The following is a 115,343-nucleotide window of genomic DNA, read 5'->3' as shown; positions in this document are numbered from 1 at the left end:
TGGAAGCGTTAAGCTACGTACCAAGTGAAGATAAAGTAACTGAATAAGACTTTGTCTTCGACAATTTAAAACATAGACTTTATAATTTTCTATGTAACGGTAACAACCTATTTACAAGTAGGTTGTTATTTTTTTACGGTAGGGAAGAAATATTGATACTGATGAGCTGATAATCTTGTTTCAGTATTATAAGTTTGAAAAAGAAAGAGGACGAGCCATATGCTAAAAGGGAAAAAGATACTTTTATGTGTAACAGGAGGCATTGCGGTCTTTAAAGCGGCTGCGTTAACGAGTAAATTGACACAATCTGGTGCTATTGTAAAAGTAATGATGAGTGAGTCGGCAATGAAATTTGTTACACCTCTTACATTCCAAGCGCTTTCTCGCCATGATGTATATACGGATACATTCGATGAGAAAGACTCAGCTGTTATTGCTCATATCGATTTAGCAGATTGGGCAGATGTTGTACTTGTTGCACCTGCTACAGCCAATTGTATTGGAAAGTTAGCTAACGGTATTGCAGATGATATGATTACAACTACTTTGTTAGCTACTACAGCCCCAGTGTGGATTGCACCTGCTATGAATGTGCATATGTATGAAAATAAAATTGTTCAAAAAAATATGATGACGTTAAAAACGTTAGGATATACATTTATTGAGCCTGGAGAAGGTTTTTTAGCGTGTGGTTATGTAGCGAAAGGAAGATTAGAAGAACCTGAAGCGATTATCGCACGGTTAGAAGAGGCTTTTTCAGAACAAAAACCATTGCATGGAAAAAGAATATTAATAACTGCTGGTCCAACACGTGAAAAGATTGATCCAGTTCGTTTTATGACCAATTTTTCTTCTGGAAAAATGGGATATGCGATTGCGGAAGTGGCAGCGAACTTAGGGGCTGATGTTATACTCGTTTCGGGACCGACAGCATTAAACCCGCCATTACATGTAACTACGGTGCAAGTGGAATCTGCACAAGATATGTTAGAGGCGGTTATTCAACATTATGAAGACGTGGATGTTGTTATTAAAACAGCAGCAGTTGCAGATTATCGCCCGAAATACGTTCATGATAATAAAATGAAAAAGAAAAATGGCGATGCTGTAATTGAACTTGAGAGAACAGTAGATATTTTAAAAACGTTAGGTGAGATGAAAGACAAACAGTTACTTATCGGTTTTGCGGCTGAAACGACAAACGTAGAGGAATATGCAACGAAAAAATTACGTGAGAAAAATGCGAATATGATTGTTGCAAACGACGTAAAGGCGCAAGGAGCTGGATTTGGTACAGATACGAACATTGTAACAATGTATAGAAAAGATGGAGAAGTTATAGAGTTGCCACTTTTAACGAAGAAAGAGGTTGCTCGTGAAATATTAAAGCAAATTGAAATGATGTTAGAAGATGATCGTCTATGAAATTTGCAAGTGTAATTGTTGATGTACCTGCACGTCAGACAGATCGACCATTTGATTATATTATCCCTAAAAAATGGGAAGATATTGTCCAGACAGGCATGCGTGTAGTAGTTCCGTTTGGCCCAAGGAAATTGCAAGGTTTTATTATTGGGATTAAAGATTCGGTTGAAGTAGAAAGTAAGAAGTTAAAGACAATTCATGAAATTTTAGATGTAACACCCGTTTTAAATGAAGAGTTGTTAAAGCTAGGGTATTGGCTTACAAGTGAAACGTTATGTTATATGATTTCAGCTTTTCAAGTTATGCTTCCAACGGCGATAAAAGCAACATATAAAAAACGTCTACAACTTCGTAAACAAGAAGAAGTAGCACCTGAACTACTGTTTTTATTTCAGGACAAAGAAGCGATAGATTGGGAAGCGATTGAGACGCAGCCACAGCTATACCGCACGATTCAACAAGAAATTAAACATGGTACGATTGAAGTTGTTTATCAAGTAAAAGATAAAGTACAAAAGAAGAAACAAAGAGTCGTTCAACCGGAGTTGCCAGAAGATAAATTAGAATTAGCAGCATTTGAACTGAAAAGTAAAAAACAACAAGATGTCCTCTATTATTTTGTGGAAAATTATAAAAGTGTACCGTTGAAAGTAATAACAGAAGAGTTACAAATAACAGATGCTCCAATTAAAGCACTTGTTAAAAAGGGACTACTCTCAGAAAAGTATGTGGAAGTGTACCGAAATCCGTATGACGATGACGATTTTGAACAAACGAAACCATTCCCACTTACTGAGGAACAAAAGCAAGTTATTACACCGATTTTATCATCAATTACAAATGAAACTTACAATCCATTTTTACTATATGGTGTTACAGGAAGCGGAAAAACAGAAGTATATTTACAATCTATAGCAGCGGTGCTCGAGAAAGGAAAAGAAGCTATTGTACTTGTTCCTGAAATTGCACTAACGCCTCAGATGGTAGATCGTTTTAAAGGTAGATTTGGCTCACAAGTTGCAGTTCTTCATAGTGCGCTGTCTGTTGGAGAAAAATATGATGAATGGCGTAAGATTTTAAGAAAAGAAGTGAAAGTCGTAGTTGGTGCACGTTCAGCTGTATTTGCTCCTTTTGAAAATTTAGGGATTATTATTATTGATGAGGAACATGAATCGAGCTACAAGCAAGAAGATAATCCGAGGTATCATGCAAGGGATGTAGCTGTGTGGAGAGGACAATATCATAAATGCCCTATCGTTCTTGGTAGTGCAACACCGACGCTTGAATCGTTTGCAAGAGCGAAAAAAGGTGTGTATGAATTACTGACGATGGAAAAACGTATGAACGAACAAGCTTTACCGACAGTAGAGATTGTTGATATGCGTGAAGAACTTCGTGACGGGAATCGCTCCATGTTTTCAAAGGCACTGCATGAAAAAATAGCAGATCGGTTAGAAAAGAAAGAACAAATGGTGCTCTTTTTAAATAGAAGAGGTCATTCTACATTTGTTATGTGCCGTGATTGCGGGTATGTTGTACAATGTCCGCATTGTGATATCTCGCTGACATATCATAAAATGAATCATCGTTTAAAATGCCATTATTGCAGTTACGAAGAAAATATGCCGACTGCGTGTCCTGCTTGTCAAAGTACATACATTCGTTTCTTTGGTACAGGTACGCAAAAGGTCGAAGAAGAAATTACAAAACTATTTCCAGAGGCACGAGTCATTCGAATGGATGTAGATACGACGAGTCGTAAAGGGATGCATGAGAAATTATTAAAGGCGTTCGGGGAAGAAAAAGCAGATATATTACTTGGAACACAAATGATTGCAAAAGGGTTAGATTTTCCGAAAGTAACGCTTGTTGGTGTTTTAACTGCTGATACGATGCTTCATTTACCTGATTTCCGGGCGAGTGAAAAGACTTATCAGTTATTGACGCAAGTAAGTGGACGAGCAGGCCGACATGAATTGCCAGGGGAAGTTATAATTCAAACGTATACGCCAGAACATTATAGTATAGAGTTAGCAAAGAACCAACAATATGATGTGTTTTTTGATCAAGAAATGCAAATGAGGCGAACGAGACAATACCCACCTTATTACTATGTTGTACTTGTGACGGTATCTCATCCAGAATTATTAAAGGCAGTACAAGTGACGGAAAAAATTGTCGGTCATTTACGGACGCACTGTTCGCAGCAAACGATGGTGTTAGGACCGGTTGCTTCAGCAATTCCAAGGATAAAAGATAGATATCGTTATCAATGCATGATAAAATACAAACGGGAACCAAACTTAAAGAACGTGCTCAAAATGGTAAATGAACATTATCAAGCAGAAATGCAAAAAGAGCTACAAATCTCAATTGATTTTAATCCAACAATGTTAATGTAGCGGAGGGAAATATGGCAGTTTTAGAAATAGTAAAGCATCCAAATGAAGTGTTAGAAACACCGTGTGAAAGAGTAATTAACTTTGATAAAAAGTTAGTGAAATTGTTGAAAGATATGCATGAAACAATGTTAATTGCGGACGGAGTCGGTTTAGCTGCGCCTCAAGTAGGGGTAAGCTTGCAAGTGGCGGTAGTTGATATCGGTGATGATACTGGGAAAATTGAGTTAATCAATCCATCGATATTAGAAAAACGTGGTGAACAAGTAGGTCCCGAAGGCTGTTTAAGCTTCCCGGGACTTTATGGTGAAGTGGAACGTGCGGATTATATTAAAGTGCGTGCGCAAAATCGTCGAGGCAAAGTATTTTTACTAGAAGCAGAAGGGTTTTTAGCGCGTGCAATTCAACATGAAATCGATCATTTACACGGTGTGTTATTTACATCGAAAGTGACAAGATATTATGAGGAAAACGAATTAGAATAGGTATTAAAAGGAGCGGTTTTTAAATGATAAAAGTAGTATTTATGGGAACACCGGACTTTTCAGTGCCGGTGCTTCGTCGTCTTATTGAAGATGGCTATGATGTAATAGGTGTTGTGACGCAACCAGATCGTCCGGTAGGCAGAAAGAAAGTATTAACACCTACACCTGTTAAAGTGGAAGCAGAAAAACATGGTATTCCAGTGTTACAACCGTTAAGAATCCGTGAAAAAGACGAATATGAAAAAGTATTGGCATTAGAGCCGGATTTAATTGTAACAGCTGCGTTCGGTCAAATTGTACCAAATGAAATTTTAGAAGCACCAAAGTATGGATGTATTAACGTCCACGCTTCTTTACTTCCTGAACTTCGTGGTGGTGCACCAATCCATTATGCAATTATGGAAGGGAAAGAAAAAACAGGTATTACAATTATGTATATGGTAGAAAAATTGGATGCTGGTGATATTTTAACGCAAGTAGAAGTGGAAATTGAAGAGCGTGAAACGACAGGCTCGTTATTTGATAAGTTAAGTGAAGCAGGGGCACATCTTTTATCTAAAACAGTACCTTTACTAATTCAAGGTAAGTTAGAACCAATTAAACAAAACGAGGAAGAAGTAACGTTTGCATATAATATAAAACGTGAGCAAGAGAAAATTGATTGGACAAAAACAGGTGAAGAAGTATACAATCACATTCGCGGATTGAATCCATGGCCAGTTGCTTATACAACTTTAGCAGGACAAGTTGTTAAAGTATGGTGGGGAGAAAAAGTACCTGTAACGAAATCAGCTGAAGCAGGTACGATTGTTGCGATCGAAGAAGATGGTTTCGTTGTAGCAACTGGTAATGAAACGGGTGTTAAAATTACAGAATTACAACCTTCTGGTAAAAAGCGTATGAGTTGTGAGCAATTTTTACGTGGCACAAAACCTGAAATTGGAACGAAGTTAGGAGAAAATGCATGAGACAAAATGTTCGTGAATTAGCTCTTGATGGTTTAATTCAAGTAGAAAAAAGTGGTGCATACAGTAACTTACTTTTAAATAATCTAATTGAAAAAAGTACAATTGATAGAAAAGATATTGGTTTATTAACTGAAATTGTATATGGAACAATTCAACGTCGTGATACATTAGATTATTATTTACAACCTTTTTTAAAAAAGAAGGTTGAGGCATGGGTAAGGGTATTGCTTCGTTTATCGTTATATCAGATGATCTATTTAGACCGAGTACCAGAAAGAGCGGCTATTCATGAAGCCGTTGAGATTGCAAAGCGCCGTGGGCATAAAGGAATTGCTGGTATGGTGAACGGTGTATTACGTTCGATTCAAAGAGAAGGTGTACCTTCTGTAGATGAAATCAAAGATCCGGTAGAACGCTTGGCAACTGCAACAAGTCATCCAGTTTGGCTTGTCCAAGAATGGGCTTCAGAATATGGTTTAGAAACTGCTGAGAAAATGTGTGAAGTGAACATGTTACCGCCTGTACCAACAGCGCGTGTAAATGTTGATAAAATAACAGTAGAAGAAGCAATTACATTATTAGCTAGTGAAGGTATAGAAGCGAAGCGTGGCGATTTATCAGATGATGCAATTCAAATTGAAAGAGGGAATGTAGCGCACACAGATGCGTTTAAAAAAGGTTTTCTTTCTATTCAAGATGAAAGTTCTATGCTGGTAGCACGTGCCTTAGAACCAGATGAGGGAGATGTAGTTCTTGATAGTTGTGCTGCTCCAGGTGGAAAAACAACGCATATTGCAGAGCGATTAAAAGGAACTGGTCAAGTCATGTCCCTTGATTTACATGCACACAAAGTACGTTTAATTAAACAACAAGCAGAGCGACTTGGTCTAGGAAATGTCGAAACTAAGGCATTAGATGCTAGAAAAGTACAAGAACACTTTGCAAATGAAACGTTTGATAAAATATTAGTAGATGCCCCATGTTCTGGATTTGGTGTAATTAGACGTAAGCCTGATATTAAGTTAGGTAAAGATAAAGGCGATAGTGAAAGACTATCGACGATTCAACTTGCAATACTAGAAAAAATCGCACCGTTATTAAAACAAGGTGGTCGCCTTGTTTATAGTACGTGTACAATTGAGAAAATAGAAAATGAACAAGTAATAGAACGATTTTTACAAGAGCATCCTGAGTTCGAGTGGGATACTACGATAAAAGAGCGTATGCCAGAAAAGTTAAGTCCGTATATTGATGAAGGTCAAGTACAAATTTTACCGCATTATTTTGCAACAGATGGCTTTTATATTGCTTGTTTAAGGAAGAAGGTGTAGCATCGTGGAAACGACTGTGAGAAAACAAAAGAAAAATTTAGAAACGAAAAAACCATCAATTTACTCTTTACAACTTCATGAAATGCAAGATTGGTTAAAGGAGCAAGGAGAACCAAAGTTCCGTGCTGGACAAATTTTTGATTGGTTATATAAAAAACGTGTAAAAAATTATGAGGATATGTCAAACCTTTCTAAAGGATTGCGTGAAAAATTGTCGAATTCCTTTGATATTACTACTTTAAATACGTTAGTAAAACAAACGTCTTCGGATGGAACAATTAAATTCTTATTCCAATTATATGATGGATATTCTATTGAAACGGTATTAATGCGACATGAATATGGAAATTCCATTTGTGTAACAACACAAGTAGGTTGTCGTATTGGGTGTACGTTCTGTGCTTCAACGCTTGGCGGTTTAAAGCGAAACTTAGAAGCTGGAGAAATTGTAGCACAAGTAGTAGAAGTGCAACGTGCACTTGATGAATCAGAAGAACGTGTAAGTTCTCTTGTCGTTATGGGAATTGGAGAACCATTTGATAACTATGATAATTTAATGGGATTCTTACGCATCATTAATCATGAAAAAGGACTTCATATTGGTGCGAGACATATGACAGTTTCGACAAGTGGAATCATCCCGAAAATTTATAAGTTCGCTGAAGAAGATTTACAAATTAATTTTGCGATTTCACTGCATGCTCCAAACTCAGAATTACGTTCAAAATTAATGCCGATTAACCGTGCTTATAAGCTACCAGATTTGATGGAAGCTATTAAATACTATGTAAATAGAACAGGGCGTCGTATTACTTTTGAATATGGACTATTTGGAGGCGAAAATGACCAAGTTGAGCACGCTGAAGAGCTTGCTGCGCTCTTGAAAGGTGTAAAATGTCATGTGAACTTAATTCCGGTAAACTATGTACCTGAACGTGATTATGTACGTACGCCACGTGAACAAATTTTCTTATTTGAAAAAACGTTAAAAGATCGTGGAGTAAATGTAACGATTCGCCGTGAACAAGGTCATGATATTGATGCAGCCTGCGGTCAGTTGCGTGCGAAGGAGCGCAAAGAAGAGACGAGGTGACGAGATGAAAGCCGTGTTTCTATCAGATAAAGGAAAAGTTCGTCAACATAATGAAGATAGTGCAGGAGTTTTTCACAATTTAGATGGAAATATTTTAGCGGTAGTAGCAGATGGAATGGGAGGTCATCGAGCTGGTGATGTAGCTAGCTCGATGACCATTCAATTATTCCATGATTATTGGAAGCAAACGCATAATATGAATGAGCCAAAAAAAGTAGAAGAGTGGTTACATACTAGCGTGGGGATTATTAATGAGCGTATATATGAATACTCTAAGCAACATGTAGAATGTAATGGTATGGGAACAACACTTATAATAGCGATTTGTACACCAAATTTTGTGACGATAGGTCATATAGGAGATAGTCGTTGTTATATGATATCAGAGGGGGAAATCTCGCTTGTAACGGAAGATCACTCACTTGTTAATGAACTTGTGAGACATGGTGAAATTTCAAAAGAAGACGCAGAATATCACCCGAAAAAGAATGTTTTGTTAAGGGCATTAGGAACAGAAGAGAAAGTCGGATTAGATGTGAAAACATTAGTGCTAGAGGAAGATGATCAGTTACTTCTTTGCTCTGATGGACTATCTAACAAAGTTTCTATTGCTGATATGCAACAAGTTTTACAGTTAAATGAACAGCTAGAAACTAAGGGACAACGTCTCATTCAATTGGCGAATGATCGTGGCGGGGAAGATAATATCACCCTTGTTCTCATTGATTATGCGGGTTCGACAAACGAAAGTAGGTGAAGTGCAACGTGCTGATTGGAAAACGCTTAAATGACCGTTATAAGCTACTGAAAATGATTGGTGGCGGTGGAATGGCCAATGTTTATTTAGCTCATGATGATATACTAGGCCGAGATGTAGCGGTGAAAATATTAAGACTCGACTATTCAAATAACGAAGAGTTTATTAAACGTTTCCATCGAGAAGCGCAGTCTGTTACAACGTTGTCGCATCCAAATATTGTGAATATGTATGATGTCGGAGAAGAAGATGGTATATATTATCTTGTAATGGAGTATGTACCAGGACAAACATTGAAGCAATACATAATTGAGCAAGGAATGTTACCGATAGGAGAAGCTCTTGATATTATGGAGCAGTTAACATCCGCCATGGCACACGCCCATCATTTTGAAATTGTGCACCGCGATATTAAACCGCACAATATTTTAATTCGAGCTGATGGAGTAATAAAAGTAACAGATTTTGGAATTGCGACAGCTACAAGTGCAACAACAATTACACATACAAATTCAGTACTCGGTTCGGTGCATTATTTATCACCAGAACAAGCACGTGGCGGGATAGCAAATAAACAATCAGATATTTATTCCCTAGGGATTGTTATGTTTGAGTTGTTAACAGGAAGACAACCATTTTCTGGCGAATCTGCTGTTGCTATAGCTTTAAAACATTTACAAAGTGAAATTCCGTCTCCAAAAAGATGGAATGAAAGTATTCCGCAAAGTGTCGAAAATATTATATTAAAGGCAACTGCGAAAGATCCGTTTCATCGATATCAATCTGCTAATGCGATGAAACGAGATATTGAAACTGCGCTATATCCAGAGAGGATAAATGAGCAGCCATTTTACATACCGGAAGATATGGAAGCGACAAAAGCGATTCCGGTTATTCAACAGGAACAATTATTCGAAAATGTAACTGATGAAACAATTGTTTTACAAGGAAGTAAAGTGGATGAACAGATAAGAAAAGAAGAAACGGATTTAAGTAAGAAGAAAAAACGAAGTAATAAATGGCTCAAAGTTTTAATTATAACATTTTTACTTTTAGCGATCGGAATAACGTTAGCCCTTACTGTTATTCCAGGATTCTTTATTCCAAAAGATGTAAAAGTCCCTGATGTGGCTGGTATGAAATATACGACCGCAGTAAATACATTAGTTGAAAAGGGTTTTGAGGTTACGGAACCTAATATTGTATATACAGATGATGTTGAAACCGGTGATGTTATAAAAACAGACCCTGTGGCAGGAAGAGTCGTGAAAGAAAACTCTAAAATTACTATCTATCAATCAGGTGGGAAAAAGAAAAGTAAGATGATTGATTTCACAGGAAAAGATTTAGAGAGTATAAGAACAGAGTTAGAAGAGAAATATAAACAAGTTACAGTATATTATATTGAAGATGATAGGCCAAAAGGTGCAATCGTAGAGCAATTTCCGACGTCTGACCAAATGGTGGTAGAGGCCGAGCAAGAACTGAAAATCTGGGTGAGTAAAGGTCCTTATCAAATTAGACCGGGTGATTTTTCAAGGTGGACTGAAAATAGTGTAACTGGTTATCTGAATGAGAGAAAACTAACTCCAGATATAAAACGAGAGTATTCCGATACTGTTGATAAAGGACTTGTAATTTCGCAATCTCCAAAACCGGGAACGCCGTTAAAAGAAGGGGATAAAGTGACGATTATCATCTCAGAGGGCCCTAAGCCGAAAGTAACGAAAACCGTGAAAGTGGATAATATTTCTATTCCGTATGAGTCTTCTATAATAGGTGAGAAAAAACCGCAAACGATAGAAATTTATAAAGAAGATATGCAACAAAAAATGGATAGACCAATTGAAACTAGAACAATTTCAGAGTCGGCAACTATTTCATTAGAATTTGTAATTCAAGAAGGTACAAAAGGACATTATAAAATTGTACGAGATGGTGTAACGATTATCGACAAAGAAGTACCATACCCAACTCAATAATAATGAATTCCATTTTATCTCCAAAGAGAATGGAATGTATTACTTCTGCCTGTTATGCTGTCTACATATAGTGGACTGTATAACAGGCAAAAATATATGATTCAAAAAGATATAAAAGTGATACTGTTATAAATAATATTTTAAATTTGATGGTAGATTAAATATATTAATGTGTATATATGACGGGTTTTGAAATCTTTATTTAAAGAATGATAATCCATTCAATATGAATTCCAGCTTCACTTTATACAGAATAAAGGAGAATTATATGCCAGAAGGAAAAATTGTAAAAGCTCTAAGTGGATTTTATTATGTGCAGCATGAAGAAGGGATTACACAATGTCGCGGGCGTGGTGTGTTTAGAAAAAATAAAATTACACCACTGGTAGGAGACCAAGTTGTTTTTCAGGCTGATAATCCAAGTGAAGGATACGTGCTTGAAGTATTTGATCGAAAAAATGAACTTGTTAGGCCTCCTATTGCTAATGTTGATCAAGCAATTCTTGTTTTTTCAGCAGTAGAACCAGATTTTAATCCGGGGCTGTTAGATCGATTTTTAGTGCTGATTGAATATCATAACATTAAGCCGATTATTTGCATTAGTAAGATGGATTTAGTTGATGAAAAAATGAGAGAAACTGTTGAATCTTATGCAAATGACTATCGTGAGATGGGATATGATGTATTATTTACTTCTATAAATACATCGGAAAGTATTGATATTTTAAAACCGTTCTTAGAAGGTTGTGTTTCCGTTGTTGCGGGGCAATCTGGTGTTGGAAAATCTTCTATGCTTAACGTCTTACGTCCAGAATTAGAACTGAAAACGAATGATATTTCCTCACATTTAGGACGCGGGAAACATACGACAAGACACGTAGAATTAATTGCGATTGGAAGCGGACTAGTTGCAGATACACCTGGTTTTAGTTCACTCGATTTCATAGATATAGAGGTAGAAGATCTTACATATTGTTTTCCAGAGTTGAAAGAAGCGAGCCAATACTGTAAATTTAGAGGGTGTACACATCTTTCTGAACCGAAATGCGCTGTGAAGGCTGCGGTTGAAGAGGGGAAGATTACAGAATATCGTTATAAGAATTACAAACAATTTGTAGAAGAAATTAGAGAGAGAAAGCCGAGGTATTAGTTATGATTAAAATTGCACCATCGATCTTATCAGCAGATTTTTCAAAATTAGGGGAAGAGATTAAAGATGTAGAAAAAGGCGGAGCGGATTACATTCACGTCGATGTAATGGATGGACATTTCGTACCAAATATTACGATTGGACCATTAATTGTAGAAGCAATTCGTCCGATCACATCGTTACCGTTAGATGTACATTTAATGATTGAAAATCCTGATAACTATATCCCGACTTTCGCAAAAGCGGGAGCGGATATTATTACTGTTCATGTAGAGGCGTGCCCTCATTTACATCGTACAATTCAGTTAATTAAATCTCATGGCATTAAAGCAGGAGTTGTATTAAATCCGCATACGCCAGTTTCAGTGATTGAGCATGTATTAGAAGATATTGATATGGTATTACTTATGACAGTAAACCCTGGATTTGGTGGGCAGAAATTTATTCATTCTGTATTACCGAAAATTAAACAAGTTGCAGAAATGGTTAAAGAGCGCAATCTAGAAGTAGAAATTGAAGTTGATGGTGGTGTAAACGCTGAAACAGCAAGACTTTGTGTAGAAGCAGGAGCAAATGTACTTGTAGCTGGGTCAGCGGTATACAATCAAAAAGACCGCGGTGAAGCAATTCGTGTCATTCGTGGATAATGAATGAACAAGTCTTTATCCCAGTGAATCTTCTAGTGTAGTAAGTTTTCACTATTTATAAAGGATAGAGAAAAAATATATAAAAAGGCAATCTACCGAATGGCAGATTGCCTTTTTACAATAGAAGGGGAAGGAAACATGATTATTCATATTTTAGCGGGAGGACCTGCGGAATATTGTGCAGATTTTTCTCCATATGAAAATGAGAAAGTAGTGTGGGCGGCAGTTGATAGAGGAGTATATCGTTTATTAAAAAGAGGTATTACTCCTGCTGTTGCGTTTGGAGATTATGACTCGGTTACTGAAGAAGAATTAGCATGGATGGGGCAACAAACAAATGATTTACATATTGTTCCTCGTGAAAAAGATCAAACAGATTTAGAAATTGCGATTAACTGGGCGTTAGAACAAAAGCCGGCACTCATTCGTATTTTTGGTGCTACTGGCGGAAGACTTGATCATGGTTTAGCGAATATACAAATGCTTTTAAAAGGATTAGAAGTAGGAATAGAGATGTGTATTGTAGACAATCAAAATGAAATAAGTGTAAAAAGAGTGGGTACACATATAATTGAAGAAAATAAAAATTTCCCTTATGTATCTTTCGTGCCAGTTACTGAAATAGTGGAAGGGATTACATTACTTGGATTTAAGTATCCTCTAACGAACAAAAAAATAGAGTGGGGATCCACACTTTGTATTAGTAATGAACTCGTTGAGGAAAAAGGTACTTTTTCATTTACTTCTGGCATATTAATGGTGATAAGAAGCACTGATTAAAGAAACAATTTTGCTCCTTACATCATATAGTGACCAAGTGGAGTAATGGGGATTAGGAGGGAAACCATGAGATTTTATACAATTAAGTTACCTAAATTTCTTGGTGGAATTGTTCGTGCCATGTTAAATACCTTCAAAAAAGATTAAAAAAAGCACCTATTACCGGTGCTTTTTCCATTGGTATAGTAAAAAAAGAGCCTAGCGGCTCTTTTTTTTATTATTAAACACGTTCGATTTTGCCAGATTTTAATGCTCTAGCAGAAACGTAAACACGTTGAACTTTTCCGTCGATGCGTACGCGAACTTTTTGAAGGTTAGCGCCCCACTTACGTTTTGTAGCGTTCATTGCGTGAGAACGAGAGTTACCAGAACGAGCTTTTCTTCCAGTAATAGCACAAACACGAGCCATTTATATTTCCCTCCCTTGATACCTTACCATACGTAATTTTTCAATGTTAGTCTTTTATGCGATGCTAAAAACACTACTATAATTTAACACAACTAAAAAGAGAATGCAACACTGTAGAAAAAAGAAATCAAGAAAAATTACTTGACACTATATGTCAATGAAGAAAAGTTGAAATCAAGAAAAATTGCTTGACATATTATAGTGATACATGTTGTATAATAACAATGGACTATTTTGCTCATCATAAAAAAGTGTAGTTTTCAACATAAAATATGAGAGTGAAAAAGAAAGAACGATGGAATTTTCTTTAAAAAGATTATATGATAGTAACTAAAGTAGTCTAACTCACTTTCACCATTTATGAAGGGGGAAAACGAGATGTCAATTGAAATTAAAACGAAGTACGGTCAAATTGATATTAGTACAGATGTAATTGCAACAATTGCTGGAGGTGCCGCGGTAGATTGCTACGGTATCGTAGGTATGGCATCAAAAAATCAGTTAAAAGATGGATTAACAGACATTTTACGAAAAGAAAATTTCACTAGAGGTGTTATTGTTCGTAAAGATGAAGATGAAGTACATATTGATATGTATATTATTGTGAGCTATGGTACGAAAATTTCAGAAGTAGCACATAACGTGCAGACGAAAGTGAAATATACATTAGATCAAACTGTAGGACTAGCAGTAGATTCTGTAAACATCTACGTACAAGGAGTTAAAGTAATAAACTTGTAATGTGCATTAAGGAGGAAAATCTGTGTCAATTCAAAAAATTGATGGAAAACGTTTATCACAAATGATCATTCAAGGAGCGAATAATTTAACGAATAATGTTCAGCTTGTTGATGCATTAAACGTATTTCCAGTTCCAGATGGCGATACCGGTACAAATATGAACTTATCTATGACTTCAGGCGCACGTGAAGTGAAAGCAAATCCTTCACAACATGCTGGTAAAGTCGGCGTAAGTTTAGCCAAAGGATTATTAATGGGAGCTCGTGGTAACTCTGGAGTTATTTTATCTCAGTTGTTCCGTGGTTTCTCGAAATCCATTGAACAAAAAGAAGAATTAACAACAGTTGATTTTGCTGCAGCTTTAGAAGCTGGAGTAGAGGCGGCTTACAAAGCGGTTATGAAACCGATTGAAGGAACGATTTTAACGGTTGCAAGAGAAACGGGTAAATATGCAGTAACAGTTGCGAAAAAACAGCGCGACTTTGTTTTGTTTATGGAAGACGTTGTGAAAGAAGCAAATGCATCGTTAAATCGTACGCCAGATTTATTACCTGTATTAAAACAAGTTGGCGTTGTAGATAGCGGTGGTAAAGGTCTTGTAGTAGTTTACGAAGGGTTTTTAGCTGACTTAAAAGGAGAAACGATTTCTTCTGATGCACCTGCCCAACCATCTATGAATGAAATGGTGCGCGCAGAACATCACCGTAGTGTACAAAGCCAATTGAGTACAGAAGATATTAAGTATGGATATTGTACGGAGTTCATGGTGAAATTAGAAGCTGATAAAGTGAAAGAACATAATTTCTCTGAACAAAAATTCCGTGAAGATATTAGTGTGTATGGTGATTCACTACTAGTTGTATCTGATGATGAAATTGTAAAAGTTCATATTCATGCAGAACATCCTGGAGACGCTATGAACTACGGACAACGTTACGGTAGTTTAATAAAGATTAAAGTAGAGAATATGCGTGAACAGCATACCGCTTTATTAGATGAGCCTGCTATGATGCCTGAGCCAACTAGCCAGCCTAAAGAGAAACAACCATATGGTATCGTAACTGTAGCTATGGGATCTGGTATTAAAACTTTATTTGAAAGCATTGGCGCGACGAAAGTTATCGAAGGTGGCCAAACGATGAATCCAAGTACTGAGGATATCGTGAAGGCGATTGAAGAAGCAAACGCTGAAAAAATCATTATTTTACCGAACAACGGGAATATCGTAATGGCAGCAGAACAAGCAGCGTCAGTTGTGGATCAAGAAGTGATTGTAGTTCGTTCAAAAACAGTTCCTCAAGGTATGGCTGCAATGTTAGCATTTAATCCAGTTGGAACGCTAGAGGAAAATGAAGAAAACATGAAAGAAGCTTTATCTCATGTGAAAACAGGTCAAATTACGTATGCTGTACGTGATACGGAAATTGATGGTGTGGCAATTCAAAAAGATGATTTCATGTGTATCGCAGATGGAAAAATCGTATCAACAAATGCTGAAAAAGTAGGAGCTGCGAAGCAATTACTAGAAGCACTAATTGATGAAGATTCTGAAATCGTAACGATTCTACAAGGTGAAGATGCAACTGATGAAGAAGTAGCTGAATTAGTTGAGTTTGTAGAAGAGAATTTTGAAGATGCAGAAGTGGAAGTACATGCTGGAAACCAACCGGTGTATTCTTTCATCTTCTCTGTAGAATAAGAAAAAATTCGTTTTGAAAATAAATGGATTACTTACTTGCTAATGGATAATAAGTAGTAATATGAAGTTTATTACTAGTTTTTATTCAAAAGGCTAGCATATTGAAGATAAAAAAGAGCCTTGCTGCTAATAGTTAGGCTCTTTTCTTTCGTGTTGTTTATGAGGGATTTGAGTAGTTTCTCTTAGAATGCCTATGATAGAATATATAGGGTGAAAGAGAGCGATTACAGATGTCAATCATGTTAATGGATAATGAATCAAAAAATAATGTGACGGAGCGTGAGAATCTTGAATGAAGTTGTACAAGTTCCTGTTACGGATGTAAAGGGAATCGGAGGGGAAACATCTGAATTACTACACGAGATGGGAATTTATACAGTTTCTCATCTATTAGAACATTTTCCGTACCGTTATGAAGACTATGCGATGAAAGATCTTGCAGAAGTAAAGCATGATGAACGTGTAACAGTTGAGGGAAAAGTTCATAGTGCTCCTTTACTGCAATATTACGGGAAGAAGAAGTCGCGTCTTACGGTTCGTGTCCTCGTAGGTCGTTATTTAATTACAGCTGTATGTTTTAATAGGCCGTACTATAAGCAGAAGTTAAATTTAGATGAAACGGTAACGATTACTGGAAAATGGGACCAGCATCGTCAAACGATTGCGGTATCAGAACTTCATTTTGGACCGGTTGTACGTCAACAAGAAGTGGAGCCTGTGTACTCAGTGAAAGGGAAACTTACAGTAAAACAGATGCGCCGTTTTATTGCACAAGCGTTAAAGGAGTATGGAGACTCTATAGTTGAAGTGTTACCAGATGGATTGCTAAGTCGGTATAAATTACTGCCACGTTATGAAGCACTTCGGGCTTTGCATTTTCCATCGGGGCAGGAAGACTTGAAGCAAGCGCGTCGCCGGTTTGTATATGAAGAGTTTTTCTTATTTCAGTTAAAAATGCAAACGTTACGAAAAATGGAGAGGGAAAATTCGAAAGGGACGAAAAAAGAAATTCCTTCAGAAGAATTGCAAGAGTTTATCGATGCACTTCCGTTTCCATTAACTGGTGCGCAACGCCGAGTTGTAGATGAAATTATGAAAGATATGACATCTCCTTATCGAATGAATCGTCTGCTGCAAGGTGATGTAGGTTCTGGTAAAACGGTGGTTGCTGCAATTGGTCTTTATGCAGCAAAATTAGCGCATTATCAAGGTGCTTTAATGGTTCCAACAGAAATTTTAGCAGAACAACATTATCAATCGCTCGCAGAGACGTTCTCGCACTTTGGTATGAAGGTTGAATTGTTAACAAGTTCAGTTAAAGGTGTGAGACGCCGAGAGATTTTGGCAAAATTAGAACAAGGAGAAATAGATATCCTTGTTGGAACGCATGCTTTAATTCAAGATGAAGTTATTTTTCATAGGTTAGGTCTCGTGATTACTGATGAACAACATCGATTTGGTGTAGCGCAGCGACGAGTTTTACGTGAGAAAGGCGAGAGTCCAGACGTATTATTTATGACAGCGACCCCGATTCCACGTACGTTAGCAATTACTGCATTTGGAGAGATGGATGTTTCTATAATCGATGAGATGCCGGCTGGTAGAAAGGTAATTGAAACATACTGGGCAAAACATGACATGTTAGATCGTGTTCTCGGTTTTGTAGAGAAAGAGATAAAAAAAGGAAGACAAGCATATGTTATTTGTCCTCTTATTGAAGAATCTGAGAAACTTGATGTGCAAAATGCAATCGATTTACATAGTATGCTGACTCATCATTATCAGGGGAAATGTCAAGTTGGATTAATGCATGGAAGATTATCATCTCAAGAAAAAGAAGAGATAATGGGACAATTTAGTGAAAATAAAGTGCAAATTCTTGTATCGACAACAGTTGTTGAAGTAGGTGTGAACGTACCGAATGCGACTGTAATGGTTATTTATGATGCAGAGCGTTTCGGTTTATCACAGCTTCATCAGCTAAGAGGACGTGTTGGGCGTGGTAGTGAACAATCGTATTGTTTATTAATCGCGGATCCAAAATCGGAAACGGGAAAAGAACGAATGCGTATTATGACCGAAACGAATGATGGATTTGTATTGTCGGAAAAAGATTTAGAGTTAAGAGGTCCTGGAGATTTCTTTGGGAGTAAGCAAAGTGGTTTACCAGAATTCAAGGTTGCTGATATGGTACATGATTATCGGGCGCTAGAAACAGCTAGACAAGATGCGGCGTTACTAGTAGATTCAGAAGCATTTTGGCATAATGATCAATATGCGTCGTTGCGTACGTATCTTGATGGGACAGGTGTGTTCCAGGGAGAGAAGCTCGATTAAAGGGAGGCAACAAAAGTTTTTGTTGCATTCTACTTTTAATGATTATATACTACTGTTAGTACCTAGTCATAAAAATGGATGGTGCGGTATGAAAAAAAGAAGAAGTAAAAAAGAAAGACAAGAATTATTACAACAAACGATAGAAACGAATCCTTTTATTACGGATGAAGATTTAGCAGAAAAATTTCAAGTGAGTATACAAACTGTACGTCTTGATCGTATGGAATTATCTATTCCTGAATTAAGAGAAAGAATTAAACATGTAGCTACAAAGCAACATGAAGAAGATGTGAAATCTTTACCGTTAGAAGAGGTTGTCGGAGAAATTATTGATATAGAATTAGATAGACATGCGATTTCTATTTTTGAAGTGAAGGTAGAACACGTATTTAAAAGAAATCAAATTGCCCGTGGGCATCATTTGTTTGCACAAGCAAACTCACTAGCTGTTGCGGTTATTGATGAAGAATTAGCTTTAACTGCAAAGTCCACCATTCGATACATTCGTCCTGTAAAATTAGGAGAGCGTGTTGTTGCAAAAGCGCGCGTGGAAGATGTAGAGAATGATAAAGGGCGGACGGTTGTCAAAGTGCGTAGCTTTGTTGGAGAAGAACTTGTTTTTACAGGCACTTTTGAAATGTATCGATCTAGTAATTATAGTGAGGAAGGTAACAACTTATGAAAATCGCAATAGATGCAATGGGCGGCGATCATGCTCCAAAGGCTGTCGTACTAGGAGCAATGAAAGCTATTAAGGAATATTCTGATTTACATATTACGTTAGTGGGGAAAGAAGAGGAAATTCGTCAATACTTAACGAGTGAAGAACGAATTACTATACTTCATACAGACGAAAAAATTGAATCGACAGATGAACCAGTAAGAGCGGTTCGTCGAAAAAAACAGGCTTCAATGGTACTTGCGGCGCAGCAAGTGAAAGACGGTGTAGCGGATGCTTGTATATCAGCTGGTAGTACAGGAGCTTTAATGGCGGCTGGATTGTTTGTTGTAGGTCGTATGGAAGGAATTGAGCGACCAGCTTTATCCCCTACAATGCCAACTGTTGATGGAGAAGGTTTTGTTATGTTAGATGTTGGAGCGAACGTTGATGCAAAACCAATTCATTTATATCAATATGCAGTAATGGGATCTGTATACGCTGAGAAAGTAAGAGGAATTAAAAATCCTCGCGTTGGACTTTTAAACGTTGGAACAGAAGATGGTAAAGGTAACGAGCTTTCAAAACAAGTCTTTGCAATGCTTAAAGATGCCCCAATTAATTTCGTTGGGAACGTTGAATCAAGAGATTTATTGCAAGGTGTAGCAGATGTTGTTGTATGTGATGGTTTTACAGGGAATGTAGCACTGAAATCATTAGAAGGAACAGCACTTGCATTATTCTCTATGTTAAAAGAACAGTTAATGAGTTCGTTTACGAGCAAATTAGCAGCAGCGGTATTAAAGCCAAAACTTATGGTATTAAAAGATAAAATGGATTATTCGGAGTATGGAGGAGCGGCATTATTTGGATTGAAGGCTCCTGTCATTAAGGCTCACGGTTCTTCCAATGACCAATCGATATTTAGTGCGATTCGTCAAACGAGAGAAATGGTAGCGAAAGAAGTTATTCCTACTATTTCAAGCGTAATGGAGAAAGAGCCACTCCAATAAGAGGAGGGTTTGAAATGGGAAAACTAGCATTTCTTTTTCCGGGCCAAGGTTCACAGGCAGTTGGAATGGGTAAACAGTTAGCAGAGAATAATAAAGAGGTTGCAAATGTATTTGCAAAAGCAGATGAGGTGTTGCAAGACTCACTTTCAGAAGTGATTTTTGAAGGGCCGCAGGAAAAGCTTACGTTAACAACAAATGCCCAACCTGCTTTATTAACAACGAGTTTTGCTATTTTGACAGCTTTAAAAGAATATGATATTACACCAGACTTTGTCGCAGGGCATAGTTTAGGTGAGTATAGCGCTCTTGTAGCAGCGGGTGCATTAACTTTTGAGGATGCAGTATATGCTGTAAGGAAACGTGGGGAATATATGGAAGAAGCTGTTCCTGGCGGAGAAGGTGCAATGGCGGCTATTTTAGGTGCTGATCCACATATGCTGAAACAAGTTACAGAAGAAGTAACAAGTGAAGGGTATGCAGTACAAATTGCTAATATGAATAGTACGAAGCAAATTGTGATTTCTGGAACAAAGCAAGGAGTCGAGATTGCTTCTCAAAGAGCGAAAGAAAATGGTGCAAAGAGAGCAATTCCGCTTAAAGTAAGTGGACCGTTCCACTCTGCGCTTATGAAGCCAGCGGCGGAGAAATTCCAAAGTGTCTTAAATGAAATTACAATTCAAGATACGAATATTCCGGTAATCGCAAATGTAACAGCAGACGTTATTACAAGTGGTGCGCATATTCAAGAAAAGCTAATCGAGCAGCTCTATTCGCCTGTCTTATGGTATCCATCCATTGAATATATGGTGAGTCAAGGGGTAGATACATTTATTGAGATTGGACCTGGGAAAGTACTTGCTGGACTTATGAAGTCAATTGATTCATCAGTGAAAGCATACGCGATATACGATGAAGAGACATTACAAGATACCATTTCAAATTTGAGAGGAGAAAACTGATGTTAAAAGGGAAAGTAGCATTAGTAACGGGTGCTTCACGTGGAATTGGTCGTGCAATTGCGATTGATTTAGCAAAACAAGGGGCAAATGTTGTAGTAAACTATGCTGGTAACGAGCAAAAGGCAAATGAAGTAGTTGATGAAATAAAGAAACTAGGTTCGGATGCAATTGCAGTAAGAGCAGATGTTGCAAATGCTGAAGACGTTACAAATATGGTGAAACAAACTGTAGATGTATTTGGACAAGTTGATATTCTTGTAAATAATGCAGGTGTAACAAAAGATAATTTATTAATGCGTATGAAAGAAGAAGAATGGGATACAGTTATTAATACAAACTTAAAAGGTGTATTCTTATGTACAAAGGCAGTATCTCGATATATGATGCGTCAACGTCAAGGACGTATTGTAAATATCGCTTCTGTTGTCGGAGTAACGGGAAACCCAGGACAAGCAAACTATGTTGCTGCTAAAGCAGGTGTAATCGGATTAACAAAAACATCAGCAAAAGAGTTAGCAAGCCGTAATATTACTGTAAATGCAATTGCTCCTGGATTTATTGCGACAGATATGACAGACGTATTAGATGAAAATATAAAAGCTGAAATGTTAAAATTAATTCCTACAGCTCAGTTTGGTGAAGCCCAAGATATCGCAAATGCTGTAACGTTTTTTGCTTCTGATCAAAGCAAATATATTACAGGTCAAACGTTAAATGTTGATGGCGGTATGGTAATGTAATAAAAGAATCGATTTCAGCTAGTTTTTTTGGACAATATTTAATATAATATTTGAGGGGAGGTGAATGGAATGGCAGATGTTTTAGAGCGTGTAACAAAAATTATCGTTGATCGTTTAGGAGTAGAAGAAACAGAAGTAGTACCAGCTGCAAGCTTCAAGGAAGATTTAGGAGCAGACTCCCTAGATGTAGTAGAACTTGTAATGCAATTAGAAGACGAATTCGAAATGGAAATTTCTGATGAAGATGCTGAAAAGATTGCTACTGTTGGCGATGCTGTGACTTACATAGAGAGTCATCTATAATGCTTGAATGAAGTCCCGTTTTTTAGCGGGGCTTCTCGGCTTATATCTGGAGGGACCTATGCCGTACCGTAAATATAGAGAAAAAAAATACGAAACAAAATATCGTGAAGCGTTTAAAGTATTTCAAGAAAAAATAGGTATTACGTTTACAGATGAAAAATTATTGATTCAAGCATTTACGCATTCATCGTATGTGAATGAGCATCGAAAAAAACCGCATGAAGACAATGAGCGTCTCGAATTCCTTGGAGATGCAGTATTGGAACTTACTGTATCGCAGTATCTGTTTCAAAAATATCCGACAATGAGCGAAGGAGAGTTAACAAAACTACGTGCAGCTATTGTATGTGAACCATCTCTTGTTCGTTTTGCAAACGAGTTGTCATTTGGTAGCCTAGTTTTATTAGGAAAAGGTGAGGAAATGACAGGCGGACGTGAACGACCAGCTTTATTAGCGGATGTCTTTGAAGCGTTTATTGGTGCCCTTTATCTTGATCAAGGGTTAGAAACAGTATGGGGCTTCTTAAAAGAAATTGTATACCCTAAAATTAATGAAGGTGCTTTTTCTCATGTGATGGATTATAAGAGTCAATTACAAGAGTTGATTCAGCGTGATGGTAGTGGCAATATTGAGTATCAAATTTTGCAAGAAAAAGGACCGGCTCACAATCGAGAATTTGTGTCACGTGTTACGTTAAATAACGTGGCCTTAGGTCTTGGTAGTGGCAAGTCGAAAAAAGAAGCAGAGCAACAAGCTGCTGCAGAAGCGTTGAAAAAGTTAAAAGAACAACTATAAGGAATCCCCCTTTGAATGAGGGGGATTCCTTGTGCATAGAATGAAACTTTCCTTTCGTTTATAAATGTAAGGAAATGAAATCCGTATAATCGTTTGTTTTTGTATAAACAACATTTATAGCAACGGAGAATAGGAGGAAGGCCTTTCGTGTTTTTAAAAAGATTAGAAATAGCAGGATTTAAGTCTTTTGCTGAGCGTGTATCTGTCGATTTTGTCCCAGGTGTAACGTCTGTAGTAGGACCTAATGGAAGCGGGAAAAGTAATATTACTGATGCCATTCGTTGGGTACTTGGTGAACAATCGGCAAAATCATTACGTGGTGCAAAGATGGAAGATATTATTTTTGCAGGTAGTGATACGAGAAGAGCGGTTAATGTTGCTGAAGTAACATTAACTTTAAATAATGAAGATCAACGTTTACCGATTGAATATAATGAGGTGTGTGTAACGCGTCGTGTATCTCGTTCTGGTGATAGTGATTTTTATATTAATAAACAATCATGCAGGTTGAAAGATATTATCGATTTATTTATGGACTCTGGTATGGGAAGAGAAGCTTTTTCGATTATTAGCCAGGGGAAAGTTGAAGAAATTTTAAGTAGTAAATCAGAAGAACGTCGTGGTGTATTTGAAGAAGCGGCGGGAGTGCTGAAATACAAACTTCGTAAAAAGAAAGCTGAAGGTAAATTAGCAGACACACAAGAAAACTTAAATCGTGTACAAGATATAATTCACGAATTAAGTAGTCAAGTAGAACCTTTAGAAAGACAAGCTTCTATTGCAAAGGATTATCTCGAGAAAAAAGAAGAATTAGAGAAAGTAGAAGCGGCGCTTATTGTACATGAAATTGAAGAATTACATGAGAAATGGGAAGCGCTTCGAAATCAGTTTGGGCATAATAAAAACGAAGAAGCGAAAATGTCAACGCATTTACAAAAAGGTGAAGAAGAGTTAGAGGAATTACGAGGCCAATTACAAGCAGTAGATGAGTCTGTAGATTCCCTGCAAGAAGTACTTTTGCTTTCTAGTAAAGAGCTAGAAAAGTTAGAAGGACAGCGTGAGCTATTAAAAGAGAGAAAGCAAAATGCAACGACGCATTGTGCACAACTCGAACAGTTAATTGTTGAATTAACAGAGAAAGCTACAAGTTATGATGGTGAAATTGAATCGAGTACAGAAGTATTGATGCAATTTGTAAATCATGTAAAAGAGTTGGAGACGAAATTGCATGATAATGAGCAATTACTTGCAACGTTTGCTGACAATTTAGAAGAGCAAATTGAGAATTTAAAAGGTGACTATATTGAACTTTTAAATCAACAAGCTAGTCATCGTAATGAGTTATCTATGATTGAAGAACAATCTAAACAACAAAACTCAAAAAATGAACGCCTTGATGAAGAAAATGCGAAATATGTAGAAATGCGTATGGAAATTACAGCGAAAAAGACAAAACTTGTGGAAAGTTATGAACAAGTAAAAGAAAAAGTAGCTGGAATCCTTTCGAATATACAAAAGACAGAAGCGGCACTTGGGAAATGCAAGGCGCAGTATAGTGAAAACGAAACAAAACTGTATCAAGCATATCAATTTGTACAACAGGCACGTTCTCGAAAAGAAATGCTAGAAGAGATGCAAGAGGACTACTCTGGTTTCTATCAAGGGGTACGTGAAGTATTAAAAGCTAGAGAAAATAGGTTGCAAGGTATTGAGGGTGCTGTTGCAGAACTGCTAACGGTACCGAAAGAATATGAAATTGCAATGGAAATTGCTCTAGGTGCAGCGATGCAGCATATAGTTGTACAAAAAGAAGAACATGCTCGTAGTGCAATTGCGTTTTTAAAACAAAATAAACATGGACGAGCAACGTTTTTACCGCAAGCTGTTATTAAAGGTAGATCGTTATCATTTGAGCAATTACGTATTGTAAATCAGCACCCATCGTTTGTAGGTGTGGCAGCAGAACTCGTGCAATATAACAATAAATATGAAAATGTAGTTTCAAATTTATTAGGTACTGTTATTGTTGCAAAAGATTTACGCGGAGCGAATGAGTTGGCGAAACAATTGCAATACCGTTATCGCATTGTAACAATCGAAGGTGATGTAGTAAACCCTGGCGGTTCTATGACGGGTGGAGCGGTAAAACAGGCGAAATCATCTTTATTAGGACGTCAACGTGAACTAGAAGAGTGGACGAGTAAGTTAACTGATATGGAAGAAAAAACAACGAAGTTAGAAAACTTTGTTAAAGCAGTAAAACAAGAGATTCAAGAAAAAGAAGTGCAAATACGCGAACTAAGGCAAAGTGTAGAAGCAGAGCGTGTAGATGAACAGAAATTAAGAGAAGAAATTAGTCGCTTAGAATTAGAAGAACATCGTATTAATGATCGTTTATCTATTTACGATTTAGAGATTGAAGGGTTCTTGCAAGACCAAGTGAAAATGCAAGGCCGTAAAGAAGAGTTAGAAAAGATTTTAGCGACTCTTCAGGCAGAGATTACGGAATTAGATAGCAAAATCACAGCTTTAACAAAACAAAAAAGTGAGCAACATTCTTCGAAAGAAAAAGTTCAAAAAGAAATGACTGAGTTAAAAGTGTTAGCAGCTGAAAAGCAACAACGCTTATCTAATCAAAAAGAAAAAGTAGAACGATTGACGAAGGAAAAAGAAGAAACCGATGCAACGCTTGTCAAAACGAAAGAGGATTTAGCATTCTTAAAACAAGAAATGACATCGAATTCAAGTGGTGAAGAACAAATTACGAATATGATTGAGAAGAAAGCATATGATCGTAATCAAACTTCAGAGTTAATTCGCTCTCGTCGTGAACAACGTGTATCGTTACAAGAAAGAGTAGAACAGTTAGAGCGTAACCTGAAAGAAACAACAGGTAAACATAAATACATTCTTGAGATGTTGAAAGATCAAGAGGTAAAAATAAACCGACTTGATGTAGAGTTAGAAAATAGATTACAACATTTACGTGAAACATATACGATTTCATTTGAAGCGGCAAAACTGAAGTATACAATGGTGATGCCTGCTGAGGATGCACGTAAAAAGGTGAAACTAATTAAACTCTCCATCGAAGAGCTAGGTACAGTAAACTTAGGAGCAATTGATGAGTATGAGCGTGTGGCAGAGCGTCATACATTCTTACTAGAGCAAAAAGATGATCTAGAAGAAGCAAAAACGACATTGCACCAACTTATTACTGAAATGGATGAAGAAATGAAAAAACGCTTTTCTACTACGTTTGAAGGAATTCGAATGGAGTTTCAATCGGTGTTCTCTGAATTATTTGGAGGCGGTAGAGCGGATTTAGTTATGACGAATCCAGAGGACTTATTAAATACGGGTATTGATATCGTAGCGCAACCGCCAGGGAAGAAACTGCAAAACTTAGGTTTACTTTCAGGTGGAGAGCGTGCTTTAACGGCAATTGCGCTGCTATTTGGTATTTTAAAAGTGCGCCCAGTCCCATTCTGTGTATTAGATGAGGTAGAGGCTGCTCTTGATGAGGCAAACGTTGCCCGTTTTGCTCAGTATTTAAAGAAATTTAGTGATGAGACACAGTTTATTGTAATTACACATAGAAAAGGTACAATGGAAGAGTCTGACGTATTGTACGGTGTAACAATGCAAGAGTCAGGGGTATCTAAACTTGTTTCTGTTCGTTTAGATGATGGAGAAGAACTAGTTGCAAGCAAATAGAAAGGATGGGACAGTATGAGCTTTTTTAAAAAACTAAAAGAAAAAATTTCAAAACAAACAGATACGGTAACAGAGAAGTTTAAACAAGGATTAGAAAAAACGAGAAATTCGTTTGCAGATAAAGTAAATGATTTAGTCTTTCGTTACCGTAAAGTAGATGAAGATTTCTTCGAAGAATTAGAAGAAATTTTAATCGGTGCAGATGTTGGCGTTTCGACAGTGATGGAATTAATCGACCAGCTGAAAGAAGAAGTACAACGTCGTAATATTCAAGATCCAAAAGAAGTACAAGCTGTTATTTCGGAAAAATTAATAGAGATTTATAAAGGTGACAGTGATTTTACTAATGAAATTAATGAGCAAAAGGATGGCTTGACAGTTGTTTTATTTGTTGGTGTGAATGGTGTAGGTAAAACGACGACAATTGGTAAGATGGCTCATAAGTTTAAATCAGAAGGTAAGTCTGTCTTATTAGCAGCAGGAGATACATTCCGTGCTGGAGCGATTGAACAATTAGAAGTATGGGGCAATCGCGTTGGGGTAGAAGTGATTAAACAAGGATCAGGGTCTGATCCAGCAGCGGTTATGTATGACGCTGTACAAGCTGCAAAAGCACGTAAAGTAGATGTATTACTATGTGATACAGCAGGACGTTTACAAAATAAAGTAAACTTAATGAAAGAGTTAGAGAAGGTAAAGCGTGTAATTGAGCGTGAAGTACCAGGAGCTCCTCATGAAGTATTACTTGTTATTGATGCAACAACAGGACAAAACGGTTTAAGTCAAGCGAAAACATTCCGTGAAGCAACGAATGTGACTGGTATTGTTTTAACGAAGTTAGATGGAACTGCTAAAGGTGGTATTGTATTAGCAATTCGTAACGAAATGGATGTACCGGTGAAATTCGTTGGATTAGGAGAGCAAATGGATGATCTGCAACAGTTCGATCCAGAACAATATGTATATGGTTTATTTGCGAACTTAGTAGAAACAGAAGAAGTATAAGTGAAAGAAGCGGTATTTTCCGCTTCTTTTTCCATAAAAATATGAGATGTTAAGAAAAAAACTTGACACTCTTTTGTACTCCATGTAAACTAATTCATGTAAAGGGAAATCACTTAACAAAGGATGATCCAACATGCTCGAAAAAACAACGAGAATGAACTATTTATTTGATTTTTATCAATCGTTGTTAACGCAAAAACAAAGAAGTTATATGTCGCTTTATTATCTAGATGATTTATCTCTTGGTGAAATTGCGGAAGAATTTGATGTGAGTCGCCAAGCCGTGTATGATAACATTAAACGGACTGAAGCGATGCTTGAAGAATATGAAGAAAAATTAGTATTACTTCAAAAGTTTCAAGAGCGACAGCGACTTGTTGCAAAGCTAAAACAGCTAATCAGCGAAGAAGAGCATGTGAATGAAGAAATGAAACAAGTTGTTGAAGCTATCGAAAAATTAGATTAGGAGGGCGGCAATATGGCATTTGAAGGATTAGCCGACCGACTTCAACAGACGATGCAAAAAATCCGCGGCAAAGGAAAAGTTTCTGAAGCCGATGTGAAAGAAATGATGAGAGAAGTTCGTCTAGCTCTTTTAGAAGCGGACGTTAACTTTAAAGTAGTAAAAGATTTTGTAAAGCGTGTATCTGAACGTGCTGTCGGACAAGATGTAATGAAAAGTTTGACACCTGGACAACAAGTAATTAAGGTTGTACAGGAAGAACTTACAGAACTTATGGGCGGAGAGCAAAGCAAAATTGCTGTTGCTAACAAGCCACCGACTGTTATTATGATGGTTGGTCTGCAAGGTGCAGGTAAAACAACGACGACAGGTAAGCTTGCGAATTTGCTTCGTAAAAAGCATAATCGTAAACCAATGCTTGTTGCGGCGGATATTTACCGTCCTGCAGCGATTAAACAGCTTGAAACATTAGGGAAGCAATTGGACATGCCTGTATTCTCTTTAGGAGATCAAGTAAGTCCTGTTGAAATTGCGAAACAAGCGATTGCAAAAGCGAAAGAAGATCATCATGATTATGTTTTAATTGATACAGCAGGTCGCCTGCATATTGATGAAGAACTAATGGATGAATTAGCGAAAGTGAAAGAAGTTGCGAAACCGGATGAAATTTTCCTTGTTGTCGATGCGATGACAGGACAAGACGCGGTTAATGTTGCACAAAGTTTCCATGAACAGCTAGGTTTAACAGGGGTTGTATTAACGAAGCTGGATGGTGATACGCGCGGTGGTGCGGCATTGTCTATTAAAGCTGTTACAAATACGCCAATTAAATTTGCTGGTATGGGTGAAAAACTAGATGCACTTGAAGCGTTCCATCCAGAACGTATGGCATCCCGTATTTTAGGGATGGGAGACGTCTTAACATTAATTGAAAAAGCGCAAGCTACAGTTGATGAAGAGAAAGCAAAAGAACTTGAGCAAAAAATGCGTACGCTTTCGTTTACACTTGACGATTTCCTAGAACAACTTGGACAAGTGCGTCAACTTGGACCGCTTGATGAATTGTTAGGAATGCTTCCTGGTGCAAATAAAATTAAAGGGCTGAAAAATGCACAAGTTGATGAAAAACAAATTGGGCATATTGAGGCAATTATTCGTTCTATGACTAAATTAGAGCGAGAACAACCGGAAATAATCAATGCTAGTCGCAAAAAACGCATTGCCAAAGGTAGCGGTACAACGGTACAAGAAATCAATCGTTTAATCAAGCAATTTGATGATATGAAAAAAATGATGAAAACGATGACTGGAATGCAAAAAGGTAAGAAAAAAGGACTAGGTGGATTGAAGTTTCCATTCATGTAAGGAAAAAAGATGGCTCTGTTAAGAAAAAATACTTTACAAAGCAATAGTCTTTTTGCTAATATAATTATCTGTGTGAAATAAATTCGGAGGTGCTTTATAAATGGCAGTTAAAATTCGTTTAAAACGTATGGGAGCTAAAAAAACTCCTTTCTATCGTGTAGTTGTTGCAGATTCTCGTTCTCCTCGTGACGGACGTTTCATTGAGGAAATCGGTACTTACAATCCGGTTGCTCAACCAGCTGAAGTTAAGATCAACGAAGAAGCAGCATTAAAATGGTTAGGAAATGGTGCTAAACCATCTGATACAGTTCGTAACTTATTCTCTAACCAAGGTATCATGGAGAAATTCCACTTATCTAAACAAGGTAAGTAATTGAGGTAATGACTATGAAGAAGTTAGTCGAGACGATTGTCAAGCCTCTTGTCGATTATCCTGAAGATGTAAAAGTTACACAGGAACTTTACAACGGAGAGATAAAGTATCGATTAACTGTACATCCTGAGGATGTTGGAAAAGTCATTGGAAAACAAGGGAAAGTTGCGAAAGCAATTCGAATGCTCTTGTATTCAGTGGGACATCACAATAGTGAAAAAGTAACACTGGAAATTCAATAAACGTAAAAAGGGCGAGGAGTTATTCCTCTCCCTTTTTTAACATTTAAAGAGAAGTTGCATGTTCCATATGTGAAATGGGGATGCTTAATTTATATAGAAACCAGGGGTGACATACTGTTTATGACAAAATGGTTTAACGTAGGAAAAATTGTAAATACTCATGGCGTAAAAGGAGAAATTCGTGTGGTTTCTCGTACTGATTTTCCAGAAGAGCGATATAAGGTAGGGAATACGTTATACATATCGAATGAAAAAGGTGGAGAGCCTTTCCCAGTAAAGATTACTTCTCATCGTCAACATAAAACATTTGATTTATTGACATTTGAAGGATATGGGAATGTAAATGAAGTAGAACAGTTTAAAGGTTCTCTTTTAAAAGTACCTGAAGATCAATTAGGCGAACTAGCTGAAGGTGAATACTACTATCATGAAATTATTGGTTGCAACGTTGTAACGGAAGAAGGAGAAGCGCTAGGGACAATAAAAGAAGTTCTATCTCCTGGTGCAAATGATGTTTGGGTAATTAAACGTCCAAAAGGTCAAGATTTGTTAATTCCTTATATTGATGATGTTGTGCTTCAAGTTAACATTGAGAATAAATTAGTAACCATTCATGTAATGGAAGGGCTACTATAATGAAAATTGACATTTTAACTTTGTTTCCAGATATGTTTACAGGTGTGTTTGGATCTTCAATTTTAAAGAAAGCACAAGAAAAAGAAGCGGTAGAGCTTCGTGTTGTCAATTTCCGCGATTATACAACGAGTAAGCATAATAGTGTGGATGATTATCCGTATGGTGGCGGCGCTGGGATGGTGTTAACTCCTCAGCCTATTTTTGATGCTGTAGAAGATTTAACGAAAGAGACAGAGCGGAAGCCGCGAGTTGTCTTAATGTGTCCGCAAGGTGAAAGGTTTACTCAGAAGAAAGCGGAAGAGCTTGCAGAGGAAGAACATTTAATCTTTGTATGTGGGCATTATGAAGGATATGACGAACGAATTCGTGAACATCTCGTAACAGATGAGATTTCTATCGGTGACTATGTATTAACGGGTGGAGAGTTAGCCTCTATGGTTATAACTGATAGTGTCGTACGTCTCCTTCCAGGAGTACTAGGAAATCATGCTTCACAAGTCGAGGATTCGTTTAGTACAGGTTTATTAGAGCATCCTCATTATACACGTCCAGCTGATTTTCGTGGTATGAAAGTGCCAGATGTATTAATGTCGGGAAATCATAAAAATATTGATGAATGGCGACATAAAGAATCACTACGTCGTACGTACACGCGTAGACCGGATTTACTAGAAGAACGAGAATTGTCTAAGCAAGAAAAGAAGTGGCTAGAACAGATTAAAGAAGGCAAATAAGTGCTTGATATATTTTCTATTGCAACAGCCTTAGCAATATGCTATTATAACACTTGTGCTGCTGAAATCAGTAGCCGTATTAACGATGTTCCGCTGTAATTTATTTAGACTTTATAAGAGCATCTGTTTAAAGGAGAGAATTTAATATGCAACAATTAATCGCAGAAATTACAAAAGGCCAATTAAAAACTGACCTTCCTTCATTCCGTCCTGGAGACACTTTACGTGTACACGTAAAAGTAGTTGAGGGAACTCGTGAAAGAATTCAGCTTTTCGAAGGTGTTGTAATTAAACGTCGTGGTGGCGGAATCAGTGAAACATTCACAGTTCGTAAGATTTCTTACGGTGTAGGTGTAGAGCGTACATTCCCAGTTCACACGCCAAGAATCGCGAAAATCGAAGTACTTCGCCGTGGTAAAGTACGTCGTGCTAAGTTATACTACTTACGTAACCTTCGCGGTAAAAAAGCACGTATTAAAGAAATTCGATAAGACATGTATGGGAGCTTGTAAATGCACAAGCTCCCTTTTTCCAATCTATATAAAATTTTGATATAATACGATCAGCTTACATAATCGTGGAGGGGAAAAGCATGAAGAAAGAAAAGAGTTCACTTTGGGAATGGATCAAGGCAATTTTGATAGCTGTTGTATTAGCAGGTGTTATTAGACAGTTTTTCTTTGCGCCAATTCTCGTAGATGGAGTATCGATGGCGTCTACTTTACATGATCGCGATCGAATGATTGTTAATAAAATTGGTTATCACATAGGAGATCCGAAACGATTTGATATTATTGTATTCCGAGCAACGGAAGATAAAGATTATATTAAGCGTATTATCGGCCTGCCAGGCGATGAAATAGAGTATCGTAATGATAAACTATATGTTAACGGAAAGACTTATGAGGAGCCGTATTTAGACAAGCAGAAAAAACAAATTGCTGACGGACCGCTTACATATGATTTCACTCTTGAAGAAATGACAGGGAAGAAAACTGTTCCAGAAGGTCAATTATTTGTTTTAGGCGATAATCGTCGTTTTAGTAAAGATAGCCGTTCGATTGGTACAATTTCAATGGACCAAGTGATTGGAAAGGCAAATATACTATATTGGCCGTTAAAAGATGCTCGTATTGTGAAATAAAAGAAAAAGAAGGTGGCAACATGGTAATTCAATGGTTCCCGGGACATATGGCAAAGGCTAGACGCCAAGTAACAGAAAAATTAAAGTTAATTGATGTTGTAATTGAGCTTGTAGATGCTCGATTACCTTTATCTTCTCGAAATCCGATGATCGATGAGATTATTACACATAAACCGAGGCTTGTTGTTTTAAATAAAGCGGATATGGCAGATGATCGTTTAACAAAGCAATGGATCGCATATTTTAAAGAAAAAGGCCATATGGCAATTTCAATTAACGCACAGGCTGGACAAGGTATGAAGGAAATTGCGGCGGCTTGTAAAGTGTTAGTGAAAGAGAAATTTGATAAAATGGTTGCAAAAGGTATTAGACCGAGAGCGATTCGTGCATTAATTGTGGGGATACCGAATGTTGGTAAATCTACGTTGATTAATAAGTTAGCGAAGAAAAATATTGCTAAAACAGGAGATCGTCCTGGTGTGACAACAGCTCAGCAATGGATTAAAGTTGGGAAGGAAATGGAATTACTTGATACACCAGGTATACTATGGCCTAAATTTGAGGACCAATTAGTTGGATTACGTCTAGCTACGACTGGTGCAATTAAAGATTCTATTTTAAATCTACAAGACGTAGCTGTTTATGCGCTACGTTTTATGGAGAAACATTACCCAGAGCGATTAAAAGAGCGCTATAATTTAAATGACATTCCAGAAGATATCGTGGAGTTATTTGATGCGATTGGAAAAAACCGAGGCTGTTTAATGGGCGGCGGAATGATTGATTATGATAAAACATCTGAACTTGTACTTCGTGAGCTTCGTGGTGGCAAACTTGGAAAAATGACGTTTGAAACACCAGAAGAGTTTGCAGAGCAGACAGAAGATGCAGAAAAAGTAGAAGAAGTATAAGACGTGCGTTTGTACGTCTTTTCTTTTTTGTATATAAAGGGAGTGGCATGAATGCAAAAAGTGACGATTCAAGAGGCGGAACATTTACTGCAAGAGATTATAAGTGAAGAGGACGACCGCTTTCAGATATTAATGAAAGATGAACGTAAAGGGGTACAAAAGCTCATTTCGAAGTGGTATAAACAAAAAGAGTTAGCACAAAAGGAAAAAGAAAAATTTCTAGAAATGTCTAAATATGAAAATGCGTTACGTGAAAAAGGTCTCACATATATCGCGGGTATAGATGAAGTAGGTCGTGGACCGTTAGCTGGGCCTGTTGTGACGGCAGCTGTCGTTCTTCCGGAAGACTTTTATATTCCAGGGTTAAACGATTCGAAAAAGCTGAGTGAAGCGAAACGTGAGCGTTTTTATGATGAAATTAAAGCGCAAGCAATTGCAATTGGAGTTGGAATTGTATCACCGCAAGTTATTGATGAAATAAATATTTATCAAGCGACGAAACAAGCGATGTTAGATGCTGTTGCGAATTTATCTTGTACACCACAATATTTATTAATTGATGCGATGAAACTCCCTACACCAATTCCGCAAACATCTATTATTAAAGGTGATGCAAAAAGTATTTCTATTTCAGCTGCATCCATTATTGCGAAAGTAACGAGAGATCGTATGATGAAAGAGCTTGGAGAAAAGTATCCTGCATATGGATTTGAACAACATATGGGATATGGCACAAAACAACATTTAGAAGCGATTGAAGCGCATGGCATATTAGAAGAACATCGAAAATCGTTTGCGCCAATTAAAGATATGATTCAAAAATAAGCTGCGAAAACGCAGCTTATTTTGTATTTTGACATATAAACATTACTATTTCCCAAAAAGAATAAAGCGATTTCAGTTTTCTGACACTTTATTGTAGACAGCGTGCCAATCATCTTATACAATGGCAATGTAATGTTTTTTAAACATTAAAAAACTTTTCGAGTAAAACAGGAAAACAGGGGAGGATGGGACCATGAATATCCATGAGTACCAAGGTAAGGCAGTCCTTAGAAGCTATGGGGTTAGCGTTCCGAACGGGAAGGTTGCATTTACAGTAGAAGAAGCTGTAGAAGCGGCGAAAGAATTGGGAACGGATGTATGTGTAGTGAAAGCACAAATTCACGCTGGTGGACGCGGCAAAGCTGGCGGAGTAAAAGTTGCAAAAAATTTAGATGAAGTTCGTACATATGCAGAGAGCATTTTAGGAACTACACTTGTGACACATCAAACAGGTCCTGAAGGTAAGGAAGTAAAACGCTTACTTATCGAAGAAGGTTGCGATATTAAAAAAGAATATTATGTAGGTCTTGTTTTAGACCGTGCAACTTCTCAAGTTGTTTTAATGGCTTCTGAAGAAGGCGGAACAGAAATTGAAGAAGTAGCAGAAAAAACACCTGAAAAAATCTTTAAAGAATATATTGATCCAGCAGTAGGCTTACAAGGCTTCCAAGCACGCCGAATTGCATTTAACATCAATATTCCAAAAGAGCTTGTAGGACAAGCTGTGAAGTTTATGATGGGCTTATACCGTGCTTTTATCGAAAAAGATTGCTCTATCGCAGAGATTAACCCACTTGTTACAACAGGTGATGGTAAAGTTATGGCATTAGATGCGAAATTAAACTTTGACTCTAATGCTTTATATCGCCATAAAGACATTTTAGAACTTCGTGACCTTGATGAAGAAGATGCAAAAGAAATCGAAGCTTCTAAATATGACTTAAACTACATTCCTTTAGATGGAAATATCGGTTGTATGGTTAATGGTGCAGGTTTAGCGATGGCTACTATGGATATCATTAAACATTACCATGGCGATCCAGCTAACTTTTTAGATGTTGGTGGCGGTGCGACAGCTGAAAAGGTTACAGAAGCATTCAAAATTATCCTTTCTGACAAAAATGTAAAAGGTATCTTCGTTAACATTTTTGGTGGCATTATGAAGTGTGATGTTATTGCAGAAGGTGTTATTGAAGCAACGAAACAAGTAGGTCTTGAATTGCCTTTAGTTGTACGTCTTGAAGGTACAAACGTAGAGTTAGGTAAGAAAATTTTAAATGAGTCTGGCTTAAATATTGTTGCAGCAGAATCTATGGCAGACGGTGCGCAAAAAATTGTTTCACTAGTGGGCTAATAGAAAGCGGGGGAGAAAAATGAGCGTATTAGTTAATAAAGATACAAAAGTTATTGTTCAAGGTATTACAGGTTCTCAAGGGTTATTCCACACAAAGCAAATGATAGAATACGGTACGAAAATTGTCGGTGGTGTAACGCCAGGTAAAGGTGGCACTGATATTGAAGGTGTACCAGTATTTGATACTGTAGAAGATGCAGTGAAAGCAACAGGCGCAAACGCTTCAGTTGTATACGTTCCACCCGCTTTTGCGGCTGATGCAATTATGGAAGCAGTTGATGCAGAAATTGATTTAGTAGTATGTATTACTGAAGGAATTCCTGTATTAGATATGGTAAATGTAAAGAGATATATGGCTGGTAAACATACACGTTTACTTGGACCGAACTGCCCAGGTGTTATCACACCTGATGAATGTAAAATTGGTATTATGCCAGGGTACATTCATAAAAAAGGTCATGTAGGTATCGTATCTCGCTCTGGTACATTAACGTATGAGGCTGTACATCAGTTAACACAAGAAGGTATTGGTCAATCTACGGCTGTAGGTATCGGCGGAGACCCTGTTAACGGTACAGACTTTATTGATGCGTTAAAAGCATTTAATGAAGATGAAGAAACACATGCTGTAATTATGATTGGTGAAATCGGTGGTACAGCGGAAGAAGAGGCAGCTGAATGGGTGAAAGCTAATATGACAAAACCTGTTGTAGGCTTCATTGGCGGCCAAACAGCGCCTGCTGGCAAACGTATGGGTCATGCTGGTGCAATCATTTCTGGCGGTAAAGGAACTGCTGCAGAAAAGATTAAAACGATGGAAGCTTGTGGTATTAAAGTAGCGGAAACTCCAGCAGTTATGGGTGAAACGCTAATCTCTGTCTTAAAAGAAAAAGGTCTATTTGAGACTTGTAAAAACTACTAATCTGTTGAAAGACACCTTCTTGCTTGAAGGTGTCTTTTTACAAACTTCTTGTTAACATAATAAAAATTATGGGTAAGGAGAATTGGGATGAAAAGAGAACGATTATTACATCTTCATTACTTGTTAGCAGACCATTGGAAGGCGATAGAGAGGCTATTACATGTCGATCCAGAATTGAAGGAAATATACAATTTTAATGCAAAACAAATTGAATGTTACACTGGAATATCCTCGAAAAAATCTTCAGAATTAGTAAATTTTCTTCAAAGTTCAAATCTCCCACAATATATATCTTATTTAGAGAAAAATCGATTCTTTTATATGACAATATGGGATGAAGATTATCCAAAATTATTACGTGAAATACAAGATCCTCCCTTTGTATTATATGGAAAAGGAGAAAAAGATTTTCTCAATAAAGTGAATAAATTAGCGGTTGTTGGAACAAGAGAACCGACTTTATATGGATATGAAAGTTTGAAATTTATTTTACATCCATTATTAGAAAAAGAATGGCTTATTGTCAGTGGATTTGCAAGAGGGATAGATGCGATGTCTCATGAAATTACAGTAAGACGGCATTGCCCAACAATTGCGATACTAGGACATGGATTATCGTATATATATCCAAGAGAGAATCGATATTTATATGAAGTGTGGAATGAATATATATTGTTATTAACAGAGTATCCTCCGCACTATGCACCGAAAAAATGGTATTTTCCAAAAAGGAATCGAATTATTAGTGGCATAAGTAAAGGTGTTTTAGTTGTAGAAGCGAAATCAAGAAGTGGAACACTTATTACCGCAGACCTTGCTCTAGAGCAAAATAGAGAGGTATTTGCACTGCCTGGACCTATATTTATAGATAGTGCATCAGGAACAAATCATCTCATTCAACAAGGAGCGAAACTAGTAAGAAATGCAGAAGATATACTGGAAGAGATTTTAAATTAACCTTATATTTTTATGTTTTTATTAAACAATTATTGACAAATGGTAGATAGGCACTGTATGGTATATTCATTCTTGATTGACAAAAACAAGAGAAATCAATAAGATTAATGAAGACTTGAATCCACCTCTTAAGGAGGCACTAGCATGTCAGATTACCTCGTAATCGTGGAGTCGCCTTCTAAGGCGAAGACCATTGAGAAATATTTAGGGAAAAAATACAAAGTTGTCGCGTCTATGGGACACGTTCGCGATTTACCTAAAAGCCAAATGGGGATAGAAGTAAAGAACAACTTCACCCCGAAGTATATTACCATTCGTGGTAAAGGTCCCGTCTTAAAAGACTTAAAATCAGCAGCAAAAAAAGCAAAGAAAGTCTATCTCGCGGCCGATCCAGACCGCGAAGGGGAAGCTATTGCTTGGCATTTAGCCAATACGTTAAATGTGGACGTTGAATCAGATTGCCGAGTTGTGTTTAATGAGATTACAAAAGATGCAATAAAAGAATCATTCAAACATCCTCGCGCGATTAACATGAATTTAGTAGATGCACAACAAGCAAGACGTATACTAGATCGTCTTGTTGGTTACAATATTAGTCCTTTATTATGGAAGAAAGTAAAAAAAGGATTAAGTGCAGGACGCGTACAATCTGTAGCAGTTCGTTTAATTATCGAACGTGAAAGAGAAATACAAAGTTTCGAGCCTGAAGAATTCTGGACAATTAAGACAGAATTTGTGAAAGGGAAAGACACATTTGAAGCAAGCTTTTACGGTGTAGATGGTGAAAAAGTTCAATTAACGAATGAAACACAAGTGAATGAAATAATTGAACGGCTGAAAGATAATGCGTTCTCAGTTGAAAATGTAACGCGAAAAGAGCGAAAACGTAATCCAGCATTACCATTTACAACATCTTCCTTGCAACAAGAGGCGGCGCGTAAGTTAAACATGCGAGCAAAGAAAACGATGATGCTTGCGCAGCAATTGTATGAAGGAATTGATCTTGGAAAACAAGGAACTGTAGGTCTTATTACGTATATGAGAACTGATTCAACACGTATCTCAGAAACAGCTCAAACAGAGGCACGTACGTACATTACTGAGGCGTTTGGTACGGAATACATAGGAACAGAAAAGAAGAAAGAAACGAAGAAGTCGAACGCACAAGATGCGCATGAGGCAATTCGTCCTACTTCGGTAATGAGAAAGCCAGAGGAACTAAAGAGTTTCTTAAGTCGTGACCAACTTCGATTGTATAAATTGATTTGGGAGCGATTTGTTGCAAGTCAAATGGCGTCTGCTATAATGGATACTGTGACAGCGAGACTCATTAATAATAATGTTCAGTTCCGTTCAAGTGGATCGGTTGTAAAGTTCCCAGGATTTATGAAAGTGTATGTAGAGTCGAAAGATGATGGGGCTGAAGAAAAGGATAAGATGTTGCCACCTTTAGAAGTAGGGGAAACCGTATTTTCGAAGGATTTAGAACCGAAGCAACACTTTACACAACCTCCGCCGCGCTATACAGAGGCTCGTTTAGTAAGAACACTTGAAGAGCTTGGAATTGGAAGACCGTCGACTTACGTACCGACACTTGAAACGATTCAAAAACGTGGATATGTAGGTTTGGATAATAAACGCTTCGTTCCAACTGAACTAGGTGAAATAGTAATTGAACTTATTTTAGAGTTTTTCCCGGAAATTATTAACATTGAATTTACTGCTAACATGGAGCAAAGCCTCGATGAAGTAGAAGAAGGAAATGCGAATTGGGTAAAAATTGTTGATGATTTCTACGTAGGATTTGAACCGCGTTTAGAAAAAGCGGAAAAAGAAATGCGTGAAGTGGAAATTAAAGATGAACCAGCTGGGGAAGATTGTGAATTATGTAATCACCCAATGGTCTTTAAAATGGGTAAATACGGGAAATTTATGGCTTGCTCGAATTTCCCAGATTGTCGTAATACAAAACCGATTGTGAAAGAAATCGGTGTTACTTGTCCGAAATGTGATAAAGGTCAAATTATTGAACGTCGTAGTAATAAAAAGAAACGTCTTTTCTATGGGTGCGGTACGTATCCAGAGTGTGACTTTGTATCTTGGGATAAGCCGATTGGCCGTAAATGTCCGAAGTGTGAAGGTATGCTAGTAGAGAAGAAGTTGAAAAAGGGCGTACAAGTACAATGTATTTCGTGTGATTATGAAGAAGAACAACAAATGTGAGCGTAACTGCTCACATTTTTTTCGGGAAGAAAAGGAAAGGTGATAAATATATGACAACACAAGTAGTAAACGTCATTGGCGCAGGTCTTGCAGGAAGTGAAGCAGCTTACCAAATTGCAAAACGTGGTGTCCAAGTAAGATTATACGAAATGAGACCGGTAAGGCAAACGCCAGCTCATCACACAGATAAATTTGCAGAATTAGTATGTAGTAACTCGCTTCGCGCAAACACATTAACAAATGCTGTTGGTGTTATTAAAGAAGAAATGCGTTTAATGGATTCTGTTATTATTCGTGCAGCTGATGAGTGTTCTGTACCAGCAGGAGGGGCTTTAGCGGTAGATCGTCATGAATTTGCGGCAAAAGTAACGGAATATGTGAAAAATCATCCGAACGTAACTGTGGTGAATGAAGAAATCACTGAAATTCCAGAAGGTCCTACTGTTATCGCGACAGGTCCACTTACGTCGCCTGATCTTTCTGCGCAATTAAAAGAATTAACGGGTGAAGACTACTTTTATTTCTATGATGCAGCAGCACCGATTGTTGAGAAAGACAGCATTGATATGAATAAAGTGTATTTAAAATCTCGTTACGATAAAGGTGAAGCGGCATATTTAAACTGTCCAATGACGGAAGAGGAATTTGACCGTTTTTACGAGGCTTTAATCGCTGCTGAAACAGTACCTTTAAAAGAATTTGAAAAAGAAATTTTCTTTGAAGGTTGTATGCCGGTAGAAGTTATGGCAAGTAGAGGAAGACAAACACTAGTATTTGGACCGATGAAACCTGTTGGATTAGAAGATCCGAAAACAGGGAAAACGCCATATGCTGTTGTTCAGTTACGCCAAGATGATGCAGCGGGAACGTTATACAATATCGTAGGTTTCCAAACGCATTTAAAATGGGGACCGCAAAAAGAAGTGTTACAGTTGATTCCAGGACTGGAAAACGCAGAGATTGTACGTTATGGTGTAATGCATCGTAATACATTTATTAATTCACCTAACTTGCTTCGTCCAACATACCAATATAAACAACGTGATGATTTATTCTTCGCTGGTCAAATGACTGGAGTGGAGGGATATGTTGAATCAGCGGCTTCAGGATTGCTAGCAGGTATCAACGCTGCTCGACTTGTAAAAGGTGAAGAGCCGGTTGTATTACCACCAGTAACTGCGATGGGAAGTATGGCGAATTATATTACTGCGACAAATGCAAAAAACTTCCAACCGATGAATGCAAACTTCGGCCTGTTTGCACCGTTAGAGAAGAAAATTAAAAAGAAAGCAGAACGTAATGAAGCATATGCAACACGCGCTTTAGAAACGATTCGAAATTTTGTAAATATTTAGTTAAATTTCTTGCAAAGGCTACTAAGTTGTGATACGATTTAGTAGCCTTTATTGAGGTGAATTGTGTGAATGTGAAGAAATTGTTACAATTATTCGTTGGATATTTACAAATTGAAAGAAATTATTCAAAATATACAATTGCAAGTTATCAAAATGATTTAGAACATTTTGTGCAATTTATGGAGCGAGAAGGCATATCCTCTTTTTTAGATATTACATACGCGGATGTTCGTTTGTACTTAACGACGTTGCACGATGAAAAGTTAGCCCGTAAATCTGTCGCAAGAAAAGTATCAAGCTTACGAAGTTTATATCGTTTTTTGATGCGTGAAGGTTATCGGAAGGATAATCCGTTTGCACTTGCGTCACTCCCCAAAAAAGAATTGTCAATCCCAAAGTTTTTATATGCTGAAGAATTAGAGGAATTATTTGAAGTTTCTGATACGGAAACCCCGTTAGGTCAAAGGAATCAAGCTTTATTAGAGTTGATGTATGCGACCGGGATCCGTGTGAGTGAATGTGTCAATTTACAACTTACCGATATTGACTTTGCGGTGGGAACAATTTTAGTAATGGGAAAAGGAAAAAAACAAAGGTATATTCCGTTCGGGAGCTATGCACAAGATGCTTTAATTACTTATATAGAGAACGGGAGAAAACAGTTAGCCAAGAAAACTGAAGAACAATCTCATATGGTATTTTTAAATGCGAAAGGCACGCCGCTGACAAGTCGAGGGGTACGCTATGTATTAAATGAACTCATTAAGAAAGCTTCACTGACAATGCGTATAAGTCCTCATATGTTAAGGCATACATTTGCTACACATATGTTAGATGAAGGGGCAGATTTACGTACTGTACAGGAGCTACTCGGTCATGAAAATTTGTCTACGACACAAATTTATACGCATGTCTCTAAAGAAAGATTGCGTTCTGTCTACATGAAGCATCACCCACGGGCATAAATTGCTTTTAAAGCTATAAAAACATATAAAGGAGTTTTTTCTATGGGAAATTTCCACGCTACAACGATATTTGCAGTTCATCATAATGGAGAATGTGCAATGGCTGGAGATGGCCAGGTGACAATGGGAAATGCTGTTGTAATGAAACATACAGCTCGTAAGGTTCGTAAACTTTTTCAAGGGAAAGTTTTAGCTGGTTTTGCAGGTTCAGTTGCTGATGCATTTACTCTTTTTGAAATGTTTGAAGGGAAATTAGAAGAGTATAATGGAAACTTGCAGCGTGCTGCTGTTGAGATGGCGAAGCAATGGCGCGGTGACAAAATGTTACGTCAGCTAGAAGCGATGCTCATTGTCATGGATAAAACAACGATGCTCCTTGTTTCAGGTACGGGAGAAGTGATTGAACCGGATGATGGTATTTTAGCAATTGGATCTGGCGGAAATTATGCGCTTTCAGCAGGTCGTGCTTTAAAACAATATGCAAGTGAACATTTAACAGCGAAGCAAATTGCGAAAGCGAGTTTAGACATTGCAGGCGATATTTGTGTGTATACAAACCACAATATAATTGTGGAAGAATTGTAGAATCGTAAGGGAGGCATTTTATATGCATTTACATTTTACTCCGCGTCAAATTGTGGAAAAATTAGATCAATACATTATCGGTCAAAAGGATGCGAAGAAAGCGGTTGCTGTAGCTTTAAGAAATCGATACCGCCGAAGTAAATTAGCTGAAAATCTACGTGATGAAATTGCACCTAAAAATATTTTAATGATTGGACCGACAGGTGTTGGTAAAACAGAGGTAGCACGACGAATGGCGAAACTCGTTGGAGCACCTTTTATTAAGGTTGAAGCTACGAAATTTACAGAAGTTGGATATGTAGGTAGAGATGTAGAATCGATGGTACGTGACCTTGTGGAAACGTCAGTTCGCATTGTGAAAGAAGAAATGGTAGTAAAAGTACAAGACAAAGCAGAAGAACAAGCGAACCAACGTCTTGTTGAAATTTTAGTGCCGAGTCCGGAGAAGCAATCTGGATTTAAAAACCCATTAGAAATGCTATTTGGTGGCGCTCAAAATTCGAATCAAACAACAGATTCACAGGAAGATGTTGAAATCGAAAAGAAACGTCAAGATGTGGAAAGAAAGCTTGCTGCAGGACTTCTTGAAGATGAAATTGTATCGATTGAAGTGACTGAACAACAGTCTTCCATGTTCGATATGCTGCAAGGAACTGGCATGGAACAAATGGGGATGAATTTTCAAGATGCATTAGGAAGTTTTATGCCGAAAAAAACAAAAAAACGTAAACTTTCTGTAAAAGAAGCAAGAAAAGTCTTGACAAATGAGGAAGCACAGCGCTTAATTGATATGGATGAAGTTACACAAGAGGCTGTTTATCGTGCTGAACAGCTCGGGATTATTTTTATCGATGAAATTGACAAAATTGCTGGTAAGCAGTCGAATAGTGTAGATGTATCACGTGAAGGTGTGCAACGTGACATTTTACCAATTGTAGAAGGATCAAATGTTGCGACAAAATACGGATCAGTAAAAACGGATTATATTTTATTCGTTGCAGCTGGAGCGTTTCATATGTCTAAACCGTCAGATTTGATTCCGGAATTACAAGGGAGATTTCCGATTCGAGTAGAATTAACAAAATTATCGACGGATGATTTTGTTAAAATATTAATCGAGCCTGACAATGCGTTAATTAAACAATATATTGCTTTATTAGCGACTGAAGGTATAGAAATTGAATTTTCAGACGAAGCTATTCGTAAGATTGCTGAGATTGCTTATCAAGTTAATCAGGATACAGATAATATTGGAGCAAGAAGACTTCATACGATTATGGAGAAGCTCCTTGAAGATTTATCGTTTGAAGCATCTGAAATTACGTTAGAGAAAATAACGATAACGCCTCAATACGTTGAGGAAAAATTAGCAACGATTGCTAAAAATAAAGATGTGAGCCAGTTTATTTTGTAATAGTGTCATCAGGTGACTCGCCCTAGTTTCCAAGTGATGAAAAAATATGTGAGTAACATGTAGGAGGAACTTTTGAAATGGAATTATTAGCAAAAACAAGAAAATTAAATGCGTTATTACAGAGCGCAGCAGGAAAGCCTGTAAACTTTAGAGAAATGTCTGACACAATGTGTGAAGTAATCGAAGCGAACGTATTCGTAGTAAGCCGTCGTGGTAAATTACTAGGTTATGCAATTCACCAACAAATCGAGAATGAGCGTATGAAACAAATGCTTGCAGAGCGTCAATTCCCAGAAGAGTATACACAAAGCTTATTCAACATTACAGAAACATCTTCAAACTTAGATGTAAACAGTGCTTACACAGCATTCCCAGTAGAAAATAAAGAATTATTTGGTCAAGGCTTAACTACAATCGTACCGATCGTTGGTGGCGGTGAGCGTCTAGGTACATTAGTTTTAGCTCGTCTTGGTCAAGAGTTCTTAGATGATGATTTAATTCTTGCTGAGTACAGCTCAACTGTTGTAGGTATGGAAATTTTACGTGAAAAAGCAGAAGAAATTGAAGAAGAAGCACGTAGCAAAGCTGTTGTTCAAATGGCGATCAGCTCATTATCTTACAGTGAGTTAGAAGCAATCGAGCACATCTTCGAAGAATTAAACGGAACAGAAGGTTTACTTGTTGCAAGTAAAATTGCTGACCGCGTAGGAATCACTCGTTCGGTAATCGTAAATGCACTTCGTAAATTAGAAAGTGCTGGTGTAATTGAGTCGCGTTCTTTAGGTATGAAAGGAACATACATTAAAGTATTAAACGACAAATTCTTACATGAACTTGCTAAATTAAAAACAAACTAATTTATAAAACTCTTCTCATTTTTTGAGGAGAGTTTTTTTGTATAACAGATTGATGTTGTTCGTACATAGCGTCATAATCGCATTTTTTTGAAAAGCCATGAATTGCATTTCAATTTTTGCTTAAAAGAAATGCAGGTTGGTAATACTAGAATTTAAGTATGAACAAAGAAAGTTTTACATTGTTCGCATTTTCGACTTGATTGTAATATTTCAGTATGATATAGTAAGCAGTGGTGTCAGTACAAAGTACACACGTTTACTGATTTAAGTGTTGGTGCTACGTTTGTAGTTTCGCTTAGAGATGAAGTAAACGGAGGATATCAAAAACCATTTAGGAGGAACTATATTATGTCAGTAATTTCTATGAAGCAATTGCTTGAAGCTGGTGTTCATTTTGGACATCAAACTCGTCGTTGGAACCCAAAAATGAAGCGTTACATTTTCACAGAGCGTAACGGTATCTACATCATCGACTTACAAAAAACTGTGAAAAAAGTTGAGGAAGCTTTCAAAGTTATGCGTGACATCGCTGCTGAAGGCGGAGACATCTTATTCGTAGGTACTAAAAAACAAGCACAAGAAGCTATTAAAGAAGAAGCAACTCGTGCTGGTATGTACTTCGTTAACCAACGTTGGTTAGGTGGAACTTTAACTAACTTCCAAACAATCCAAAAGCGTATCAAGCGTCTTAAAGACATCGAAAGAATGCAAGAAGATGGTACTTTCGAAGTACTACCTAAGAAAGAAGTTGTTCAACTTAAAAAAGAGTTAGAGCGTCTTGAGAAATTCTTAGGCGGTATTAAAGATATGAAAGGTCTTCCAAGTGCATTATTCGTAGTAGACCCTCGTAAAGAGCGTATTGCAGTTGCTGAAGCACGCAAATTACACATTCCAATCATCGGTATCGTTGATACAAACTGTGATCCAGACGAAATCGATCACGTTATCCCAGCGAACGATGATGCAATTCGTGCTGTAAAACTTCTTACATCTAAAATGGCAGACGCGATCCTTGAAGCAAAACAAGGTGAAGAAACTGTTACTGCGTAACAAAGTTGGAAAGGTGATAAGGGGTTCGGCCTTTTATCACCTTTTTTAAGGTATAAACACCTTTATAAAAGGTATAAATACATATTTTAGGAGGATGAAAAGTATGGCAATCACTGCACAAATGGTAAAAGAATTACGTGAAAAAACTGGCGCAGGTATGATGGACTGCAAAAAAGCTTTAACAGAAACAAACGGCGACATGGAGAAGGCAATTGACTTCTTACGTGAAAAAGGTATCGCGAAAGCTGCTAAAAAAGCAGACCGCATCGCTGCTGAAGGTTTAACTTTCATCGAAACAAACGGTAACGACGGTTTAATCTTAGAATTAAACTCTGAAACTGATTTCGTTGCGAAAAACGAAGGTTTCCAAACATTAATTAAAGAATTAGCTGCTCACTTATTAGCTAAGAAGCCTGCTAACGTTGAAGAAGCTATGGCTCAAACAATGGAAAACGGTAAAAAAGTTGAAGAGCACATCAACGAAGCAATCGCTAAAATTGGTGAAAAGCTTACACTTCGTCGTTTCGAAATCGTATCAAAAACTGATGCAGATGCATTCGGTGCTTACCTACACATGGGTGGACGCATTGGTGTTCTAACAGTTCTTGAAGGTTCTACTGATGAAGCGGCTGCTAAAGACGTAGCAATGCACATCGCTGCAGTTAACCCAAAATACATCGATCGTGATGCTGTAACAGCTGAAGAAGTTGAGCATGAGCGTCAAGTATTAACACAACAAGCATTAAACGAAGGCAAGCCTGAAAAAATCGTTGCTAAAATGGTTGAAGGCCGTCTAGGCAAATTCTTCGAAGAGATTTGCTTACTTGACCAAGCATTCGTTAAAAACCCTGATATGAAAGTTCGTCAATTCGTTGAGTCTAAAGGCGCAACATTAAAAGGATTCGTTCGCTACGCTGTTGGTGAAGGTATCGAAAAACGCGAAGACAACTTTGCTGAAGAAGTAATGAACCAAGTAAAAGGTAGTAACTAATACAGATTAGGGAACACATTGTGTTCCCTTTTTTAAAATAAAGATGTAAGCAATTGGAGGTTCATTATGAGTAAACCGAAATATAATCGTGTCGTTTTAAAGCTGAGTGGAGAAGCTTTAGCTGGCGAGCAAGGATTTGGAATCAACCCAGCTGTTATTAAGTCAGTTGCGGAACAAGTGAAAGAAATTGCAGAACTAGATGTAGAGGTTGCTGTTGTTGTTGGCGGCGGTAACATTTGGCGTGGAAAAATTGGAAGTGAGATGGGCATGGATCGTGCAGGAGCGGATTACATGGGCATGTTAGCGACAGTTATGAATTCATTAGCTCTTCAAGATAGCTTGGAGAACATCGGAATTCAAACTCGCGTACAAACTTCAATTGAAATGCGTCAAGTGGCAGAGCCTTACATTCGTCGTAAAGCAGTTCGTCACTTAGAGAAAAAACGTGTTGTTATCTTTGCAGCAGGTACTGGTAACCCATACTTCTCTACAGATACAACGGCAGCGTTACGTGCAGCGGAAATTGAAGCTGACGTAATTTTAATGGCGAAAAACAATGTGGATGGCGTATATAATGCAGATCCATCTATTGACCCAACAGCTACGAAATACGAAACACTTACTTACTTAGATGTATTAAAAGAAGGTTTAGGTGTAATGGATTCTACAGCTTCTTCTCTATGTATGGATAATGATATTCCATTAATTGTATTCTCAGTTATGGAAAAAGGGAATATTAAACGTGCCGTGTTAGGCGAAAATATCGGAACAGTTGTAAGGGGGAAATAAATATGGGACAACAAGTATTGAAGTCTGCAAATGAAAAAATGGAAAAAGCGGTTGCTGCTTATTCACGCGAATTAGCAACAGTTCGCGCTGGTCGTGCAAACGCGTCTGTATTAGATAAAGTACAAGTTGATTACTATGGTGCACCAACACCAGTTGTGCAATTAGCGAACATTACAGTTCCAGAAGCACGTTTACTTGTAATTCAACCGTATGATAAAACTTCTATCGGTGATATCGAAAAAGCAATTTTAAAAGCAGATTTAGGCTTAAACCCTTCTAATGATGGAACTGTAATTCGTATTGCATTCCCTGCATTAACAGAAGAGCGTCGTCGTGATCTTGTAAAAGTTGTGAAAAAATATGCTGAAGAAGCAAAAGTTGCTGTTCGTAACGTACGTCGTGACGGTAACGATGATCTTAAGAAGCTTGAAAAAGCTGGCGAGATTACAGAAGACGATTTAAGAGGATATACTGAAGATATCCAAAAAGAAACAGATAAATATATTGCAAAAGTTGACGAAATCGCAAAAAACAAAGAAAAAGAAATCATGGAAGTGTAATAGCGATACTTTCGCAAATATGACCCTCTTCTTAAGGGGGTCTTTTTACACTTTTAGGCATACGTCTGCTTGTTGGAGGGTATGAATGATGTTTAAAAACTTTCCTTTTTTTAAAGGTAAAAAGGACACATCGTTTGATCATCTCGTTGAAGAAGTGAAAAAAGGATACATCCCAGAACATATTGCCATCATTATGGATGGTAATGGAAGGTGGGCAAAGAGGAGAGCGATGCCTCGTATTGCGGGACATCATGAAGGCATGCAAGTTGTAAAGAAAATCACAAAATTTGCAAGCAAACTTAATGTGAAAGTATTAACTCTTTATGCTTTTTCAACTGAGAACTGGAAAAGACCAAAAAAGGAAGTTGATTATTTAATGAGGCTTCCAGAAGAATTTTTAGGTACATTTTTACCAGAATTGATTGAAGAGAACGTACAAGTCCGTGTAATAGGGCAACAAGATCGTCTTCCTACGCATACACGCAGAGCGATGGAGAAGGCCATGGAAGAGACGAAAGAGAATACGGGATTAATTCTGAATTTCGCGTTAAACTATGGAAGTCGAGATGAAATCGTTTCTGCTGTGCAACATATGATGAAAGATCGTGAGGAAGGAAAAGTTCGTGTTGAAGATGTAAGCGAAGAAATGCTTTCTTCCTACTTAATGACGAGTTCTTTACCTGACCCAGAATTGTTAATCCGTACGAGCGGAGAGCTACGTATTAGTAATTTCATGTTATGGCAAATTGCATATTCGGAATTTTGGTTTACAGATGTGTATTGGCCAGATTTTACCGAGGAACATTTGCTAAATGCGATTACAGACTTTCAACATAGAGGGCGCAGATTCGGAGGCGTGTAGAAAGAGAGGGTTTGGTAGTGAAACAGAGAATTATTACTGGAGTGGTTGCTGCCGCGCTATTCATTCCCATCGTAATTTACGGTGGCGTGCCTTTTACGGTTTTAGTGTATGCACTTGCTTCTATAGGTTTATATGAATTAATTCGTATGAATAAGCTTACGCTTATTTCAGTACCAACAGTTTTAGCTGCAGTATTATTATGGATTATTTTAATTCCAAGTAGTGCATCAGAACTGTTTACTTGGATTGGATTAGGTAAATTAGAAATCACATTTGTGATTGTTTTATTACTTTTATCATATACAGTCCTTTCTAAGAATACATTTACTTTTGATAATGCTTCATTTTTACTAATGGCAACAACATATGTTGCAATGGGATTCTTATATCTGAATGAAACGAGGATATTAGGAATTAAATATGTGTTTTGCGCATTATTTGTTATATGGGCTACTGATTCAGGTGCATATTTCGTAGGAAAAGCATTAGGAAAAAGAAAATTATGGCCAGAAATTAGTCCAAATAAAACGATTGAAGGTTCATTAGGCGGCATCGTTTGTGGAATTGTTGTGGCACTTGTTTACAATATGTTCTTCCCAGTTCAGGCTAATGTAGGGATTTTAATTGTGTTGACAATTATCATTTCTATTTTTGGACAAATTGGTGATTTAGTACAATCTGCATTTAAACGTCATTATGGCGTAAAGGATTCAGGTACAATTTTACCTGGACATGGTGGTATATTAGATCGAACAGATAGTTGGTTATTCGTTTTACCAATTCTCTACTTCTTATTACAATACAATTAATAAATGAACGAGGGGTTGGAGTCATGAAAAACATTAGTTTATTAGGTGCAAGCGGATCAATTGGTACACAAACTTTAGATGTATTACGCTCGCACCCAGACCAATTCCGTCTCGTTGCTTTTTCTGTAGGGAAAAATATTGACTATGCAGTAAAGGTCATTCAAGAATTTTCTCCGCAAATTGTCTCTGTGCAAAGAGAGGAAGATGTTTTAAAATTACAAGCTGTCTCTGGTAATACAAAAATTGTATATGGTAGTGAAGGACTTTTAGAAGTAGCATTACATCCAGATGCAGAGATAGTAGTAAATGCTGTTGTAGGTAGCGTAGGGTTGTTACCAACACTTCGTGCAATTGAGGCGAAAAAAACAATTGGAATTGCAAACAAAGAAACGTTAGTAACTGCAGGGCATCTTGTAATGGAAGTAGCGCGAAAACATAATGTTTCGTTACTTCCAGTAGACAGCGAACATTCAGCTATTTTTCAATGCTTGAATGGTGAAAATGAAAAAAGAATTTCTCGACTAATTATAACGGCTTCTGGTGGAAGTTTCCGTGATAAAACGAGAGATGAATTGCATCATGTGACCGTAGAAGATGCGCTTCGACATCCAAACTGGTCAATGGGTTCGAAAATTACAATTGATTCTGCTACAATGATGAATAAGGGGCTAGAAGTAATTGAAGCACATTGGCTTTTTGGTATCCCTTATGAGCAAATCGATGTTGTTTTACATAAAGAAAGTATTATTCATTCTATGGTTGAATTTGAAGATCGTAGTGTGATGGCACAGCTTGGCTCACCTGATATGCGAGTGCCAATTCAATACGCACTTACATATCCTGATCGATTACCTCTTTCAGACACAAAGCAGTTAAACTTATGGGAAATAGGAACGTTGCATTTTGAGAAGATGAACCAAGAACGTTTCCGTTGCCTACGTTTTGCGTATGAAGCTGGAAAAGCAGGTGGAAGTATGCCAGCTGTAATGAATGCAGCGAATGAAGTAGCTGTTGAAGCTTTTTTACAAAAGAGAATTGGTTTCTTAACAGTGGAAGACCTCATTGAAAAAGCAATGAACCATCACAATGTCATTGCACGTCCAAGCTTAGAGGAAATTCTGGAAATTGATGCAGCCACAAGACGGTTTGTGATGGAACAAATTTAGCAAAGGTGGTATGGAATTGAATACAGCGATTGCCTTTATATTAATTTTCGGTGCACTCGTATTTTTCCATGAGCTAGGGCATCTATATTTCGCAAAACGAGCAGGTATTTTATGCCGTGAGTTTGCGATTGGTTTTGGTCCGAAAATATTCTCATTTGAAAAGAATGAAACGGTGTATACGATTCGATTACTGCCCCTTGGCGGCTATGTAAGAATGGCTGGCGAGGATGCAGATACAGTTGAGTTAAAGCCTGGGAAAAAAGTTGGCCTTGTATTAAACGAAAAAGACGAAGTTGCAAAATTAGTTTTTGATGGATATGAAAAGTATCCCAATGTTCGCGTTATTGAAGTCGAACAATCTGATTTAGAGCATAATTTAACAATTTCGGGTTATGAAGAGTACGAGGAAGAGCTTCAAACATTCCGAGTGAATGAGAAGGCTCGTATTATTACTGCCGGTGAAGAAATTCAAATTGCTCCGTATAATAGACAGTTTGGCTCTAAGAAATTAGGTCAACGTGCTTTAACGATCTTTGCGGGTCCTGCAATGAACTTCATTTTAGCATTTGTTATTTTTGTGATTCTTGGATTTGTACAAGGTGTTCCTGTTGACAAACCAATGGTCGGAAAAGTGATGGAGAATAGCGCAGCAGAGCAAGCTGGGTTAAAAGAAAATGATACAATTCAAGCTATTGATGGGAAAAACACAAGTACATGGAAAGATGTTGTTACCATTGTACGTGAAAACCCGAATAAAGAACTTACGTTACAAGTAAAGCGTGATAGTGAACAGTTTAATGTGAAAGTAACGCCAACGCTTGATAAAGAAGGTAAAGAAGAAGTTGGTAGAATCGGTGTCTACTCTCCTGTAGAGAAAACAGTGATGGGGTCTATTAAATCAGGTTTTGAACAAACATACCAATGGACGAAACTAATTTTTGAGTCTCTTGTGAAATTAGTAACGGGCCAATTCTCTATTAATGAGTTGTCAGGTCCAGTAGGAATTTATAATCTAACAGATCAAGTAGTAGATTATGGATTTACGCGTGTATTAAGTTTAGCAGCAGTTTTAAGTATTAACCTTGGTTTATTTAATTTACTACCAGTTCCCGCTTTAGACGGTGGACGTTTGTTCTTCTTCTTAATTGAGGCATTGCGCGGGAAACCAATTGATCGCCAAAAAGAAGGAATGGTTCACTTTATTGGTTTTGCATTATTAATGTTACTTATGTTAGTTGTAACTTGGAATGACATTCGTAAGTTTTTCTTGTAAAATAAAGTGAAACTTATAATGAAATAGAGCTCGTAGAATAAAATCCCTCACCTAACTCGAGGTGAGGGGTTTTCCTGCGTGTAAGAGTAAAATGAAGAGGTGCGAATAAATGAAACAAAGTATGGTATTCAGTCCTACATTACGTGAAGTTCCAGCTGATGCGGAGATTAAGAGTCATCAGTTATTACTTCGTGCAGGTTTTATGCGTCAAAATGCTTCTGGTATTTATAGTTTTCTACCATTTGGTTTAAAAGTACTACACAAAGTAGAACGTATCGTTCGAGAAGAAATGGAGCGCGCAGGTGCTGTAGAATTATTAATGCCAGCGATGCAAGCTGCAGAATTATGGCAAGAGTCAGGTCGTTGGTATTCTTACGGATCTGAATTAATGCGTATGAAAGATCGTAACGCTCGTGAATTTGCATTAGGAGCGACACATGAAGAAGTAATTACGGATCTTGTACGTGATGAAGTGAAATCATATAAAAAATTACCGTTAACATTATATCAAATTCAAACAAAATTCCGTGATGAACAAAGACCTCGTTTCGGTTTATTACGTGGAAGAGAGTTTCTAATGAAAGATGCATACTCTTTCCATGCTACACAAGAGAGCTTAGATGAAGTATACGATCGCTTATACAAAGCATACTCTAACATTTTTGCTCGTTGTGGTTTGAATTTCCGTGCGGTTATTGCTGATTCTGGGGCAATGGGTGGAAAAGATACACATGAATTTATGGTATTATCTGATGTTGGTGAAGATACAATTGCATACTCTGATACATCTGATTATGCAGCGAACATCGAAATGGCTCCTGTTGTAGCTACGTATACGAAGAGTGACGAAGCAGAAAAAGCGCTTGAAAAAGTAGCAACACCAGACCAAAAAGCAATTGAAGAAGTATCTGCATTCTTAAACATCGAAGCTGAAAAGTGCATTAAGTCTATGGTATTTAAAGTAGATGAGAAATTAGTAGTTGTACTTGTTCGTGGTGATCATGAAGTAAATGATGTAAAAGTGAAAAATGTATACGGTGCTTCCGTTGTTGAGCTTGCCTCTCATGAAGAAGTAAAAGAATTATTAAATTGTGAAGTTGGTTCATTAGGTCCAATTGGTGTAACAGGTGATATCGAAATTATTGCTGATCACGCTGTAGCATCAATTGTCAACGGATGTTCAGGAGCGAACGAAGAAGGGTTCCATTATGTAAATGTAAATCCAGAACGTGACTTTAAAGTAAGTCAATATACGGATTTACGATTCATTCAAGAAGGAGACCAATCTCCAGACGGAAACGGAACAATTCTTTTCGCACGCGGAATTGAAGTTGGTCATGTATTTAAATTAGGAACTCGTTATAGTGAAGCAATGAACGCAACATTCCTAGATGAAAACGGAAAAACACAACCACTTATTATGGGTTGTTACGGCATTGGTGTGTCTCGTACAGTGGCAGCAATTGCAGAGCAGTTTAATGATGAGAACGGTTTAGTTTGGCCAAAAGCTGTTGCACCGTTCCATGTGCATGTAATTCCAGTAAATATGAAATCTGATGCACAACGTGAAATGGGTGAAAACATCTATAACTCATTACAAGAGCAAGGATATGAAGTACTACTAGATGATCGTGCAGAACGTGCAGGCGTTAAATTTGCTGATGCTGATTTATTCGGCCTTCCAGTTCGCGTGACAGTTGGTAAAAAAGCAGACGAAGGTATTGTAGAAGTGAAAGTACGTGCTACAGGTGAGTCTGAAGAAGTAAAAGTAGAAGAACTTCAAACATATATTGCTAATATTTTAAAATAGGAAGAGGTACCTCGTAATGAGGTACCTTCTCTTTCTTTGTAAACGTATTTTGTAAAAGAAGAAGGGAGAAATCTTTCTTTGTAGTACGTTTCAATTTATAATAGCAAATGGAAGGAGAGTGCTTATGTCTTTAACAAATGAACAAAAAGAGCGATTTCAAATTTTGCTCCAGCAGTTGCAAATACCAGACGACCTTATAAATCAATATTTACAAGGCGGTGGTATTGAAAGGCTCGTTATCGATAAAGCGAATAAAAGTTGGCATTTTAATTTACAAGTGCCACGTATTTTGCCTACAGAATTATATGAATTGCTAGAAACAAAGCTTAAGCAATCATTTTCTCATATTGCAAGAACAACATTTGCATTAGAAACAGAGAATAAACAATTTACTGAAGAAGAAGTGAGGGCGTATTGGCCACTTTGTACGGAACGAATTACATTTTCACCTATGTTTGCTTATTTAAAGAAGCAGCTTCCGCAGGTCAATGGAGTGAAGTTACTTATAAATGTGAATAATGAGCTGGAATCTACTGCTTTAAAGAAAAACGTTGCGAAACCAGTAGGGGATCAATACGAAGCTTTTGGATTCCCCCGTTTCCAGTTAGACACACATATAAAGCAAAATACAGAAGAAATGCAAAAGTTTCGTGAGCAAACGCAGCAAGAAGATCGCGAACGTGTTATACAAGCTATGGAAGAAATGGCGAAGAAACAAGCTGAAGAAAGCAGCGTTGTGCACGAAGGACCGATTACACTTGGGTATCTTATTAAGCCGGATGAAGAGATTACACCGATGCGAGAAATTCAAGATGAAGAAAGAAGAAAAACAGTTCAAGGATATGTCTTCCATGTAGAAACGAAAGAACTTCGTAGTGGCCGTACGTTATTAACTTTAAAAATAACGGATTATACGGATTCTATTATGATCAAAATGTTCTCTCGTGACAAAGAAGATATTCCAATGCTGCAGTCCTTGAAAAAAGGAATGTGGGTAAAAGCGCGTGGCTCTGTTCAAAATGATACATTCGTTCGAGATTTAGTAATGATTGCAAATGATATTAATGAAATAACAGGACCGTCTCGTAAAGATAAAGCGCCAGAAGGTGAAAAACGAGTAGAGCTTCATCTCCATACTCCGATGAGTCAAATGGACGCTGTTACTCCAGTTTCTAAGCTTGTTGCTCAAGCTGGTAAATGGGGACATGAGGCGATTGCCATTACAGACCATGCTGTTGCACAGTCATTCCCAGAAGCATATTCAGCTGGGAAAAAAGCCGGAATTAAAGTTATATACGGTGTAGAAGCGAATTTAGTGAATGACGGTGTACCAATAGCGTATAACGAAGCGCATCGTTTACTTGCAGAGGAAACGTATGTTGTTTTCGACGTTGAGACGACAGGTTTATCAGCTGTGTATGATACAGTTATTGAGTTAGCTGCTGTAAAAGTAAAAGGTGGCGAAATTATTGACCGCTTTGAATCTTTTGCAAATCCGCATCAACCGTTATCGGCAACAATCATTGAGTTAACAGGCATTACAGATGATATGTTAACCGACGCACCAGAAGTAGACGAAGTGTTTAAAAAGTTTGAGGAATGGATGGGTGACCATACACTTGTTGCTCATAACGCAAGTTTTGATATGGGCTTTATTAACGTAGGATTTAAAAAAGCTGGTTTAGAAAAAACGAAAAATCCAGTAATAGATACGTTAGAACTTGCAAGATTTTTATTCCCAGAAATGAAAAACCACCGTTTAAATACGTTGTGTAAAAAGATGGATATCGAATTAACTCAGCATCACCGTGCGATTTATGATACAGAAGCAACGGGATATTTACTTGTAAAAATGTTAAAAGATGTGATTGAAAAAGGTTTTGAATATCACGATCAATTAAACGATAGTATGGGACAAGGGGATGCATATAAGCGCGGGCGTCCAAGTCATATGACATTACTTGCTACATCGGATGTTGGATTGAAAAATTTATATAAACTTGTTTCATATTCTCATCTAAATTACTTTTACCGTGTACCGCGAGTACCAAGATCACTATTAAAAAAATATCGTGAAGGTATTTTAGTAGGAACGGCTTGTGATAAAGGTGAAGTGTTTGAGGCAATGATGCAAAAAGCTCCTGAAGAGGTAGAAGAAATTGCGCAGTTCTACGATTACATTGAAGTAATGCCACCAGAAGTGTTACGTCATTTAGTAGAGCGTGAACTTGTTCGGGATGAGGGGCAATTAAAAACAATTATTTCAAACTTAGTAAAACTAGGTGAGACGTTAGATAAACCAGTTGTCGCTACCGGAAACGTGCATTACTTAAATCCAGAAGATGCAATGTATCGTAAAATTTTAGTTAGTTCGCAGGGCGGAGCCAATCCGTTAAACCGACATTCATTACCACCTGTACATTTCCGTACAACCGATGAAATGTTAGAGTGTTTCTCATTTTTAGGTGAAGACGTAGCGAGAGAAATTGTCGTAACAAATACACAAAAGATTGCATCATTAATTGGCGATGTTCATCCAGTAAAAGATGATCTATACACACCGAAAATTGAAGGTGCAGATGATGAAACGCGTGATATGAGTTATAAAATGGCGCGTAGTATTTATGGTGAAGAGTTACCTGAAATTGTAGAAGCGCGTTTAGAAAAAGAATTAAAAAGTATCATCGGGCATGGATTCGCCGTAATTTATTTAATTTCACATAAGCTTGTGAAAAAATCATTAGTAGACGGATATCTAGTAGGTTCGCGTGGATCGGTAGGTTCATCATTCGTTGCAACGATGATGGAAATTACAGAAGTAAATCCATTACCACCACACTATGTATGTCCGAAGTGTAAGCAATCAGAATTCTTTAATGATGGTTCTGTAGGTTCTGGTTTTGACTTACCGGATAAAGAATGTCCAACTTGTAATATTCCATATGTAAAAGATGGACATGATATTCCGTTCGAAACGTTCCTTGGATTTAAAGGAGATAAGGTACCCGATATCGATTTGAGTGCGACACGTTCTTAACTGAAAAGGTTAAGCACTAGCATCTTAGCATCCGCTAGTAGAACTGCTATTCTGAAGTATGGAAAGATGGAGTAACGTCCTGAAACATACTCACTGAAGCTACGGCAAGCGATAGCGATAATGCAAACATCAACATCGTTTGAAGCCCGTTAAAGTAGGCTGAAGTTCACCCTAACGTAAAAGACGAGGAAAGGGAGATATAAATCTTCTGTGAATGATAGGTCTGGTGTCTATAAAATTCCTACGGTTAGAATCAGTAGAATCACTGGGACGAACCCTCGACTGACTTTTCGTGAATGTCACGTTACAGAAATGTAACGGGGTCCAAAGAGGACTTCCAAGTGTGGATGAGTAAGCGTTTGGTTATGAAAATCCATACTGTGTTACAGGCACAGTCAAGCTTGGCGGAATTTAGGGGGAACCTAAGGGGATTATGTAAAGATAAGAATAGTGGAACGTGTGAAGCTTTCGACATAAGAGAAGATTGCACTTCGATGACGATGGTATGTGGAAAGGCAGATGCTATAACACATTTTACGAAAGTGGCAGTAGTGCCGTAGTACCGCTTAATGAAATGCCGAAGATGACTGAATAACCAATAGGTCGGAGGATAAAAACATTTCAGAGGGAAGGGCACAAGTCGTTAACGTCGAAACAAAACCTACAAAAGTCAGATTCCTGTATGACAAAAGAGAAACGAAAACTTCATTAAGGAAGTGATTAGTTGGCTGACTTGATGATTCAAAAGTTAAGAAACAATGAATATTTTGGCTTACAATCAACTTTTGACAATCTTTATGAAGAAAGCAAAAAGGGTCGATATTTCAAAAATATTTATGAGCTGATTATTTCTGAAGAAAACATTCGATTAGCCTTTCGTAATTTAAAAAGCAACATAGGTAGTAAAACGAAAGGGACAAATGGTCACACAATAAAACATCTTAATAAAATAGATGCCGACAAGCTAATTAGATTAACGCAGAAGAGATTGGAAAACTATATGCCGCATGCAGTAAGGCGTTTGTTTATATCAAAGCCAAATGGAAAAATGCGACCTTTAGGGATTCCAACAATTGAAGACCGATTAATCCAGCAAATGTTCCAACAAGTTCTAGAGCCGATTGTTGAAGGGAAGTTCCATCCACAAAGCTATGGTTTTCGACCAAAACGCGGCACTCATGATGCTTTAGCTAGATGCTATCATATGGTTAATCACAGTCATCAACATTTTGTAGTGGACATAGATATTAAAGGTTTCTTCGATAACGTTAATCATAAAAAGTTAATGAGGCAACTATGGACAATTGGAATACGGGATAAAAAAGTTTTATCCATTATCAAAAAGATGCTGAAGGCGGAAGTTACAGGTGAAGGCATTCCTGTTAAAGGGACTCCTCAAGGTGGTATTTTATCTCCATTACTAGCCAACGTTGTATTAAATGAACTTGACTGGTGGGTGTCAAACCAATGGGAAACAAAGCCGACAAGAGTACCTTATAAATTAAAACGCAATAAAACGGATGCGCTAAAAAAGACAAGGTTAAAGCCAATGTATCTAGTAAGGTATGCAGATGATTTTAAAATCTTCACAAATTCCTACGATAACGCTAGAAAGATTAAAATAGCGGTTGAAAAATGGCTCAAAGAAAGATTGGGTCTTGAGATAAGTGAAGAAAAAAGTAAAATCACAAACTTACGGAAAAACGGTACAGATTTTTTAGGGATTCGATTTAGAGCAGTTCAGAAGGGGAATGCTAAAACTGGTTATATTGTAAATTCTAAAATGGACCCGAAAGCGAAAGATAAAGTATTGGGTGTCATTAGGCATCAACTAGTGAAACTAAGAAAAAGTCCCACTCCAGAAAAAGTGATGAATTTTAATTCGAATATACTTGGGTTGCATAATTACTACAAAATTGCGACCAGAATCTCTCAAGATTTTAACGAGCTAAGACATAAAATTCATCCGAATATAAAATCATTGATGTTCAGAAACATCTTTGTTTATACAATAGAAACTAATCATATCATTGATAAGTTTTATGGAGATTATAATTGTCCAAGGTTTAAAAGTAATGGATTACTGGTCTATCCTATTGAAGCAATTCGACATGATATACGAGGTCAAAGAGACCCTAATTTTTCTGTTTATAATAAAAAGGATAGGGCATCAATTCATAAAGAGATAAAACATGTGTCTGTGCGAGAAATCGAAATGTTTCGTAAAGGAATATATAAAGCAAAAAGTGTTTTGTATGAAAATAATCGCTTAAGTAAATATGTCGCGCAAAAAGGATGTTGTGGCATAACGGGAGAACGATTAACTCCTCATAATGCTATATGTCATCACATTAAGCCAACAGGGCAAGGTGGTAGTGATGAATATCACAACTTGATTATTATTAATAAGAAATACCATACATTAATTCATAATAAAGACCCTCTTGCAAATGAAGATTATAAAAAAATGTTAGTCAAGCTTGAAAAGAAAGCATTAAATAAATTAAATAAGTTGAGAACGGAAGTAGGAAATCCAAAACTCAGCTTATAAACGTCGACAAAGTTAACGATGGAACGCCGTGTGAGTGTGAAAGCCTCACGCACGGTGTGGAGTGGGGGAAAAGCTGGAGATAATATCAAATGCTTACCTATCACTATACTTCTCTGGGGAATATCAACCACGTGCCCATAACTATACGAAAGTACTGTTCGGTGAAGATTATGTATATCGTGCAGGAACGATTGGTACAGTTGCGGAAAAAACTGCTTATGGATATGTAAAGGGTTATGCAAATGATCATAACTTAACGATTCGAAATGCAGAAATTGACCGCTTAGTAGCAGGATGTACCGGTGTAAAACGTACAACAGGACAGCATCCAGGTGGTATTATCGTTGTGCCAGATTATATGGACATTTTTGATTTCTCACCAATACAGTATCCAGCAGATTCAATAGGTGCTGAGTGGAGAACGACACACTTTGACTTCCACTCTATTCATGATAATTTATTGAAGCTTGATATATTAGGACACGATGATCCTACAGTTATTCGTATGTTACAAGATTTAAGTGGTATTGATCCAAAAACAATCCCAACGGATGATCCAGAAGTAATGAAAATTTTCTCAGGGCCAGAATCGTTAGGCGTAACGGAAGAACAAATTAACTGTAAGACAGGTACACTTGGTATACCAGAGTTTGGTACGAAATTCGTAAGACAGATGTTAGAAGAGACGAAACCGACGACATTTTCAGAGTTAGTCCAAATTTCTGGATTATCACATGGTACGGACGTATGGCTTGGTAATGCAAATGAGTTAATTTATAACGGTACATGTACGCTGAGTGAAGTTATCGGTTGTCGTGATGACATCATGGTATATTTAATCTATCAAGGTTTAGACCCATCATTAGCCTTCAAAATCATGGAGTCAGTACGTAAAGGTAAAGGTGTACCAGAAGAATGGGAAGAGGACATGAAAAGTAATAATGTACCAGGTTGGTATATCGATTCATGTAAGAAGATTAAGTACATGTTCCCGAAAGCCCATGCGGCTGCTTACGTACTTATGGCTGTGCGTATCGCATACTTTAAAGTACATTTCGCGCTTTTATTCTATGCGGCATACTTTACGGTTCGTGCAGATGACTTTGACGTAGAAGCGATGGCAAAAGGTTCAGCATCTATACGTGCAAGAATCGATGAAATTGCGCAAAAAGGTTTAGATGCAGCACCGAAAGAGAAGAGTTTATTAACGGTACTAGAAATGACACTTGAAATGTGTGAGCGTGGATACTCATTCCAAAAGGTCGATTTATATCGCTCACATGCAACAGACTTTATTATTGATGGAGACTCATTAATCCCTCCATTTAATGCGGTGCCTGGTCTTGGTACAAACGCAGCTTTAAGTATTGTGGAAGCACGTAAAAATGGAGAATTCTTATCAAAAGAAGACTTGCAGCAGCGTAGTAAGGTTTCGAAAACAATTATTGAGTATTTAGATAGTCAAGGTTGTTTAGGTGATTTGCCGGATCAAAACCAGTTATCGCTGTTCTGATAGGTAGGAAAAGTCTTTGCAAATCAACATTTGGTATGGTATACTATTAACCGAGATAACCATGTCATGTATATTGTGTGAAAAGAAGAGTGGGGAAACCCACTCTTTCGTGTTACTATCTACATTTTATTGATGTGGAGAGGTAAGAAATTTCTGTCGTATATACATATTTTGTTACAAGTTTTACTTCTTAAATTTGGTAATACTAAGACAGATATTCCCTGCTTAACGGCAGGGGCTTTTGTTAGCTAACGAGAAAGAATAAGATAGACCGTTCTATGGACGGGGTCTTTTCTTGTGAATGGTACATGGCGGCAGGAAGGAGGCTGTTTATGGATAAGAAAGTCACAGAAGTTGTAGAAGCATTTGCGCAGCCAATCGTTGAAGAGTTAAATCTTGAACTTGTAGATGTAGAGTATGTGAAAGAAGGACAAGACTGGTTCTTACGCGTATTCATCGATTCTGAAAAGGGAGTCGACATTGAAGAATGCGGTGCGGTGAGTGAACGTTTAAGCGAAGCTTTAGATAAAGAGGATCCAATTCCTCATCTTTACTTTTTGGATGTGTCATCTCCTGGAGCAGAACGTCCATTAAAGAAAGAGAAAGACTTCCAGCAAGCGGTAGGAAAACAAGTGGCAATTAAAACATATGAGCCGATTGATGGTGAAAAGATGTTTGAAGGAAAAATGCTTTCCTACGATGGTACTACAATTACACTATTATTAACAATTAAAACACGTAAAAAAGAAATCCAAATTCCAATGGACAAAGTTGCAAATGCGCGACTTGCTGTTACGTTTTAGTTAGAAGGGGGATCTTCATGAGCACTGAGTTGTTAGATGCCTTGCTCGTATTAGAGTCAGAAAAAGGAATTAGCAAAGATATTATTATTGATGCGATTGAAGCAGCGTTAATCTCTGCTTATAAACGCAATTTTAACCAAGCACAAAACGTTCGTGTGAGCTTTAACCCACAAGTGGGAACAATCCAAGTTTTAGCACGTAAAGACGTTGTTGATAATGTGTTTGATCCACGTCTTGAAATTTCTGTTGAAGAAGCAAGACAAATTAATCCAAACTATCAAGATGGTGACGTACTAGAAATTGAAGTAACACCAAAAGATTTCGGTCGTATTGCAGCACAAACTGCAAAACAAGTTGTAACACAACGAGTGCGTGAAGCAGAGCGTGGTGTTATTTACTCTGAGTTTAGTGATCGTGAAGAAGATATCATGGTTGGTATCGTACAACGTCAAGATGCTCGTTTCATCTATGTAAGCTTAGGGAAAGTAGAAGCTTTATTACCTGTAAGTGAGCAAATGCCGAACGAACAGTACAAACCACATGATCGTATTCGCGTATTCATTACAAAAGTAGAAAAAACAACAAAAGGACCACAAATTTACGTATCACGTACACATCCTGGTCTTTTAAAACGTTTATTCGAAATGGAAGTTCCTGAAATTTATGATGGAACGGTTGAAATTCGTTCTGTAGCACGTGAAGCAGGAGATCGTTCTAAAATCTCAGTACATGCAGAGAACATTGATGTTGATCCAGTAGGTTCTTGTGTAGGACCGAAAGGACAACGTGTACAACGAATTGTAGACGAACTAAAAGGTGAAAAGATTGACATCGTTCGCTGGTCAAATGATCCAGTAGAATATGTTGCCAATGCTTTAAGCCCATCACAAGTTGTGAAAGTACTTGTAGATGAAGAAGAGAAAGCAACAACTGTTGTTGTTCCAGACCACCAACTGTCATTAGCTATCGGTAAACGTGGACAAAATGCACGTCTTGCAGCTAAATTAACAGGTTGGAAAATTGATATTAAGAGTGAGTCTGATGCGAAACAACTTGGAATTGTAACAGAAGAAGATAGCGTAGTCGCATTCGGATTCGATTCAGTTGAAGACGAAATCGAGTAGAGGTGATGAGTATGAGCAATCGAAAAGTTCCGTTACGAAAATGTGTTGCAACGCAAGAAATGAAATCAAAACGAGAGCTCGTTCGCATTGTTCGTTCCAAAGAGGGAGAAGTGTCTATTGATTTAACTGGAAAGAAATCAGGACGAGGTGCTTATTTATCAAAAGATAAAGAGAGCATTCTTCAAGCTCAAAAGAAAAATGTTTTGGAACATCATCTAAAAGCGAAAATCGACAGTTCTCTTTATGAAGAGCTTCTTGAGCTTGTTGAGAAGGAGTCGAAATAAGTGTCCGATTGGAAATCGTTTTTAGGACTAGCAAACCGGGCTCGAAAAATTATTTCGGGTGAAGAACTCGTTTTAAAGGAAGTACGAAGTGGCAAAGCAAAACTTGTGTTGCTATCTGAAGATGCGTCAGTAAATACTACAAAGCGTATCACAGATAAAACGACGTACTACAACGTACCAATGAGAAAGGTCGAAAATCGACAACAATTAGGGCATGCGATTGGGAGAGATGAGCGAGTCGTTGTAGCTGTGTTAGATGAGGGCTTTGCGAAAAAGCTGCGTAGCATGCTCGATACAAATTACCGGGGGTGAAGGTATGAGTAAAATTCGAGTGCATGAATATGCGAAAAAACATAATATCTCAAGTAAAGATCTTATGACAAAACTAAAAGAAATGAATATCGAGGTTTCGAATCATATGACAATGTTAGACGATGAAGTAGTAAACAAATTAGATAATGAGTATCAAGCTGAAAAACCTTCTGTTGCAGATGAGTTTGAAGTAGAAGAAAAAGTTGTTCGTAGTAAAAAGAACAGCAATAAGAAAAAGAAAAAAGGCAAAGGAAACGAAGACAAGCGTCAAGAGAACTTTGCTGGAAGACAACAAACACAAACTGTAGAAACACCAGATAAAATTACTTTCTCTGGAAGCCTTACAGTAGGTGATCTTGCTAAGAAATTAAGCAAAGAGCCATCTGAAATTATTAAGAAGCTCTTCATGCTTGGAATTATGGCAACAATTAACCAAGACTTAGATAAAGACACAATTGAGTTAATTGCTAACGACTACGGTATTGAAGTAGAAGAAGAAGTAATTGTCAGCGAGACTGAGTTTGAAACATTTATCGATGAGCAAGATGATGAAGAGAACTTAAAAGAGCGTCCAGCTGTAGTTACAATCATGGGACACGTTGACCATGGTAAAACAACATTACTTGACTCTATCCGTAACTCTAAAGTAACTGCTGGCGAAGCAGGTGGAATTACTCAGCATATTGGTGCATACCAAGTTGAAGTAAATGACAAGAAGATTACATTCTTAGATACACCTGGTCACGCGGCGTTTACAACGATGCGTGCTCGTGGTGCACAAGTAACGGATATTACAATCCTTGTTGTTGCAGCTGATGACGGTGTTATGCCACAAACAGTTGAAGCAATTAACCATGCGAAAGCAGCAGGAGTACCAATTATTGTTGCTGTGAATAAAATGGATAAACCAGCTGCGAATCCTGATCGCGTAATGCAAGAACTAACAGAATATGAATTAGTTCCAGAAGCATGGGGTGGAGATACAATCTTCGTACCAATCTCAGCGATTCAAGGCGAAGGAATTGACAACTTACTAGAAATGATTCTTCTTGTAAGTGAAGTAGAAGAATATAAAGCAAATCCAAACCGCTATGCAACTGGTACTGTAATTGAAGCACAGCTTGATAAAGGTAAAGGAACTATCGCGACATTACTTGTTCAAAACGGTACGCTTCGAGTTGGAGATCCAATCGTTGTTGGTACTTCATTCGGACGTGTTCGTGCAATGGTAAGTGATATTGGTCGTCGTGTAAAAGTTGCTGGTCCATCAACTCCTGTTGAAATTACAGGTTTAAACGAAGTACCACAAGCGGGAGATCGTTTCATGGCATTCGCTGATGAGAAGAAAGCTCGTCAAATCGGTGAATCACGTGCACAAGAAGCGTTACTTGCTCAACGTGGTGAAAAATCTAAATTAAGCCTTGAAGATTTATTCCAACAAATCCAAGAGGGCGATGTAAAAGAAATTAACTTAATTGTGAAAGCAGACGTACAAGGTTCTGTAGAAGCAATGGCAGCATCACTTCGTAAAATTGATGTTGAAGGTGTTAAAGTTAAAATTATCCATACAGGCGTAGGTGCGATTACAGAATCTGATATCATTTTAGCTTCTGCATCTAATGCAATTGTAATTGGATTTAACGTACGCCCAGATGTGAATGCGAAGCGTACAGCAGAATTAGAGAACGTTGATATTCGTTTACACCGTATTATTTATAAAGTAATCGAAGAGATCGAAGCAGCGATGCAAGGTATGTTAGATCCAGAATTCGAAGAAAAAGTAATCGGTCAAGCAGAAGTACGTCAAACGTTTAAAGTAACAAAAGTTGGAACAATCGCAGGTTGTTACGTAACAGATGGTAAAATTACACGTGATAGTGGCGTGCGTATTATCCGTGATGGCGTAGTAATTTTCGAAGGACAACTTGATACGTTAAAACGTTTCAAAGACGACGTAAAAGAAGTTGCACAAAACTATGAGTGTGGTATTACAATTGAGCGATATAATGATCTTAAAGAAGGGGACATTATTGAAGCATACATTATGGAAGAAGTGAAGCGATGATAATCGCTTCACTCTCATTCGAGTGTATGATTTACGATGTGCATTCTTTAAAAGAGAAACGAGCAATTTTGCAACGGGTGCTAACTCGAGTGAAGCAGCGTTATAACGTAGCTGTTTCAGAAGTAGGGCATCAAGATGTATGGCAACGTACGGAAATTGCAATTGTTTCTGTATCCTCTAATCGTGTTATTTGTGAAAAAGAAATGAATCGTGTACTTGAGTACATCGATTCATTTCCTGAAATTGAACGTACGATAACACAATTGGAATGGTATTGAATGAGGTGAAGAGTTATGAAATTACGTGCAAACCGTGTAGGCGAGCAAATGAAAAAAGAATTAGGCGACATCATCAGTCGTAAAATTAAAGATCCACGTGTCGGATTTGTTACTGTAACAGATGTACAAGTGAGTGGAGATTTACAAATTGCTACAGTGTATATTTCTGTTTTAGGTGATGAAGAACAGAAAGAAAGTACACTAAAAGGTTTAGCGAAGGCAAAAGGCTTCATTCGTTCAGAAATTGGCCAACGTATTCGTCTTCGTAAAACACCTGAAATTTCCTTTGAATTTGATGAGTCTATCGGATATGGTCATCGAATTGATACACTTTTACATCAAATTAATAAAGACGGTAAACGTGAAGAATAATGGATAGACATTTGTCTATCCATTTTTTCAATGTAAAATAAGTTTTAGGTAATGATTATGAAAGAATTACGATGAGGTGAACATATATGGAAGGTGTAGTATTATTACATAAGCCAAAAGGCATGACATCACACGATTGTGTATTTAAATTAAGAAAGATATTGCGTGAAAAACGAATTGGTCATACAGGAACATTAGATCCAGATGTAACAGGAGTATTGCCGATTTGTGTTGGGCGAGCAACAAAGATTGTACAATTTTTAACAAGTGAAACGAAAACATATGAAGGTGAAGTGACATTAGGATTTTCAACAACAACTGAAGATGCTTCTGGTGAAGTTGTGGAAACGAAACATGTAGATCGTGTTATTACTCGTAAAGAAGTGGAAGAGGTTCTTGCGGCATTAACAGGTACGATTGAGCAAATGCCTCCGATGTTTTCGGCTGTAAAAGTTAACGGAAAAAAATTATATGAATATGCAAGAGCAGGACAAGAGGTTGAACGTCCAGTTCGTACAATTACAATTCATGAATTTGTATTACTAGATGACCGTGAAGTGTTTGAAGGAGAAAATATTTCATTCCGTTTCCGTGTAACGTGTAGTAAAGGAACATATGTAAGAACGTTAGCCGTAATGATTGGTGAAAAACTTGGTTTTCCATCCCATATGTCTCACCTTGTAAGAACAGCTTCGGGTGAATTTTTATTAGAAGATTGCATATCATTTGAAGAAATTGAAGAAAACGTGCAAAATGAAACAGTAGAGTCTATCTTCATTTCAATTGATGAAGCATTAAGTAAATTCCCAAAAATGGTTGTAGATGAAAAGCAAGCAGAAAAAATAAAAAATGGTATGTTCTTAAAAAATGAATCGCAAATAACGGCGCCATTTATAACAGTGTTTGATAAAAACGATCGCTGCCTTGCAATTTATGAGCACCATCCAAAACACCCTGGTATGCTAAAGCCGATGAAAGTACTTGTGAATAATCAAGAACTAAAGCTATAATGAATTATTGGAAGGATTATTACAGAAAAAGGTGAATTCAAGCGTGAAACTTATTCATTTAACTCATCCACATGAACAAAATAAATTAGAATTACCACCTACTGTAATGGCATTAGGATTTTTTGATGGCATTCATTTAGGACATCAATGTGTGATTCGAACTGCGAAACAAATAGCGGATGAACGAGGATATAAAAGTGCAGTGATGACATTTTATCCGCATCCATCTGTTGTTTTAGGTAAAAAAGAAGCGCATGCCGAGTATATTACACCGATGTGTGATAAAGAAAAAATAGTCGAGAGTTTAGGTATCGATATATTATATGTTGTTAAATTTGATGAATCATTTGCAGGCTTATTGCCACAACAATTTGTAGATGATTATATTATTGGTTTAAATGTAAAGCATGTAGTAGCAGGATTTGATTATTCATATGGACGTTTAGGAAAAGGAAAGATGGAGACTTTACCATTTCATGCAAGAGGGGAGTTTACACAGACTGTGATTGAAAAAGTTGAATTTCAAGAAGAGAAAGTAAGTTCTACAGCATTACGAAAGTTAATTCGAAATGGCGAAATGGAGCAAATTCCATCTATTTTAGGTAGAGCATATACAGTAGCGGGAACGGTTGTACACGGTGATAAACGTGGACGTCAAATTGGTTTCCCCACAGCTAATGTAGGTTTAAGTGATGAGTATCTATTACCACCTGTAGGTGTTTATGCAGTGAGATTACAAGTTCACGATGAATGGTACGATGGTGTATGTAATATTGGATATAAACCAACCTTTAAAGAAGATGAGCGCCAACTATCCATTGAAGTGCACTTATTTGAATTTAACAAAGACATATATGATCAAAATGTTACAGTAGAGTGGCATATGCGTATAAGAGAAGAGAAGAAATTCAATGGCATCGATGAGTTAGTTGAACAAATCGCAAAAGATAAGAAAACAGCACAAGAATATTTTGCGAACGAAAATAATATACTTGCTTTTTCAAATGAAAAGTAGTATTCTATGTTATGTACTTTATGACAACCATTGCTTGGCATTGCGACTCACCGACGCTTGCTAGGTAATCGGGGGTTTAATTAATAGGAGGTGAAATAGGATGGCTTTAACACAAGAGCGTAAAAATGAAATCATTGCACAATTTAGAACTCATGAGACTGATACTGGTTCTCCAGAGGTTCAAATTGCTGTCCTAACGGAGCAAATTAACACTCTAAACGAGCACTTACGTACTCACAAGAAAGATCATCATTCACGTCGTGGTCTATTAAAGATGGTTGGTAAACGTCGTAACTTACTAACTTACCTTCGTAATAGCGATATCACACGTTACCGTGAATTAATCACAAAGCTTGGCTTACGTCGATAGTCAAAGAAGCGGGAATATTCCCGCTTTTTTGTTAGGTAAAAATATATCTTCTACTCTTTATAGCTTACTTCATTTTCGGTAATACTAGAGGTAGAATATTGTGATATACTATCCATTTACATAGAAGAATTGAATACTTTAAATTGAGAGGGGTACTTAAATGAGTCAAGAAAAGCAAGTCTTCTCGATAGATTTAGCTGGTCGCCAGCTAACAGTTGAAACAGGTCAGCTTGCAAAGCAAGCGAACGGAGCAGTATTAGTAAGATATGGCGATACAGCGGTTCTATCTACAGCAACTGCATCAAAAGAAGCAAAAAATGTAGATTTCTTCCCACTTACAGTAAACTATGAAGAGCGTTTATATGCAGTCGGAAAAATTCCTGGCGGTTTCATTAAACGTGAAGGTCGTCCAAGTGAAAAAGCAATTTTGGCAAGTCGTTTAATCGACCGTCCAATTCGTCCACTTTTCGCAGATGGTTTCCGTAACGAAGTACAAGTTGTCAGCATCGTAATGAGTGTTGATCAAGATTGTTCTTCTGAAATGGCAGCTATGCTTGGTTCTTCATTAGCGTTATCGATTTCAGACATTCCATTTGAAGGTCCGATCGCGGGTGCAACAGTTGGTCGTATTAACGGCGAATTCGTTATCAACCCAACAGTAGAACAGCAAGAACAAAGTGATATTCACCTTGTTGTAGCTGGTACGAAAGATGCAATTAACATGGTTGAAGCAGGAGCAGATCAAGTGCCTGAGGAAACAATGTTAGAAGCAATTATGTTTGGCCATGACGAAATTAAACGTCTAATTGCATTCCAAGAAGAGATTGTACAAGCTGTAGGTAAAGAGAAATCAGAAGTGAAACTTTATGAAGTTGACGCTGATCTTAACCAAGCTGTACGTGAAATGGCTGAGAAGGATATGCATTCTGCAATTCAAGTACATGAGAAACATGCACGTGAAGATGCAATTAACGAAGTGAAAAAGCGTGTAATTGAGCATTACGAAGCGCAAGAAGCTGATGCTGATACATTAGGACAAGTAAATGAGATTTTATATAAAATTGTAAAAGAAGAAGTACGTCGTCTTATTACAGTTGAGAAAATCCGCCCAGATGGCCGTAAAGGTGACGAAATCCGTCCATTAGCATCAGAGGTTGGCATTTTATCTCGTACACACGGTTCTGGTTTATTCACACGTGGACAAACACAAGCATTAAGTATTTGTACATTAGGCGCATTAGGCGATGTGCAAATTTTAGATGGCCTTGGTGTAGAAGAATCAAAACGCTTTATGCACCATTACAATTTCCCATCATTTAGTGTTGGTGAAACAAGACCGATGCGTGGACCAGGTCGTCGTGAAATTGGTCACGGTGCACTAGGAGAACGTGCTCTTGAGCCTGTAATTCCATCTGAAAAAGATTTCCCATACACAGTACGTCTTGTATCTGAAGTATTAGAATCAAATGGTTCTACTTCACAAGCGAGTATTTGTGGTAGTACTTTAGCAATGATGGATGCTGGTGTTCCACTTAAAGCTCCAGTTGCAGGTATTGCAATGGGCCTAGTTAAATCAGGTGAGCATTACACAATTTTAACTGATATTCAAGGTATGGAAGATCATTTAGGTGATATGGACTTTAAAGTAGCAGGTACAGCACACGGTGTAACTGCACTACAAATGGACATTAAAATCGATGGTCTATCTCGTGAAATTTTAGAAGAGGCATTACAACAAGCGAAAGTTGGTCGTATGCACATTCTAGATCATATGTTATCTGTAATTGCAGAGCCACGCACTGAATTATCAGCGTACGCTCCAAAGATTATTACAATGACAATTAACCCAGATAAAATCCGTGACGTTATCGGACCAAGCGGTAAACAAATCAATAAAATTATTGAAGAAACTGGCGTTAAAATTGACATCGAGCAAGATGGTACAGTATTCATTTCTTCAATAAATCAAGAAATGAACGACAAAGCTAAGAAAATTATCGAGGATATCGTTCGCGAAGTACAAGTAGGTGAAATCTACGAAGGAAAAGTGAAACGTGTTGAGAAATTCGGTGCTTTCGTTGAATTATTCAGCGGTAAAGATGGATTAGTTCACATTTCTGAACTTGCACTTGAGCGTGTAGGTAAAGTAGAAGACGTTGTGAAAATCGGTGATGTAATTACAGTTAAAGTTATCGAGATTGACAAGCAAGGTCGCGTGAATTTATCTAGAAAAGTATTGCTAAAAGAAGAGCAAGAAAAAGAAGCTGCTAAAGAAGAAAACAAACAAGAGCAGCAATAAGCAAAAGCCAGTTTAACTGGCTTTTTTTGTTATGTAAAAATATGATTTGCATATATTTTTATGTCAGTATAGGTATAGTTTTCATTATAACGCTCAAATTAACAAAGATAAGAAGAAAAATGGTTTTTTATATAGTTAATGGGAGGGTTTATATGAAAGCTCGTATATTGGCATACATATGTATATTCTTTTTATATGTCAGTGTAGGCTCTTATTCCGTTTTTGCACAGGATAACTTATATGAAGAAATTCAAAAGCATGCAAAACAATATGAGATTGCACCGCAAAATGCGATGATTGATAAGATATGGAAAGCAACACCAGGATATAATGGAAAACAAGTTGATATGGAAGCATCCTATAACAATATGAAGAAATTAAAGCAGTTTGATCAAAAACATCTTGAATTCAAGGAAGTATCACCGAGTGTCCACTTAGAAGATTTATCACCAGCACCAATTTATAGAGGTCATCCGGATAAAAAGATGGTCGGGTTAACAATAAATGTGGCATGGGGAAATGAGTATTTGCCTCGTATATTAGAAATATTGAAAAAACATGATGTGAAGGCGACTTTCTTTTTAGAAGGACGTTGGGTGAAAGAAAATTTACGATTTGCAAAAATGATTGTCGATGCAAATCAAGAAGTTGGAAATCATTCTTACACACACCCTAATATGAAAACGTTATCGTCTGATGAAATAAGAGATCAGTTACAAAAAACAAATCGAATGATCGAAGCAGCTACGAATCAAAAGGTAAGATGGTTTGCACCGCCGAGTGGAAGTTTTCGGGATGAAGTCGTGAAAATTGCAGATGATTTTCAAATGGGAACGATTATGTGGACTGTTGATACAATTGATTGGAAGCGACCTGAGCCAGGTGTACTATTGCAGAGAGTAATGAGAAAAATACATCCAGGTGCTATCGTATTAATGCATCCTACTTCGTCCACAACAGAAGCATTAGATACAATGATTACAAAATTGAAGGAACAAGGATATAAAGTAGGGAATATAACAGAATTACTGGATGAAAAACGTGTAGATTAAATACATTTGCATGACATTCATCCTTAAACTTGTTATCATTAAATAATAGCATTTATTTAGAGAAACTGGCAGTAGGAGGAAAGTTTTTGATTAAAAAATATACTTGTAAAAATGGTGTAAGAATAGTTATGGAGAATATACCAACTGTAAGATCGGTTGCGATTGGTATTTGGATCCATGCAGGATCAAGAAATGAAAATGAAAAAAATAACGGGATTTCTCACTTTTTAGAGCATATGTTCTTTAAAGGAACAGAAACACGTAGTGCACGTGAAATTGCAGAATCATTTGATAGCATTGGTGGGCAAGTGAATGCTTTTACTTCAAAAGAATACACTTGTTACTATGCAAAAGTGCTAGACGAGCATGCTAAATATGCTTTAGATGTATTAGCAGATATGTTCTTTAATTCAACATTTGATGAAGAAGAACTGAAAAAAGAGAAGAATGTCGTATGTGAAGAAATTAAAATGTACGAAGATGCTCCAGATGATATTGTGCATGATATGTTAACGAAAGCAACATATGAAACGCATCCGCTTGGATATCCTATTTTAGGAACAGAAGAAACGCTTAATACGTTTACAGGTGATACGCTACGTCAATATATTAAGGATCATTACACACCTGAAAATGTAGTTGTATCAATTGCAGGAAATATTGATGAAGCCTTTTTACAAACAGTAGAGCAATATTTCGGTAGTTATGAAGGAACGACAAACCGTGAACAAGTACATAGCCCAATTTTCCATTTTAATAAGGTAGCACGTAAAAAGGAAACAGAACAAGCTCATTTATGTTTAGGATATAAAGGCTTACAAATGGGACACGAAGATATTTATAACTTAATTGTATTAAATAACGTTTTAGGCGGTAGTATGAGTAGCCGTTTATTCCAAGAAGTACGTGAGCAACGCGGGTTAGCTTACTCAGTATTTTCTTACCATTCTTCTTATGAAGATACAGGTATGTTAACGCTCTATGGTGGAACAGGTAGCCAACAATTAGATACACTGTATGAAACAATGCAAGAAACATTAGAAACATTGAAAAATACAGGTATTACAGAAAAAGAGCTTATGAATAGTAAAGAACAATTAAAAGGAAACTTAATGTTAAGTTTAGAAAGTACGAATAGTCGTATGAGCCGTAATGGTAAAAATGAATTGCTACTTCGTAAGCACCGTTCACTTGATGAGATTATTGAAAGTGTAAACACTGTAACGAAAGAAAATGTAGATGAGTTAATTCGTAACATGTTTACAGATGAATTTTCTGCAGCATTAATTAGTCCAGATGGAAAACTTCCAAAAGGAATAAAACTGTAATTACTATATATGATTTAAAAATAACCGTATCTCTTTTAAATGAGATACGGTTATTTTTTGTGGGTATATAGAATAGGTACTAATTATGGATAACTTAAATGAATAATTTGGGTAGGGGGAGAGAGTATGCGATTAAGTGAACTAAGTGGGAAAGAAATTGTTAATTTAGAAAGAGCAGAAAAAATGGGGGTTTTAGGTTATGTGGATTTAGAGATTGATGAGAAGGATGGACAAATACAGGCTCTTATTATACCTGCTGGGAAATGGGGAGGTTTTAAAAAGGAACCACAAGAAATAAGAGTAGCATGGAGTCAAATAAAAAAAGTGGGTCATGATATGATTCTTTGCGATATTACAGATCGTTCAAATTCGAAGTGAAAGATGGCCATTTTGGTCATCTTTTTTTGTTCATTTTACTCAGAGCAAAATCCAACAGAATATCTTTTCCTATGCCGAATTTTGAGGTAGGGCCTTCCCACATACAAATAGCGGGATACATGATAGGTGCTTTTTGTTTTTCAATCACCTAAAACTCGTACATTACATATGATGTGGAGGAAAAAGAAAAAGTAGGCACTTTTCTTATAAATGACAGAAAAAGAAGGTGAATTAGGGAATGTTGACTGAGATGCATATTGCTGTCATAGGAGGAGATGCAAGACAGCTAGAAGTAATTCGCAAGCTCGTTGAATTGGATGCGAAACTTTCATTGATAGGGTTTGATCAGTTAGACCATGGCTTCACAGGGGCAGCAAAAGAAAGTATACAAAATTTAGATTTCACTTCTGTAGATGCAATTATTTTGCCAGTTGCAGGTACAAATGCCAAGGGAGAAGTAGATACTATTTTTTCAAACGAAAAAGTTTCTATAACGAAAGAACAAATTGAAAATACACCAGAACATTTTACTATATATTCAGGTATTGGTACGCCTTACTTGGAAAATCTCGTATCTACTACAAACCGTAAACTAATTAAATTATTTGATCGTGATGATGTGGCAATCTACAATTCTATACCAACTGTAGAAGGTACATTAATGATGGTAATTCAACATACCGACTATACAATTCATGGTTCTAATGTAATGGTTTTAGGATTTGGTAGAACAGGGATGAGCGTTGCCAGAGCATTTCAATCATTAGGAGCCCATGTCAAAGTTGGAGCAAGACGATCGGAACATATTGCACGTATTACAGAAATGATGTTTTCTCCTTTTCATATGCAGGACATTGAGAAAGAAGTAGGGGATATCGATATTGTCATTAATACAATTCCGCATCTCGTTGTGACAGCGAATGTCATTTCAAAAATGCCGGCTCATACGTTAGTAATTGATTTAGCTTCTAAACCAGGTGGTACCGACTTTAGATATGCGGAAAAAAGGGGAGTTAAAGCGCTGTTAGCACCTGGATTACCAGGTATTGTTGCTCCAAAAACAGCAGGACAAATTTTAGCGAACGTTCTTTCTCAGTTATTAGCAGAAGATGTAATTGCAAGAAAGGAGAATGGGGAATGAATTTAAAAGGGAAAAGAATAGGGTTTGGTTTTACTGGTTCACATTGTACGTACGAAGAAGTAATGCCTCATTTAGAAAAGTTAATTGCTGAGGGAGCTGAAGTGCGTCCAGTTGTTTCTTACACTGTTCAATCAACAAATACGAGATTTGGAGAAGGGGCAGAGTGGATTAAAAAGATTGAAGAAGTAACAGGTTTTAAAGCGATTAATTCAATCGTTGGCGCAGAACCGCTAGGACCTAAAATTCCACTAGATTGTATGGTAATTGCACCACTAACAGGAAATTCTATGAGTAAATTTGCTAATGCAATGACAGACTCTCCGGTATTAATGGCAGCGAAAGCGACGCTAAGAAATGGTAAGCCCGTCGTATTGGCTGTTTCGACGAATGATGCGTTGGGACTTAATGGGGTAAATCTCATGCGCCTAATGGCCACAAAAAACATCTACTTCGTCCCATTCGGTCAAGACGCACCAGAGAAAAAACCAAATTCAATGGTAGCTCGCATGGAGTTACTGGAAGATACAGTATTAGAAGCGCTGCAAGGGAAGCAATTGCAACCGGTTGTCGTAGAAAAATTCAGATATATGAATTAAAAAACGAAAAAAAACGGACAATTTTTGATGAAACCATCATTCTTACTGTAGAATATGATAAAATTAACGTTATTAAGATTAGAAGGGGTATTGTATACTCCTTCTCATTCTAAGTTATAGAAGGATTGGTATCTAGAAAGGGGCATAGTGATGGAAAAGCAAAAAACTTTTCATGTCGCTGTAGTTGGAGCAACCGGCGCAGTTGGTGAACAAATGTTAAATACTTTAGAGAAACGAGAATTTCCAATTGGGAAGTTAACGTTACTTTCATCTAAACGATCTGCAGGTAAGAAACTTGTATTTAAAGGCGAAGAATTTACAGTTCAAGAGGCAACTCCTGAAAGTTTTGAAGGAGTAGATATCGCACTATTTAGTGCTGGTGGATCTGTATCAAAACAATTAGCGCCAGAAGCAGCAAAGCGCGGTGCGATTGTTGTTGATAATACAAGTGCATTCCGTATGACAGAAAACGTGCCACTTGTTGTACCTGAAGTAAATGAAAACGACTTAAAAGAACATAACGGTATTATTGCAAATCCAAACTGTTCTACAATTCAAATGGTAGTAGCTCTTGAGCCAGTTCGTCAGCAATATGGTTTAAAACGAGTAATCGTTTCCACATATCAAGCTGTATCAGGTGCTGGTGCGGCAGCGATTGAAGAACTTCATGAACAATCACAAGCAATCTTAAATGGTGAAGAAGTAAAGGCGAATGTTTTACCTGTATCAGGTGATAAGAAACATTTCCCGATTGCTTTCAACGCGATTCCACAGATTGATAAGTTCCAAGATAATGGATTTACATTTGAAGAAATGAAAATGATTAATGAAACGAAAAAAATTATGCATATGCCAGAGCTAGAAGTAGCGGCAACATGTGTACGTTTACCAGTTGTATCAGGTCACTCTGAGTCTGTTTACATTGAAGTAGAAAAAGAAGGCGTAACAGTAGAGGAATTAAAGAACTTACTTGCAAATGCGGAAGGTATCGTTCTGCAAGATAACCCAGAAGAGCAATTATATCCAATGCCAGCTACTGCAGTAGGTAAAAACGAAGTATTCGTTGGAAGAATCCGTAAAGATTTAAATAACGATAAAGGATTCCATCTTTGGGTCGTATCTGATAACTTATTAAAAGGCGCTGCATGGAATTCTGTTCAAATTGCAGAGCGCTTAGTAAAATTACAATTAGTGTAAACGGCTAAGAGAAGGTGCAAAATATGAAAATTATTGTTCAAAAATTTGGTGGCACATCTGTACGTGATGAAAATGGACGTAAGCATGCGCTTCATCATATAAAAAAATCGCTAGATGCGGGTTATAAAGTAGTTACAGTCGTATCTGCTATGGGCCGTAAAGGTGAACCATATGCAACTGATACGTTGTTAAGTCTTGTAAATCAAGAGGAATCTCACATTTCTAATCGTGAGCAAGATTTATTATTATCATGCGGAGAATTAATCTCAGCAATCGTTTTCTCTAACATGTTAAATGAGAACGGTATAAAAGCGGCGGCATTAAATGGTGCACAAGCTGGTTTTGTAACAAATGATGATTTTACAAATGCTAAGATTATTGAAATGAATTGTGATCGTATACACGAAGAGCTAGAAAATGTAGATGTAATCGTTGTGACAGGATTCCAAGGACAAACGAAAAAAGGTGATACGACAACACTTGGACGCGGAGGTAGTGATACTTCAGCTTCAGCTTTAGGTGTTGCGCTTCATGCTGAATATATCGATATCTTCACAGATGTAGAAGGTGTGATGACTGCGGATCCTCGCATTGTAAAAGATGCACGTCATCTTCAAACTGTAACGTATAACGAAATTTGTAACATGGCATACCAAGGTGCAAAAGTCGTTCATCCACGTGCAGTTGAAATTGCGATGCATGCAAAAGTACCGCTTCGTGTACGTTCTACGTACTCTGATAGTGAAGGTACGCTTATTTCAGCATCTGACGGCGCTACAAAAGGCCGTGATGTAGAAGAACGTCCTGTTACAGGTATTGCACATGTATCAAATGTGACGCAAATTAAAGTACTTGCAAAAGAAACAGCATATGATTTGCAGCAGCATGTGTTTAAAGAAATGGCGAATGAAGGAATCAGTGTCGATTTAATTAACATTTCACCTACTGGGGTAGCTTATACGGTGAGTGATAATGTATCAAATCGTGCAGTTGAACTATTACAAAACCTTGGATATGAGCCAATTGTGACAGAGCATTGTGCGAAAGTATCTATTGTAGGAGCTGGAATGGCAGGATACCCAGGGGTTACTGCGAAAATCGTTACAGCTTTAGCTGAAAAAGGTATTCAAATTCTGCAATCAGCAGATAGTCATACAACTATTTGGGTTCTTGTAAAAGAAACTGATTTAGTGGAGGCTGTAAATGCATTACATAGTGCGTTTGAGCTTTCAAAAGAAAAGCAACTGGAACAATAAGGAGTGAGACCATGATAGATTTTGGGACAATTGCAACCGCGATGGTAACACCGTTTGATATAAACGGCAATATCGATTTTGCAAAGACAACGAAATTGGTAAATTATTTAATTGATAACGGTACAACAGCAATCGTGGTAGGAGGAACGACAGGAGAATCTCCTACATTAACTTCAGAAGAAAAAGTAGCGTTATATCGCCATGTCGTATCTGTTGTCGATAAAAGGGTGCCCGTAATCGCTGGAACAGGTAGCAATAATACGCATGCTTCTATTGACTTAACGAAAAAAGCAACAGAGGTTGGTGTTGATGCAGTAATGCTAGTAGCACCGTATTATAACAAACCGAGTCAAGAAGGAATGTATCAGCACTTTAAAGCAATTGCTGAAAGCACGCCACTTCCGGTTATGCTATATAACGTTCCAGGACGATCTATTGTACAAATCTCCGTTGATACAGTTGTTCGTTTATCAGAAATAGAAAACATTGTTGCGATTAAAGATGCAGGCGGCGATGTGTTAACAATGACAGAAATCATTGAAAAAACAGCGGACGACTTTGCAGTATACAGCGGTGATGACGGTTTAACGTTACCAGCTATGGCAGTTGGAGCGAAAGGTATCGTTTCTGTAGCATCTCATGTTATCGGAAATGAAATGCAAGAAATGATTGCAGCATTCCAAGCAGGTGAATTTAAGAAGGCGCAAAAATTACATCAATTACTTGTAAGAGTAACGGATTCATTATTTATGGCGCCAAGCCCAACACCAGTAAAAACAGCATTACAAATGGTTGGATTAGATGTAGGTTCTGTACGTTTACCACTTCTTCCGTTAACAGAAGAAGAGAGAGTAACGCTACAATCTGTTATGCAATCTATCCCTCGTTAATAAAAAATGACCTAGTGTAGAACTAGGTCATTTTTTATTTGTATGAAAGTCTTTCCCTCTCTTTTCTTATCTTACCTATATATGTTTTTATAAGATCATTAACTGGTTTTTCATTATATATTGCAACATGTAAAAGAAAATAATCGTAACTCTTTAAAGGAATTAAAAAGTCATAGTTATTTATAGAATGAACGCTTATATAAACGTAATAAAGTACCAATTCTATTTTTGAGAGTAATTACTTCAAATATGACGTAATTCATAAAAAAACTCCATTTTATAAGTTTTTTTGTTCAATTCTAGAAAAATAAGTCTTGAAAATCTATATTATGAAATAAATTTAGAGTATTTATAGCTATTTCTTCAAAACGATATGGGGTACGAAATCGGAGTAAATATAAAGGACATCAGTTCGATAAGTTTGTTGGGAATGCGTTCTTTTCCTTTTTCTTTCGCACGATTTAACTTGTGTTCTATTTCTTGTATCAGGTATAATATGGCTAAGTAGCTTAGTACGGGTATGCTTAGCAAAATTGGTAAAAATTATAATTTGATTACATTTTCATATCATATCGAATAAGATATTTGATTTATATAATGAAAGAGAGGTGAAACCTGGTTTAAAAAATAAACAAGGACATGATATCGCATAACGGTAAGGACATTCGTCTTGGACGGTGAATATATGGTGGTTGTAGAGTTTCCCCTGGTGTCTCTGCAATTTTAGTGAAATCAGTGTTTGAAAGATTTTTAAACCAGGCAACAACATGAAGAGAAAAGAGAATGAGTCTGTTAAAGTATTTGCTCTTGGTGGAGTAGGTGAAATCGGGAAAAACATGTACTGTGTTGAAATTGATTCTGAAATCTTTATTGTAGATGCAGGGTTAATGTTCCCGGGAGATGAAATGTTTGGAATTGATATCGTTATTCCTGATATTACATATTTAGTAGAAAACCAAGAGCGAGTAAAAGGTTTATTTATTACTCACGGTCATGAAGATCATATTGGTGGCATTGTTTACGTACTTCGTAAATTATCAATTCCAGTGTATGCAACGAAATTAACGGTAGGACTTATACAAGAAAAACTTGGCGAAGCGGGTATGTTAGGCCGTGTAGATTTAAAAACAATCGATTCAAATTCAACAGTAGAATTTAATACTACAACGGTGTCGTTCTTTGGAACAACACATAGTATTCCAGATTCTGTTGGTGTTTGTTTCCATACATCAAAAGGTGCGATCGTATATACGGGAGACTTTAAATTCGATCAAACTCCAATTGGAAATAGTGGAGCAGACCTTGGGAAAATGGCTCAAATCGGAAATGAAGGCGTTCTATGCTTATTATCTGATAGTACAAATGCTGAGCGTCCAGGCTATACAGGTTCTGAAAAAGAAGTTGGTGTAGAAATTTCTAAAGTGTTTTACGGCGCAGAAGGACGTATTATCGTTGCTTCATTTGCATCGAATGTACATCGTATTCAACAAGTATTTGATGCAGCTGCTGAAACAGGACGAAAAGTAGCGGTTGTAGGACGTAGTATGGTGAAAGTGGTAGATATCGCAAGACGTCTTGGTTATTTAGATGTTCCAGAAGGTATGGTTATTTCACTACAAGAAGTAGACAATTTCCCAGAGAAAAAGGTAGCTATTTTAACGACAGGTAGCCAAGGTGAACCGATGGCAGCCCTTTCTAGAATGGCAAAGCAAGCTCATAAACAAATTTCAATTCGTAAAGGTGATACGGTTATTATCGCGGCATCTCCAATTCCAGGTAATGAAATATCTGTATCGAAAATTATTGATTTGTTATTTAGAGCGGGAGCTGAAGTTGTTTATTACGGTGAAAGAAAAGTTCACGTTTCAGGTCACGGTAGCCAAGAAGAATTAAAATTAATGTTAAATTTAATGAAACCGAAATATTTTGTACCCGTACATGGTGAGTTCCGTATGCAAAAAGCACATGCATACTTAGCTGAAGATGTAGGTATTGCAAGAGAAAATATCTTTATTGTAGAAAAAGGCGATGTAATTGGTTTTGGTGATGATGAAGCGAACTTAGTTGGCAAAGTGCAAGCTGGCAATGTGTTAATTGATGGATTAGGTGTAGGTGATGTTGGTAATATCGTTCTTCGAGATAGAAAAATGTTATCTCAAGATGGAATATTAGTAGTTGTTGTAACACTGGGTAAAGATGAAAAGAAAATTATCTCTGGTCCAGAAATCATTTCACGTGGATTTGTATATGTACGTGAATCAGAAGCGTTAATTGACCGTTCTACAGAGATTGTACGTATGATTGTTGAGCAATCAATTAAAGAATATTCAATTGAATGGTCTATGTTAAAACAAAATATTCGTGAATTATTAGGACAGTTCTTGTACGAAGAGACGAAGAGAAAACCTATGATTTTACCGATTATTATGGAAGTATAAAAAAGATCACCTTTACGGGTGATTTTTTTTTCTTTTTCACTCTATCGAATGAAATTTATAACTTAAGAAATACTAATTATATACGAGTGAAAGGGGATGCGATATGACAGAACGTGATCGTTATACAAATGAAGAGAAAGAGGCTGAGCCGAAAGAAACCGGAAAAGAAGCTTCAATAGTGGAAAAAATTCAGCAGCTTGGACAAACGAATGTACCGCAAATGAATGAATCACGTATTCATTGTTTAACAATTGTTGGACAGGTGGAAGGTCATGTTCAGTTGCCACCGCAAAATAAAACAACGAAATATGAGCATATTATTCCGCAAATTGTTGCGATTGAACAAAATCCGAAAATTGAAGGCTTGCTTTTAGTGTTAAATACAGTTGGAGGTGACGTTGAAGCTGGGCTAGCAATTTCTGAGATGGTCGCTTCACTTTCAAAACCGACAGTATCTTTAGTTTTAGGTGGAGGGCATTCTATCGGTGTACCGATTGCCGTTTCTACAGACTATTCATTTATTGCAGAAACTGCGACGATGACAATTCATCCGATTCGTCTAACAGGTCTTGTTATAGGTGTGCCGCAAACATTTGAGTATTTAGATAAAATGCAAGAAAGAGTCATTCGCTTTGTGACGAAGCATTCGAAAGTAACGGAAGATCGTTTTAAAGAGCTTATGTTTGCGAAAGGGAATTTGACGCGAGATATTGGTACGAATGTAATTGGTGGAGATGCAGTGAAGTACGGTCTTATAGATGATGTCGGTGGTATTGGAAATGCGATTCGAAAATTAAACGAATTAATAGATGGTCGCGCGGATGATCATGCAGAAGGGACAATGTTACAATGATTTTATATACAATTATGCCAGAGCAAATCGTGTATCCAGCCGATTATTCGCAATGTGAAAGTCAAAAAGTCGTAAATATAAATGGTGTTGAATTAATGGTTTCAGAAGAAGAACATGGGTATTATTCTATTGTACGCGTGTTAAGTACGGATCCGCTTCACTACTTAGAGTTTGAGCCGGGACAGAAAATAACCTTTTAGCAAAAAGAAGGATTTTGTTTAGAAGCTATGGTATAATATAAAAAACAAGACGGTTGAGCAGCCATGAGAGGGCTGCTTTCTTCTGTTTATTTAACATTTTACAAGAAGTGTAAAAATAGAAGATATAAAGACCTGAAAAAATAGAGAAAACAAACATATAAGCAGAGTTTTTTAGGAAGTTTTACTTATATGTAGAACACGAGGTGAAGAAATGGCAAAACAAAAGCAAAGAGGGACGAAGGCAAAGGCAAGACGTACGATAAAGCCAACTTTGTATTATGAAATCGTCGGTTTAACTCTTTTTGCACTTTCAATCATTACGATTTTACAGCTAGGCGTTGTAGGAAAATCGTTTGTGTTATTTTTTCGCTTCTTCTTTGGTGAGTGGTACATAATTGGTGTGTTAGGTGTAATAGCTTTATCCGTTTCATTCGTTATAAAACGTGGATGGCCGAACCTTTTAAATAAACGGCTAATCGGTTTTTATTTAATAGTATTGGCGATATTAATGTTTAGTCATATTACATTATTTAACCTTCTTACGAAAGATGGAGCAGTGCAAAATACTTCTGTTATTGTAAGTACGAAAGATAATTTCTTTCTTGAAATGAAAAAAGGGCCAGATAGCGTTCATTTAGGTGGTGGCATGTTTGGTGCACTTATGTTCGCCACTTGTTACTTCTTATTTGACGAAGTAGGAGCTTATATTATTGGTATTATTTTAGTTATTCTCGGTATACTTTGTATAACAAATAAGCATATTGGAGAAGTGTTAGCTCCAGTTGGTAGAATTCTTAGAAGTCAATTTCAAGTGATGCAAGGGGACTATAAAGATTGGAGAGCCAAAAGAACGGCTGAACAAACAGAAAAGAAAAAAACAACAAGAAGCACAAGGAGCAAACGTGCGGCAGAACATGAAGAAATTATTGAGCCGATGGAAGAAATCTCAATTGATCCTCCGATTATTTCGAATTTCACTGAGAATTATCCTGTAAATGAAGAAGAGGATAAACGAATTGAAGTAGAGGGAGAAGAGTTAATCACTTCACCGTTTATTGAAGAGGCTCCACCAGTTGAAGAGCCGAAGAAAAAGCGTGGAGAAAAAATCGTTGAATCGCTAGAGGGGGAAACACAAGCACCTCCTATGCAATTTTCAAATGTAGAAAATAAAGATTACAAGCTTCCTGCGCTTGATATATTGAAATTTCCAAAGAATAAGCAAGTTACAAATGAAAATGCGGAAATTTATGAGAATGCTCGTAAATTAGAACGTACTTTCCAAAGCTTTGGAGTGAAAGCGAAAGTAACAAAAGTACATAGAGGTCCTGCAGTCACAAAATATGAAGTGTATCCTGATATGGGAGTAAAGGTAAGCAAAATCGTCGGTTTAAGTGATGATTTAGCGCTTGCTTTAGCTGCAAAGGACATTCGTATTGAAGCTCCAATTCCCGGGAAATCAGCTGTAGGGATTGAAGTTCCGAACTCAGAAGTTTCTATGGTAACACTTAGGGAAGTTCTTGATTCTAAGGCTAATAATCATCCAGAAGAGAAGTTGTTGATTGGTCTTGGACGAGATATTACAGGTGAAGCTGTATTAGCCCGCTTAAATAAAATGCCCCATTTACTAGTGGCAGGTGCTACAGGTAGCGGGAAGAGTGTATGTATTAACGGTATTATTGTTAGTATTTTAATGCGTGCAAAACCACATGAAGTAAAATTAATGATGATTGATCCGAAAATGGTAGAGTTAAATGTATATAACGGTGTGCCTCATTTGTTAACACCAGTTGTAACGGATCCGAAAAAAGCATCACAGGCATTGAAAAAAGTTGTAAGTGAAATGGAGCGTCGTTATGAGTTATTTGCTCATAGTGGCACGCGAAATATTGAAGGATATAATGATTATATAAAAGAGCATAATAATCAATCAGAAGCGAAACAACCGGAATTACCTTATATTGTCGTAATTGTGGACGAGTTAGCAGATTTAATGATGGTTGCTTCGTCGGATGTAGAGGATGCGATTATGCGTCTAGCGCAAATGGCTCGTGCTGCCGGTATTCATTTAATTATTGCAACGCAACGTCCATCAGTTGATGTAATTACGGGAGTTATTAAAGCGAATATTCCGTCACGTATTGCATTCGCTGTATCTTCTCAAACAGATTCTCGTACAATTCTTGACGGCGGTGGGGCAGAGAAACTGCTAGGTCGTGGGGATATGCTATTTATACCAATTGGTGCGTCGAAGCCTGTACGTGTACAAGGTGCGTTTTTATCAGATGATGAAGTTGAGAGAGTTGTAGAATATGTTATTGGTCAGCAAAAAGCGCAATATCAAGAAGATATGATTCCGCAAGATGTTCCTGATACGAAGCAGGAAGTAGAAGATGAATTATATGATGAAGCAGTTCAGCTCGTAGTGGAAATGCAAACAGCCTCTGTTTCTATGTTGCAACGTAGGTTTAGAGTTGGTTATACCCGTGCTGCCCGATTAATTGATGCAATGGAAATGAATGGTGTAGTAGGTCCGTATGAAGGTAGTAAACCACGTGAAGTGCTCATTAATGATGTACAAGAAAAAAGTTCATAAAAAAAGCCTAATTGTTTTTACAATTAGGCTTTTTTATATGCTGGTTTTGTTATATACTATATTCAGTAATAAAGAAAGGGCTTACATTAAAGGCGATTCTTTAGAATACGAATACTTTGGTGTGGTTTTTTGTGAATGTTCGATATTTAATGTAGAAAATTGTTAAATTTTGTTGACACGTATGGGAGCAAGTGGTAAGATTACTTCGAAAAGAATCACTGCCTCATATAATCTTGGAGATAAGGTCCATAAGTTTCTACCTGGCAACCATGAATTGCTAGACTATGAGGGGAAAAGTGTGTAACAAAGGATGTAAGAGATCTTTGTGCCGAACTTTTTCTCGCTATGAGGAATGTTTATGGTGCAAAGTTTTTTTTATGCAGTAAAGAGTGAAAATTTCATCTTAAAAAATTATTAATATTTATTCGACAATTATGCTTGTTTTTAGTATTTAGCAATTTTTATTATGTTGTAAGTTGAAAAAAGAGAAAAGAAGTCTTACATCAGAGGTCGAATAATTGAAATGCGGGGGAGTCTTATGTCAGTAAAATCTGATAGTCGTCACCTATATTTACGGGTGATTGATCACATCAAAGAAAAAATTAAAGATGGGGCTTACAAAGAAAGACAAAAGTTACCATCAGAGTTTGATTTAGCGAAAGAACTTGGCGTAAGTAGAGCGACTTTAAGGGAGGCGCTGCGTATTTTAGAAGAAGAAAATGTTGTCATTCGCAGACATGGTGTAGGAACATTTGTAAATGCAAAGCCGTTATTTTCTTCTGGGATTGAACAACTTTCTAGTATTACAGATATGATTTCTAGTGTGGGGAAAACACCAGGAACTATCTTTTTATCATCATCTACAACAAGTTTAACAGAAGAAGAAAAAGAGAAGTTTAATAGTGAAGATGGTTTTAATGCAGTGATGATTGAGCGTGTGCGTACAGCAGATGGGGAACCTGTTGTATATTGTATCGATAAACTTGCAAAAGAAATATTGCCAGATTTATCGGGATACAACGAAGAATCATTGCTTACAGTGATACATAACAATACGCACAAACGTATCACATACGCAGTTGCTCACATTGAGCCGATTGGCTATCATCCGAAAATCTCACCTATTTTGGAATGTGAACCGGAAACGGCACTGCTAGTGTTAAAACAAATGCACTATGATCAAAATGATGAGCCAATCTTATATTCTATCAATTATTTTAGAGCTGATAAGTTTAGCTTCCACGTATTAAGAAAACGTATGTAGGTGAGTTCCTTTTTAGGGAGGTGACAGCAAGAAGTTAGGGACAGCAGCGTATAAAAAAATAGACAAATCATTTCAGGAGGGGTTTCTAGTATGAAGAAAAAAACAGGTCTTTTATTATCATTAACATTAGCAGCAAGTGCGGTGTTAGGTGCATGTGGTAACTCGGATAAAGCGAGTAGCGACAAAAAAGAGTTTAAGGTTGGTATGGTTACAGATGTTGGGGGCGTTGATGACAAATCATTTAACCAATCAGCTTGGGAAGGTTTAACGAAGTTCGGTAAAGACAATGACTTAAAGAAAAATGAAGGATATCGTTATCTTCAATCTAGTAAAGATGCGGATTATATCCCGAATTTAACGAAATTTGCGAAAGATCATTATAACACAACATTTGGTATTGGTTACTTAATGGAAAAATCAATTGCAAAGGTAGCTGAACAATATCCAAAAGAGCAATTTGCGATTGTAGATACAGTTGTAGAGAAGCCGAACGTAACAAGTATTACATTTAAAGACCATGAAGGTTCATTCCTAGTTGGTGCTGTAGCAGCGATGACGACAAAATCAAATAAAGTTGGGTTTGTTGGTGGTGTAAAAAGCCCATTAATTACAAAATTTGAATCAGGCTTTAAAGCTGGTGCAAAAGCAGTAAATCCAAATATCGAAATCGTATCACAATATGCTGATGCATTTGATAAACCAGAAAAAGGCTCTGTATTAGCTTCAGCAATGTACGGTGGTGGAGTTGACGTAATTTATCATGCTTCAGGTGCAACTGGTAACGGTGTATTCACAGAAGCGAAAAACCGTAAGAAAAAAGGTGAAAACGTTTGGGTAATCGGTGTTGACCGTGACCAAAATCAAGAAGGTATGCCTGAAAACGTAACTTTAACATCAATGGTAAAACGTGTTGATATTGCAGTAGCAAAAGTAGCACAAGAAGCGAAAGATGGTAAATTAAAAGGCGGTAAAGTAGAAGAATTCGGATTAAAAGATGACGGTGTTGGTATTGCGAAATCTACTGACAATGTGAAAAAAGTAAATCCAGAAATCTTAACAAAAGTAGAAGAGCTTGAGAAGAAAATCACTGACGGTGAAATTAAAGTCCCTGCAACTGACGAAGAATATAAAACATATGAAGCTTCTCTAAAGAAATAATAATAGAGAAATAGCAAAGGTTAGTTCGTAGAACTAACCTTTGCATATATAAAAATACTTTTAATAGAGTGTAATTAGGGAGTGTTCCCTGCTAAAAGGAGGAACAAAATGGAATACGTAATTGAGATGAACAATATTACAAAAGTATTCCCAGGCATTGTAGCGAATGACGATATTACGCTGCAAGTAAAACAGGGAGAAATACATGCTTTACTTGGAGAAAATGGTGCAGGGAAATCCACATTGATGAATGTACTATTTGGTTTGTACCAACCAGAACAAGGTGAAATTAAAATTAAAGGAAAACCTGTAAAAATTACAAATCCGAATATAGCAAATGACCTTGGTATTGGGATGGTCCATCAGCATTTTATGCTTGTTCATAATTTTACAGTTACAGAGAATATTATTCTTGGAAATGAGCCGAAGAAAAACGGGAAAATTGCTGTTGAAGAAGCGGCAAAAGAAATTAAGCAATTATCTGAACAGTATGGTTTGGCTGTTGATCCACATGCGAAAATTGAAGATATTTCTGTTGGGATGCAGCAAAGGGTTGAAATATTAAAGACTCTTTATCGTGGTGCTGAGATTTTAATATTTGATGAGCCAACCGCGGTGTTAACTCCTCAAGAAATTCATGAGTTGATTCAAATTATGAAAAAGCTTGTGCAAGAGGGGAAATCTATCATCCTTATTACACATAAGTTAAAAGAAATTATGGAAGTTTGCGATCGTTGTACAATTATTCGTAAAGGTAAGGGGATTGGTACTGTTGATGTAGCGGAAACGGATGAGCATAAACTTGCAGAGTTAATGGTCGGACGTCAAGTGAATTTTAAAACAGAAAAAATAGAAGCTAAACCAATGGAAGAAGTACTATCTATTGCAAACCTAATTGTTCATGATACGCGCAAGTTACCTGCTGTAAAAGGCCTTGACTTAACTGTTCGTGCAGGAGAAATCGTTGGGATTGCAGGGATTGATGGAAATGGTCAAAGTGAATTAATAGAGGCGATTACTGGTTTACGAAAAGTTGAGTCAGGTTCTATTGCAATTAAAGGAAAAGAAATAACGAATTGGCCTGTTCGAAGAATAACAGAAGAGGGGATTGGTCATATTCCTGAAGACCGCCATAAACACGGACTTGTTCTCGATTTTTCTGTTCGGGACAATATTGTTTTACAAACATACTATAAAAATCCATTTTCAAAGAAAGGGATTTTAAATTTTAGTAAAATTACAGAAAAAGCGAAAGCACTTATTGAACAGTTTGATGTACGTACACCTAGTGAACAAACGTTAGCTCGTGCTCTATCTGGTGGAAACCAACAAAAGGCAATTATTGCACGTGAGGTAGATCGTAATCCAGATTTATTAATTGCAGCACAGCCGACACGTGGTTTAGATGTAGGTGCGATTGAATTTATTCATAAAAAATTAATTGAGCAGAGAGATAATGGTAAGGCAGTATTGCTTTTATCTTTAGAACTGGATGAAATTTTAAATGTAAGCGATCGAGTGGCTGTTATATATGAAGGGAAAATTGTAGCGATTGTCGATGCGAAAGAAACAAATGAACAACAGCTTGGATTATTAATGGCCGGCGGGACAGGGAAAGAGAAGGTGAACACAAATGGCTAAAAAATTTTTAACAGAACGAACAATTAATATTTTAGTACCTGTGTTATCCGTAGTTTTCGGTTTACTTGTTGGTGCCATTGTAATGTTAGTTAGTGGATATGATCCAATTGTTGGATATGCCGCGCTTTGGGAAGGGATGGTTGGCAATCCACAAGCTATCGGTGAGACGTTGCGTACGATGATTCCGCTTGTATTAGCTGGTCTTTCAGTAGCATTTGCATTTCGTACAGGTCTTTTCAATATTGGGGTGGAAGGACAGTTATTAGTTGGGTGGCTCGCTGCTGTTTGGTTTGGATATGCAGTGTCGTTACCAGCAATTTTGCATATTCCGTTATCTATTTTAGTGGCGGCAATTGTCGGCGGTTTATGGGGTTTTATACCTGGATATTTAAAAGGGAAACTTAAAGTAAATGAAGTAATTGTTACAATTATGATGAACTACATTGCACTTTATGTTACGTATGATCTTATTAAACGTTTTATCCACGAAGGTAATGAAAAATCTTATGACGTACAAGCAAGTGCTTCGTTAGCTTCTGATTGGTTATCTTCATTGACAGATGGATCTCGTTTACACTGGGGAATTGTTGTGGCTATTATCATTGCGATTGTAATGTGGTTCTTATTAGATAGAACAACGTTAGGGTATGAATTAAAATCGGTTGGTTTTAACCAAAATGCCTCTCAATACGCAGGAATGAAAGTATCGCGTAATGTTGTATTATCAATGACAATTGCTGGTGCTTTTGCAGGAATTGGTGGAGCTATGGAAGGATTAGGGACATTCCAAAGTATGACAGCAATGTCTTCGTTTACTGGTATTGGATTTGATGGGATTGCGGTAGCACTTTTAGGCGGAAATAATCCATTTGGTATACTATTAGCGGCTTTACTGTTTGGTGGTTTGAAAAGTGCAGCACCACAAATGAATTTCGAAGCAGATGTACCTTCGGAGTTAATTAACGTTATTATTGCATGTATTATTTTCTTTGTAGCGTGCAGTTATGTTTTACGCTGGGCACTTACACGCATGAGCAAGGAGGGGAAATAAATGAGCTTTTTAGATATTTTAGCCATTCTTGTGACGGGTACGTTATATACGGCAGCGCCACTTATTTTTACGGCGTTAGGTGGAGTGTTCAGTGAACGTTCTGGAGTTGTAAATATAGCGTTAGAAGGTTTAATGTTATTTGGTGCATTTATTGGTATTGTTACAACGTTATTAATGGGTGATACGTGGGGATCGATGACTCCTTGGATTGCATTATTATTTGCAGCAATTGGTAGTGGATTGTTTGCACTTCTTCACGCAGTAGCATCCATTACATTCCGTGCAGATCAAGTAGTGAGCGGAGTAGCAATTAACTTCTTAGCACTTGGTTTAACAGTATTTGCGATTAAGAAAATCTTTGGCAAAGGACAAACTGATTTCATTCAATACCGCATTGAAAAAATCGATGTTCCGGGTCTTTCGGATATTCCGGTAATCGGAAAAATCTTTTTCTCTAATGTACCGTTAACATCATATATTGCTATTATTTTAGCGTTTGTCGTTTGGTATATCATTTATAAAACGCCGTTCGGTCTTCGTCTTCGTGCGGTTGGTGAGCATCCAATGGCAGCGGATACGATGGGGATTAACGTATATAAAATGCGTTATATTGCAGTTGCTATATCTGGAATGTTTGCAGGAGTTGGTGGAGCGGTCTTCGCTATGTCGATTTCTGGTAACTTCTCAGGTGCTACAATTACTGGACAAGGTTTCTTGGCGTTAGCAGCAATGATTTTCGGTAAATGGAATCCACTCGGTGCTCTTGGAGCGGCTCTGTTCTTCGGATTTGCTCAATCATTAGGAATAACAGGCGGTACAATTCCAGTACTAAAAGAAATTCCAAGTGTATTCTTAACGATATTGCCGTATGTATTCACAATATTAGCGCTTGTTGGTTTTGTAGGTCGTTCTGAAGCTCCGAAAGCATTAGGAACTCCTTATGAAAAAGGAAAACGATAAGTATAAAAAAAGCTCGCACATTAGTGCGGGCTTTTTTACATAGACTATATTTAATACGGAATTTTACTATGTTCCTTACATATTACAGTTTTTAGAAAGGGCCTAATGTAAGTATAGTGAGGAAGAAAAGTTGATTTTTTATTTCTAAAAACTGTATATTGAAGAGGAATATTCCTATATACGTAAAGGAGGGCTATAAATGAAACTGATGGAACAACAGTTACATGAGCTAGGTGGTTTACGAGTACATATTATTCCAACTGATAAATATAAAACAAATACATTTGTATTTCGTTTGAAAGCACCTTTAAATGAGGAGACGGTGACAGAGCGTGCCCTATTGCCATACGTATTGCAAAGTGCGACAGAAAAGCTTCCTTCTGTAATTCGTCTTCGTCAATATTTAGAAGAATTATACGGATCTTCTTTGGCAGTAGATGTAAGTAAAAAAGGAGAAGACCATATTATCTCTATTTATGTAGACATTGCAAATGAAGTATATTTACATGATGCACCACCGTTATTTGAAAAAGCGCTTTCTATGTTATCGGATATCGTTTTACATCCAGCGAAAGAGGGGAATGGTTTTTTGCCTTCTATTGTAGAAAGTGAAAAGAGAGCGCTCTTACAACGAATTGAAGCGACGTATGATGATAAAATGCGTTATGCAAACGAGCGTTTAATTGAAGAAATGTGCAAAGTAGAACCATATCGTTTAAGCGCAAATGGGAAAAAAGAGAGTGTTTCTTCTATTACAAATGAAAGTTTGTATCAATATTATCAAAAAGTGTTAGCGGAAGATGAAATGGACCTATACATTATTGGTGATATTTCAGAAAACGCAGTTGATCTTGTAAGTAAGTATTTTTCTATTTCAGCACGTCCTGTGAGGGAAAGAAATGTACTTCTTCATAAGAGAAATAATGAAGAAAAAGAAGTTGTGGAAAAACAAGAATTAAAACAAAGTAAATTACACATCGGATATCGTACATTTATTACGTATAAAGACGAAGATTATTTTGCGCTGCAATTGTTCAATGGATTGTTTGGAGGATTTTCTCATTCGAAGTTATTCGTTAATGTTCGTGAAAAAAATAGTTTAGCGTACTATGCAGCATCTCGCTTTGAAAGTCATAAAGGTTTATTATTTGTCATGTCAGGAATCGAAGCGAAAAATTATGAAAAAGCGGTTGAGATTATTAAAGAGCAAATGCTTGCAATGCAAAATGGTGATTTTTCTGAAGAAGAGATGCATCAAACGAAAAGTGTTATTCGAAATCAAATATTAGAAGCAATTGATACACCGCGTGGATTTGTGGAAATGCTGTATCATGGTATTATTTCAGATCGTACGCGTCCGGTTGAAGAATGGCTTACAGGTATTGAAAGTGTGACGAAAGAAGAGATTGTGAAAGTTGCTAAAAATATTGAATTAGATACAATTTACTTTTTACACGGAACGGAGGGAGAATAAATGGAGAAAATTGTTTATGAGCAATTAAAAGAGACACTCTATTATGAAAAACTTCCTAATGGATTAGATGTATATATTTTACCGAAGCAAGGATTTAATAAAACATTTGCAACGTTTACGACAAAATATGGTTCTGTGGATAATACATTCGTACCACTAGGTAAAGAAGAAATGATTCGTGTGCCGGATGGGATTGCTCATTTCCTTGAGCATAAACTATTTGAAAAAGAAGATCACGATGCCTTCCAATTGTTTAGTAAACAAGGGGCATCGGCAAATGCTTTCACGTCATTTACAAGAACAGCTTACCTTTTTTCATGTACATCAAATGTAGAACAAAATTTAAATACATTGTTAAATTTCGTACAAGAGCCTTATTTTTCTGAAAAAACAGTTGAAAAAGAGAAAGGTATCATTGGGCAAGAAATTCAAATGTATCAAGATAATCCAGATTGGCGCTTATATTTTGGGTTAATTGATAGCTTGTTTGTAAAGCACCCGATTAAAATTGATATTGCGGGTACAATCGAGTCTATTAGTAAAATTACGAAAGACCTACTATATGAATGTTATGAAACGTTTTATCATCCAAGCAATATGTTAATGTTTGTTGTAGGGGCAATTGATCCAGAGAAAACGATGGATTTGATACGTGAAAATCAAGCGGAAAAAGATTATAAAAACCAACCAGAAATAATACGTTCATTCGAAGAAGAACCAGATGAGGTAAATGAAAAGAAGAAAATTATTTCAATGCCTGTACAAACTCCGAAATGTTTAGTTGGTATTAAAGCGACAAACTTAAAAGAAAAAGGGGAAGCCCTTTTAAAACAAGAAATTGCGCTTACGTTACTTTTAGATTATTTATTTGGAAAAAGTTCTGTTCATTATGAATCTTTATATAATGAAGGGCTTATTGATGATTCGTTCTCGTATGATTATACGGAAGAGAATAACTTCGGTTTTGCAATGGTAGGCGGCGATACGAAGCAACCTGATGAGCTAGAAGAGCGTTTGAAAGGTATTTTATTAAATACAAATTATGATCAATTAGATGAGGCGGCATTAGAACGAGTAAAGAAAAAGAAAATAGGTGGCTTTTTACGCTCCTTGAATTCACCAGAATATATTGCAAATCAATTTACACGATATGCGTTTAATGAATCGAGTCTGTTTGATGCATTGACTGTATTAGAAAGTTTAACTGTTCAAGATTTACAAGAAGTAGCAAAATTATTATTATCAGAAGAAAAAATGAGCGTTTGTCAAGTATTACCGAAAAAATAAAAGGTTTCACAATAATACCCTCATCTTATCATTGATAAATTGTAAGATGAGGGTATTATTTATTTGTAGGGAAAAGATTTTTTTGAGATAAGAGAGGAATTGTATGAAAAAGTATGCATTAGTAACTGGAGGAAGCGGAGGGATTGGCTCTGCTATTTCGAAACAATTAATTCAAGATGGATATACAGTATATGTTCATTATAATAACAGTGAAGAGAAAGTGAATGAGTTGCAGAAAGAATGGGATGAAGTAATTCCTGTTCAAGCGAATTTAGCTTCTACTGATGGGGCAGAGCAATTGTGGAAACAAATTGAACATCCTCTTGATGTTATCGTATATGCAGCTGGGAAGAGTATTTTTGGACTCGTAACAGATGTAACGAACGATGAATTGAATGATATGGTAGAACTTCAAGTGAAGAGTATCTATAAATTATTATCGATGGCATTGCCATCTATGATTCAACGGAGAAGCGGTAATATTGTACTTGTTTCATCTATATGGGGACAAATTGGCGCGTCATGTGAAGTGCTTTACTCGATGGTAAAAGGTGCGCAAAATTCATATGTGAAAGCTTTAGCAAAAGAGGTTTCATTAAGTGGAATAAGAGTGAACGCGGTGGCGCCAGGTGCAATTGAAACGGAAATGTTAAACGTATTTTCAGAAGAGGATAAGAATGAAATTGCGGAAGAGATTCCGTTAGGACGATTAGGATTACCGGAAGAAGTAGCGAAAACAGTGTCATTTCTTGTATCTCCAGGTGCATCTTATATAACGGGACAAATTATCGGAGTGAACGGCGGTTGGCATTGCTAAAAATTTCTTACATAAAAAATGAAAAACTGTACAAATTAAGCATGATTCTATTACTAAGTAGTGAGGTGCTTACACATGTCAGTTTTAGATAATTTTGATCAATGGAAGAGCTTTTTAGGAGAACGTTTAGAGCAAGCGCAAGGAAAAGGTCTTGATGGTGGTGCTGTATCAGATATGGCATTTCGTGTTGGTGACTATTTAGCGAATGAAGTAGAAGCACGCAACGATCAAGAGAAATTATTAGCTGAGCTTTGGAAAGTTGCTGACGAACAAGAGCAGCATACAATCGCAAACTTAATGGTAAAGTTTGTACAACATAAGTAAAAAATAGAGAGGGGATTCTCCTCTCTATTTTTTTTGTATAATAATTGAAAGGGATAGATTATACATTTAGCTTCCCTATTAAGGTGAAATCATATAATATAGTACGTAGATGTAAAGTAAGCAAGGGGAGTGATCTTGGATGATTGAATGGTATTTTGAATATGAAATACATAAAAACCGACCTGGCTTGCTTGGTGACGTTTCTTCGTTAATCGGTATGCTCGGCATTAATATTGTCACAATTAATGGTGTAGATAATGCAAGGCGTGGATTACTCCTTATGTGTGATAATCAAGAGCAAATCTCTAGACTAGAATCAATTTTAAATACGATGGATAACATAACGGTAACGAAATATCGTCCGCCAAAGCTAAGAGATAAGCTAGCGGTTAGACATGGTAGGTACATACAACGAGATGCAGATGATAAGAAGACATTTCGGTTTGTGCGTGATGAATTAGGGTTACTTGTAGACTTTATGGCTGAAATAATGAAAAAAGAAGGCCATAAGCTAATTGGTATACGAGGAATGCCTCGTGTTGGAAAAACAGAATCCATTGTTGCCGCAAGTGTTTGTGCAAATAAAAGATGGTTATTTGTATCGTCTACTCTTATTAAGCAAACTGTTCGTAGTCAATTGATTGAAGATGAGTATAGCGACGACAATATTTTCATCTTAGATGGAATCGTGTCAACAAAGCGTGCTAACGAAAGGCATTGGCAGCTTGTTCGTGAAATTATGAGATTGCCTGCAACGAAAGTTGTGGAACATCCTGACGTATTTGTGAGTCAGTCAGAATACACATTGGATGATTTTGATTATATTATCGAGTTGCGTAACGATTATGATGAAGAAATTCAATATAATTTAGTAGATGAAATTGAGCAAGGTACGCAAAATAATTTCTCTATGTTTGACTTTTAAAGAAATATTGAGGTGTTAGTAGTGACAGAATTAGGACAAAAGCTGAAAGAAGCAAGAGGAACGAAAGGCTTGTCTATTGATCAGCTGCATGAGATTACAAAAATTCAAAAACGCCATTTAGTAGCGATTGAGGAAGGCAATTATGATGTATTGCCAGGAGCTTTTTATGCGCGTGCATTCATTAAACAATACGCAGATGCGGTTGGATTAAATGGAGAAGAACTGCTTGTGGAATATCAGAGTACGATACCGCAATCTGAAAAACGTGACGTTCCACAAGTATCAACTGGACAAAAAACACAAGAAACAATGCAAAAGTCTTCATCATGGCCAATTGCAGATCATATGCCAAAAATCTTAGTTGCGCTGTTAGTTATTGTAATTGGAGTAGTAATTTGGTTTGTTTTCCAAGCGTTGACTGGAAAAGATGATGAGAAAGTTCCGAATGCTCAAAGCGAGAAAATTGAAGTTAAAAAAGCGGAAAACTCTCCGTTAGATACGAAAAAAGATGAAGTGAAAGCGGAAGAGCCAAAGAAAGAGGAACCAAAGAAAGAAGAACCGAAGAAAGAGGAACAACCAGCACAGCCAACTGGACAACAAGAAATCAAAGTAGTTGGGACAACTGGTAAGGAGTCCACTTTGGAAATTCATAACAATAAAACGTTAGAATTAGAAATTACAACAAAAGGTGCAAGTTATGTAGGTATTAAAAATGAGGCAGGAAATGATATCTTTAGTGGAACAATAGAGGAAGGTCAAACTCAAAAATATGATTTATCAACAGCGAAAGTGGTAAACCTTAATATAGGAAGTGCACCGAATGTTGAATTTAAATTAAATGGCCAAGTGGTTACATTCCCGTTGAATCCAGAAGAGAATTATCATCAAAAATTCTTGATTAAAAATCTAGGGATAGAGCAACCTGCACAATAACAGTCATCGCTTCGATGACTTTTTTCAATGAACAAATGTTTTTGATATGATGGAGGAATAGCTGTGAATTTACCAAATAAAATTACGATATCTAGAATATGCTTAATTCCAATTTTTATGGTAATTATGTTAGCACCCTTTGATTGGGGTTCATACACAATTGGTGATGTTGATTTACCAATTCAACATTTAGTAGGAGCGATTATCTTTATTGTTGCTTCGGCTACAGATTGGATTGATGGACATTACGCAAGAAAGTATAATCTTGTAACGAATTTAGGAAAGTTCCTTGACCCGTTAGCTGATAAATTACTTGTTTCAGCAGCACTTATCACGTTAGTTGAGATGCAATACGTACCTGCTTGGATCGTTATTGTCATTATAAGCCGTGAGTTTGCGGTAACTGGTTTACGTCTTGTACTTGCTGGAACAGGGGAAGTAGTTGCGGCAAATCAACTAGGGAAAATTAAGACATGGACACAAATCATCGCGATTGCGGCATACTTATTACACGATGTACCTTTAAATTTAATCCATATTCCAGTTGCTGATATCTTTATATGGATTGCATTAATTTTTACTGTTATTTCAGGATGGGATTATTTCTGGAAAAATAGAGCTGCTTTTGTAAACTCAAAATAGAAGTTTATGGGGGAATTGGGATGAACGCTGAAATCATTGCGGTTGGAACAGAATTATTACTTGGACAAATTGCAAATACGAACGCCCAGTTTTTGTCTGAAAAGTTAGCTTCAATTGGAATTAACGTGTACTACCATACTGTAGTTGGTGATAATAACAAGCGACTGCAGCAGGCGATTGAAGTTGCAGAGGAACGTGCGGATATGCTCATTTTCACAGGTGGATTAGGACCGACAAAAGATGATTTAACGAAGGAAACAATTGCGTCTAGCTTAGGGGAAGAGCTTGTATATGACGAAAATGCATTAGCATTAATAAGCAATTATTTTAAGCGTACAGGTCGTGAGTTCACTGAAAATAATAAAAAGCAGGCACTCGTTTTGAATGGAGCAAATGTGTTTGCAAATGATCACGGTATGGCACCTGGTATGGGATTAAATAAGAACGGAAAAGTTTATATTTTATTACCAGGACCACCGAAAGAAATGAAACCAATGTATGTAAGTTATGTGGAGCCTTTTTTACGTAACTTTACAACAGGAGAAAACATTTATTCTCGCGTGCTTCGCTTTTTCGGAATTGGGGAATCTCAATTAGAGGTGAAAGTTCAAGATTTAATTGATGGACAAACGAATCCGACCATTGCCCCGCTTGCGAATGATGGAGAAGTGACATTACGTTTAACTGCTAAACATCAAAATGCTCATGAAGCGGAGAAACTCATTCAGCATGTGGAAGATTTGATTTTAGAAAGAGTAGGAGAATTTTTCTACGGGTATGACCAAGAGTTTCTGCATTATAAGGCGATAGAGTTATTGAAGAAAAAAGGATTGACTTTAGCGTGTGCGGAAAGTTTAACAGGTGGTCTCTTCGGTAATCAAGTAACAGAAAGTGCTGGTGTGTCTTCCGTATTTAAAGGCGGTGTCATTTGTTATCATAATGACGTAAAGCAGCATGTTTTACATGTACCTGAGGAAGTGTTGTTTACTGACGGTGCAGTTAGTAAAGAATGTGCTCGTTATCTTGCTGAAAATGTTAAAGAATTATTAGAAGCGGATATCGGGATTAGTTTCACTGGGGTAGCAGGACCGGATGCTTCAGAACATAAAGAACCGGGAACAGTATTTGTTGGATTGGCGATTAAAGATGAACCAACTGTAGTCTTTCCTCTTAATTTAAGTGGAAGTCGCCAACAAATTAGAGAACGCTCAGCGAAATATGGATTTTATCATTTATATAAAAAGCTAGAAGAAATATAAGTTTCTTCTAGCTTTTTTAATGGTTAAATGCAGTTCTATTTAATGGAAAATAAAAAAATCGAATAAATGTTCGATTTTTGTTGGCAAATTGAATTGAAAATAGGTATAATAAGATTAGCAATTCAGTTAAGGAGGAATTTTGAATGAGTGATCGTCAAGCAGCGTTAGATATGGCGTTAAAACAAATAGAGAAGCAATTCGGTAAAGGTTCAATTATGAAATTAGGAGAACAAGCAGAGCGTAAAGTTTCTACGGTTTCTAGTGGTTCTTTAGCACTTGATGTGGCATTAGGGGTAGGCGGATACCCACGCGGCCGTATTATCGAAATTTACGGACCTGAAAGTTCAGGTAAAACAACAGTTTCATTACACGCAATTGCAGAAGTACAGCGCCAAGGTGGACAAGCAGCGTTCATCGATGCTGAGCATGCAATGGATCCTGTATATGCACAAAAACTAGGTGTTAACATCGATGAATTACTATTATCACAACCTGATACAGGGGAGCAAGGTTTAGAAATCGCAGAAGCACTTGTACGAAGTGGTGCGGTTGATATTATCGTAATTGACTCTGTAGCAGCTCTTGTACCAAAAGCTGAGATTGAAGGAGACATGGGTGACTCACACGTAGGTTTACAAGCTCGTCTAATGTCTCAAGCACTTCGTAAACTTTCAGGGGCAATCAATAAATCAAAAACAATCGCAATCTTTATTAACCAAATTCGTGAAAAAGTTGGGGTTATGTTCGGAAATCAACTACAAGTTGCTTAATCGTAAAGATTAAGGAGTTTACCATGGGTTTCCCTTGCTAGTGATAGCATGTTAAAAACCTTGTGAACCTTATTGCCTAAGGGTGTAACTATCCATATAGTTGCTAACGGTGAAGCCCACCATTATTTAGGGTAATACCGTGCCAAGCTCCATAGTGATATGGGGAAGGTGTAGAGACTACCGAAAAGAACTTTTAGTTAACTGAGTAGGGTACGGCAGATGATAGGCTACTGCTGGAAGTGCAAGGCTCTCTGTAAAGAGATGAAGAGATAGTCCGGACTATAGAGATGGAAAATCTATAGATAGATAGTGCCAGAAACAACTCCAGGTGGTCGTGCATTGAAGTTCTATTCAACTGTTCGTCTTGAAGTGCGTCGTGCGGAGCAATTAAAACAAGGTAACGACATTGTTGGTAATAAAACAAAAGTAAAAGTAGTTAAAAATAAAGTGGCACCACCATTCCGTGTTGCGGAAGTTGATATTATGTACGGAGAAGGTATTTCAAGAGAAGGTGAAATCTTAGATATGGCTTCTGAACTTGATATCGTTCAAAAGAGCGGTGCTTGGTACTCTTATAATGAAGAACGCTTAGGACAAGGTCGTGAAAATTCGAAGCAGTTCTTAAAAGAAAATACGGATTTAAGAGAAGAAATTGCCTTCTTTATTCGTGAGCATCACGGAATTAGCGAAGATTCAGGTGCTGAAGATATGGAAGATCCAAGTCTTCTTGATTAAAGTGGGATAAAAGACACGGCTTCGTGTCTTTTATTTTTGTATCATTATGAAAGCGTTGTATATCGTTGGAGATAAAATATTTAATCCATCTAAAACATTATGTGTACAGAGGGATATATGCGTGTTTTACATGAATAAACTGGGATTTACTAAGGTTTTCCAGGATAATATGCTCTCTGCTTTTTAAATTCCTATATAAATTAGAGCTGAAGGTAAAGAAAGTAAAAGTAGACAACGCTTGACAATGAAAATTGCGATAGATACAATGAGAATGTATATTTTTTCTTATATACGAAACACTCTTCTCAAGAAGAGAAGTAATATTCGGAGTAAGACTTAAATCTTGCCGAAATAATAATATGACATTTTAATTGTGAAATGAAGAAAGTCCCTTAAAAAAGCGGGACGACGGTCTTTGCTGTATGTTGGTATTCAATGTACATGCCGACAGTCTTTTTTCATTCATAGCAAGGGGAGGTGAAATCATGAGTAGTACAGTTTGGATACTCATCTCCATTTTGCTTGCAACAGTCGGTGCAGTTGTTGGCTTTTTTGTTCGAAAGTCTATTGCTGAAGCGAAGATTAATGGTGCAGCCAATGAAGCGAAACGTATTCTAGACGAAGCGAATCGTGAGGCTGAAGCACTTAAGAAAGAAGCGCTTTTAGAAGCAAAGGATGAAATTCATACACTTCGTACAGAAGCTGAATTAGAAATTCGTGACCGTAGAAGCGAATTACAAAAACAAGAAAATCGTTTAATGCAAAAAGAAGAGAACCTTGATCGTAAAGACGAAACGCTCGATAAACGCGAGCAACAGTTAGAAAAGAAAGAGGATTCTCTTGTAGCGAGACAACAACAGATTGAAGAGTTGGAAAGCAAAGTGGGAGAGTTAGTTCAAAAGCAACAAACAGAATTAGAGCGCATTTCCAATCTGACACGCGAACAAGCGAAAGCAATTATTCTTGGTAAAGTAGAAAGTGAAGTTTCTCATGAAATTGCCGTAATGGTAAAAGAAAGTGAAGTTCGTGCGAAAGAAGAAGCAGATAAGAAAGCAAAAGAGATTTTATCTCTTGCAATGCAGAGATGTGCAGCTGATCATGTTGCTGAAACAACCGTTTCGGTTGTAAATCTTCCAAATGACGAAATGAAGGGACGTATTATCGGACGTGAAGGTCGAAATATTCGTACGTTAGAAACGCTAACAGGTATTGACCTAATTATCGATGATACACCAGAAGCGGTTATCCTATCTGGATTCGACCCAATTCGTCGTGAAACAGCTCGTATCGCTCTTGATAAACTAGTACAGGACGGACGTATTCACCCAGCGCGTATTGAAGAGATGGTCGAAAAATCAAGACGTGAAGTGGACGAGTATATTCGCGAAGTCGGAGAGCAAACAACGTTTGAAGTGGGTGTTCACGGATTACATCCAGATTTAATTAAGATTTTAGGTCGTTTGAAATACCGTACAAGTTACGGGCAAAACGTCTTAAAACACTCTATGGAAGTGGCATATTTAACTGGACTTATGGCAGCAGAGCTTGGTGAGGATGAAAAACTAGCAAGACGTGCTGGTCTATTACATGATATCGGTAAAGCGATTGACCATGAAGTAGAAGGTAGCCACGTTGAAATTGGTGTTGAACTCGCAACGAAATATAAAGAGCATCCTGTAGTTATAAACAGTATTGCATCTCACCACGGAGACACAGAACCAACTTCTATCATTGCAGTTTTAGTTGCAGCAGCAGATGCATTATCAGCTGCAAGACCTGGAGCTCGTAGTGAAACACTTGAGAACTATATTCGTCGTCTTGAAAAGTTAGAAGAGATTTCAGAGTCTTATGAAGGCGTAGAAAAATCTTTTGCAATTCAAGCAGGACGAGAAGTTCGTATTCTGGTAAAACCAGATACAATTGATGATTTAGAAGCTCATCGTTTAGCTCGTGATATTCGAAAACGTATTGAAAATGAACTGGATTACCCAGGGCATATTAAAGTAACTGTTATTCGTGAAACACGTGCAGTGGAATACGCAAAATAAAGTGGTGAAACACCACTTTATTTTTTTGTGTTGGAATTGGTTAAAATAAAGGAAATTAGTTATACCTAGCATACAAGTGAAACAAACTTATAATAAATATATTGTAAGATAATTACTTGAAGCTATAGTAATAAAAAATGTAGTACATAGGAAGGGTAAGACATATGAGAATATTATTTGTTGGGGATGTAGTAGGATCTCCTGGTAGAGGTATGATTCAACAATACGTACCGGCATTAAAGAAGAAATATACACCTACAGTAACCATTATTAATGGGGAAAATGCAGCAGGTGGACGTGGAATTACGGAAAAAATATACCGAAACTTTTTAGAATGCGGAGCACAAGCGGTTACACTTGGAAATCACGCTTGGGATAACCGTGAAGTATTTGAATTTATTGATGATGCAAAATATCTTGCAAGACCAGCTAACTTCCCAGAAGGCACTCCAGGAAAAGGGCTTATTTTTGTGAACTGTAATGGAACAGAAGTTGCAGTTATTAACTTACAAGGACGTACGTTCCTTCCTCCAATTGATTGTCCATTCCGTAAAGTGGATGAATTAATTAACATTGCGAAAAAACGTACGAATATTATTTTTGTTGATTTCCATGCGGAAACTACAAGCGAAAAACAAGCGTTAGGTTGGTATGTAGATGGTCGTGCTACAGCGGTAGTAGGTACACATACGCATGTTCCTACAGCAGATAATCGCATTTTACCAAACGGAACGGCATATATCACAGATGTTGGTATGACAGGGCCGTACGATGGAATTTTAGGTATGGACCGAGAAGCAGTATTGAAGAAGTTTTTAACAAACTTACCAGTACGATTTGAAGTGACAAATGGTAGAACACAATTAAGTGCAGTGCTAATTGATGTGGACCCTAATACGGGAAAAGCTAAGAAAATTGAGCGTATTTTAATTAATGATGATCAGCCATTTTTTGAGTAATTCCTATTAAAATTTAGATAAGTTATTATTTTTTAATTTTTTAGAAAAATTACAGAAATTTAGCAGGAATACGTGTCATTCCTCGTGAATATAAGTTAAAGTGAAATAATTGCTAATACTTTTTATAGAAACGAGGAGGAAACGCGGAATGGAAATATTAAAAGTTAAAGCAACGTCGGTCCCTAATTCTGTAGCTGGTGCACTTGCAGGTGTTATTCGCGAACGCGGAACAGCAGAAATTCAAGCCATTGGTGCAGGTGCATTGAACCAAGCGGTAAAGGCAGTAGCAATTGCAAGAGGATTTGTAGCGCCTAGTGGTTTGGACCTGATTTGTATCCCAGCGTTTACGGATATTATGATTGATGGGGAAGAGCGTACAGCAATAAAATTAATTGTAGAACCTCGTTAAGTTTAAACAACCTGTTTGCAGTATGCAAACAGGTTGTTTTTATAATGGAGGAATGAAATGAAAATTTTTGATGCCCATTGTGATGTACTCTTTCAGTTATGGAATGCGAAGGGGAAAAAGGATTTTAAACATGATTCGCAATTACATATTACGTTTGAACAGTTAAAGAACAGAAAAGGAAGTATACAATGTTTTGCTATATATGTGCCAGAAACAGTGGCATATGAAAACCGATTTGAAGTGGCATTACAAATGGTAGATATTTTTTATAATGAAATTTTATCCCTACCAGGTGTTAAGTTTATTCAGACAAAAGATGATATGAACATGTTAAAACAGGACGAGATTGGAGCGATATTAACACTAGAAGGATGTGAAGCACTTGGAAAAGATGCAATGAAATTACGGTTGTTGTATCGCCTAGGAGTACGTTCTTTTGGACTAACATGGAATTATGCCAATCTATTAGCTGATGGTGCGCTAGAGACACGTGGGGCAGGTTTAACGACTTCTGGTAAATATGTTGTACAAGAACTGAATGCGTTACATGTATGGACTGATGTGTCTCATTTGAATGAAAGAAGTTTTTGGGATGTTATAGAAATTGCAAAAAATCCTATTGCTTCCCACTCAAATTGTATGAAACTTTGCCAGCACCCACGTAATTTAAACGATGAACAACTTAAAGCTCTTATAAAGCGAAATGGCATGATCGGTGTCACTTTTGTACCGCAGTTTCTAACAAATGAAAAACAAGCGAATGTAGCAGATATAGTAAGACATATCGAATATATTTGTTCATTAGGTGGAGAGAACAATATAGGGTTTGGTTCGGATTTTGATGGGATAGTAGAAACAGTTGTAAATGTATCAGCGTATCGAGATTATGAAAATGTAATTAACGAGCTTTGTAAACACTATGCTGCATCTACTGTAGAGCGATTTTTATATGATAATTTTGTTGAACATATAAGCTTTTAAAATTTTTGTTTTAAAAATCCAGAAAAATTAGAATTAATTCATTTGATATTATTGCTTTTTTTAAGACCTAATACTAGAATGAAAAACAAAATAGCTTTATACTAAAGATTCAGGGAAATCAGAAGAGGCATAATTTGCGTCCATTGTAGTTTATTTGCATAAAAAATGCTAAACTATTACTGTAAAAAAATACACTACAATGAATGCAGCCAAAAGGGGTGTAGGAGATGATTAGTCAACTTTCATGGAAAGTTGGAGGCCAACAAGGTGAAGGAATTGAAAGTACAGGAGAAATCTTCTGTATTGCATTAAACCGATTAGGATATTACCTATACGGTTACCGCCACTTCTCATCACGTATAAAAGGCGGCCATACAAATAATAAAATTCGTGTAAGTACAACAGAAGTACGCGCGATCTCAGATGATTTAGATATTTTAATTGCTTTTGATCAAGAAACAATTGATTTTAACTTCCACGAACTACGTCCGGGCGGGATTGTAGTTGCAGATGCGAAATTTAATCCGACAATACCTGACAATACAGATGTAAATCTATATGTGATACCGTTTACAGATATTGCTTCAGAATTAGGCACATCATTAATGAAAAACATGGTTGCTGTTGGAGCATCAAGTGCGGTATTAGGATTAGATGAAACAGCTTATTTAGATGTTGTTGAAGAGATCTTTGGTCGTAAAGGAGAGCAAGTTGTTCAAAAGAACATGGACGCAATTAAGCGCGGCTCTCAATATATGAAAGAGTTACTAGGTGAGAAAGTAAACATGATGCAGCTTGAAAAAGCTGATGGTCAGAAGCGCATGTTTATGATTGGGAACGATGCGATCGCATTTGGTGCAGTAGCTGGTGGTGCTCGCTTTATGTCTGCATATCCAATTACACCTGCATCTGAAATTATGGAATACTTAATTAAAAAATTGCCAAAAGTCGGCGGAACAGTAATCCAAACTGAGGATGAAATTGCAGCTTGTACAATGGCAATCGGTGCAAACTATGCTGGTGTTCGTACATTAACTGCATCTGCTGGTCCAGGTCTATCTTTAATGATGGAAGCGATTGGTTTAGCAGGTATTACAGAAACGCCATTAGTAATTGTTGATACACAACGTGGTGGTCCAAGTACAGGATTACCAACGAAACAAGAGCAGTCTGATTTAATGGCAATGATTTACGGTACGCACGGTGAAATTCCAAAAATCGTAATGGCGCCAAGTACAGTGGAAGAAGCTTTCTATGATATTGTAGAAGCGTTTAACTTATCTGAAGAATATCAAGTACCTGTTATTTTCTTAACAGATTTACAGCTTTCTTTAGGGAAACAGACAGTAGAACCACTTAAGTTAGATAAAGTGGAAATTCGTCGTGGTAAGCTTGATTTAGAAGCGGAATTACCAGAACGTGAAAATAAAGCATACTTCAAGCGTTATGAAGTAACAGAAGATGGCGTTTCACCACGTGTTTTACCTGGTATGAAAAATGGTGTTCACCATGTTACAGGTGTAGAACATGATGAAACTGGTAAACCATCTGAATCAGCATTAAACCGTAAAGATCAAATGGACAAACGTTTCCGTAAAATGGAGAACTTGAAGTTTAATACCCCTGTTTATAAAAATGTTAAGCATGAAGAAGCAGACGTATTGCTTGTTGGATTTAACTCAACTCGTGGTGCGATCGAAGAAGCAATGGAGCGCTTAGAACAAGAGGGTATGAAAGTAAACCATGCTCATGTACGTTTAATTCACCCGTTCCCAACAGCTGAAATCGATCCACTTGTGAAAAATGCGAAGCGTGTTGTAGTGGTAGAAAACAATGCAACAGGTCAACTTGCTAACATTATGAAAATGAATCTTGGTAACGGTGAGAAAATTTCTAGTCTTTTAAAATATGATGGGAACCCATTCTTGCCGAAAGAGATTTACAACGAATGCAAAAAAGGGGTTGTATTAAATGGCAACATTTAAGGACTTTCGTAACAGTGTAAAACCAAACTGGTGCCCAGGTTGCGGAGACTTCTCGGTGCAAGCTGCAATTCAACGTGCGGCAGCTAACGTTGGCTTAAATCCAGATGAACTTGCTGTTATTTCTGGTATCGGCTGTTCAGGTCGTATTTCAGGTTATATTAATTCATATGGTGTGCATAGTATTCATGGTCGTGCCCTTCCAATTGCACAAGGTGTAAAAATGGCAAACCGTGATTTAACAGTTATCGCATCAGGTGGTGACGGTGATGGATTTGCGATTGGTATGGGACATACGATCCATTCTATTCGTCGTAACATTGATATTACGTACATCGTAATGGATAACCAAATTTACGGATTAACAAAAGGGCAAACTTCACCACGTAGTGAAGCTGGATTTAAAACGAAAAGTACACCACAAGGTTCAATTGAACCGTCACTAAATGTTATGGAAATGGCTTTAACAGCTGGTGCAACATTTGTGGCGCAAAGCTTTTCAAGTGATTTAAAAGAATTAACACAAATTATTGAAGCTGGTATTAACCATAAAGGATTTTCATTAATTAACGTATTCAGCCCATGTGTTACTTACAATAAAGTAAATACTTACGATTGGTTTAAAGAGAATTTAACAAAACTAAGTACAGTAGAGGGATATGATCCGTCTAATCGCATGATGGCTATGCAAACATTAATGGAAAACAACGGATTAGTAACAGGGTTAATTTATCAAAATACAGCGCAGCCTTCATACCAAGAACTGGTAAAAGGATATAGTGAGAAGCCTTTAGTGCAATCTGATTTAAACATGGATCAGAAAATGTTTGATGAGCTTGTTGCTGAATTTATGTAATGTAAGAAGAGGAGGTTGCCATTTGGCAGCCTTTTTTAATAAGTAAAAATATAAAGCAGTCTTATTTACTTGGAAAATTCAGAATGGTAAAATAATATATAAATCGTTGTATGAAAATTGCATGTTCATTAACTAGGAAATGTAATAATAGGATAAGCCTTCTTCTTTGTAAAAATTGGCGAAACACTTCATACTATGGTAATGTGTATAGGGATAAAGCAATATGCTTTTGAGTAGGACAAAAGAAATACAAAAAGGGAATGTCTATTTGTGTGGGGAAGACTTCATTCTTATAGATGATTAGATTGATTACTCAAGTTTCAAAGGACAAGTATCTCTCAAGCTATCTAACCATTTTTGAGGTGGGTCTAAGCGCATTAAAATGGACTATAGAGTGTGTATAGTTAAGGGTGAAAGGAGATTACCGATGAACGAGCAACAACGATTAGCAAGTCAACAAGTGAATTCCTCTACGAAAAAAGAAGAGAAAGATTATAGCAAATACTTTGAAAGTGTATACCAACCACCTTCCTTAAAAGACGCGAAAAAGCGAGGGAAAGAAGAAGTTAAAATTGAACGGGATTTTGGCTTACCTGAAGAGTTTCGCAATTTCGGTACAGGAAGAAAGTTTTATATTCGTACATATGGTTGTCAAATGAATGAGCACGATACAGAAGTAATGGCGGGTATTTTCACTGCACTTGGATATGAACCAACCTTTTCAACTGAAGAAGCAGATGTAGTATTATTAAATACTTGTGCTATTCGTGAAAATGCTGAAAATAAAGTGTTCGGTGAACTAGGGCATTTAAAGGCACTAAAACGAAGAAATCCTGATCTTTTAATTGGTGTATGTGGTTGTATGTCCCAAGAGGAATCTGTTGTAAATAAAATTATGCAAAAAAATCAGCATGTAGATATGGTGTTTGGAACGCATAATATTCATAGATTACCGTACATTCTAAAAGATGCAATGTTCTCGAAGGAGACGGTAGTTGAAGTTTGGTCCAAAGAAGGAGACGTAATTGAAAATCTTCCGAAAGTACGTCGTGGTGATATTAAAGCTTGGGTAAATATTATGTATGGCTGTGATAAGTTCTGTACATATTGTATCGTACCGTATACACGCGGAAAAGAGCGAAGCAGACGTCCAGAAGACATTATCCAAGAGATTCGTCATTTAGCTGCGAATGGTTATAAAGAAATTACGTTACTTGGACAGAACGTAAATGCATATGGTAAAGACTTTGAAGATATAGAATACGGTCTTGGCGATTTAATGGACGAGCTCCGTAAAGTTGATATTGCCCGTATTCGTTTTACAACGAGCCATCCACGCGATTTCGATGATCACTTAATTGAAGTGCTTGGAAAAGGTGGCAACTTAGTAGAACATATTCACTTACCAGTTCAATCTGGAAGCACAGAAATGTTAAAAATTATGGCGCGTAAATATTCACGTGAGCATTATTTAGAGCTTGTAAGAAAAATTAAAGAAGCGATTCCAAACGCGGTATTAACAACTGATATTATTGTCGGTTTCCCGAATGAAACAGATGAGCAATTTGAAGAAACGATGTCGTTATATCGTGAAGTAGGGTTTGATACTGCCTTTACCTTTATTTATTCTCCGCGTGAAGGTACACCAGCTGCAAAAATGAAAGACAATGTACCGATGGAAGTAAAGAAAGAACGTCTTCAACGCTTAAATGCATTAGTAAATAAATTGGCAATTGAAAAGAATAATCGTTATAAAGGTCAAATTGTAGAAGTGTTAGTTGATGGAGAGAGTAAAAATAATCCAGAAGTACTTGCAGGTTATACTCGTACAAATAAACTTGTAAACTTTGTTGCTCCAAAGTCTTTAATTGGTCAGCTTGTGAAAGTAAAAGTAACGGATGCAAAAACTTGGTCTCTTAACGGAGAATTAGTTGAAGAGCCGATTGAGGTGGAATAATAGATGAAAGTATATTCGAAAGATGAAATTGTTGAGCAAGCGAAAGAATTGGCAAAAATGATTTCTGAAACAGAAGAAGTTGATTTCTTTAAGAAAGCAGAGGCACAAATTCATAAAAATGAAAATGTGAAGCGCGCAATTGATGAAATTAAAGCACTGCAAAAACAAGCAGTAAACTTGCAACATTACGGGAAATGGGAAGCTTTGAAAAAAGTAGAAGCTGAAATTGATGCCCTGCAAGATAAGTTAGATAGCATCCCAGTTGTACAAGAATTTAAATCTTCACAAACGTATGTAAATGACTTATTACAGCTAGTTGCAAGTACGATTTCTAACAACGTAACAGATGAAATATTAATTTCAACTAATGGCGATGTATTGAAGGGTGAAACGGGCGCAGCGGTAGAAAGTAAAAAAGGAAATTGTGGTTGTTAAAGAGATGTCGAATTGACATCTCTTTTTTTAGTGGATTAAACGTAAGTTCTTCTCAAAAAAAGAATGACACATTCCGCTATTGTCACGCATATGATTAAGTGAATAGTGATTGAGGAGGGTTACGAATGTCCGAATTTAGAGAGATTATTACAAAAGCAGTGGTTGGAAAAGGACGTAAGTATACAAAGTCAACGCATACATGTGAATCGAATAATGAGCCAACAAGTATTTTAGGGTGCTGGGTAATTAACCACTCGTACGAAGCAAGAAAGAGTGGAAAACATGTGGAAATTGAAGGTTTCTATGATGTGAACACTTGGTATTCATTCGATGGCAATACAAAGACAGAAGTTGTAACAGAACGTGTAAACTACACAGATGAAGTAAGCATTGGATATCGTGATAAAAACTTTTCTGGTGATGATTTAGAAATTATTGCTCGTGTCATTCAGCCACCAAATTGTTTAGAAGCTCTTGTATCACCAAATGGTAATAAAATTGTTGTAACGGTAGAACGTGAATTTGTAACAGAAGTAGTTGGCGAAACGAAAATTTGTGTAAGTGTAAACCCTGAAGGTTGTGTAGAATCAGATGATGCTTTCCAAATTGAAGATGATGAGTTTGAAGAGTTAGATCCGAACTTTATCGTTGATGCAGAAGAAGAGTAATAGAAAGCTAGGGAGAAGTTCTTCCTAGCTTTTTACTTTACATAAGTGGTGCTTAGATGAACATGATTGCTAATGAAATGTGCTATAATGAAGAAAGACTCCTGAAATAGGAGATAAGAGTGTCCGTGAAATGTGACATATATGAATATAGATTATTATGTAAGAATTATGGAGGATAAGTATGACGCAATATACGCCTATGATACAGCAATATTTAAAAGTTAAGGCAGACTATCAAGATGCCTTTTTATTTTTCCGCTTAGGTGATTTTTATGAAATGTTCTTTGAGGATGCGGTTAAAGCAGCCCACGAACTTGAAATTACATTAACGAGCCGAGACGGTGGTAGTAGTGAACGTATACCGATGTGCGGTGTACCGTATCATGCGGCTAAAAACTATATTGAACAACTTGTTGAAAAAGGATATAAAGTAGCGGTTTGTGAGCAAGTAGAAGACCCAAAAACAGCTAAAGGCGTAGTGCGCCGTGAAGTAGTACAATTAATTACGCCAGGAACGATGATGGAAGGGCGTACGATTGATGAGAAAGAAAATAACTTTTTAGCCGCATTAACACATTTTGAAGATGGATCATATGCGTTAGCTTGTAACGATTTAACGACTGGGCAAAATACAGTAACGTTATTGACTGGTTCAGTAGAAGATATTTTATTAGAAGTGTATGCAACTGGTTCGAAAGAAATTGTTGTAGATTCTTCCTTTTCTAAAGATGAACTAAACAAGTTAACGGAAACGTTAAAAATGACGATTTCATATGAAGATGCAACGGCAATTCCTGAAGGGCTAGAACATCTTGTGAAAAATGTTTCACAAGCAAAGTTAATTAAAGCAGTTGGGCGCTTATTTAACTATGTAATAAGAACGCAAAAACGTTCATTAGATCATTTACAACCAGTGGAAATTTATTATACGAATCAATTTATGAAAATTGATGTGCATTCAAAGCGAAATTTAGAGCTGACAGAAACACTTCGAACGAAAGAAAAAACAGGATCATTACTATGGCTATTAGATAAGACGAAGACTGCTATGGGTGGTCGTATGTTAAAACAGTGGATGGAACGTCCACTTATACAGAAGGAACGAATTGAAGAGCGTTTAGAAATGGTTGAAACGTTTGTAAATGATTACTTCTTGCGTGAAGATTTAAAAGAAAAGTTAAAAGAAGTATATGATTTAGAACGTTTAGCAGGGAAAGTTGCATTTGGTAATGTTAATGCACGGGACTTATTACAGTTAAGACGCTCGTTACTACAAGTGCCAGCTATTTTAGAAGCGATTAGTTTGTTAGATAACGCGTATGCAGCGAGATTAATTCAAGGTGCAGATCCATGTGAGAGCTTAACAGAATTACTAGGAAGAAGTATTCAAGAAAATCCACCGCTTTCTATTAAAGATGGAGATATTATTAAAGATGGTTATAATGACAAGCTTGATCAATATCGCTATGTGAGTAAAAACGGAAAAACGTGGATTGCTGAGCTTGAAAAACGAGAGCGTGATATTACAGGAATTAAATCGTTAAAAATCGGATACAACCGTATTTTCGGTTACTACATTGAAGTAACGAAAGCGAACCTTGGAGCATTACCAGAAGGCCGCTACGAGCGTAAACAAACGCTTGCTAATGCGGAACGTTTCATTACAGATGAACTAAAAGAAAAAGAAACATTAATCTTAGAAGCTGAAGAAAAAATTGTACAACTAGAATACGATTTATTTACAGCGCTTCGTGAAGAAGTAAAAGTATTTATTCCGAAATTACAGCATTTAGCGAAAGTAATTAGTGAATTAGACGTACTGCAAAGTTTTGCGACAGTGAGTGAAGAGGAACAGTTTGTAAAACCTGTACTAACAACGAAGCGTGAAATTTTCATTAAAGATGGTCGTCATCCTGTCGTAGAAAAAGTATTGAACGGGAAATTGTATGTACCGAATGATTGTATTATGCCAGAGAATATGGATGTATTTTTAATTACAGGACCGAACATGTCTGGTAAAAGTACGTATATGAGACAATTAGCACTTGTAACGGTTATGTCGCAAATTGGTTGTTTCGTACCAGCAACAGAAGCAGTATTACCTGTATTTGACCAAATCTTTACGAGAATTGGCGCGGCGGATGATTTAATTTCAGGTCAAAGTACATTTATGGTCGAAATGTTAGAAGCGAAAAATGCCATTGCAAACGCATCAGAAAGAAGTTTAATTTTATTCGATGAAATTGGACGCGGTACATCTACGTATGATGGTATGGCACTTGCACAAGCAATCATTGAACATATTCATGACCAAATTGGTGCGAAAACGTTATTCTCTACGCATTATCATGAATTGACCGTGTTAGAAGACAGTTTAGATCAACTGAAAAATGTACACGTTTCAGCTATTGAAGAGAACGGAAAAGTAGTATTCCTTCATAAAATTCAAGACGGGGCAGCTGATAAAAGTTACGGAATTCATGTTGCGCAACTTGCGGAGCTTCCAGATAGCTTAATCGCTCGAGCGAAAGAAGTGTTAGCGCAATTAGAAGGACAGGAAGAAATTATTATTCCGAAGCGTGTAGAAGTGAAAGCGCAAGAGCAAGAAGTAATTCCAGAACCTGTAGTTGTAAAAGAAGAACCAGTAGCAATAGAAGAAACGAAGGTAGACAATGAAGAAGAATCACAACTATCATTCTTTGGCACAGAGCAGTCTTCGAAAAAACAAGACAAGCCAGTTCTAGATGCAAAAGAAACAGCAGTACTTACGCAAATTAAAAAAATTGATTTACTTGATATGACACCTTTAGAAGCGATGAACGAACTGTATCGCTTACAAAAAAAGTTAAAGAAAGGATGAGTAAGTAGATGGGGAAAATTCGCAAACTCGATGACCAACTCTCTAACTTAATTGCGGCAGGGGAAGTAGTAGAGCGCCCTGCCTCAGTCGTAAAAGAACTTGTGGAAAATTCTATCGATGCGAATAGTACATCTATTGAAATCCACTTAGAAGAAGCTGGTTTATCGAAAATTCGCATCATTGATAATGGAGATGGCATTGCAGAAGAAGATTGTATCGTCGCTTTTGAACGACATGCGACGAGCAAAATTAAAGATGAAAATGATCTGTTTCGCATAAGAACACTCGGTTTCCGCGGTGAGGCATTGCCGAGTATTGCCTCAGTTAGTGAATTAGAATTAATCACTAGTACAGGTGATGCACCTGGTACACACCTTATTATTAAAGGTGGAGACATTATAAAGCAGGAGAAAATAGCGAGCCGAAAGGGAACAGATATTACAGTACAAAACTTATTTTTTAATACACCAGCGCGTCTTAAATATATGAAAACCATTCATACAGAGCTTGGTAATATTACAGATATTGTGTATCGTATTGCAATGTCGCATCCAGAAGTGTCATTAAAGCTGTTTCATAATGAGAAGAAATTGCTTCATACATCAGGAAATGGTGATGTAAGACAAGTACTTGCATCGATTTATAGCATTCAAGTTGCAAAGAAGCTTGTTCCAATTGAAGCGGAATCTCTAGATTTCACAATTAAAGGTTATGTAACATTACCAGAAGTAACGAGAGCATCTCGTAATTATATGTCAACAATCGTAAATGGCCGTTACGTTCGAAATTTCGTATTAATGAAAGCTATTCAGCAAGGATATCATACATTACTGCCAGTCGGACGATATCCAATCGGCTTCTTATCAATTGAAATGGATCCAATGCTTGTTGACGTTAACGTACATCCAGCGAAATTGGAAGTTCGTTTTAGTAAAGAACAAGAATTACTAAAGCTGATTGAAGAAACATTGCAAGCAGCATTCAAAAAAATACAGCTCATTCCAGATGCAGGTGTAACAACGAAGAAAAAAGAAAAAGATGAAAGTGTGCAAGAACAGTTTCAGTTTGAGCATGCGAAGCCGAAAGAACCATCTATGCCGGAGATCGTTTTACCGACGGGAATGGATGAAAAACAAGAAGAACCGCAGGCTGTGAAACAGCCTGCGCAGCTTTGGCAACCACCGAAGCAAGAATGGCAACCACCACAGTCGCTCGTGAGAGAAGAACAAAGTTGGCAACCATCTACAAAATCGATAATAGAAGAACCGATTCGAGAAGAGAAATCGTGGAACAGTAACGATGAAGACTTTGAATTAGAGGAATTGGAAGAAGAAGTTCAGGAAATAGAAGAAATCGAAATGAACGGTAATGATTTACCGCCGCTTTATCCAATTGGACAAATGCATGGAACATATATTTTCGCTCAAAATGATAAAGGCTTATATATGATTGACCAACATGCCGCGCAGGAACGTATTAATTATGAATACTTCCGTGATAAAGTAGGACGAGTAGCACAAGAAGTACAAGAACTACTCGTACCATACCGTATCGATTTATCTCTTACCGAATTTTTACGTGTCGAAGAGCAACTAGAAGAACTAAAAAAAGTTGGACTATTTTTGGAGCAATTCGGCCATCAATCCTTTATCGTTCGCTCGCATCCAACGTGGTTCCCGAAAGGGCAAGAAACAGAAATTATCGATGAAATGATGGAGCAGGTCGTTAAACTAAAAAAAGTTGATATTAAAAAATTACGTGAAGAAGCAGCCATCATGATGAGCTGTAAAGCTTCAATTAAAGCAAATCAATATTTAACGAACGATCAAATATTTGCTTTACTGGAAGAACTTCGTACAACAACAAACCCATACACATGCCCGCACGGAAGACCAATTCTTGTGCATCATTCTACTTATGAATTGGAAAAGATGTTTAAGAGGGTTATGTAGGGATAATATGAT

At 37.1% G+C, this 115,343-nt stretch carries 101 protein-coding genes, 4 pseudogenes and 1 riboswitch (1 of these 106 cut by a window edge); of the genes and pseudogenes, 104 read left to right on the top strand and 1 reads right to left on the bottom strand.

Annotation, left to right across the window (positions count from 1 at the left end; all coding sequences use genetic code 11):
• From rpoZ to spoVM, 13 genes are all read left to right on the top strand, one after another.
• Window positions 1-47 carry the 3' portion of a DNA-directed RNA polymerase subunit omega gene (gene rpoZ, locus ACTFSI_RS01370; RefSeq protein WP_000933970.1) on the top strand. Its footprint begins 166 nt before the window's first position, so 47 of the gene's 213 nt are visible here — the last part of the coding sequence; the start codon falls outside the window, past its left edge; its stop codon occupies window positions 45-47.
• A 172-nt stretch (window positions 48-219) separates the two neighbouring features.
• Window positions 220-1,425 (top strand): bifunctional phosphopantothenoylcysteine decarboxylase/phosphopantothenate--cysteine ligase CoaBC, encoded by a 1,206-nt coding sequence (coaBC, locus tag ACTFSI_RS01365; RefSeq protein ID WP_070806757.1) that lies wholly within the window; start codon window positions 220-222, stop codon window positions 1,423-1,425.
• Entirely contained in the window at window positions 1,422-3,827 is a 2,406-nt protein-coding gene (gene priA, locus ACTFSI_RS01360) for a primosomal protein N' (RefSeq protein ID WP_000666727.1), read from the top strand. The genes coaBC and priA overlap by 4 nt, the downstream gene beginning before the upstream one ends.
• A gap of 11 nt (window positions 3,828-3,838) precedes the next feature.
• Window positions 3,839-4,309 (top strand): peptide deformylase, encoded by a 471-nt coding sequence (def, locus tag ACTFSI_RS01355; RefSeq protein ID WP_000279468.1) that lies wholly within the window; start codon window positions 3,839-3,841, stop codon window positions 4,307-4,309.
• A gap of 23 nt (window positions 4,310-4,332) precedes the next feature.
• The gene (fmt, locus tag ACTFSI_RS01350) at window positions 4,333-5,277 is read left to right on the top strand and encodes a methionyl-tRNA formyltransferase (protein ID WP_000598789.1); all 945 of its coding nucleotides are present in this window, start codon (window positions 4,333-4,335) and stop codon (window positions 5,275-5,277) included.
• A complete protein-coding gene (gene rsmB / locus ACTFSI_RS01345) occupies window positions 5,274-6,608 on the top strand; it encodes a 16S rRNA (cytosine(967)-C(5))-methyltransferase RsmB (protein ID WP_001249687.1) in 1,335 nt (444 codons plus the stop codon). Before fmt ends, rsmB begins: the two co-directional genes overlap by 4 nt.
• A 4-nt stretch (window positions 6,609-6,612) precedes the next feature.
• Window positions 6,613-7,701 carry a 23S rRNA (adenine(2503)-C(2))-methyltransferase RlmN gene (rlmN, locus tag ACTFSI_RS01340; protein ID WP_000450543.1) on the top strand — a complete coding sequence of 363 codons (1,089 nt, stop codon included), beginning with the start codon at window positions 6,613-6,615 and terminating at the stop codon, window positions 7,699-7,701.
• A gap of 4 nt (window positions 7,702-7,705) precedes the next feature.
• Entirely contained in the window at window positions 7,706-8,458 is a 753-nt protein-coding gene (locus tag ACTFSI_RS01335) for a Stp1/IreP family PP2C-type Ser/Thr phosphatase (RefSeq protein ID WP_000648693.1), read from the top strand.
• An 8-nt stretch (window positions 8,459-8,466) separates the two neighbouring features.
• Window positions 8,467-10,440 (top strand): serine/threonine protein kinase PrkC, encoded by a 1,974-nt coding sequence (gene prkC / locus ACTFSI_RS01330; RefSeq protein ID WP_138321233.1) that lies wholly within the window; start codon window positions 8,467-8,469, stop codon window positions 10,438-10,440.
• A 268-nt stretch (window positions 10,441-10,708) separates the two neighbouring features.
• Window positions 10,709-11,590: a ribosome small subunit-dependent GTPase A gene (rsgA, locus tag ACTFSI_RS01325; protein WP_001113936.1), complete on the top strand. Its 882-nt coding sequence runs from the start codon at window positions 10,709-10,711 to the stop codon at window positions 11,588-11,590.
• 2 nt (window positions 11,591-11,592) lie between these two features.
• Window positions 11,593-12,237, top strand: a complete 645-nt coding sequence (rpe, locus tag ACTFSI_RS01320) for a ribulose-phosphate 3-epimerase (protein ID WP_000589966.1) — start codon at window positions 11,593-11,595, stop codon at window positions 12,235-12,237.
• Between the two features lie 99 nt (window positions 12,238-12,336).
• Window positions 12,337-13,017, top strand: coding sequence for a thiamine diphosphokinase (locus ACTFSI_RS01315; RefSeq protein ID WP_044791570.1), 681 nt, complete (start codon window positions 12,337-12,339; stop codon window positions 13,015-13,017).
• A gap of 66 nt (window positions 13,018-13,083) precedes the next feature.
• A complete protein-coding gene (gene spoVM / locus ACTFSI_RS01310; RefSeq protein WP_001213599.1) occupies window positions 13,084-13,164 on the top strand; it encodes a stage V sporulation protein SpoVM in 81 nt (26 codons plus the stop codon).
• A gap of 73 nt (window positions 13,165-13,237) precedes the next feature.
• Here the strand turns inward: spoVM and rpmB are convergent, their stop codons facing one another.
• Window positions 13,238-13,426: a 50S ribosomal protein L28 gene (rpmB, locus tag ACTFSI_RS01305; RefSeq protein WP_000124776.1), complete on the bottom strand. Its 189-nt coding sequence runs from the start codon at window positions 13,424-13,426 to the stop codon at window positions 13,238-13,240.
• Between the two features lie 378 nt (window positions 13,427-13,804).
• Here rpmB and ACTFSI_RS01300 point away from each other — a divergent pair, with 378 nt between their 5' ends.
• The 91 genes and pseudogenes from ACTFSI_RS01300 (at window position 13,805) to mutL (ending at window position 115,331) form a co-directional block, all read left to right on the top strand.
• Entirely contained in the window at window positions 13,805-14,167 is a 363-nt protein-coding gene (locus ACTFSI_RS01300; RefSeq protein WP_000021109.1) for an Asp23/Gls24 family envelope stress response protein, read from the top strand.
• A gap of 22 nt (window positions 14,168-14,189) precedes the next feature.
• Window positions 14,190-15,866, top strand: a complete 1,677-nt coding sequence (locus ACTFSI_RS01295; protein WP_000027110.1) for a DAK2 domain-containing protein — start codon at window positions 14,190-14,192, stop codon at window positions 15,864-15,866.
• A 288-nt stretch (window positions 15,867-16,154) separates the two neighbouring features.
• The gene (gene recG, locus ACTFSI_RS01290) at window positions 16,155-18,203 is read left to right on the top strand and encodes an ATP-dependent DNA helicase RecG (protein WP_001006880.1); all 2,049 of its coding nucleotides are present in this window, start codon (window positions 16,155-16,157) and stop codon (window positions 18,201-18,203) included.
• An 88-nt stretch (window positions 18,204-18,291) separates the two neighbouring features.
• Window positions 18,292-18,885, top strand: a complete 594-nt coding sequence (fapR, locus tag ACTFSI_RS01285; RefSeq protein WP_000747352.1) for a transcription factor FapR — start codon at window positions 18,292-18,294, stop codon at window positions 18,883-18,885.
• A complete protein-coding gene (gene plsX / locus ACTFSI_RS01280; RefSeq protein ID WP_000684108.1) occupies window positions 18,882-19,874 on the top strand; it encodes a phosphate acyltransferase PlsX in 993 nt (330 codons plus the stop codon). The genes fapR and plsX overlap by 4 nt, the downstream gene beginning before the upstream one ends.
• A 14-nt stretch (window positions 19,875-19,888) precedes the next feature.
• Window positions 19,889-20,833: an ACP S-malonyltransferase gene (gene fabD, locus ACTFSI_RS01275; protein WP_411931847.1), complete on the top strand. Its 945-nt coding sequence runs from the start codon at window positions 19,889-19,891 to the stop codon at window positions 20,831-20,833.
• Window positions 20,833-21,573: a 3-oxoacyl-[acyl-carrier-protein] reductase gene (fabG, locus tag ACTFSI_RS01270; protein WP_270363138.1), complete on the top strand. Its 741-nt coding sequence runs from the start codon at window positions 20,833-20,835 to the stop codon at window positions 21,571-21,573. Before fabD ends, fabG begins: the two co-directional genes overlap by 1 nt.
• 69 nt (window positions 21,574-21,642) lie before the next feature.
• On the top strand, window positions 21,643-21,876 hold the full coding sequence (acpP, locus tag ACTFSI_RS01265) for an acyl carrier protein (protein ID WP_000786062.1): 234 nt from the start codon (window positions 21,643-21,645) through the stop codon (window positions 21,874-21,876).
• A 58-nt stretch (window positions 21,877-21,934) separates the two neighbouring features.
• A complete protein-coding gene (gene rncS / locus ACTFSI_RS01260) occupies window positions 21,935-22,672 on the top strand; it encodes a ribonuclease III (RefSeq protein ID WP_001146876.1) in 738 nt (245 codons plus the stop codon).
• 147 nt (window positions 22,673-22,819) lie between these two features.
• Window positions 22,820-26,389, top strand: coding sequence for a chromosome segregation protein SMC (gene smc / locus ACTFSI_RS01255; RefSeq protein WP_270363136.1), 3,570 nt, complete (start codon window positions 22,820-22,822; stop codon window positions 26,387-26,389).
• 15 nt (window positions 26,390-26,404) lie between these two features.
• Window positions 26,405-27,394 (top strand): signal recognition particle-docking protein FtsY, encoded by a 990-nt coding sequence (gene ftsY, locus ACTFSI_RS01250; protein ID WP_275893700.1) that lies wholly within the window; start codon window positions 26,405-26,407, stop codon window positions 27,392-27,394.
• Window positions 27,395-27,527: 133 nt separating this feature from the next.
• On the top strand, window positions 27,528-27,860 hold the full coding sequence (locus tag ACTFSI_RS01245; protein WP_000891062.1) for a putative DNA-binding protein: 333 nt from the start codon (window positions 27,528-27,530) through the stop codon (window positions 27,858-27,860).
• 12 nt (window positions 27,861-27,872) lie between these two features.
• On the top strand, window positions 27,873-29,222 hold the full coding sequence (gene ffh, locus ACTFSI_RS01240; protein WP_000863461.1) for a signal recognition particle protein: 1,350 nt from the start codon (window positions 27,873-27,875) through the stop codon (window positions 29,220-29,222).
• Window positions 29,223-29,322: 100 nt separating this feature from the next.
• Window positions 29,323-29,595, top strand: coding sequence for a 30S ribosomal protein S16 (gene rpsP / locus ACTFSI_RS01235; RefSeq protein ID WP_000268750.1), 273 nt, complete (start codon window positions 29,323-29,325; stop codon window positions 29,593-29,595).
• Window positions 29,596-29,609: 14 nt separating this feature from the next.
• The gene (locus ACTFSI_RS01230; RefSeq protein WP_000737403.1) at window positions 29,610-29,837 is read left to right on the top strand and encodes a KH domain-containing protein; all 228 of its coding nucleotides are present in this window, start codon (window positions 29,610-29,612) and stop codon (window positions 29,835-29,837) included.
• 120 nt (window positions 29,838-29,957) lie between these two features.
• The gene (rimM, locus tag ACTFSI_RS01225; protein WP_000170268.1) at window positions 29,958-30,473 is read left to right on the top strand and encodes a ribosome maturation factor RimM; all 516 of its coding nucleotides are present in this window, start codon (window positions 29,958-29,960) and stop codon (window positions 30,471-30,473) included.
• A complete protein-coding gene (trmD, locus tag ACTFSI_RS01220) occupies window positions 30,473-31,207 on the top strand; it encodes a tRNA (guanosine(37)-N1)-methyltransferase TrmD (protein ID WP_000686892.1) in 735 nt (244 codons plus the stop codon). Before rimM ends, trmD begins: the two co-directional genes overlap by 1 nt.
• A gap of 146 nt (window positions 31,208-31,353) precedes the next feature.
• Window positions 31,354-31,698, top strand: a complete 345-nt coding sequence (gene rplS, locus ACTFSI_RS01215) for a 50S ribosomal protein L19 (protein ID WP_001186516.1) — start codon at window positions 31,354-31,356, stop codon at window positions 31,696-31,698.
• 101 nt (window positions 31,699-31,799) lie between these two features.
• The gene (gene lepB, locus ACTFSI_RS01210) at window positions 31,800-32,351 is read left to right on the top strand and encodes a signal peptidase I (protein ID WP_000711860.1); all 552 of its coding nucleotides are present in this window, start codon (window positions 31,800-31,802) and stop codon (window positions 32,349-32,351) included.
• Window positions 32,352-32,371: 20 nt separating this feature from the next.
• Window positions 32,372-33,262 (top strand): ribosome biogenesis GTPase YlqF, encoded by an 891-nt coding sequence (gene ylqF / locus ACTFSI_RS01205; protein ID WP_000236700.1) that lies wholly within the window; start codon window positions 32,372-32,374, stop codon window positions 33,260-33,262.
• A gap of 51 nt (window positions 33,263-33,313) precedes the next feature.
• Window positions 33,314-34,087: a ribonuclease HII gene (gene rnhB, locus ACTFSI_RS01200; protein WP_001174718.1), complete on the top strand. Its 774-nt coding sequence runs from the start codon at window positions 33,314-33,316 to the stop codon at window positions 34,085-34,087.
• Window positions 34,088-34,280: 193 nt separating this feature from the next.
• The gene (sucC, locus tag ACTFSI_RS01195; RefSeq protein ID WP_001020785.1) at window positions 34,281-35,441 is read left to right on the top strand and encodes an ADP-forming succinate--CoA ligase subunit beta; all 1,161 of its coding nucleotides are present in this window, start codon (window positions 34,281-34,283) and stop codon (window positions 35,439-35,441) included.
• Window positions 35,442-35,460: 19 nt separating this feature from the next.
• Window positions 35,461-36,363, top strand: a complete 903-nt coding sequence (sucD, locus tag ACTFSI_RS01190; RefSeq protein ID WP_000115178.1) for a succinate--CoA ligase subunit alpha — start codon at window positions 35,461-35,463, stop codon at window positions 36,361-36,363.
• Window positions 36,364-36,450: 87 nt separating this feature from the next.
• Window positions 36,451-37,320 carry a DNA-processing protein DprA gene (gene dprA / locus ACTFSI_RS01185; RefSeq protein WP_061131599.1) on the top strand — a complete coding sequence of 290 codons (870 nt, stop codon included), beginning with the start codon at window positions 36,451-36,453 and terminating at the stop codon, window positions 37,318-37,320.
• Between the two features lie 144 nt (window positions 37,321-37,464).
• On the top strand, window positions 37,465-39,543 hold the full coding sequence (topA, locus tag ACTFSI_RS01180; RefSeq protein ID WP_001286973.1) for a type I DNA topoisomerase: 2,079 nt from the start codon (window positions 37,465-37,467) through the stop codon (window positions 39,541-39,543).
• Between the two features lie 50 nt (window positions 39,544-39,593).
• Window positions 39,594-40,898: an FADH(2)-oxidizing methylenetetrahydrofolate--tRNA-(uracil(54)-C(5))-methyltransferase TrmFO gene (gene trmFO, locus ACTFSI_RS01175; protein WP_002028254.1), complete on the top strand. Its 1,305-nt coding sequence runs from the start codon at window positions 39,594-39,596 to the stop codon at window positions 40,896-40,898.
• A 65-nt stretch (window positions 40,899-40,963) separates the two neighbouring features.
• Window positions 40,964-41,863: a tyrosine recombinase XerC gene (xerC, locus tag ACTFSI_RS01170; RefSeq protein ID WP_001101228.1), complete on the top strand. Its 900-nt coding sequence runs from the start codon at window positions 40,964-40,966 to the stop codon at window positions 41,861-41,863.
• A gap of 42 nt (window positions 41,864-41,905) precedes the next feature.
• A complete protein-coding gene (gene hslV, locus ACTFSI_RS01165) occupies window positions 41,906-42,448 on the top strand; it encodes an ATP-dependent protease proteolytic subunit HslV (protein WP_000526271.1) in 543 nt (180 codons plus the stop codon).
• 22 nt (window positions 42,449-42,470) lie between these two features.
• Window positions 42,471-43,862, top strand: coding sequence for an ATP-dependent protease ATPase subunit HslU (hslU, locus tag ACTFSI_RS01160; protein ID WP_000550081.1), 1,392 nt, complete (start codon window positions 42,471-42,473; stop codon window positions 43,860-43,862).
• A 77-nt stretch (window positions 43,863-43,939) separates the two neighbouring features.
• Window positions 43,940-44,719 carry a GTP-sensing pleiotropic transcriptional regulator CodY gene (gene codY / locus ACTFSI_RS01155; RefSeq protein WP_000421288.1) on the top strand — a complete coding sequence of 260 codons (780 nt, stop codon included), beginning with the start codon at window positions 43,940-43,942 and terminating at the stop codon, window positions 44,717-44,719.
• Between the two features lie 348 nt (window positions 44,720-45,067).
• A complete protein-coding gene (rpsB, locus tag ACTFSI_RS01150; protein ID WP_000111483.1) occupies window positions 45,068-45,769 on the top strand; it encodes a 30S ribosomal protein S2 in 702 nt (233 codons plus the stop codon).
• A 103-nt stretch (window positions 45,770-45,872) separates the two neighbouring features.
• Window positions 45,873-46,760, top strand: a complete 888-nt coding sequence (tsf, locus tag ACTFSI_RS01145) for a translation elongation factor Ts (protein ID WP_001018580.1) — start codon at window positions 45,873-45,875, stop codon at window positions 46,758-46,760.
• A 66-nt stretch (window positions 46,761-46,826) separates the two neighbouring features.
• A complete protein-coding gene (pyrH, locus tag ACTFSI_RS01140; RefSeq protein ID WP_000042663.1) occupies window positions 46,827-47,549 on the top strand; it encodes a UMP kinase in 723 nt (240 codons plus the stop codon).
• 2 nt (window positions 47,550-47,551) lie between these two features.
• The gene (frr, locus tag ACTFSI_RS01135) at window positions 47,552-48,109 is read left to right on the top strand and encodes a ribosome recycling factor (RefSeq protein ID WP_000531500.1); all 558 of its coding nucleotides are present in this window, start codon (window positions 47,552-47,554) and stop codon (window positions 48,107-48,109) included.
• A gap of 85 nt (window positions 48,110-48,194) precedes the next feature.
• Window positions 48,195-48,971, top strand: coding sequence for an isoprenyl transferase (gene uppS, locus ACTFSI_RS01130; protein ID WP_440045211.1), 777 nt, complete (start codon window positions 48,195-48,197; stop codon window positions 48,969-48,971).
• Window positions 48,972-48,988: 17 nt separating this feature from the next.
• The gene (gene cdsA / locus ACTFSI_RS01125; protein WP_044791580.1) at window positions 48,989-49,780 is read left to right on the top strand and encodes a phosphatidate cytidylyltransferase; all 792 of its coding nucleotides are present in this window, start codon (window positions 48,989-48,991) and stop codon (window positions 49,778-49,780) included.
• A 23-nt stretch (window positions 49,781-49,803) separates the two neighbouring features.
• Window positions 49,804-50,946, top strand: coding sequence for a 1-deoxy-D-xylulose-5-phosphate reductoisomerase (dxr, locus tag ACTFSI_RS01120; RefSeq protein ID WP_440045210.1), 1,143 nt, complete (start codon window positions 49,804-49,806; stop codon window positions 50,944-50,946).
• Window positions 50,947-50,962: 16 nt separating this feature from the next.
• Window positions 50,963-52,219, top strand: a complete 1,257-nt coding sequence (gene rseP, locus ACTFSI_RS01115; protein ID WP_001090239.1) for an RIP metalloprotease RseP — start codon at window positions 50,963-50,965, stop codon at window positions 52,217-52,219.
• A 109-nt stretch (window positions 52,220-52,328) separates the two neighbouring features.
• Complete coding sequence (locus tag ACTFSI_RS01110) at window positions 52,329-54,029, top strand: proline--tRNA ligase (protein WP_000814305.1); 1,701 nt, start codon at window positions 52,329-52,331, stop codon at window positions 54,027-54,029.
• A 124-nt stretch (window positions 54,030-54,153) separates the two neighbouring features.
• Window positions 54,154-57,051: pseudogene (locus ACTFSI_RS01105) on the top strand (PolC-type DNA polymerase III); the annotation flags it as partial.
• A gap of 739 nt (window positions 57,052-57,790) precedes the next feature.
• Window positions 57,791-59,617 carry a group II intron reverse transcriptase/maturase gene (gene ltrA, locus ACTFSI_RS01100; protein ID WP_000774442.1) on the top strand — a complete coding sequence of 609 codons (1,827 nt, stop codon included), beginning with the start codon at window positions 57,791-57,793 and terminating at the stop codon, window positions 59,615-59,617.
• Between the two features lie 97 nt (window positions 59,618-59,714).
• Window positions 59,715-61,130: pseudogene (locus ACTFSI_RS01095) on the top strand (PolC-type DNA polymerase III); the annotation flags it as partial.
• Window positions 61,131-61,462: 332 nt separating this feature from the next.
• Window positions 61,463-61,933: a ribosome maturation factor RimP gene (gene rimP / locus ACTFSI_RS01090; RefSeq protein ID WP_000359097.1), complete on the top strand. Its 471-nt coding sequence runs from the start codon at window positions 61,463-61,465 to the stop codon at window positions 61,931-61,933.
• Between the two features lie 17 nt (window positions 61,934-61,950).
• A complete protein-coding gene (nusA, locus tag ACTFSI_RS01085; protein WP_000102609.1) occupies window positions 61,951-63,057 on the top strand; it encodes a transcription termination factor NusA in 1,107 nt (368 codons plus the stop codon).
• A gap of 11 nt (window positions 63,058-63,068) precedes the next feature.
• Window positions 63,069-63,341, top strand: a complete 273-nt coding sequence (rnpM, locus tag ACTFSI_RS01080; protein ID WP_000071128.1) for an RNase P modulator RnpM — start codon at window positions 63,069-63,071, stop codon at window positions 63,339-63,341.
• Window positions 63,342-63,653, top strand: a complete 312-nt coding sequence (locus ACTFSI_RS01075; protein WP_001286523.1) for a YlxQ family RNA-binding protein — start codon at window positions 63,342-63,344, stop codon at window positions 63,651-63,653. It begins immediately after the preceding gene.
• 4 nt (window positions 63,654-63,657) lie between these two features.
• The gene (gene infB / locus ACTFSI_RS01070; RefSeq protein ID WP_000036341.1) at window positions 63,658-65,718 is read left to right on the top strand and encodes a translation initiation factor IF-2; all 2,061 of its coding nucleotides are present in this window, start codon (window positions 63,658-63,660) and stop codon (window positions 65,716-65,718) included.
• A complete protein-coding gene (locus ACTFSI_RS01065; protein WP_000582364.1) occupies window positions 65,715-65,996 on the top strand; it encodes a DUF503 domain-containing protein in 282 nt (93 codons plus the stop codon). The genes infB and ACTFSI_RS01065 overlap by 4 nt, the downstream gene beginning before the upstream one ends.
• A 15-nt stretch (window positions 65,997-66,011) precedes the next feature.
• Window positions 66,012-66,368, top strand: coding sequence for a 30S ribosome-binding factor RbfA (gene rbfA / locus ACTFSI_RS01060; protein WP_000776445.1), 357 nt, complete (start codon window positions 66,012-66,014; stop codon window positions 66,366-66,368).
• An 86-nt stretch (window positions 66,369-66,454) separates the two neighbouring features.
• On the top strand, window positions 66,455-67,378 hold the full coding sequence (truB, locus tag ACTFSI_RS01055) for a tRNA pseudouridine(55) synthase TruB (protein WP_440045209.1): 924 nt from the start codon (window positions 66,455-66,457) through the stop codon (window positions 67,376-67,378).
• 43 nt (window positions 67,379-67,421) lie between these two features.
• Complete coding sequence (gene ribF / locus ACTFSI_RS01050; protein WP_000766720.1) at window positions 67,422-68,393, top strand: bifunctional riboflavin kinase/FAD synthetase; 972 nt, start codon at window positions 67,422-67,424, stop codon at window positions 68,391-68,393.
• Window positions 68,394-68,493: 100 nt separating this feature from the next.
• The gene (gene rpsO / locus ACTFSI_RS01045) at window positions 68,494-68,763 is read left to right on the top strand and encodes a 30S ribosomal protein S15 (RefSeq protein ID WP_001229392.1); all 270 of its coding nucleotides are present in this window, start codon (window positions 68,494-68,496) and stop codon (window positions 68,761-68,763) included.
• 160 nt (window positions 68,764-68,923) lie between these two features.
• A complete protein-coding gene (gene pnp / locus ACTFSI_RS01040) occupies window positions 68,924-71,062 on the top strand; it encodes a polyribonucleotide nucleotidyltransferase (protein WP_000076746.1) in 2,139 nt (712 codons plus the stop codon).
• A gap of 152 nt (window positions 71,063-71,214) precedes the next feature.
• Entirely contained in the window at window positions 71,215-72,114 is a 900-nt protein-coding gene (locus tag ACTFSI_RS01035) for a polysaccharide deacetylase family protein (protein WP_138321243.1), read from the top strand.
• Window positions 72,115-72,200: 86 nt separating this feature from the next.
• Complete coding sequence (locus ACTFSI_RS01030; RefSeq protein WP_000592994.1) at window positions 72,201-73,442, top strand: M16 family metallopeptidase; 1,242 nt, start codon at window positions 72,201-72,203, stop codon at window positions 73,440-73,442.
• 126 nt (window positions 73,443-73,568) lie between these two features.
• Window positions 73,569-73,820, top strand: a complete 252-nt coding sequence (locus ACTFSI_RS01025) for a YlmC/YmxH family sporulation protein (RefSeq protein WP_001239750.1) — start codon at window positions 73,569-73,571, stop codon at window positions 73,818-73,820.
• A gap of 238 nt (window positions 73,821-74,058) precedes the next feature.
• Window positions 74,059-74,961 carry a dipicolinic acid synthetase subunit A gene (gene dpaA, locus ACTFSI_RS01020; RefSeq protein WP_000954733.1) on the top strand — a complete coding sequence of 301 codons (903 nt, stop codon included), beginning with the start codon at window positions 74,059-74,061 and terminating at the stop codon, window positions 74,959-74,961.
• Window positions 74,958-75,557 (top strand): dipicolinate synthase subunit B, encoded by a 600-nt coding sequence (gene dpaB / locus ACTFSI_RS01015; protein WP_001049480.1) that lies wholly within the window; start codon window positions 74,958-74,960, stop codon window positions 75,555-75,557. The genes dpaA and dpaB overlap by 4 nt, the downstream gene beginning before the upstream one ends.
• Before the next feature lie 150 nt (window positions 75,558-75,707).
• Window positions 75,708-76,754 carry an aspartate-semialdehyde dehydrogenase gene (gene asd / locus ACTFSI_RS01010; RefSeq protein ID WP_000414848.1) on the top strand — a complete coding sequence of 349 codons (1,047 nt, stop codon included), beginning with the start codon at window positions 75,708-75,710 and terminating at the stop codon, window positions 76,752-76,754.
• 23 nt (window positions 76,755-76,777) lie between these two features.
• Window positions 76,778-78,010, top strand: coding sequence for an aspartate kinase (gene dapG, locus ACTFSI_RS01005; RefSeq protein WP_000692473.1), 1,233 nt, complete (start codon window positions 76,778-76,780; stop codon window positions 78,008-78,010).
• Window positions 78,011-78,021: 11 nt separating this feature from the next.
• Complete coding sequence (dapA, locus tag ACTFSI_RS01000; protein ID WP_000564761.1) at window positions 78,022-78,900, top strand: 4-hydroxy-tetrahydrodipicolinate synthase; 879 nt, start codon at window positions 78,022-78,024, stop codon at window positions 78,898-78,900.
• Between the two features lie 767 nt (window positions 78,901-79,667).
• Window positions 79,668-81,338 carry a ribonuclease J gene (locus ACTFSI_RS00995; protein WP_000823085.1) on the top strand — a complete coding sequence of 557 codons (1,671 nt, stop codon included), beginning with the start codon at window positions 79,668-79,670 and terminating at the stop codon, window positions 81,336-81,338.
• 103 nt (window positions 81,339-81,441) lie between these two features.
• Complete coding sequence (gene tepA / locus ACTFSI_RS00990; RefSeq protein ID WP_000139814.1) at window positions 81,442-82,191, top strand: translocation-enhancing protein TepA; 750 nt, start codon at window positions 81,442-81,444, stop codon at window positions 82,189-82,191.
• Window positions 82,188-82,391: a YlzJ-like family protein gene (locus tag ACTFSI_RS00985; protein ID WP_000605016.1), complete on the top strand. Its 204-nt coding sequence runs from the start codon at window positions 82,188-82,190 to the stop codon at window positions 82,389-82,391. Before tepA ends, ACTFSI_RS00985 begins: the two co-directional genes overlap by 4 nt.
• 211 nt (window positions 82,392-82,602) lie before the next feature.
• Window positions 82,603-84,984: a DNA translocase FtsK gene (locus tag ACTFSI_RS00980; protein WP_138321245.1), complete on the top strand. Its 2,382-nt coding sequence runs from the start codon at window positions 82,603-82,605 to the stop codon at window positions 84,982-84,984.
• Window positions 84,985-85,187: 203 nt separating this feature from the next.
• Window positions 85,188-85,289, top strand: a riboswitch (purine riboswitch).
• A 233-nt stretch (window positions 85,290-85,522) separates the two neighbouring features.
• Entirely contained in the window at window positions 85,523-86,248 is a 726-nt protein-coding gene (locus ACTFSI_RS00975) for a GntR family transcriptional regulator (protein ID WP_000114176.1), read from the top strand.
• Window positions 86,249-86,338: 90 nt separating this feature from the next.
• Entirely contained in the window at window positions 86,339-87,406 is a 1,068-nt protein-coding gene (locus ACTFSI_RS00970) for a BMP family lipoprotein (protein WP_000730591.1), read from the top strand.
• Window positions 87,407-87,514: 108 nt separating this feature from the next.
• A complete protein-coding gene (locus ACTFSI_RS00965) occupies window positions 87,515-89,047 on the top strand; it encodes an ABC transporter ATP-binding protein (RefSeq protein ID WP_000456919.1) in 1,533 nt (510 codons plus the stop codon).
• The gene (locus ACTFSI_RS00960; protein ID WP_001074499.1) at window positions 89,040-90,098 is read left to right on the top strand and encodes an ABC transporter permease; all 1,059 of its coding nucleotides are present in this window, start codon (window positions 89,040-89,042) and stop codon (window positions 90,096-90,098) included. Before ACTFSI_RS00965 ends, ACTFSI_RS00960 begins: the two co-directional genes overlap by 8 nt.
• Window positions 90,099-91,058, top strand: coding sequence for an ABC transporter permease (locus tag ACTFSI_RS00955; protein WP_000008842.1), 960 nt, complete (start codon window positions 90,099-90,101; stop codon window positions 91,056-91,058).
• Window positions 91,059-91,257: 199 nt separating this feature from the next.
• Window positions 91,258-92,532: an EF-P 5-aminopentanol modification-associated protein YfmF gene (yfmF, locus tag ACTFSI_RS00950; protein WP_000772430.1), complete on the top strand. Its 1,275-nt coding sequence runs from the start codon at window positions 91,258-91,260 to the stop codon at window positions 92,530-92,532.
• Entirely contained in the window at window positions 92,533-93,819 is a 1,287-nt protein-coding gene (gene yfmH, locus ACTFSI_RS00945; protein ID WP_070806753.1) for an EF-P 5-aminopentanol modification-associated protein YfmH, read from the top strand.
• Between the two features lie 103 nt (window positions 93,820-93,922).
• Entirely contained in the window at window positions 93,923-94,636 is a 714-nt protein-coding gene (gene ymfI / locus ACTFSI_RS00940) for an elongation factor P 5-aminopentanone reductase (protein WP_000759611.1), read from the top strand.
• Window positions 94,637-94,711: 75 nt separating this feature from the next.
• Complete coding sequence (locus ACTFSI_RS00935) at window positions 94,712-94,960, top strand: DUF3243 domain-containing protein (RefSeq protein ID WP_000114454.1); 249 nt, start codon at window positions 94,712-94,714, stop codon at window positions 94,958-94,960.
• A gap of 139 nt (window positions 94,961-95,099) precedes the next feature.
• Entirely contained in the window at window positions 95,100-95,885 is a 786-nt protein-coding gene (locus tag ACTFSI_RS00930) for a DUF3388 domain-containing protein (protein WP_000574107.1), read from the top strand.
• A gap of 21 nt (window positions 95,886-95,906) precedes the next feature.
• Window positions 95,907-96,818, top strand: coding sequence for a RodZ domain-containing protein (locus tag ACTFSI_RS00925; RefSeq protein WP_440045208.1), 912 nt, complete (start codon window positions 95,907-95,909; stop codon window positions 96,816-96,818).
• Between the two features lie 63 nt (window positions 96,819-96,881).
• Window positions 96,882-97,460, top strand: a complete 579-nt coding sequence (pgsA, locus tag ACTFSI_RS00920) for a CDP-diacylglycerol--glycerol-3-phosphate 3-phosphatidyltransferase (protein ID WP_001052964.1) — start codon at window positions 96,882-96,884, stop codon at window positions 97,458-97,460.
• A 20-nt stretch (window positions 97,461-97,480) separates the two neighbouring features.
• Window positions 97,481-98,719 carry a competence/damage-inducible protein CinA gene (gene cinA, locus ACTFSI_RS00915; RefSeq protein WP_000990725.1) on the top strand — a complete coding sequence of 413 codons (1,239 nt, stop codon included), beginning with the start codon at window positions 97,481-97,483 and terminating at the stop codon, window positions 98,717-98,719.
• A 143-nt stretch (window positions 98,720-98,862) separates the two neighbouring features.
• A pseudogene (gene recA / locus ACTFSI_RS00910) lies at window positions 98,863-99,471 on the top strand (recombinase RecA); the annotation flags it as partial.
• A gap of 327 nt (window positions 99,472-99,798) precedes the next feature.
• Window positions 99,799-100,224, top strand: a pseudogene (locus tag ACTFSI_RS00905) (recombinase RecA); the annotation flags it as partial.
• Window positions 100,225-100,709: 485 nt separating this feature from the next.
• A complete protein-coding gene (rny, locus tag ACTFSI_RS00900; RefSeq protein WP_000099774.1) occupies window positions 100,710-102,272 on the top strand; it encodes a ribonuclease Y in 1,563 nt (520 codons plus the stop codon).
• 164 nt (window positions 102,273-102,436) lie between these two features.
• The gene (locus tag ACTFSI_RS00895; RefSeq protein WP_414208086.1) at window positions 102,437-103,231 is read left to right on the top strand and encodes a TIGR00282 family metallophosphoesterase; all 795 of its coding nucleotides are present in this window, start codon (window positions 102,437-102,439) and stop codon (window positions 103,229-103,231) included.
• A gap of 148 nt (window positions 103,232-103,379) precedes the next feature.
• A complete protein-coding gene (spoVS, locus tag ACTFSI_RS00890) occupies window positions 103,380-103,640 on the top strand; it encodes a stage V sporulation protein SpoVS (RefSeq protein WP_000404341.1) in 261 nt (86 codons plus the stop codon).
• Window positions 103,641-103,697: 57 nt separating this feature from the next.
• Window positions 103,698-104,621 carry a dipeptidase gene (locus ACTFSI_RS00885; protein ID WP_014481741.1) on the top strand — a complete coding sequence of 308 codons (924 nt, stop codon included), beginning with the start codon at window positions 103,698-103,700 and terminating at the stop codon, window positions 104,619-104,621.
• A 227-nt stretch (window positions 104,622-104,848) separates the two neighbouring features.
• Window positions 104,849-106,606: a 2-oxoacid:acceptor oxidoreductase subunit alpha gene (locus tag ACTFSI_RS00880; protein ID WP_000625425.1), complete on the top strand. Its 1,758-nt coding sequence runs from the start codon at window positions 104,849-104,851 to the stop codon at window positions 106,604-106,606.
• On the top strand, window positions 106,593-107,459 hold the full coding sequence (locus ACTFSI_RS00875; protein ID WP_000190154.1) for a 2-oxoacid:ferredoxin oxidoreductase subunit beta: 867 nt from the start codon (window positions 106,593-106,595) through the stop codon (window positions 107,457-107,459). The genes ACTFSI_RS00880 and ACTFSI_RS00875 overlap by 14 nt, the downstream gene beginning before the upstream one ends.
• Before the next feature lie 427 nt (window positions 107,460-107,886).
• Complete coding sequence (gene miaB / locus ACTFSI_RS00870; RefSeq protein WP_001005403.1) at window positions 107,887-109,416, top strand: tRNA (N6-isopentenyl adenosine(37)-C2)-methylthiotransferase MiaB; 1,530 nt, start codon at window positions 107,887-107,889, stop codon at window positions 109,414-109,416.
• Between the two features lie 3 nt (window positions 109,417-109,419).
• Window positions 109,420-109,851: a RicAFT regulatory complex protein RicA family protein gene (locus ACTFSI_RS00865; RefSeq protein ID WP_000870462.1), complete on the top strand. Its 432-nt coding sequence runs from the start codon at window positions 109,420-109,422 to the stop codon at window positions 109,849-109,851.
• Window positions 109,852-109,976: 125 nt separating this feature from the next.
• Entirely contained in the window at window positions 109,977-110,519 is a 543-nt protein-coding gene (cotE, locus tag ACTFSI_RS00860; RefSeq protein ID WP_001288804.1) for an outer spore coat protein CotE, read from the top strand.
• Between the two features lie 181 nt (window positions 110,520-110,700).
• Window positions 110,701-113,379, top strand: coding sequence for a DNA mismatch repair protein MutS (gene mutS / locus ACTFSI_RS00855; protein ID WP_000196007.1), 2,679 nt, complete (start codon window positions 110,701-110,703; stop codon window positions 113,377-113,379).
• Between the two features lie 8 nt (window positions 113,380-113,387).
• Window positions 113,388-115,331, top strand: a complete 1,944-nt coding sequence (mutL, locus tag ACTFSI_RS00850; RefSeq protein ID WP_138321252.1) for a DNA mismatch repair endonuclease MutL — start codon at window positions 113,388-113,390, stop codon at window positions 115,329-115,331.
• The last annotated feature ends 12 nt before the right edge of the window (window positions 115,332-115,343 follow it).

The sequence above is a fragment of the Bacillus cereus group sp. MYBK101-2 genome (assembly GCF_051918845.1).
Classification (GTDB): domain Bacteria; phylum Bacillota; class Bacilli; order Bacillales; family Bacillaceae_G; genus Bacillus_A; species Bacillus_A paranthracis.
This window is presented reverse-complemented; position numbering and strand designations above follow the sequence as displayed.

Bases quoted from the DNA above. Each gene is read 5' to 3' on its own strand.
- coaBC (WP_070806757.1), top strand. From the start codon at position 220: ATGCTAAAAGGGAAAAAGATACTTTTATGTGTAACAGGAGGCATTGCG.
- priA (WP_000666727.1), top strand. From the start codon at position 1,422: ATGAAATTTGCAAGTGTAATTGTTGATGTACCTGCACGTCAGACAGAT.
- def (WP_000279468.1), top strand. From the start codon at position 3,839: ATGGCAGTTTTAGAAATAGTAAAGCATCCAAATGAAGTGTTAGAAACA.
- fmt (WP_000598789.1), top strand. From the start codon at position 4,333: ATGATAAAAGTAGTATTTATGGGAACACCGGACTTTTCAGTGCCGGTG.
- rsmB (WP_001249687.1), top strand. From the start codon at position 5,274: ATGAGACAAAATGTTCGTGAATTAGCTCTTGATGGTTTAATTCAAGTA.
- ACTFSI_RS01335 (WP_000648693.1), top strand. From the start codon at position 7,706: ATGAAAGCCGTGTTTCTATCAGATAAAGGAAAAGTTCGTCAACATAAT.
- rsgA (WP_001113936.1), top strand. From the start codon at position 10,709: ATGCCAGAAGGAAAAATTGTAAAAGCTCTAAGTGGATTTTATTATGTG.
- rpe (WP_000589966.1), top strand. From the start codon at position 11,593: ATGATTAAAATTGCACCATCGATCTTATCAGCAGATTTTTCAAAATTA.
- ACTFSI_RS01315 (WP_044791570.1), top strand. From the start codon at position 12,337: ATGGCAGATTGCCTTTTTACAATAGAAGGGGAAGGAAACATGATTATT.
- spoVM (WP_001213599.1), top strand. From the start codon at position 13,084: ATGAGATTTTATACAATTAAGTTACCTAAATTTCTTGGTGGAATTGTT.
- rpmB (WP_000124776.1), bottom strand. From the start codon at position 13,426: ATGGCTCGTGTTTGTGCTATTACTGGAAGAAAAGCTCGTTCTGGTAAC.
- ACTFSI_RS01300 (WP_000021109.1), top strand. From the start codon at position 13,805: ATGTCAATTGAAATTAAAACGAAGTACGGTCAAATTGATATTAGTACA.
- fapR (WP_000747352.1), top strand. From the start codon at position 18,292: ATGAAAAAAAGAAGAAGTAAAAAAGAAAGACAAGAATTATTACAACAA.
- plsX (WP_000684108.1), top strand. From the start codon at position 18,882: ATGAAAATCGCAATAGATGCAATGGGCGGCGATCATGCTCCAAAGGCT.
- fabD (WP_411931847.1), top strand. From the start codon at position 19,889: ATGGGAAAACTAGCATTTCTTTTTCCGGGCCAAGGTTCACAGGCAGTT.
- fabG (WP_270363138.1), top strand. From the start codon at position 20,833: ATGTTAAAAGGGAAAGTAGCATTAGTAACGGGTGCTTCACGTGGAATT.
- acpP (WP_000786062.1), top strand. From the start codon at position 21,643: ATGGCAGATGTTTTAGAGCGTGTAACAAAAATTATCGTTGATCGTTTA.
- rncS (WP_001146876.1), top strand. From the start codon at position 21,935: ATGCCGTACCGTAAATATAGAGAAAAAAAATACGAAACAAAATATCGT.
- ftsY (WP_275893700.1), top strand. From the start codon at position 26,405: ATGAGCTTTTTTAAAAAACTAAAAGAAAAAATTTCAAAACAAACAGAT.
- ACTFSI_RS01245 (WP_000891062.1), top strand. From the start codon at position 27,528: ATGCTCGAAAAAACAACGAGAATGAACTATTTATTTGATTTTTATCAA.
- ffh (WP_000863461.1), top strand. From the start codon at position 27,873: ATGGCATTTGAAGGATTAGCCGACCGACTTCAACAGACGATGCAAAAA.
- rpsP (WP_000268750.1), top strand. From the start codon at position 29,323: ATGGCAGTTAAAATTCGTTTAAAACGTATGGGAGCTAAAAAAACTCCT.
- ACTFSI_RS01230 (WP_000737403.1), top strand. From the start codon at position 29,610: ATGAAGAAGTTAGTCGAGACGATTGTCAAGCCTCTTGTCGATTATCCT.
- rimM (WP_000170268.1), top strand. From the start codon at position 29,958: ATGACAAAATGGTTTAACGTAGGAAAAATTGTAAATACTCATGGCGTA.
- trmD (WP_000686892.1), top strand. From the start codon at position 30,473: ATGAAAATTGACATTTTAACTTTGTTTCCAGATATGTTTACAGGTGTG.
- rplS (WP_001186516.1), top strand. From the start codon at position 31,354: ATGCAACAATTAATCGCAGAAATTACAAAAGGCCAATTAAAAACTGAC.
- lepB (WP_000711860.1), top strand. From the start codon at position 31,800: ATGAAGAAAGAAAAGAGTTCACTTTGGGAATGGATCAAGGCAATTTTG.
- ylqF (WP_000236700.1), top strand. From the start codon at position 32,372: ATGGTAATTCAATGGTTCCCGGGACATATGGCAAAGGCTAGACGCCAA.
- rnhB (WP_001174718.1), top strand. From the start codon at position 33,314: ATGCAAAAAGTGACGATTCAAGAGGCGGAACATTTACTGCAAGAGATT.
- sucC (WP_001020785.1), top strand. From the start codon at position 34,281: ATGAATATCCATGAGTACCAAGGTAAGGCAGTCCTTAGAAGCTATGGG.
- sucD (WP_000115178.1), top strand. From the start codon at position 35,461: ATGAGCGTATTAGTTAATAAAGATACAAAAGTTATTGTTCAAGGTATT.
- dprA (WP_061131599.1), top strand. From the start codon at position 36,451: ATGAAAAGAGAACGATTATTACATCTTCATTACTTGTTAGCAGACCAT.
- topA (WP_001286973.1), top strand. From the start codon at position 37,465: ATGTCAGATTACCTCGTAATCGTGGAGTCGCCTTCTAAGGCGAAGACC.
- trmFO (WP_002028254.1), top strand. From the start codon at position 39,594: ATGACAACACAAGTAGTAAACGTCATTGGCGCAGGTCTTGCAGGAAGT.
- hslV (WP_000526271.1), top strand. From the start codon at position 41,906: ATGGGAAATTTCCACGCTACAACGATATTTGCAGTTCATCATAATGGA.
- hslU (WP_000550081.1), top strand. From the start codon at position 42,471: ATGCATTTACATTTTACTCCGCGTCAAATTGTGGAAAAATTAGATCAA.
- codY (WP_000421288.1), top strand. From the start codon at position 43,940: ATGGAATTATTAGCAAAAACAAGAAAATTAAATGCGTTATTACAGAGC.
- rpsB (WP_000111483.1), top strand. From the start codon at position 45,068: ATGTCAGTAATTTCTATGAAGCAATTGCTTGAAGCTGGTGTTCATTTT.
- tsf (WP_001018580.1), top strand. From the start codon at position 45,873: ATGGCAATCACTGCACAAATGGTAAAAGAATTACGTGAAAAAACTGGC.
- pyrH (WP_000042663.1), top strand. From the start codon at position 46,827: ATGAGTAAACCGAAATATAATCGTGTCGTTTTAAAGCTGAGTGGAGAA.
- frr (WP_000531500.1), top strand. From the start codon at position 47,552: ATGGGACAACAAGTATTGAAGTCTGCAAATGAAAAAATGGAAAAAGCG.
- uppS (WP_440045211.1), top strand. From the start codon at position 48,195: ATGATGTTTAAAAACTTTCCTTTTTTTAAAGGTAAAAAGGACACATCG.
- dxr (WP_440045210.1), top strand. From the start codon at position 49,804: ATGAAAAACATTAGTTTATTAGGTGCAAGCGGATCAATTGGTACACAA.
- ACTFSI_RS01110 (WP_000814305.1), top strand. From the start codon at position 52,329: ATGAAACAAAGTATGGTATTCAGTCCTACATTACGTGAAGTTCCAGCT.
- rimP (WP_000359097.1), top strand. From the start codon at position 61,463: ATGGATAAGAAAGTCACAGAAGTTGTAGAAGCATTTGCGCAGCCAATC.
- nusA (WP_000102609.1), top strand. From the start codon at position 61,951: ATGAGCACTGAGTTGTTAGATGCCTTGCTCGTATTAGAGTCAGAAAAA.
- rnpM (WP_000071128.1), top strand. From the start codon at position 63,069: ATGAGCAATCGAAAAGTTCCGTTACGAAAATGTGTTGCAACGCAAGAA.
- infB (WP_000036341.1), top strand. From the start codon at position 63,658: ATGAGTAAAATTCGAGTGCATGAATATGCGAAAAAACATAATATCTCA.
- ACTFSI_RS01065 (WP_000582364.1), top strand. From the start codon at position 65,715: ATGATAATCGCTTCACTCTCATTCGAGTGTATGATTTACGATGTGCAT.
- rbfA (WP_000776445.1), top strand. From the start codon at position 66,012: ATGAAATTACGTGCAAACCGTGTAGGCGAGCAAATGAAAAAAGAATTA.
- truB (WP_440045209.1), top strand. From the start codon at position 66,455: ATGGAAGGTGTAGTATTATTACATAAGCCAAAAGGCATGACATCACAC.
- rpsO (WP_001229392.1), top strand. From the start codon at position 68,494: ATGGCTTTAACACAAGAGCGTAAAAATGAAATCATTGCACAATTTAGA.
- pnp (WP_000076746.1), top strand. From the start codon at position 68,924: ATGAGTCAAGAAAAGCAAGTCTTCTCGATAGATTTAGCTGGTCGCCAG.
- ACTFSI_RS01035 (WP_138321243.1), top strand. From the start codon at position 71,215: ATGAAAGCTCGTATATTGGCATACATATGTATATTCTTTTTATATGTC.
- ACTFSI_RS01025 (WP_001239750.1), top strand. From the start codon at position 73,569: ATGCGATTAAGTGAACTAAGTGGGAAAGAAATTGTTAATTTAGAAAGA.
- dpaA (WP_000954733.1), top strand. From the start codon at position 74,059: ATGTTGACTGAGATGCATATTGCTGTCATAGGAGGAGATGCAAGACAG.
- dpaB (WP_001049480.1), top strand. From the start codon at position 74,958: ATGAATTTAAAAGGGAAAAGAATAGGGTTTGGTTTTACTGGTTCACAT.
- asd (WP_000414848.1), top strand. From the start codon at position 75,708: ATGGAAAAGCAAAAAACTTTTCATGTCGCTGTAGTTGGAGCAACCGGC.
- dapG (WP_000692473.1), top strand. From the start codon at position 76,778: ATGAAAATTATTGTTCAAAAATTTGGTGGCACATCTGTACGTGATGAA.
- dapA (WP_000564761.1), top strand. From the start codon at position 78,022: ATGATAGATTTTGGGACAATTGCAACCGCGATGGTAACACCGTTTGAT.
- ACTFSI_RS00995 (WP_000823085.1), top strand. From the start codon at position 79,668: ATGAAGAGAAAAGAGAATGAGTCTGTTAAAGTATTTGCTCTTGGTGGA.
- tepA (WP_000139814.1), top strand. From the start codon at position 81,442: ATGACAGAACGTGATCGTTATACAAATGAAGAGAAAGAGGCTGAGCCG.
- ACTFSI_RS00985 (WP_000605016.1), top strand. From the start codon at position 82,188: ATGATTTTATATACAATTATGCCAGAGCAAATCGTGTATCCAGCCGAT.
- ACTFSI_RS00980 (WP_138321245.1), top strand. From the start codon at position 82,603: ATGGCAAAACAAAAGCAAAGAGGGACGAAGGCAAAGGCAAGACGTACG.
- ACTFSI_RS00975 (WP_000114176.1), top strand. From the start codon at position 85,523: ATGTCAGTAAAATCTGATAGTCGTCACCTATATTTACGGGTGATTGAT.
- ACTFSI_RS00970 (WP_000730591.1), top strand. From the start codon at position 86,339: ATGAAGAAAAAAACAGGTCTTTTATTATCATTAACATTAGCAGCAAGT.
- ACTFSI_RS00965 (WP_000456919.1), top strand. From the start codon at position 87,515: ATGGAATACGTAATTGAGATGAACAATATTACAAAAGTATTCCCAGGC.
- ACTFSI_RS00960 (WP_001074499.1), top strand. From the start codon at position 89,040: ATGGCTAAAAAATTTTTAACAGAACGAACAATTAATATTTTAGTACCT.
- ACTFSI_RS00955 (WP_000008842.1), top strand. From the start codon at position 90,099: ATGAGCTTTTTAGATATTTTAGCCATTCTTGTGACGGGTACGTTATAT.
- yfmF (WP_000772430.1), top strand. From the start codon at position 91,258: ATGAAACTGATGGAACAACAGTTACATGAGCTAGGTGGTTTACGAGTA.
- yfmH (WP_070806753.1), top strand. From the start codon at position 92,533: ATGGAGAAAATTGTTTATGAGCAATTAAAAGAGACACTCTATTATGAA.
- ymfI (WP_000759611.1), top strand. From the start codon at position 93,923: ATGAAAAAGTATGCATTAGTAACTGGAGGAAGCGGAGGGATTGGCTCT.
- ACTFSI_RS00935 (WP_000114454.1), top strand. From the start codon at position 94,712: ATGTCAGTTTTAGATAATTTTGATCAATGGAAGAGCTTTTTAGGAGAA.
- ACTFSI_RS00930 (WP_000574107.1), top strand. From the start codon at position 95,100: ATGATTGAATGGTATTTTGAATATGAAATACATAAAAACCGACCTGGC.
- cinA (WP_000990725.1), top strand. From the start codon at position 97,481: ATGAACGCTGAAATCATTGCGGTTGGAACAGAATTATTACTTGGACAA.
- rny (WP_000099774.1), top strand. From the start codon at position 100,710: ATGAGTAGTACAGTTTGGATACTCATCTCCATTTTGCTTGCAACAGTC.
- ACTFSI_RS00895 (WP_414208086.1), top strand. From the start codon at position 102,437: ATGAGAATATTATTTGTTGGGGATGTAGTAGGATCTCCTGGTAGAGGT.
- spoVS (WP_000404341.1), top strand. From the start codon at position 103,380: ATGGAAATATTAAAAGTTAAAGCAACGTCGGTCCCTAATTCTGTAGCT.
- ACTFSI_RS00885 (WP_014481741.1), top strand. From the start codon at position 103,698: ATGAAAATTTTTGATGCCCATTGTGATGTACTCTTTCAGTTATGGAAT.
- ACTFSI_RS00880 (WP_000625425.1), top strand. From the start codon at position 104,849: ATGATTAGTCAACTTTCATGGAAAGTTGGAGGCCAACAAGGTGAAGGA.
- ACTFSI_RS00875 (WP_000190154.1), top strand. From the start codon at position 106,593: ATGGCAACATTTAAGGACTTTCGTAACAGTGTAAAACCAAACTGGTGC.
- miaB (WP_001005403.1), top strand. From the start codon at position 107,887: ATGAACGAGCAACAACGATTAGCAAGTCAACAAGTGAATTCCTCTACG.
- ACTFSI_RS00865 (WP_000870462.1), top strand. From the start codon at position 109,420: ATGAAAGTATATTCGAAAGATGAAATTGTTGAGCAAGCGAAAGAATTG.
- cotE (WP_001288804.1), top strand. From the start codon at position 109,977: ATGTCCGAATTTAGAGAGATTATTACAAAAGCAGTGGTTGGAAAAGGA.
- mutS (WP_000196007.1), top strand. From the start codon at position 110,701: ATGACGCAATATACGCCTATGATACAGCAATATTTAAAAGTTAAGGCA.
- mutL (WP_138321252.1), top strand. From the start codon at position 113,388: ATGGGGAAAATTCGCAAACTCGATGACCAACTCTCTAACTTAATTGCG.